General features: G+C 66.5%; 110 protein-coding genes and 1 tRNA gene (2 of these 111 only partly in view). 67 read left to right on the top strand and 44 right to left on the bottom strand.

The window, feature by feature from the left end; translation table 11 throughout:
* A protein-coding gene (locus A37U_RS52445; protein WP_157183339.1) for a hypothetical protein crosses the window boundary here: on the top strand, positions 1-1,193 show its 3' portion. It extends 214 nt beyond the left edge of the window; the window shows 1,193 of its 1,407 coding nt (coding positions 215-1,407); the start codon falls outside the window, past its left edge; it ends in the stop codon at positions 1,191-1,193.
* Positions 1,194-1,257: 64 nt separating this feature from the next.
* Here the strand turns inward: A37U_RS52445 and A37U_RS0140265 are convergent, their stop codons facing one another.
* From A37U_RS0140265 to A37U_RS0140220, 10 genes are all read right to left on the bottom strand, one after another.
* Entirely contained in the window at positions 1,258-2,706 is a 1,449-nt protein-coding gene (locus A37U_RS0140265) for an MFS transporter (RefSeq protein ID WP_020502326.1), read from the bottom strand.
* On the bottom strand, positions 2,703-3,227 hold the full coding sequence (locus tag A37U_RS52440; protein ID WP_157183338.1) for a hypothetical protein: 525 nt from the start codon (positions 3,225-3,227) through the stop codon (positions 2,703-2,705). The genes A37U_RS0140265 and A37U_RS52440 overlap by 4 nt, the downstream gene beginning before the upstream one ends.
* A 122-nt stretch (positions 3,228-3,349) precedes the next feature.
* A complete protein-coding gene (locus A37U_RS0140255) occupies positions 3,350-5,197 on the bottom strand; it encodes a type IV secretory system conjugative DNA transfer family protein (RefSeq protein ID WP_020502324.1) in 1,848 nt (615 codons plus the stop codon).
* A 114-nt stretch (positions 5,198-5,311) separates the two neighbouring features.
* Positions 5,312-6,406 (bottom strand): C40 family peptidase, encoded by a 1,095-nt coding sequence (locus A37U_RS0140250; protein WP_020502323.1) that lies wholly within the window; start codon positions 6,404-6,406, stop codon positions 5,312-5,314.
* Between the two features lie 13 nt (positions 6,407-6,419).
* A complete protein-coding gene (locus tag A37U_RS47730; RefSeq protein WP_020502322.1) occupies positions 6,420-7,781 on the bottom strand; it encodes a P-loop NTPase family protein in 1,362 nt (453 codons plus the stop codon).
* Positions 7,782-8,023: 242 nt separating this feature from the next.
* Positions 8,024-9,520, bottom strand: a complete 1,497-nt coding sequence (locus tag A37U_RS0140240) for an SCO6880 family protein (protein WP_020502321.1) — start codon at positions 9,518-9,520, stop codon at positions 8,024-8,026.
* Positions 9,521-9,691: 171 nt separating this feature from the next.
* The gene (locus A37U_RS0140235; protein ID WP_157183337.1) at positions 9,692-11,086 is read right to left on the bottom strand and encodes a hypothetical protein; all 1,395 of its coding nucleotides are present in this window, start codon (positions 11,084-11,086) and stop codon (positions 9,692-9,694) included.
* 44 nt (positions 11,087-11,130) lie between these two features.
* Complete coding sequence (locus A37U_RS0140230) at positions 11,131-11,955, bottom strand: hypothetical protein (protein ID WP_020502319.1); 825 nt, start codon at positions 11,953-11,955, stop codon at positions 11,131-11,133.
* A 2-nt stretch (positions 11,956-11,957) separates the two neighbouring features.
* Entirely contained in the window at positions 11,958-12,305 is a 348-nt protein-coding gene (locus tag A37U_RS54270) for a hypothetical protein (RefSeq protein ID WP_240437826.1), read from the bottom strand.
* 359 nt (positions 12,306-12,664) lie between these two features.
* Positions 12,665-13,423, bottom strand: a complete 759-nt coding sequence (locus tag A37U_RS0140220; protein ID WP_240437825.1) for a hypothetical protein — start codon at positions 13,421-13,423, stop codon at positions 12,665-12,667.
* Positions 13,424-14,259: 836 nt separating this feature from the next.
* Here A37U_RS0140220 and A37U_RS0140210 point away from each other — a divergent pair.
* From A37U_RS0140210 to A37U_RS47720, 3 genes are all read left to right on the top strand, one after another.
* The gene (locus A37U_RS0140210; RefSeq protein WP_157183336.1) at positions 14,260-14,775 is read left to right on the top strand and encodes a hypothetical protein; all 516 of its coding nucleotides are present in this window, start codon (positions 14,260-14,262) and stop codon (positions 14,773-14,775) included.
* 63 nt (positions 14,776-14,838) lie between these two features.
* Positions 14,839-15,042 (top strand): TetR/AcrR family transcriptional regulator, encoded by a 204-nt coding sequence (locus tag A37U_RS50815; RefSeq protein WP_205623127.1) that lies wholly within the window; start codon positions 14,839-14,841, stop codon positions 15,040-15,042.
* Positions 15,043-15,060: 18 nt separating this feature from the next.
* On the top strand, positions 15,061-15,510 hold the full coding sequence (locus A37U_RS47720; RefSeq protein WP_020502313.1) for a TetR-like C-terminal domain-containing protein: 450 nt from the start codon (positions 15,061-15,063) through the stop codon (positions 15,508-15,510).
* A 34-nt stretch (positions 15,511-15,544) separates the two neighbouring features.
* Here the strand turns inward: A37U_RS47720 and A37U_RS0140200 are convergent, their stop codons facing one another.
* The 5 genes from A37U_RS0140200 to A37U_RS47705 form a co-directional block, all read right to left on the bottom strand.
* Positions 15,545-16,780, bottom strand: a complete 1,236-nt coding sequence (locus A37U_RS0140200; protein WP_020502312.1) for a DUF6545 domain-containing protein — start codon at positions 16,778-16,780, stop codon at positions 15,545-15,547.
* Entirely contained in the window at positions 16,773-17,123 is a 351-nt protein-coding gene (locus A37U_RS52435; RefSeq protein ID WP_169527024.1) for a M48 family metalloprotease, read from the bottom strand. The genes A37U_RS0140200 and A37U_RS52435 overlap by 8 nt, the downstream gene beginning before the upstream one ends.
* Before the next feature lie 756 nt (positions 17,124-17,879).
* Entirely contained in the window at positions 17,880-19,247 is a 1,368-nt protein-coding gene (locus tag A37U_RS47715; RefSeq protein WP_020502309.1) for a GGDEF domain-containing protein, read from the bottom strand.
* 199 nt (positions 19,248-19,446) lie between these two features.
* Complete coding sequence (locus tag A37U_RS47710) at positions 19,447-20,637, bottom strand: MFS transporter (protein ID WP_063712907.1); 1,191 nt, start codon at positions 20,635-20,637, stop codon at positions 19,447-19,449.
* 414 nt (positions 20,638-21,051) lie between these two features.
* Positions 21,052-21,603: a GGDEF domain-containing protein gene (locus A37U_RS47705; RefSeq protein ID WP_020502307.1), complete on the bottom strand. Its 552-nt coding sequence runs from the start codon at positions 21,601-21,603 to the stop codon at positions 21,052-21,054.
* Between the two features lie 376 nt (positions 21,604-21,979).
* On the opposite strand from A37U_RS47705, the gene A37U_RS0140165 reads away from it, so the two are divergent.
* The 11 genes from A37U_RS0140165 (at position 21,980) to A37U_RS53310 (ending at position 38,026) form a co-directional block, all read left to right on the top strand.
* Positions 21,980-22,822, top strand: a complete 843-nt coding sequence (locus A37U_RS0140165) for a class I SAM-dependent methyltransferase (RefSeq protein ID WP_026198127.1) — start codon at positions 21,980-21,982, stop codon at positions 22,820-22,822.
* A 51-nt stretch (positions 22,823-22,873) separates the two neighbouring features.
* Entirely contained in the window at positions 22,874-25,198 is a 2,325-nt protein-coding gene (locus A37U_RS47700) for a helix-turn-helix domain-containing protein (RefSeq protein WP_083934255.1), read from the top strand.
* Between the two features lie 416 nt (positions 25,199-25,614).
* Positions 25,615-26,472: a hypothetical protein gene (locus tag A37U_RS0140155; RefSeq protein ID WP_157183334.1), complete on the top strand. Its 858-nt coding sequence runs from the start codon at positions 25,615-25,617 to the stop codon at positions 26,470-26,472.
* A gap of 337 nt (positions 26,473-26,809) precedes the next feature.
* Positions 26,810-28,753, top strand: a complete 1,944-nt coding sequence (locus tag A37U_RS0140150) for a S53 family peptidase (protein WP_083934254.1) — start codon at positions 26,810-26,812, stop codon at positions 28,751-28,753.
* 130 nt (positions 28,754-28,883) lie between these two features.
* Positions 28,884-29,867 (top strand): L,D-transpeptidase, encoded by a 984-nt coding sequence (locus A37U_RS0140145; RefSeq protein ID WP_020502301.1) that lies wholly within the window; start codon positions 28,884-28,886, stop codon positions 29,865-29,867.
* 86 nt (positions 29,868-29,953) lie between these two features.
* The gene (locus A37U_RS0140140) at positions 29,954-31,060 is read left to right on the top strand and encodes a hypothetical protein (RefSeq protein ID WP_020502300.1); all 1,107 of its coding nucleotides are present in this window, start codon (positions 29,954-29,956) and stop codon (positions 31,058-31,060) included.
* A 272-nt stretch (positions 31,061-31,332) separates the two neighbouring features.
* A complete protein-coding gene (locus tag A37U_RS48975; protein ID WP_020502299.1) occupies positions 31,333-32,298 on the top strand; it encodes a hypothetical protein in 966 nt (321 codons plus the stop codon).
* A 46-nt stretch (positions 32,299-32,344) separates the two neighbouring features.
* Positions 32,345-32,857 (top strand): cupin domain-containing protein, encoded by a 513-nt coding sequence (locus A37U_RS48970; RefSeq protein ID WP_020502298.1) that lies wholly within the window; start codon positions 32,345-32,347, stop codon positions 32,855-32,857.
* A gap of 139 nt (positions 32,858-32,996) precedes the next feature.
* Positions 32,997-34,214, top strand: coding sequence for an alpha/beta hydrolase (locus A37U_RS0140125; RefSeq protein ID WP_020502297.1), 1,218 nt, complete (start codon positions 32,997-32,999; stop codon positions 34,212-34,214).
* The gene (locus tag A37U_RS0140120; protein ID WP_020502296.1) at positions 34,214-35,266 is read left to right on the top strand and encodes a 3-oxoacyl-[acyl-carrier-protein] synthase III C-terminal domain-containing protein; all 1,053 of its coding nucleotides are present in this window, start codon (positions 34,214-34,216) and stop codon (positions 35,264-35,266) included. The genes A37U_RS0140125 and A37U_RS0140120 overlap by 1 nt, the downstream gene beginning before the upstream one ends.
* A 561-nt stretch (positions 35,267-35,827) precedes the next feature.
* The gene (locus tag A37U_RS53310; RefSeq protein WP_205623126.1) at positions 35,828-38,026 is read left to right on the top strand and encodes a helix-turn-helix domain-containing protein; all 2,199 of its coding nucleotides are present in this window, start codon (positions 35,828-35,830) and stop codon (positions 38,024-38,026) included.
* Positions 38,027-38,039: 13 nt separating this feature from the next.
* Here the strand turns inward: A37U_RS53310 and A37U_RS52430 are convergent, their stop codons facing one another.
* The 3 genes from A37U_RS52430 to A37U_RS0140100 form a co-directional block, all read right to left on the bottom strand.
* Positions 38,040-38,915 carry a nucleotidyltransferase domain-containing protein gene (locus A37U_RS52430; protein WP_157183333.1) on the bottom strand — a complete coding sequence of 292 codons (876 nt, stop codon included), beginning with the start codon at positions 38,913-38,915 and terminating at the stop codon, positions 38,040-38,042.
* Positions 38,916-39,079: 164 nt separating this feature from the next.
* Positions 39,080-40,831 (bottom strand): tyrosine-type recombinase/integrase, encoded by a 1,752-nt coding sequence (locus A37U_RS50805; RefSeq protein ID WP_083934251.1) that lies wholly within the window; start codon positions 40,829-40,831, stop codon positions 39,080-39,082.
* A 76-nt stretch (positions 40,832-40,907) separates the two neighbouring features.
* A tRNA-Arg gene (locus tag A37U_RS0140100) sits at positions 40,908-40,983 on the bottom strand.
* A 118-nt stretch (positions 40,984-41,101) separates the two neighbouring features.
* On the opposite strand from A37U_RS0140100, the gene A37U_RS0140095 reads away from it, so the two are divergent.
* The 7 genes from A37U_RS0140095 (at position 41,102) to rho (ending at position 50,775) form a co-directional block, all read left to right on the top strand.
* Positions 41,102-42,007 (top strand): cation diffusion facilitator family transporter, encoded by a 906-nt coding sequence (locus A37U_RS0140095; protein WP_020502292.1) that lies wholly within the window; start codon positions 41,102-41,104, stop codon positions 42,005-42,007.
* Positions 42,008-42,081: 74 nt separating this feature from the next.
* Complete coding sequence (gene argS, locus A37U_RS0140090) at positions 42,082-43,731, top strand: arginine--tRNA ligase (RefSeq protein ID WP_020502291.1); 1,650 nt, start codon at positions 42,082-42,084, stop codon at positions 43,729-43,731.
* A 7-nt stretch (positions 43,732-43,738) separates the two neighbouring features.
* Positions 43,739-45,157 (top strand): diaminopimelate decarboxylase, encoded by a 1,419-nt coding sequence (gene lysA / locus A37U_RS0140085; RefSeq protein WP_026198125.1) that lies wholly within the window; start codon positions 43,739-43,741, stop codon positions 45,155-45,157.
* A complete protein-coding gene (locus tag A37U_RS0140080) occupies positions 45,157-46,449 on the top strand; it encodes a homoserine dehydrogenase (protein WP_020502289.1) in 1,293 nt (430 codons plus the stop codon). The genes lysA and A37U_RS0140080 overlap by 1 nt, the downstream gene beginning before the upstream one ends.
* Entirely contained in the window at positions 46,446-47,504 is a 1,059-nt protein-coding gene (gene thrC, locus A37U_RS0140075) for a threonine synthase (RefSeq protein ID WP_020502288.1), read from the top strand. Before A37U_RS0140080 ends, thrC begins: the two co-directional genes overlap by 4 nt.
* Positions 47,501-48,364 (top strand): homoserine kinase, encoded by an 864-nt coding sequence (thrB, locus tag A37U_RS0140070; RefSeq protein ID WP_020502287.1) that lies wholly within the window; start codon positions 47,501-47,503, stop codon positions 48,362-48,364. The genes thrC and thrB overlap by 4 nt, the downstream gene beginning before the upstream one ends.
* A gap of 374 nt (positions 48,365-48,738) precedes the next feature.
* The gene (gene rho, locus A37U_RS0140065; protein WP_020502286.1) at positions 48,739-50,775 is read left to right on the top strand and encodes a transcription termination factor Rho; all 2,037 of its coding nucleotides are present in this window, start codon (positions 48,739-48,741) and stop codon (positions 50,773-50,775) included.
* A gap of 80 nt (positions 50,776-50,855) precedes the next feature.
* Here rho and A37U_RS0140060 read toward each other — a convergent pair whose 3' ends face one another.
* Positions 50,856-51,233, bottom strand: a complete 378-nt coding sequence (locus tag A37U_RS0140060; protein WP_020502285.1) for a VOC family protein — start codon at positions 51,231-51,233, stop codon at positions 50,856-50,858.
* Between the two features lie 87 nt (positions 51,234-51,320).
* Positions 51,321-51,809, bottom strand: a complete 489-nt coding sequence (locus A37U_RS47685; protein ID WP_020502284.1) for a hypothetical protein — start codon at positions 51,807-51,809, stop codon at positions 51,321-51,323.
* Positions 51,810-51,987: 178 nt separating this feature from the next.
* Between A37U_RS47685 and rpmE the strand changes: the two genes are divergently transcribed.
* Together rpmE and prfA are read left to right on the top strand one after the other, a co-directional pair.
* A complete protein-coding gene (gene rpmE, locus A37U_RS0140050) occupies positions 51,988-52,200 on the top strand; it encodes a 50S ribosomal protein L31 (RefSeq protein ID WP_020502283.1) in 213 nt (70 codons plus the stop codon).
* A 90-nt stretch (positions 52,201-52,290) separates the two neighbouring features.
* Positions 52,291-53,370 (top strand): peptide chain release factor 1, encoded by a 1,080-nt coding sequence (prfA, locus tag A37U_RS0140045; RefSeq protein ID WP_020502282.1) that lies wholly within the window; start codon positions 52,291-52,293, stop codon positions 53,368-53,370.
* Here the strand turns inward: prfA and A37U_RS0140040 are convergent, their stop codons facing one another.
* Positions 53,371-53,991 (bottom strand): TetR/AcrR family transcriptional regulator, encoded by a 621-nt coding sequence (locus tag A37U_RS0140040; RefSeq protein WP_020502281.1) that lies wholly within the window; start codon positions 53,989-53,991, stop codon positions 53,371-53,373.
* Entirely contained in the window at positions 53,988-55,472 is a 1,485-nt protein-coding gene (locus A37U_RS0140035; RefSeq protein WP_020502280.1) for an FAD-dependent monooxygenase, read from the bottom strand. The genes A37U_RS0140040 and A37U_RS0140035 overlap by 4 nt, the downstream gene beginning before the upstream one ends.
* A gap of 129 nt (positions 55,473-55,601) precedes the next feature.
* Here A37U_RS0140035 and prmC point away from each other — a divergent pair, with 129 nt between their 5' ends.
* The 4 genes from prmC to A37U_RS0140015 all read left to right on the top strand — a co-directional run bounded on the left by prmC (position 55,602) and on the right by A37U_RS0140015 (position 57,995).
* Complete coding sequence (gene prmC, locus A37U_RS0140030) at positions 55,602-56,471, top strand: peptide chain release factor N(5)-glutamine methyltransferase (protein WP_020502279.1); 870 nt, start codon at positions 55,602-55,604, stop codon at positions 56,469-56,471.
* Positions 56,472-56,480: 9 nt separating this feature from the next.
* Positions 56,481-57,335 carry a metallophosphoesterase family protein gene (locus tag A37U_RS0140025; RefSeq protein ID WP_020502278.1) on the top strand — a complete coding sequence of 285 codons (855 nt, stop codon included), beginning with the start codon at positions 56,481-56,483 and terminating at the stop codon, positions 57,333-57,335.
* A 73-nt stretch (positions 57,336-57,408) separates the two neighbouring features.
* Entirely contained in the window at positions 57,409-57,657 is a 249-nt protein-coding gene (locus tag A37U_RS0140020; RefSeq protein ID WP_020502277.1) for a hypothetical protein, read from the top strand.
* Positions 57,654-57,995 (top strand): type II toxin-antitoxin system HicB family antitoxin, encoded by a 342-nt coding sequence (locus A37U_RS0140015; RefSeq protein ID WP_020502276.1) that lies wholly within the window; start codon positions 57,654-57,656, stop codon positions 57,993-57,995. Before A37U_RS0140020 ends, A37U_RS0140015 begins: the two co-directional genes overlap by 4 nt.
* 4 nt (positions 57,996-57,999) lie before the next feature.
* Here the strand turns inward: A37U_RS0140015 and A37U_RS0140010 are convergent, their stop codons facing one another.
* Positions 58,000-59,289, bottom strand: coding sequence for an amidohydrolase family protein (locus A37U_RS0140010; protein ID WP_026198123.1), 1,290 nt, complete (start codon positions 59,287-59,289; stop codon positions 58,000-58,002).
* 81 nt (positions 59,290-59,370) lie between these two features.
* Here A37U_RS0140010 and A37U_RS0140005 point away from each other — a divergent pair, with 81 nt between their 5' ends.
* From A37U_RS0140005 to A37U_RS0139940, 15 genes are all read left to right on the top strand, one after another.
* A complete protein-coding gene (locus A37U_RS0140005; RefSeq protein ID WP_020502274.1) occupies positions 59,371-59,832 on the top strand; it encodes a MarR family winged helix-turn-helix transcriptional regulator in 462 nt (153 codons plus the stop codon).
* Positions 59,833-59,878: 46 nt separating this feature from the next.
* Positions 59,879-60,529: an L-threonylcarbamoyladenylate synthase gene (locus A37U_RS0140000; protein ID WP_020502273.1), complete on the top strand. Its 651-nt coding sequence runs from the start codon at positions 59,879-59,881 to the stop codon at positions 60,527-60,529.
* A gap of 9 nt (positions 60,530-60,538) precedes the next feature.
* Positions 60,539-61,699, top strand: a complete 1,161-nt coding sequence (locus tag A37U_RS0139995) for a glycosyltransferase family 4 protein (RefSeq protein WP_020502272.1) — start codon at positions 60,539-60,541, stop codon at positions 61,697-61,699.
* 246 nt (positions 61,700-61,945) lie between these two features.
* A complete protein-coding gene (locus A37U_RS50800) occupies positions 61,946-62,152 on the top strand; it encodes an AtpZ/AtpI family protein (protein WP_083934250.1) in 207 nt (68 codons plus the stop codon).
* 40 nt (positions 62,153-62,192) lie between these two features.
* Positions 62,193-62,573: a hypothetical protein gene (locus tag A37U_RS0139985; RefSeq protein WP_020502270.1), complete on the top strand. Its 381-nt coding sequence runs from the start codon at positions 62,193-62,195 to the stop codon at positions 62,571-62,573.
* Between the two features lie 20 nt (positions 62,574-62,593).
* On the top strand, positions 62,594-63,340 hold the full coding sequence (locus tag A37U_RS0139980) for a FoF1 ATP synthase subunit A (protein WP_020502269.1): 747 nt from the start codon (positions 62,594-62,596) through the stop codon (positions 63,338-63,340).
* Between the two features lie 91 nt (positions 63,341-63,431).
* Positions 63,432-63,692 (top strand): ATP synthase subunit c family protein, encoded by a 261-nt coding sequence (locus A37U_RS0139975; protein ID WP_020502268.1) that lies wholly within the window; start codon positions 63,432-63,434, stop codon positions 63,690-63,692.
* A gap of 22 nt (positions 63,693-63,714) precedes the next feature.
* A complete protein-coding gene (locus A37U_RS0139970; protein WP_020502267.1) occupies positions 63,715-64,200 on the top strand; it encodes a F0F1 ATP synthase subunit B in 486 nt (161 codons plus the stop codon).
* Positions 64,200-64,715, top strand: a complete 516-nt coding sequence (gene atpF, locus A37U_RS50795) for a F0F1 ATP synthase subunit B (RefSeq protein ID WP_051111850.1) — start codon at positions 64,200-64,202, stop codon at positions 64,713-64,715. The genes A37U_RS0139970 and atpF overlap by 1 nt, the downstream gene beginning before the upstream one ends.
* Positions 64,715-65,536, top strand: a complete 822-nt coding sequence (locus A37U_RS50790; RefSeq protein ID WP_051111849.1) for a F0F1 ATP synthase subunit delta — start codon at positions 64,715-64,717, stop codon at positions 65,534-65,536. Before atpF ends, A37U_RS50790 begins: the two co-directional genes overlap by 1 nt.
* Before the next feature lie 17 nt (positions 65,537-65,553).
* Entirely contained in the window at positions 65,554-67,200 is a 1,647-nt protein-coding gene (gene atpA, locus A37U_RS0139960) for a F0F1 ATP synthase subunit alpha (protein ID WP_020502266.1), read from the top strand.
* Between the two features lie 15 nt (positions 67,201-67,215).
* Positions 67,216-68,145, top strand: coding sequence for a F0F1 ATP synthase subunit gamma (locus A37U_RS0139955; protein ID WP_020502265.1), 930 nt, complete (start codon positions 67,216-67,218; stop codon positions 68,143-68,145).
* A gap of 2 nt (positions 68,146-68,147) precedes the next feature.
* Positions 68,148-69,599, top strand: a complete 1,452-nt coding sequence (gene atpD, locus A37U_RS0139950) for a F0F1 ATP synthase subunit beta (RefSeq protein ID WP_020502264.1) — start codon at positions 68,148-68,150, stop codon at positions 69,597-69,599.
* A gap of 125 nt (positions 69,600-69,724) precedes the next feature.
* Positions 69,725-70,081, top strand: coding sequence for a F0F1 ATP synthase subunit epsilon (locus A37U_RS0139945; protein WP_020502263.1), 357 nt, complete (start codon positions 69,725-69,727; stop codon positions 70,079-70,081).
* A gap of 14 nt (positions 70,082-70,095) precedes the next feature.
* Positions 70,096-70,527, top strand: a complete 432-nt coding sequence (locus A37U_RS0139940; RefSeq protein WP_020502262.1) for a DUF2550 domain-containing protein — start codon at positions 70,096-70,098, stop codon at positions 70,525-70,527.
* Positions 70,528-70,539: 12 nt separating this feature from the next.
* Here A37U_RS0139940 and A37U_RS0139935 read toward each other — a convergent pair whose 3' ends face one another.
* The 4 genes from A37U_RS0139935 to A37U_RS51195 are packed head-to-tail and all read right to left on the bottom strand — an operon-like array spanning position 70,540 to position 74,464.
* Positions 70,540-71,919, bottom strand: a complete 1,380-nt coding sequence (locus A37U_RS0139935) for an amidase (RefSeq protein WP_020502261.1) — start codon at positions 71,917-71,919, stop codon at positions 70,540-70,542.
* A 1-nt stretch (position 71,920) separates the two neighbouring features.
* Positions 71,921-72,691 (bottom strand): SDR family NAD(P)-dependent oxidoreductase, encoded by a 771-nt coding sequence (locus A37U_RS0139930; protein WP_020502260.1) that lies wholly within the window; start codon positions 72,689-72,691, stop codon positions 71,921-71,923.
* A gap of 13 nt (positions 72,692-72,704) precedes the next feature.
* Positions 72,705-74,168, bottom strand: coding sequence for a sodium:solute symporter family protein (locus A37U_RS0139925; protein WP_020502259.1), 1,464 nt, complete (start codon positions 74,166-74,168; stop codon positions 72,705-72,707).
* Positions 74,165-74,464, bottom strand: coding sequence for a DUF3311 domain-containing protein (locus A37U_RS51195; RefSeq protein WP_020502258.1), 300 nt, complete (start codon positions 74,462-74,464; stop codon positions 74,165-74,167). Before A37U_RS51195 ends, A37U_RS0139925 begins: the two co-directional genes overlap by 4 nt.
* A gap of 45 nt (positions 74,465-74,509) precedes the next feature.
* Between A37U_RS51195 and A37U_RS51190 the strand changes: the two genes are divergently transcribed.
* Positions 74,510-75,226, top strand: a complete 717-nt coding sequence (locus A37U_RS51190) for a FadR/GntR family transcriptional regulator (protein ID WP_020502257.1) — start codon at positions 74,510-74,512, stop codon at positions 75,224-75,226.
* 4 nt (positions 75,227-75,230) lie between these two features.
* Here A37U_RS51190 and A37U_RS0139910 read toward each other — a convergent pair whose 3' ends face one another.
* Together A37U_RS0139910 and A37U_RS0139905 are read right to left on the bottom strand one after the other, a co-directional pair.
* A complete protein-coding gene (locus A37U_RS0139910; RefSeq protein WP_240437824.1) occupies positions 75,231-76,712 on the bottom strand; it encodes an LCP family protein in 1,482 nt (493 codons plus the stop codon).
* A gap of 141 nt (positions 76,713-76,853) precedes the next feature.
* Positions 76,854-77,429, bottom strand: coding sequence for a cob(I)yrinic acid a,c-diamide adenosyltransferase (locus A37U_RS0139905; RefSeq protein WP_020502255.1), 576 nt, complete (start codon positions 77,427-77,429; stop codon positions 76,854-76,856).
* Positions 77,430-77,503: 74 nt separating this feature from the next.
* Here A37U_RS0139905 and murA point away from each other — a divergent pair, with 74 nt between their 5' ends.
* Positions 77,504-78,760 carry a UDP-N-acetylglucosamine 1-carboxyvinyltransferase gene (gene murA / locus A37U_RS0139900; RefSeq protein ID WP_020502254.1) on the top strand — a complete coding sequence of 419 codons (1,257 nt, stop codon included), beginning with the start codon at positions 77,504-77,506 and terminating at the stop codon, positions 78,758-78,760.
* Positions 78,761-78,770: 10 nt separating this feature from the next.
* Here the strand turns inward: murA and A37U_RS47675 are convergent, their stop codons facing one another.
* The gene (locus A37U_RS47675) at positions 78,771-80,042 is read right to left on the bottom strand and encodes a sensor histidine kinase (RefSeq protein ID WP_020502253.1); all 1,272 of its coding nucleotides are present in this window, start codon (positions 80,040-80,042) and stop codon (positions 78,771-78,773) included.
* Entirely contained in the window at positions 80,035-80,721 is a 687-nt protein-coding gene (locus A37U_RS0139890) for a response regulator transcription factor (protein ID WP_026198116.1), read from the bottom strand. The genes A37U_RS47675 and A37U_RS0139890 overlap by 8 nt, the downstream gene beginning before the upstream one ends.
* 125 nt (positions 80,722-80,846) lie before the next feature.
* Between A37U_RS0139890 and A37U_RS0139885 the strand changes: the two genes are divergently transcribed.
* The 6 genes from A37U_RS0139885 (at position 80,847) to A37U_RS0139860 (ending at position 87,978) form a co-directional block, all read left to right on the top strand.
* On the top strand, positions 80,847-81,203 hold the full coding sequence (locus A37U_RS0139885; RefSeq protein WP_157183331.1) for a hypothetical protein: 357 nt from the start codon (positions 80,847-80,849) through the stop codon (positions 81,201-81,203).
* A gap of 369 nt (positions 81,204-81,572) precedes the next feature.
* Positions 81,573-83,384 carry a gamma-glutamyltransferase gene (gene ggt, locus A37U_RS0139880; protein ID WP_020502250.1) on the top strand — a complete coding sequence of 604 codons (1,812 nt, stop codon included), beginning with the start codon at positions 81,573-81,575 and terminating at the stop codon, positions 83,382-83,384.
* A gap of 96 nt (positions 83,385-83,480) precedes the next feature.
* On the top strand, positions 83,481-85,517 hold the full coding sequence (locus tag A37U_RS0139875) for a protein meaA (protein WP_083934247.1): 2,037 nt from the start codon (positions 83,481-83,483) through the stop codon (positions 85,515-85,517).
* 93 nt (positions 85,518-85,610) lie between these two features.
* On the top strand, positions 85,611-86,915 hold the full coding sequence (locus A37U_RS0139870; protein WP_020502248.1) for an MFS transporter: 1,305 nt from the start codon (positions 85,611-85,613) through the stop codon (positions 86,913-86,915).
* Positions 86,916-86,955: 40 nt separating this feature from the next.
* On the top strand, positions 86,956-87,171 hold the full coding sequence (locus tag A37U_RS0139865; protein WP_020502247.1) for an SEC-C metal-binding domain-containing protein: 216 nt from the start codon (positions 86,956-86,958) through the stop codon (positions 87,169-87,171).
* Positions 87,172-87,204: 33 nt separating this feature from the next.
* Positions 87,205-87,978, top strand: a complete 774-nt coding sequence (locus A37U_RS0139860; RefSeq protein ID WP_020502246.1) for an enoyl-CoA hydratase-related protein — start codon at positions 87,205-87,207, stop codon at positions 87,976-87,978.
* A gap of 316 nt (positions 87,979-88,294) precedes the next feature.
* Here the strand turns inward: A37U_RS0139860 and A37U_RS0139855 are convergent, their stop codons facing one another.
* Positions 88,295-88,846, bottom strand: a complete 552-nt coding sequence (locus tag A37U_RS0139855; protein ID WP_020502245.1) for an NUDIX domain-containing protein — start codon at positions 88,844-88,846, stop codon at positions 88,295-88,297.
* Between the two features lie 19 nt (positions 88,847-88,865).
* Between A37U_RS0139855 and nucS the strand changes: the two genes are divergently transcribed.
* From nucS to A37U_RS0139840, 3 genes are all read left to right on the top strand, one after another.
* Positions 88,866-89,525 carry an endonuclease NucS gene (nucS, locus tag A37U_RS0139850; RefSeq protein WP_026198114.1) on the top strand — a complete coding sequence of 220 codons (660 nt, stop codon included), beginning with the start codon at positions 88,866-88,868 and terminating at the stop codon, positions 89,523-89,525.
* Between the two features lie 335 nt (positions 89,526-89,860).
* Complete coding sequence (locus A37U_RS0139845; protein WP_020502243.1) at positions 89,861-91,573, top strand: sodium:solute symporter family protein; 1,713 nt, start codon at positions 89,861-89,863, stop codon at positions 91,571-91,573.
* A gap of 92 nt (positions 91,574-91,665) precedes the next feature.
* Complete coding sequence (locus tag A37U_RS0139840; protein ID WP_020502242.1) at positions 91,666-91,950, top strand: hypothetical protein; 285 nt, start codon at positions 91,666-91,668, stop codon at positions 91,948-91,950.
* 58 nt (positions 91,951-92,008) lie between these two features.
* Here A37U_RS0139840 and A37U_RS52425 read toward each other — a convergent pair whose 3' ends face one another.
* Positions 92,009-92,146: a hypothetical protein gene (locus tag A37U_RS52425; protein WP_157183330.1), complete on the bottom strand. Its 138-nt coding sequence runs from the start codon at positions 92,144-92,146 to the stop codon at positions 92,009-92,011.
* A 188-nt stretch (positions 92,147-92,334) separates the two neighbouring features.
* Between A37U_RS52425 and A37U_RS0139830 the strand changes: the two genes are divergently transcribed.
* The 7 genes from A37U_RS0139830 (at position 92,335) to A37U_RS0139800 (ending at position 99,568) form a co-directional block, all read left to right on the top strand.
* Complete coding sequence (locus A37U_RS0139830; RefSeq protein WP_157183329.1) at positions 92,335-93,318, top strand: hypothetical protein; 984 nt, start codon at positions 92,335-92,337, stop codon at positions 93,316-93,318.
* Between the two features lie 247 nt (positions 93,319-93,565).
* Positions 93,566-94,525, top strand: coding sequence for a DUF3558 domain-containing protein (locus tag A37U_RS0139825; protein WP_157183328.1), 960 nt, complete (start codon positions 93,566-93,568; stop codon positions 94,523-94,525).
* A 19-nt stretch (positions 94,526-94,544) separates the two neighbouring features.
* Positions 94,545-95,546 (top strand): dihydroxyacetone kinase subunit DhaK, encoded by a 1,002-nt coding sequence (dhaK, locus tag A37U_RS0139820; protein ID WP_020502238.1) that lies wholly within the window; start codon positions 94,545-94,547, stop codon positions 95,544-95,546.
* 19 nt (positions 95,547-95,565) lie between these two features.
* The gene (dhaL, locus tag A37U_RS0139815) at positions 95,566-96,165 is read left to right on the top strand and encodes a dihydroxyacetone kinase subunit DhaL (protein ID WP_020502237.1); all 600 of its coding nucleotides are present in this window, start codon (positions 95,566-95,568) and stop codon (positions 96,163-96,165) included.
* Positions 96,166-96,244: 79 nt separating this feature from the next.
* On the top strand, positions 96,245-96,916 hold the full coding sequence (gene dhaM, locus A37U_RS0139810; RefSeq protein ID WP_020502236.1) for a dihydroxyacetone kinase phosphoryl donor subunit DhaM: 672 nt from the start codon (positions 96,245-96,247) through the stop codon (positions 96,914-96,916).
* 92 nt (positions 96,917-97,008) lie between these two features.
* Complete coding sequence (locus tag A37U_RS0139805) at positions 97,009-98,781, top strand: 3-hydroxyacyl-CoA dehydrogenase family protein (RefSeq protein WP_020502235.1); 1,773 nt, start codon at positions 97,009-97,011, stop codon at positions 98,779-98,781.
* Positions 98,771-99,568 carry a maleylpyruvate isomerase N-terminal domain-containing protein gene (locus tag A37U_RS0139800; RefSeq protein ID WP_240437823.1) on the top strand — a complete coding sequence of 266 codons (798 nt, stop codon included), beginning with the start codon at positions 98,771-98,773 and terminating at the stop codon, positions 99,566-99,568. The genes A37U_RS0139805 and A37U_RS0139800 overlap by 11 nt, the downstream gene beginning before the upstream one ends.
* 12 nt (positions 99,569-99,580) lie before the next feature.
* Here the strand turns inward: A37U_RS0139800 and A37U_RS0139795 are convergent, their stop codons facing one another.
* Complete coding sequence (locus tag A37U_RS0139795; RefSeq protein WP_020502233.1) at positions 99,581-101,116, bottom strand: trypsin-like serine protease; 1,536 nt, start codon at positions 101,114-101,116, stop codon at positions 99,581-99,583.
* 142 nt (positions 101,117-101,258) lie between these two features.
* Between A37U_RS0139795 and A37U_RS0139790 the strand changes: the two genes are divergently transcribed.
* Both A37U_RS0139790 and A37U_RS0139785 read left to right on the top strand, forming a co-directional pair.
* Positions 101,259-101,861: a hypothetical protein gene (locus A37U_RS0139790; RefSeq protein WP_020502232.1), complete on the top strand. Its 603-nt coding sequence runs from the start codon at positions 101,259-101,261 to the stop codon at positions 101,859-101,861.
* A gap of 3 nt (positions 101,862-101,864) precedes the next feature.
* Positions 101,865-102,908 carry a helix-turn-helix domain-containing protein gene (locus A37U_RS0139785; RefSeq protein WP_026198112.1) on the top strand — a complete coding sequence of 348 codons (1,044 nt, stop codon included), beginning with the start codon at positions 101,865-101,867 and terminating at the stop codon, positions 102,906-102,908.
* A gap of 4 nt (positions 102,909-102,912) precedes the next feature.
* Here the strand turns inward: A37U_RS0139785 and A37U_RS0139780 are convergent, their stop codons facing one another.
* From A37U_RS0139780 to rfbB, 3 genes are all read right to left on the bottom strand, one after another.
* Complete coding sequence (locus tag A37U_RS0139780; RefSeq protein WP_020502230.1) at positions 102,913-103,668, bottom strand: class I SAM-dependent methyltransferase; 756 nt, start codon at positions 103,666-103,668, stop codon at positions 102,913-102,915.
* A gap of 62 nt (positions 103,669-103,730) precedes the next feature.
* Complete coding sequence (gene rfbD, locus A37U_RS0139775; RefSeq protein WP_020502229.1) at positions 103,731-104,588, bottom strand: dTDP-4-dehydrorhamnose reductase; 858 nt, start codon at positions 104,586-104,588, stop codon at positions 103,731-103,733.
* Between the two features lie 22 nt (positions 104,589-104,610).
* Complete coding sequence (rfbB, locus tag A37U_RS0139770; RefSeq protein ID WP_020502228.1) at positions 104,611-105,609, bottom strand: dTDP-glucose 4,6-dehydratase; 999 nt, start codon at positions 105,607-105,609, stop codon at positions 104,611-104,613.
* Between the two features lie 109 nt (positions 105,610-105,718).
* Here rfbB and A37U_RS0139765 point away from each other — a divergent pair, with 109 nt between their 5' ends.
* Positions 105,719-106,960 carry an LCP family protein gene (locus A37U_RS0139765; protein ID WP_020502227.1) on the top strand — a complete coding sequence of 414 codons (1,242 nt, stop codon included), beginning with the start codon at positions 105,719-105,721 and terminating at the stop codon, positions 106,958-106,960.
* A 7-nt stretch (positions 106,961-106,967) separates the two neighbouring features.
* On the opposite strand, the gene A37U_RS0139760 is transcribed toward A37U_RS0139765, so the two are convergent.
* On the bottom strand, positions 106,968-107,975 hold the full coding sequence (locus tag A37U_RS0139760; protein ID WP_020502226.1) for an MDR family NADP-dependent oxidoreductase: 1,008 nt from the start codon (positions 107,973-107,975) through the stop codon (positions 106,968-106,970).
* Between the two features lie 59 nt (positions 107,976-108,034).
* Between A37U_RS0139760 and A37U_RS0139755 the strand changes: the two genes are divergently transcribed.
* The 3 genes from A37U_RS0139755 (at position 108,035) to A37U_RS0139745 (ending at position 109,987) form a co-directional block, all read left to right on the top strand.
* Positions 108,035-108,775: a TIGR03089 family protein gene (locus A37U_RS0139755; protein WP_020502225.1), complete on the top strand. Its 741-nt coding sequence runs from the start codon at positions 108,035-108,037 to the stop codon at positions 108,773-108,775.
* Between the two features lie 12 nt (positions 108,776-108,787).
* On the top strand, positions 108,788-109,405 hold the full coding sequence (locus tag A37U_RS0139750) for a LysE family translocator (protein WP_020502224.1): 618 nt from the start codon (positions 108,788-108,790) through the stop codon (positions 109,403-109,405).
* Positions 109,406-109,699: 294 nt separating this feature from the next.
* Positions 109,700-109,987 (top strand): YiaA/YiaB family inner membrane protein, encoded by a 288-nt coding sequence (locus tag A37U_RS0139745; RefSeq protein WP_020502223.1) that lies wholly within the window; start codon positions 109,700-109,702, stop codon positions 109,985-109,987.
* 10 nt (positions 109,988-109,997) lie between these two features.
* Here the strand turns inward: A37U_RS0139745 and A37U_RS0139740 are convergent, their stop codons facing one another.
* From A37U_RS0139740 to A37U_RS0139710, 6 genes are all read right to left on the bottom strand, one after another.
* The gene (locus tag A37U_RS0139740; protein ID WP_020502222.1) at positions 109,998-111,569 is read right to left on the bottom strand and encodes an FMN-binding glutamate synthase family protein; all 1,572 of its coding nucleotides are present in this window, start codon (positions 111,567-111,569) and stop codon (positions 109,998-110,000) included.
* Between the two features lie 308 nt (positions 111,570-111,877).
* Entirely contained in the window at positions 111,878-112,126 is a 249-nt protein-coding gene (locus A37U_RS0139730; protein WP_157183326.1) for a hypothetical protein, read from the bottom strand.
* Positions 112,127-112,208: 82 nt separating this feature from the next.
* A complete protein-coding gene (locus A37U_RS0139725) occupies positions 112,209-113,372 on the bottom strand; it encodes an acyl-CoA dehydrogenase family protein (RefSeq protein WP_040590080.1) in 1,164 nt (387 codons plus the stop codon).
* A gap of 23 nt (positions 113,373-113,395) precedes the next feature.
* Positions 113,396-113,905, bottom strand: a complete 510-nt coding sequence (gene purE / locus A37U_RS0139720; protein WP_020502218.1) for a 5-(carboxyamino)imidazole ribonucleotide mutase — start codon at positions 113,903-113,905, stop codon at positions 113,396-113,398.
* A gap of 18 nt (positions 113,906-113,923) precedes the next feature.
* On the bottom strand, positions 113,924-115,105 hold the full coding sequence (locus A37U_RS0139715; protein ID WP_020502217.1) for a 5-(carboxyamino)imidazole ribonucleotide synthase: 1,182 nt from the start codon (positions 115,103-115,105) through the stop codon (positions 113,924-113,926).
* On the bottom strand, positions 115,102-115,343 hold the 3' portion of the coding sequence (locus tag A37U_RS0139710) for a YciI family protein (protein WP_020502216.1). It continues 49 nt past the right edge of the window; the window shows 242 of its 291 coding nt (coding positions 50-291); the start codon falls outside the window, past its right edge; the stop codon is at positions 115,102-115,104. Before A37U_RS0139710 ends, A37U_RS0139715 begins: the two co-directional genes overlap by 4 nt.

The raw sequence follows: 115,343 nt of genomic DNA, 5'->3' as shown, positions 1-115,343 counted from the left end.
GTTCACAAGAAATTAGATATCATTGGGCCTCGCGAATGATATCCATTGAACTTGCACGACAAGCTGAGGCGGATCCCGGTTTATCTGAGATTCTGCCGGATTTTACGGTAAGCAATGTAGAAAGCTGCTGCGATTTTGCCATCTCGTACGGCGACAATTGGCCCGAATGGGGCGGGTTGCGTCCAATGTCCGTTGGATCGCCTGGGTATCAGCTTGCGCGGCACCTCGCGATGCCGGCGGGTTACCTGGCAGAGCGGCCATTCGACGAGTTGATAACGACGATGGAGATGGAGCGACTCCCTTGGATATCCTTCCCGGGAGGCGAACTAGCGCCGGTAGCGCTGTCGACTGTGCAGATGAGTATGGACCGTTCCCTGGTAGCTGCGGCCGATCGCCAGTTGCGGCAATCCCAGGTTGAAACAAGCAAGCTGGACAAAGGGGAACTCTTCGAGCGCACGGCCCAACAATGCATACAGCGCTCATTGTGGCGAGCAAAACATCCTAGCTGTAAGCCTTATAGTATCAAAATCGGTAATGCGAAACCTGATATTGACATAGCCATTATAGGTTCACGTGTTGAGCTGATCGGCGAGGCGAAAGCCATGGAAATGCCGGGTTCCGTGGATAGTGCTGCGGCGACTTTTGAAGAGCAGACGACAAAGATCGTAGGTCAACTCCAAAAACGCCTCGACTCATTACGTGATGGCAAACCGGTTGTCGACGGAGGTGGAACTCTCTACTACGGCGATGATCGGACCATTGCACTCGGTGTTGTACTGCATTCGTACAGTTCCTCCTTGACTAACGCCGAAATGCTGCAACTACTACCAGCATCGCTTATTACTGAGCACATCGCCATTGCGGACCTGCAGGCCTGGGTGCTTATCCTGGCTACTATGAATTCTGTGCGTCAGGTTCGCGAGTATTTGAGATTCCGATCTGATTTATTGTCCATGGGGGTGATAGCACTCGATGAGTGCGACTTAGCTGCGCTCTTTCATAGTCCATTTCGCGAGTCTCAAGTGAGTGACATTCGGCGGCGCCTAAGTGAGTACTCGGGTCCGGCGCAGATCCCCTTGGGAGTCACAACCATCTCGCCCGAGGTTGCTCTGAAGACGCCCACGCCGGTAGACGTGATGAGCTGGAGAAATCAGTTTTACACCGCAGCCAGGGTCGAACCGAGTCCGATCTAATCCAGATAGACATGCGACCAACCGCCAGACGATTAATCGTCTTCCACAAGGTAATTCAAATGATCTAGCGAGGGTCTGCTACGGCCGTGGTATACGTGAACAATGCCATGAGCCCGAGTGCTGTGCCGGCTACGGCAACATGGTTTCCGCTAGTTGTTCCGAGTGATGCGGTGGCGATGGCTCCTGCGGTGAATTGGGTGGAGCGGTAGATTCCGGCCATGGTGCCGATGGTGTGGGCGGGTACTTGTTCGTAGAGGTGGGTTTGGTTGGCGCCGACGATGAGTCCGTTGGGTATGCCGAGCAGCACCAAGAGGACGGTGAGCGTTATCAGGGGTGGTCCGAGCGGGAGCAGGATCGCCATGATCGCGGCCAGCCCCATGGCAGATCCGCCGATGAGCAGGCATCGGTGGGCGTTGGTGATGGTGATGTGGCGTATGCACGTGCGGGTCACGAGGGTTGACGCGGTGGTTGTCATAAGCAGGATCGGCGTGAGCGTGGGTGGTAGGCCGGAGTCGAGTGTCCATTGTGGTGCCGCGTAGAAGATCAGGTAGTAGCTGATGTAGTAGCTGGTGTGGCGTAGGAAGGTTGCTCTCAGGCCGGGGTGGAAGGTTCCCACAGGGATCAGGGATGGATTGGCTTTGCGTTTTTCCCAGTACCAGGTGAGCGCGACCAGTCCGGCGAGCATGGTCGCCCATATCCAGGTTTCGGCTCGGGGGATTGACTGGAGGACGACGATCGTCACGACGATGCAGGCGCTGAACAAGGCGAGGCTGGGAAGACCCAGCCGTACCGGCAGCAGGTTCGCGCGGTCGTGTTCAGGTGTCGCGGTTCGACTTCTAGTGCCGATGAGTGCGGGAACCGCGAGGAGCACGGGGGTGGTGAGTGCGAGGCGCCAGCTGAGGGTTTGGGTGAGCAGGCTTCCGATGGCTGGGGCGAGGGTGAAGCACAGTTCGCTGGTGAGCACGATCGCGGTCAGCGCGGTGGTGCTGGCTCGGTTCCGGGTTTGCCGCAGCGCGGCGAGTGCGGCTGGATATTGTGTCGCGGTGCCGATCCCGCAGGCGATTCGGGATGCGATCAGCCAGGTGTAGTTCGGGGATAGTGCGGCGCTGATCGTGGCGAGGGTGATGACGACCAGTCCGGCTCGCATGAGTCTGGTTGCGCCGAACCGGTCAGCGAGTTTCCCGGCCAGGGGAGCGGTGGCGGCAGCGCTGAGAAAGAATCCGGCGCTGATCCACGCCGTAGCCCCGCTACCGGTCGGGACGTTCAGGCTTTGCGCGATGGAATCGGTCAGTGGCGCGACGATGGCGGCGCACCAGCCATGAAGCCCTGTCGCGGCGCCGAAAGTGACCGTGTTCGCCCATCCGCTGCGGTGTGGTGATCGCGTCGCCGGGTTGTCGGTGATCGAGGAACCCGTCGCGATCCGGTGCTCGGCCCTGGCCTGATCGTGAACATGAGGTTCGGCGCTGCCTCGAGCGCGTGAGCTTGTTCCTTCTATCTGCTGGTTGTTGGTCATGGTGTTCCGCCCGAGCGAGTGGGCGGGTTGTCGTCGCTGAACCTGTCGGCTCGGGCGGGGGCTCCGGCTGGTTTGTGTTCGTCGGCGAGGCAGTGGGCGTGGACCCATTCGGTGGCAAGTCGTTCGGCGAATCCGACGCGCCATCGGTCGTGCCAGTACTGGGCATCGCGTGGGGTGGCGCCGCGTCCGAGATGCGCGGCGCGCCAGGTGTAGGTGAGGGTGGCGAGTTCGGCGACGAGGCCGGGGTGGGAGAGCCAGCAGTCGGGTATCGCGATGGCGCGGCTGCCGGGGCGTCCGGTGTAGGTGGCGTTGTAGTACTGGACGAAGCAAGCGATTGTGAACAGTGGTGTTTCGCGGCGGTGTTGTTTGTCCTCGGCAGCCGGGGGCGGTGGGTAGGGGAGCCAACGTGCCATGCGGGCTGTGTTGGTTTCTTCGTCTGCTTCCAGCGCTGTGAGCTTCTTTGTGAGTTGTTCGAGCTGGACGGCGTGGGTTTGCAGGTGTTGCCACATGGCTTCGGTCATGGCGTCGAGTTCGGCGCGGCTGCGTGGAGTCGAAGGCTCGTCGCCGGATTCGGTAGGGCTGGGGATGTCGTCGTGTTCTGGCATCGGTTGGCTCCGGGCGCGTTGAACGAAAATCGGTCGGGTTAGGGGTATGTGGCGTCGATGACGCGGTAGCCGCGGTGGTCGACGCGGATTGGCCCGTTGCGCAGGGTTCGGGTGTCGGCGTCGAGTTGGGCCCAGTCGCCGCGGGTGGTGATGTCGCGGGCGTGGGCGAGGATGGGGCGCAGGTTGGCGTGCAGGATGAGCACGCGGCCGCGTTCGAGGGTGCGGATGTCACCGGCGCGGTAGGTGGGGACGGTTTCGATGCCGGTACTGCCGCGTCCGGGGGTGAGCATGCCGTCGCTGTAGTGCTGGTAGGTGCGGCGTCGGTGCTGCCCGGCGAGGGTGGAGAGCCAGTCGAGGGTTTGATCGTCCTTGAGGCCGGGAAATATCGACAGGGTGAGGGTGTTGTCGATGAGTTGTTTGCGCCCGTGTTCGCCGTAGGCCTCGTCGAGTTGCGCACGGGATTGGGCCGACCAGTGGATGAGGACACCGCGGCCGGCGGAATCGGCGATCAGCCCGGGCAGGCGGGGAATGGGGGTGCCTTCGTAGAGCTCGTCGAGGATCGCGGTCACGGGTGGTTCGAGGCGGCGCCGTTGCTGCTGTAGGGCCCGGTCTTGGGCGGTGGTGAGGATCTGCTCGACCAGCGCGGTCAGGACTGGTTGGGCTTGGGGTGCCTGGTGTTGACCGGCGATGATGAACAGGCTTCCGCGCTGGGTGAGCAGGTCGTCGATGTCGAGCTCGTTGCCCGGAGAGGGGGTGGCGAAGGCGCGGACGTCGGGGTTCATGAACGGTTCGAGGGCGCGGCGCACGCTCATCCACACCGCATCGGATGTTTCAGCGACCATTTGGATTTCCGAGCGCAGGTTGTGCGCGAGTTGCGGGTGCCGGGTCCGGAGGAGATCGGCGGGTTCCTGGTCGAGTGGTTTGGTGATGGCCCAGCCGACCAGGTCGTCCACGCCGCGGTGGTCCAGGGCCGCGGCGAGTAGGTAGGCCTGCAGCACGATGGTGGCGCGTCCGCGGAAGACTTTGTCGTTGCCGCCGATGTCGTCGAGCCCGAGCGAGGACGCACTGATCAAGGTGGTGGCCCGGCGCAGCGCTACGGCGGGATCGGCGCATCCGGTGATCGGGGACCAACCGGGTTTGGCGGGCCAGTCCAGGGTGCCGGTCGCGTCGATCAACCACACCGGACCCGCGCCGGGGCGCCGGGTGCACGCGAGGAGGCACCATTCGGCGAGGTCGTCCTTGGTGGTGGAGGCGATCAACGCGCCGGGCGCGGCGAGGGCTTTGTGGACCAGATCGGTGCGAGTCTTCCCGGAGCGGGTGGGCGCGACCTCCCCGGAGGGAGTTTCCAGCGAGGTGTACAAGGGTTGCCGGTGCGGGCCCCGGTGGATCGGCACGCCCACCTCGCTGGGGGCGGCGTGCCGGCGCTGCTGTGGGGTGAGGTCCCCGCGGGTCCATTCGGCGCTGCGGCGCGCGGCTTTCTCCGAGAGGTTGCGCCGGATTTCGGTGCGGGTCGCGTGCCCGGGATCGGTCGGTGCGAGGCGATGCCAGCCTCGCAGGCCACCGCCGAGCCCGATGGTCGTGAGGACGGCGAGGTGACCGGCGAACACGCCCCAGAACACCGGCAGATATCCGGTTACCGCGCCACCCCAGGGCTGCGGGACATGTTGGTTGGCTGAGCCGGCGGTGAACAGGAGATACATAGCTGTCTGGGGCCAGTTCATGGCTGGTGGCCACGCCCAGGTGCCGGTGACCAGTCCGGTGGTGAGCGCGGCCGCGTTCACCAGCGCCGCCCCCACCGCGGCGACCGCGACCAGGACGGTGACCAGGAGTGCCATGAGGGCGACGTCGCGGTCAAGGGGCAGGGCGTCGTTGCGTTTGGTGGGCATCAGGGTGCTCCTCCCTGTCAGGGCAGGTCGCACGCCGCAGAAAGCCCGATAGGGGTGTGCGGCGGATAGCGGCCTGCCGGTGGCGGGGAGGGCAGAACTTGCGAACAGGCGGGGTTAGCCGCCCGGGCCAGACCTGGGTGGCGCGACGCGGCGGATCGCGGACACCTTGGTCTGCCACGCGGTGAGCGGTTCCAGGATCACTCCCTTCGTCTCGTCGTAGGCGTTCACGATCAGCCCGGAACCCGCGAACATGCCGACATGGCGGGGATTGGCCGGGCTTCCCAGCGATCCGGGGATGAACACCAGATCGCCGGGCTCGAGCTGCGCGACCCCGGCGACCGGGCGTCCGGCATGGACCTGACTGGTGGTGCCCGCGGGGACCCCGACCCCGGCAGCGGCCCAGGCGGCGAGCATGAGCCCCGAGCAGTCGAACGCCTCGGGGCCCTTGGCGCCCCACCGATACGCCTTGCCCAGCTGGGCCAGCGCGTACGAGACTGCCCGGGCTTGGTGGGGTTCGGTGGGAAGCCGATATCCGGGCGGTAGTTTGCGGGGATCGAAGCCGCCCGGTGGCGGGAGATTCCCACCGTCCTGATCCGGGCAGGCCGTTTTCGCCTCCACCTGCTGACCGGGGTTCGGTTGGGGTGGTGGGTTGTCGGGGCCCTGCCAGAACTTCGCCACGATCCCGGCGGCTTGGGGTTCGCGTGGCCCGTAGCGCCCGGGAAACCCGGAGCGCTGCACGGTTTGCTCAGCCTGCCCGGGCAGTAGGTGCTCCCAGCCGGGTACCGCGACCAGGTGATCGAGGAAGGTGTTGGTGGCATGGACGGGGTTCAGGATCTCGGTGCGGCTGCCCCACCCTTGCGAGGGCCGTTGCTGAAACACCCCAAGCGAGTCCCGGTCCCCGTGATCCAGGTTGCGCAGGTTCGATTCGACCAGCCCCGTGGCGATCGCGATCACCGCCGCGCGCCGCGGCAGGTGGCGTTGCATCACGACGGTGACGATCGTGCGGGCGATCAGCATCGAATCCGCGCCCACGGGTTGCTGATCGATGAGCACACTGCCACCGCCGGACGACCCGTCCTGGGAGCAACTGGTGAGCTCGAGATCGGTGGAGAACACCGCGGTGGCAGCGATCCCGAGAAAACCCGCCGGTGCCAGCACCGTGACGCACGCAGCGATACAGGCCCCTGCCAGGATTCGGCCAGATTCCATCACCGCCCCCATTTCATGACGCGCCCCGACCGGAACCGGTGGGTTGTGTCGTGCGGGATTTCAGCTGGGCGTTGGTGTCGAACAGGCGGCGTTCGGTGCGGGAGAGCACCGTTTGGACTTTGGTTCCGGTGCGGTTTTCGATCTTCCACAGCGCCCGCCCGGGACGCTCATCGCACCAGCCGGTGGTGACTTCCTGTTCCTTGTCGGAGAGTGCGAGTTCTTCGGCGAGTTGATCGGCGACCCGCGTGGTTTGAGCGAACAGCACCCGGGTGGAACACAGCGCCAGCAGGTCTTTGGCGATGGCGACTTCTTTTGATCCGCTGGCGCCGACGGAGAGGAAGTCGCTGGGCTTGTGCGCGACGAGGACCTGGATTTTCCGTTCGGCTCGGGACAGGCGCAGCTCGGAGTCGACGGCCTGGACCGCGCGCAAACCGAGGCCGAGTTGGCGCCACACTTCGTCGCGCAGCACGATCCGCAGGTCGCCGTCTTCTTGGAGGTCGGTGACCAGAGCCGACCAGGAGCCCAGGCAGGTCAACCCGACCGCGATGGCTTGATCCCCGCGCGAGCGCAGCCGGGACAGATCCATGCTCTGGGCGGGGGCGTTCCAATCGAGGCGGAAGTTCGTCGGCGCGTCGAACAGGCCCGAAAGGGGCCCGTTGATGAGGTTGCCGAGCGCGTCGGTCATGCCACGTAGGTGGTCGAGGAACTGCTGACGGCTGGCATACCGCATCCCTTGCCACAGTTCGGGTCGTGGGTCGGCGAGTTCGCGGTGCACGTCGGGGATCGTGATCGGGGTGAGGCTGCTGTACCCGTGCGAAACGCCCACCACGTGGCGCAGCGCCGCCGACAACACCGCCTCGTCCGAGACGCTGGGGTGGTAGCCCTGTGCCGCGGCGAGCGCGGTCAGCAACCGCACCCACCGTCCCAACAGCCCGTCGAGTTCTTCGCGTTGCCGGCTCGGCGTCCACGATTCCCATCGACTGGCTAGGGGCCCGAGGTCCAGGGCGTTGAGGCGGGCTTGACTGCCGCCGCCGAGCATGATCGGGGTGATCCCGAGCGCTTTGAGTAGCGGGGTGTATTCCCCTTTCACGTCACCGGAGATCAGGGTGCGCACCCCGAAGGGCATCATCCGCAGCAGGAACGCGACGACCGTCGATGACTTTCCGGTGCCGGGTTCCCCGAAAATCGCGAGGTTCGGGTTGGTGCACACCTTGCGCAACACGTGCTCCACCGGGTGGCAGTAGTAGGCACCTCCGGAGATCGCGTCATACCCGATCCGCGCGCCCACCGCCGGCAATGGACTCGAGGCCAGCAGCGGAAACACGCCCCCGATCTCGTGGGTACTGGCCTGATACACCGGAAGCGGCGCCAGCACCGGTGCCCAGCCGCGACCAGCACGCGCGGGCCCGTGGCGACCGGCGACCGCGCGATTGACCCGACCACCGTCATTACGAACCTGCCGACCAGGGCTCGCTCTGCTTGGTGATTCGGGGTCTTCGGGTGTCGCGTTCTGTCCACCGGTCCCGTGGCCTCGAGCGTCCCGGGGCGTGGTGAAGGTGGTCAGGAGTTCGGTGGCGTCTCGTTCACCACCCTGGCGGGGTTTCCGGCGGTGGGGCTTCATAGTTCGACTCCGCGCAGCCGGGGAAGCCCGACACCCACGGGAAGGGTGGCGGCGACGAAACCCGAGTCCTGGGCCAGTTCCATGCGAAGAAGGTCGTAGCGCCCGGCGATGTCGTTCTCGACCCGGGCGGCGTGGTCTTCGACCGGCCAGTCCTCGGGGACGGTGATCGCGGTCGCGACCGCGTAGCGGACGATGCCATGTCCCGCGGCGACGGCCTGTTCCTGGGCTTGCGCTCCACCGGCTTCGCGGCGATCCGCGGCCGAGGTGTTGAAGCCGCGGGTGGAACGCCAGTCCCGCATCACCCCGGCGCGAAACCGGTTGCTCCGCACCGCTTTGCGTGCGCGTCGTTGGGAGAGCACTTCGTAGTGCACCGCGAGGCTGCGCCGTTCCCCGGCGGTCTTGACCGCCAGCAACCCGCCCAGGGATCCGAAAAACGTGCCCGCTTCGGGCATCAGCACGGCCCAGGACACCGAGGCGAACCCGTCGTGATGGTAGGTGCGCGCGCTCGGGGACGGTGCGTGCGCGGGGCCCGCGGTCGCCCAGGGCACCGATCGGCCTCGCTGGTGGTGTTGTTGGCGTGTGGCGAGGGTTTTCGCTGTGGCCGGGTTGAAGCCGGTCCGGATCGCGGTCGCCAGCTCGTCCCCGCCCAGCCATTTCACGCGCTGGGCGCCGAGGGAACGCAGCTTGTCCTCGAGGCCATCCAGGACGCGGTAGAGCACCACCGCCCGGCCGGTCACCCCGCCCCCGGCGGCGGCCGCGGGCTTGCGCAGATCCTCTTCGCGGCCGGAGAGGGTGACGAACACTTCGTGGCGTACCGACACCGCTCCCACCGTGCGGTCGAGTTCGCGGGATGCCTGGCGCGCGAGCTGGGGAGCATCGCGGATCTCGTGGCGGGCACGCCAGGCGTCGTATTCCGCGCCGTCGTCGGGAACGGTGCGCACCATCAAGGTCATGCGGTCGATGACCTTGTGCCGCCCGATCGCCAGCAACAGATTCCCCAGGCGATTGGCCAGGCGTTCGCATTGCGCGTCCGAGAGCATCCCAACTCCACCGTGGGTCAGGCGCGCGGTCGCACCCCAGCGGGCCTCGGCGGTGTCGTGGATGAGACACACGCGTCCCATGTCCCGCAGGGGAGGGCCATCGGGAAACCGCAACCGGGCCAGCACCCCAGGCAGATCGGGTGTCGCGGGGTCGGTCTGTTCACCGGCGGCAATGCGTGATTGCCACCGCGACCATCCCAGCGCCATCCCGACCTGAAACCACACAAGATCCCGCAACCAGCGAATCCCCGATCGTCCCCGCACCGGCAGGATCACCAGCGCGCCGACCGGTAGCGCGGCGGCCAGCAGGAGCAGGGCTGTCGTGATCCGCCCGGCGGCCAGTTCCAGCACCACCGGGGCGCCCAGCACCACACAGCTACTGGCCTGGAGCGGTGTCAGGCCCACCAGCCACCCGGTGTGCTCACGTCGTGCCAAGCCTTGATAGATACGCATCCCAGCCACCCGATCGTTGTCCTCAAAGGGTTTCCCCCGCGCGTACGCGGTCGTGCCATGTGGGGGAGGACAAGGCGACCGGCACACCGGCATCGCCCGGATCGCCAATGGCAGCTGCCGCAGAAACCGATTCCGGGGACCACTTCGCGCCCGGGTGGCTGTGCACCGGGATCACAGGACCACCGCCGCGTCCTCGGCCCCGGCGCCCGCCCCAGCCCCACCACCGGGACCGGAATCCGGACCACCGGAGGGAGGTGGTGGCCCGCCGCCATCGGGAGAATCATCTGGGGGCGGAGGCCCACCCCCGTCCCCATCGTCTCCATCACCGGACTCCGACGTCGGACCGCCATCGACCACCGCGGGAGGAACCGTCGCGTCAGCTTCGCCTCCCGCCGCTTCCTCGGGCCCAGACTGCGGTTCGTCGCCACCATCTCTGTCCTGTTCCGACGGCGATTCCTGACCGCCCCCGGTGCCACCATCAGTCCCGGCGTCGGTGTCCCCGGACAGGTCTGTGCCGCCGGTTTGGTCGTCCTGGTCGGCTTGATCGAAACGATCGGTGTTGGCCTGTTCCTGCTCATCGGAATCGTCGCTCTCGCCGGAACCACCGGTGATCTTGTCCCACACCGAACTGGCCATCTGTCCGGCCGGGCTATCCGAACCATAGGAAGAAAGCCCCGCAGCCGCAGCGGCATCCCGGAACGCGGCCCCGGCCGGGGTATTCGGGTCCACGAACGCGAACAACTTGAACAGAACCAGCGGCACGACCAGAGAGATCAGCAACACTCCAATCCCGGCGAGCAGACCGGATACGCCTTGTGCGCCGCCGGTCATGGCGATCCCGAGTGCCAGTGTCAGCGCCAGCGCGGGTTTCATCGCGATCCCCGCGAGCAGCCATCGCACGGTGCGCCAAAACCAGCTAGCCGACACATTGGCCAACAGGCCGGCCGCGGTCAGCGGCACGGTGGCGACCAGCACCAGGATCGCCGCTTCGCGAAAGATCATCTCCAGCACGTAGCCGATCGCGGCCGGTAACACCCCGACGACCGCGGCGATCCCGAGTACAATTGCCTTGATCCCATCGGAGATCGCGTCGCCGAAGCCCGTGACGTGCAGGGCGTCCTGAAAATTCTTCGCGTGCAGCGAATAGTCGAGGATCCCATCGGTCAACCCGTCCGCCGCGGCCAGGAATGCCCCCACCATTCCCGTGGTGACCGCCAACGCGATCCCGTACTGAGCCGCCCCGGTCACCAGACGCACGAACCCGCGCCCGCCATGCGTGGCAGTGTGGATGATCTGCCAGAACAACAACCCCAGCGCCAGAACACTACTGATCCACAACACCATCGGCCACAGAATCGACACGGGCCCGTCCGTGGTGGAGACCGTGAACACCGAGAACGAGTCGGCGATCTTGAACGCCGCCCGCAAAATAAACAGAGACCCTTCCCAGATCTTCGTCATGATCGAGTCGAAGATGGATGTGATCGGGTCGGACACCTTCGCCAAGCCCCGTCCGATTGCTTGGATCGGCTCAGGAACCTGGGGAATCTTGGGGATCTTCGGCACATCCCGTGGCAGCACGGGAAGGACCGAGGCAGCAATGGTCGACATCATGTTCCTGCTCCCGTTAGCGCGCGATAACCGGCGTCGACCGATTCCTGACTACCAGGCCAGGCTGAGGGTGCGTATGCCGCACGCGGGCCCGCACTGATACGCCACTGACCGGCGCTGAACCGCAACGCTTGGCAGTCACCAACCCCGGAACTCGCGTTCTGCCCCTGGTTGGTCACGTTGATCTGCCCCAACACGCACACCACGACGAACCGCCCGTGATCCGCCGTGCCCTTGATCAACCCGTGCGTGATCTGAAAGCGAACCTCCAACCCCGGGGCGGGCTCGCGTTCTGGCAGGTCCGCGCTCTCCCGGAACTGGGTGAGCAGCATCCACAGCGCGCTGCCCCGCGAATCCGGCGCCCCAGCGGCGGCGCTGGCCGTGTAGGCACGGGCGTAGGTCCGCGGTTCACCTCCGGAGACACCGTGCTCGTCGAGCGCCTTCAGCTTCGCCAACGCCCCCGCGCTGGTTGCCGGGAAACCGGCGGGAATCCAGGTTCGCCGTGCTTCGTCGGGAGATGGAAGCGAAATCGGGGTGCCCGCTGGTCGTGGCGCGAGCTCGTGCGGTTGGGCGGCTGTGGCTGGCAGCTCCGGCATCGGTCTGGTCGCCACCTCGCTTGCCGCGGGGTCAGTGCCCGGAGCGGGCCGGTGTTCGCCGCGCGCATGGCTGGGCGGGTTCGAAGACACGGGACCCCGGTTCGTGGTGGCATAGTGGGCGATAACGCTGGCCACAACCACGATGATCAGCAGCACCGGGATACCGAGGAACACGAGCACACGGCGCGTCGCGCTCCGGCGGGTCTGGCGTATCGAACGCGGGTCCATGCTCATTTCGTGCCCGCGAAACCATTGATCAAAGTCCAGGCGATACCCCAAACGATGGCTCCGCCCACGGCGGTGAGCATCATGACCACACCGATCTTGCCGGCCCGGTGATGATCGACCCAGCGCCCGCCGACCCAGACGATCAACCCACTGAACAACCCGATAAGAAGCGCCACACCGGCTCCCCACATGAAGTTGTTGACCACACCCAGAATTCGTTGCCCGCCCGGCGGTGGTTCAGGTTTGGGTGGCGGAAACCCCAAGTCCTGCAGTGCCACAGGCAAGCCCGGTCCGTGAACGCGGTGCGCTGTCCACAGTGGAATCGACTCGACAAGAAGGTGCGTGATCATGCCCCTGCTCCCCGTGCTCATGCCGCGCATCAAGCGCTGGCTGATTCATGGGGGAGGGCAATTCACAGTGCGGCTACGCCCGAGATCGTGGACGTGGCGCTACGAAAGGTTTCTGGCTTCAGGTAGAACTTGTGAGCACCCGGCGATCGTGCACGGACGCGCGCCCGTGTCGGCGAGGTGCATAGGGCCGCGGTCGCGAACACGGGAAGATCGGCGGCCATGCACCGGAAGGACCTAACGTTGAGGACCGCACTCGGCCGTGGGTTCCTGCTTTCTCCGATGTGCCACCGAGATGTGTCGAGGCTACCGGTTCAGGTCGTGGTGCCGCTGTTCGGCGGTGGTTTCTCATGGGGTCCCCTTCACTGTGGCCGCGCCAGGCGGCGAGATCGACGGAAAGGGGAGGGCGACAAATCTGAGGTGATACCGAAATCGCGCAGTAGTGAGGTCAACGCGGACTGGCAATGGGGTGGGGTGGTTGTGCTGGTGATGCCCTGAATGGCGATGCCGGTGTCCCAGGGCAGAAAAAGCGCGTTCGGGATCAGCGACAGGGCACGGCGACCCGCCGAGGCGCGCACCACCGGCGGCCATTTACGCGCCCCGACCACGACCAGCTGGGCCGGTGCCGCGATGGCCCCGAGCCTGATCCATGGCTCCAACCGAGCCAGCGTCTGCTCAAGATGTGTCAACGAGGGCACCGTGGCCCTTACCACCAGGACCGGCCGCGGGGCCGGGGTGCCCGCACGCAGCCAGGCACCGGCCCCGCCGAGCGGATGCGCCGCTAGCCGCCACGGGTCCTGACCGATGTCGACGACCGTGACCTCCACCGGCAGGTTGCCCGGCGCCCACCGACGCGGGGACGGCAGCATCCCCGGCGCAGTGACCGGCAGCCGGGTCTCGATCCGCGCAAGAAGAGCCTGGGCGCGCCAGGAAAACCGGATCCCGACTTCGGGAACCGGACCAGGGATCCACGGACCGTCCGCGCGTGCCGCCCTGGCCAGTCCTGACCGAGTGCTGTCCGCGGTGTCTACCAGCATGACCTTGCGCCCGACGTGCTGCACCGCATCGGCGAGCACGGTGGAAACCACCGTCGCGCCCGCGGCAGGGGACGCCCCCAGCACCGGCACCACTACACCGAATCGATTCCAATCCACCGGTGGTCCCGGATTCGATCCCCCGTGGTGTTCGCTGATCGCCGCGACCGCCCGCGCGGTCGCGGTCGCAGCTTGTGGACCGGGTCGATCACCGATCTCGCCGGTGATCCGATGAAGCTGGTCACCTGGCTCGAAGCCGCCGGGAACCGACTCTCGCGCGGTGTGCTGGTCCTCAGCAGGAGGGGAGACTGAACCGGCAGCGTCGGCCCACATACCAGCCTCGACCGCAGCCTCGAAGTCAACACCGCTGACCTGAGGCGCAGCCGACCGAACGTGACCTGCGAGGCTAGCCGCGTGCTGGAGCAACCCGGCCGCGTCGACCGGACCTGCGGGAATCCGCGCTCCAGGCTGACTACGCAATTGGTTGATCGCTTCGGCGGGGAGTCGTTGCGCACCACGCGCGAACTCGCCGCTAGGCACGGCCCCCGCCACGGTCGCGTGGCCGGGTTGCTGCCGCATCACCTCACCTCCCTCCCCGAGCGGTTGGTCGGTCTGATCACCGGAGCTGATCACGCCGCCACAGGGGGTGTTCCCTTGCGGCCTGGCGCGCGGTAAAGTCCTCTTCGTACCACCAGGTAGATCAGAAATGTTGACTATTTTGAGGTCTATGATAGGTGAACCTGCGATAGTGTCAACAAACATGATCTATCCTGGCTGCGGGATGCCGACGCCAGAAGGCGCCGTCCCGCGGACGTGCACTACAGAAGGGGGTGGCAACCGTGGCGGATACCGACTCGCCGGTCCCGCGTCGTTCTCCGATGGAGGACGACGCGCTGACCGCAAAGCTCCGGCAGTACGACACCTTGGCCGAGCGGCTCGACCACCTTGTCAAGACCGAGTCGTGGACATACAGGACCAGCAAGAAGAAGGATTCGGAGTACGTCACCGACCCGACATTGCTCGCCGAACAGCGGCCCAAGCTATATCCCACTCAATTCAAGGTCCCCGCCATCGCGCAGTGGGTTCGAGAACGCACCGGGACGAGCTTCACCAAGAGCGCGCTCTACCAGTTCCTCCATGGAGAACGGCTCCAGCCGCGCACGGTGATCGCGAACGGCCTCGCCGATTTCTGGCGCATCGACTCCCGCCTGCTCGACCTCAACAGCCCGGTCGAAGACCCGAACGCCGGCGTCGACGAGCTCGACCCGCTCGAACACCGGCTCTACGAGCTGATGACCGAAGTCGGGTTCCAAGGGGTCAAACCACGGGAGGTCAAAGCTTCCCTGGATGGCAGTACCGAAGCCGGGAAGTACCAGTTCCTCGCCGTCCTTGAAGGGTTGCGGGAACATCAGCGACAGCAGCGGCCGGATTTGACCTGACAGCCGTTCTGGTCCGAGGCCACGGGAGACGGTCTCGTCGGTATGGTGCTCGGCGGTCATCAAGTGCCACTACCCGTAGGTGGTGCTCGACGTTCCGGTTCCCCGGAATCCCAGGGCGGCCCGGCCCGTCCGGTGCACGAACGATTGCTCGACGCGGCCTGCGAGGTTTTCGCCGAACGCGGCTACCGCGGCGCTTCAGTCGACGAGCTCGCCAGTCGGGCCGGGAGTACCAAACCCACGCTCTACGCCCACTTCGGCGACAAATAGCAGCTCTACGAAGCCTGCGTGAAATTCCAAGCACAGCAGCTGGCAGACATCCTGTTCACTACTTACGACAATGTGGCGAACCTGCCGCAGGACGAGCAGGTTCACGCCGATATGGTCGCCTTCTACGACTTCGCGGCCGCGCACCCAGCCGGATTCCGGTTGCTGTTCGATGAACGCGCTGACGAGAGTCTTCATCCGATCCGCGGGCAGCTCCTGCAACAGATCACCGACCGCGTCGCGGACTGCGTCCTCGCGGTCACGACGGCACGCGACCGTCCAATCATCTCCGCCACTGCCGGAACCCTGGCGGCGTTCCTGGTGGGCATCGGCGTGCACGGAGCCCGCGATGCGCTTTCAACTCATCCTGACGACATCCAACAAGCCGGCGTCCTCGCGGCAGGGTTCGCCGCGGCCGGTCTGCGCCACCTCGACCCCGCCCTTCTCGATCCCACGCGCCCCGCCGAGTAGGCACTCTCAACCCGGGAGATCCAGGTGCGCAGTGCTAGGCGGATTGCTCGGACTCCGGCCGTGGTGAACTGCTGCTGGCCCATTGGTGGTAGGCATCGCGGGCGAGGGTGACCGTTCGCGGTTGAAAGACCGTCGTGGACAACTCCGCGAGCCAGGTGAATTCAGCGGAGAGATCCGAAGCCGGGAACTCAGCGTCCTGCGGAGCGATGGCGATGTCGTCGGATGCAGACCACTGGACCGCAAGCCCCTGGGTCATCGCCTGCAGGCCACACCGCAGCACTATCGCTTCCGCCAGCAACGCTGCTCGATCCGGTTGGGACTCCTCGTTGTGGGCGACCGCGGTCAGCGCCGTAGTCATGGTGGTCGGCACATGGAGGCGCAACACCAGTTGCGCGTCCCGAATCTCCATCAACTGCTCGGCGATCCCCACTCGTCGGCCTCGCTCGCGTGTTCGGTGCTTGACCGGCACGCGGTGAAGAAATCGCCACAGTTCGTGGATGGATTCACGCGCGGTCGTGCCGCGTTTGCGTGCTGACCACCGTTGCAGTCCCCGTGTCGCCGACGCGATCGCGAACCCCGCGACCAGCAACACCACACCCACTGCTTGGACGAGTTCCCTGGTGTGAAGCCCGGGAAGGCTCGGTACCGGCGTGAACAGGGCTTCGACGGAAAACACCGTGGTCCAGGCGAGAACCACCCAGACCAACAGCGCACCGCCCAGTGTCAGCAGGATTCCGATCTGCAGTGCGTACTCGCGGCGACCGTTTTCGCCCGGACCGGCCGGAATCCATAGTCCGAGGATCACGAACGACAGGCACACCAACATGTAGGCCAGATAGATCAACGTGTAGGCCCGCGAGGTCGGCGCGGTAGCCAGGCTCGCTCCGAACGCCGGATCCCAGAGGCCACCGCAGAAATACAGGACGAGCAACGCGACCGCGCACAGCAGTGCTGCCACACCCACGGTGCGAACGCGGACAGGCAGGCGCCCCAGCGCACGCAGAAGGCCAGCGCCGCACACCGTGGCCCCGACCGCGGCCAGGCAATGCACCACGAAGCTGACGTTGTCTACCCCCAGAATTCGGTCACTCCAGGCTTGGGTGGTCTTGGCTCCCGCGGCCATCGACACGCCGATCAGCATCAACGCGACAGCCGTGTAGTCACGGCTGATCAGGTGGTCAACTCCGCGGTTGACGACCACTTTGCGGACCGCTTCGATCAGTGCCCCGGCTGCGGCGACATACCACAGCACGCTGTCCCAGTCAGGCATTGCAACCGCGCAGGTGACGCCGTGCCCCGAAGACCGACCGCAGCTGCAGCTGCGAGCTGGTTAACGGCGGCCGCCGCAGCTGGCGCCGTAAACGCCATCCGAGCAAGTACGCGAACCGCTCGGCTTCGACTTCGGTGTCCGCATCGAAAGGCTCTGCGAGCGCGTCGCCCGACATCCCGCAGGAACGCCGGACTGGGTGGTCAAGAACGACATGACCGATCTCGTGACAGAGGATGTGTTGACCGTGGCTTGGGCTGACCTCGTCGGCGAGCACGAGGAAATCCTCATCTACCGTCCTGACCAGCATCCCGGGAGCCAGCGCGTTTGCCTGGCTCATGCGCATCAGCGTTACCTGACGTCGATATCGATGCCCTAGAAGCGACAAGAATTCGCTCATTTCGAACGGATCCGGCAAAGGTAACCGGTCAATCAACCGTTCACACTGACGAGTGAATCGCCGTTGTCGCGCACTACTCATCCGAGTCAACAACCTCCCCTCACGGTAGAAGACACCGCCGCGAGCACTCCGACGGAGACTCCCGTCCCGCTTACCTGCCCCCTGTTGCAACCGAGTGCATCTTGCAACATTCGATCACACTAAGTAGCAGATAGATGTAATCCGGCTTCGTTATTGAGATCGCATCGATATGGCGACCGCTTCAAAAAATGGAACCACGGAACCAAAGGTTATCGGCAGATCACTACGCAAAGTACACCCAAACGGAGTATCAATGCCCGGAATGGTGGGAGTTCTCTGCTACTGAGCGGTAGCTGTTGACGTTTTGTGATCAACAGTTCGATCGTTGCGTGACAGGGACTGTGGGCGCTACGTCAACCGGGCCTCCACAGTAAAAGGTCACGTTCCGTGTTTGCTGTCGAGTGTCTGTTTTGGTTGCTGGGCGTATCATTGAGGCTCCCGGTCCTCGAGTTTCGTTGCGGCACTGCATCATGGTGTTCCTTCTGCTCGAATTCGGCCGATACGTCCATATGGGTGAAAGCGGGTGCTTCGGTTCGCGGCCTGAGTAGGCGCATCGCGGTCATGGGGCAGTGTTCCCTCGCGCTCACCAGATGCGGGCGGTCTCAGGTGGCGGCTTCGGCTTCAGTGCCCGACTCGTCGTTGATCGACGCGCGAGCGAGCGTTGTCTCCGTTCAAACCGGATACCGGGTATCCGCGGTGTGCGTCTGCATCGGTGTGGACGACGCGGTTACGGCCGTTGTTCTTGGCCGCATAGAGGGCGTCATCGGCAGCGGCGATCAAGTCGATGAGCTTGGTGCCGTCGTTCGGATAGCGCGCGACACCCAGGCTCGCGGTCAAGTTCCCCAATTGCACGGGGCCATCGCTGGTTGTGGCGTCGACGAGGAGCTCGCTGATGCGAACGCGGATCCGTTCGGCCACCGAACCCACCTCGCCCAGGGCGTTCTCGGGCAGCAGCAGGGCGAACTCCTCGCCGCCGAACCGGCCGGCGGAATCGTATTGCCGGGTCTCGTCGCGCAGAATCGCCGCCACCGCGGCGAGTACGTCGTCTCCAGCGGGATGACCGTAGCGGTCGTTGATGTTCTTGAAGTGATCAAGATCGACCATGACGACGCCTAACCCGTCACCGGTACGGCCTGCCCGGGCCAGTTCGCGCTCGGTCTGTTGACGCCACGCGGTCGCATTGAGCAGACCCGTTTTCTGGTCCCGGGTGGCCTTGTCCTCGAGCTCTTTGACCAGCACGCTGCGGTGCATCACCAGCACAGGGATCAAGAACAGCAGCACGAGCCAGGGAGCCACGACGAGTATGGCCGCGACCAGCGCCCCGAGGCAGTTGGTGGCCAGGTCGAGGGCATTGTTGGTCATGTCGGTGCTGAACTGCCGCAGTCTAGCCCGGTCACCGAGTAAGGCCAGCGCGACCGCGATCAGAACCATGTCCAGCAACCAGTAGGCGATCACTGCCACAGAGACAGCCAAGAGCAACCACACGGTATGCCCGCGGAACGGGGCGCCACCGCTGGTGAATCCGTACGGGGCGAGAGCGAAGAAGAGGGCCTGGACCGGCGGAATCGTGACCAGGACCGCGGCGGGGTTGAACACCTGGCGGTGCAGGGGCCTGGTTCCCGTCCAGCTGCGGACGCCGTGGTGGGTCAACAGCAGCAGCGTGACCGTGCACGCGAGTCCGGTCGGTAGAAGCAGGGTCGCCGCGAAGCTCCATACCGAGGTCAGGTTGACATGGCGAACCGTATTGACGCTGCGCCGGACACGTTCCACGTGGCCGCTGGATTCCGCCTGCACGACCCCGAGCCCCAGCAGGGCACCGGCCAGTATCAACTGATGACTGGTCAGAGCGGCGAGCGATCCGGCGAGGGTGACACCGGTGATGACCAGCGCGGCGATCGGCACGAGGAGATACCAGATCACTAACAGCGGTCGCAGCTGCCACAGCCGCCACGCGCACACCCACTGCCACCTCTGTTGCAGCTTGTTCATTCCTGTCTTCCCCGTCCGTGACCGCCATCAGGCGGTGTCTGTGCGGGCTTGACCACCAGTGATGATGTCGCTGGCGTTGCTCGGCTACCATGCACAGGGGATTCACTCGTTCGAGTAGGAGGCGTCGGCATGTCGAACGAACACTGAACACAGTGAAGCCAGCACGTTTGTGATTGCCTGGCCCTCGCCGGTGCCCGGGTCATGGCGTGCTCGGCAGCGGTGCACGCGCGTCGCGGCGGACGCTGGACCACACACCGGCGAACACCGCCGCGACCAGGACGCTGATCCCTCCTAGGCCCGCAATGGCCCACGCCGGGCCCATCAGGGTGGCGACGACGCCGCCGAGCAGCGGGCCGAGGCCGTTCGCGGTATGCAGGACGGCGGTGTTCACCCCGGCGATCCGGGCGCGCTGTTGCGCCGATGCCAGACTGGCGGCCTGGCCCGCTGAATACATGGTGTAGATCCCGGAGAGGCCGCCGCTGACCGCGAACAACACCAGCGACACGGCCAGTCCTACCGGCCAGAACAGGGGCACCAGGGCCAGACCGGCGGCGATGGCGACCGGGCCAAGCAGACCGGCCTGGAGCCGGGCGGGGATCAGGCGCCCGAAGATCACTGCCCCGATCGCGGCCCCCAGCGGAGCACTGGCCAGAATCAACGCCACCGACCACCCGGGCAGCTTCAACTGTCCGGCATACGGCGCGGCCAGTCCTTCCGGCACGATGTGGAACAGGTTCAACACCCCGATTCCCACGACCACCAGCAGGCGCCGATCAACGGGGATCGCCTGCACGCCGCGCCACAGCCCCCGCAGACTCAGCGACCGCTCACCCTCGCGCGGGCGCACCGGTCGCGACGCCACCCTGATCAGGAACATCGCCGAGACCATAAAGGTGGCGGCATCGACAAGCAGTCCGCCCGACGGTGACAGGAACGCCACTACCGCGCCTCCGAGCGCGAACCCGGACAGCTGCGCGATCTGGATTGACACCTGTCGCAACGACATGCCCAGCATGTAGTGCGGCTCGTGGAGTACTTCGGGCAGCAACGCCTGCTGTGCCGCCTTGTACGGGCCATTCCACGTCGTGGAAACGGCGACCAGCACGCACAGCGCCCACAGTGGTAGGCCCGGAATCACCACCGCAGCGATCAGCACCGCCCGAATCACATCGCAGACGATCATCACCGTGCGTCGGCGATAGTGATCAGCCAACCCGGCCAGGAACATGCTGCCCAGTAGCGTCGGCACGAACGTCAATCCATAAGTCAGCCCAGTCAGCGCCGCCGAGCCCGTGCGAGCGAACACCAACACCGACAACGCGATACGCCCCAGCTGATCACCAGCCACCGACGAGACCTCGGCCAGCCACAGCAACCGAAACTCCCGCATCGCGAGCACTGTCCTGTAGGTCGCGCTCCCGCTGCTTCGCGCCACATTCACTCCCGAAAAATTCCACCTACCAACCGCATGGGGAATACTGTAGAACAGCGATCGCCGGCCTGTGTAAGAAAAGCAAGAATTTCGTGTACGACCAATGAGGTCAACCATAAACAGATGACATCAAGAAGTCGGAAGCCGGAGTTCGATCGGGTTCGATTCCATGGCGTCTGGCAGGTTGTGTGGCTTCGCCAGCGCCAGGCGGGCAACGTGACGTGTGGTGATGAATCTGCGGTAAGGAGATCGCTGGTGTGTGCGCCACCGAAGAAACCGAAGCCCGCCTGGTGAAACGAGCGGCTTCGAGCGGGCTGGATCAGGAAATGATTATCAGATCATTGATGCGCGGCTGATTTGTGCTGGTGCTTCTCATCTGCTTTGGTGATAGAGTTCTTCGCCTCCAGCTTCGCTTGGTGTCATCACCGGGCGGACTGCCAGCTGATCTCGACCGTTGCGTTTCGCGGTCAGCAAAGCCGCATCGGCTCGGCGAATCAGGGAGTTCAGGTCGTATACGTCTGCCGGTCCTGTGCCGGTGACCCCCGCTGTGGCGCTTATTCCGGTTAGCTCAACAATTTCGTCGGTGACCGTATACACTGTGACGGTCAGGGTTTTCAGCCGCGCCAAGATCCGCTGACCGGTTCGAACGCCGGTGTCGATCGCCGTATTGGGTAGTAGCACCAAAAACTCGTCTCCCGCGAAGGCTCCGTAACGAGTGACCAGATCGTGCTCTCTCGTCTGCGCGGCAATCGAGTCGGCTACCGCGCTGATCACCGCATCCCCGGCCTGGTGGCCATAGGAATCATTGACGTCCTTGAGGCGATCCACATCGAGCAGCAGCAGTGTGTGGTTCCCGGTTGGGTCCTCGGCCAGGACGTTCCACGCGGATGCGTCCCACGCCGGTCGAGTCCACAGTCCCGTCACGTGATCCCGCGACCACGGCCCCCCTCCTCCGCAGCGCGGACATGGCAGTGGCCAGTCTCCTGGCGCCGGCCCCATAACGAACTCCTCCCGCATGTCACCGCATGCGCTTGTCCAGGTATTACGCGCGGCGCCCACCCGGTAGATCGGTGGCCACACGCGATACCGTGAGTGTCTAACGCCGAACGTATAGTGCCTAGTGGGTAGGTGTTGATTTCTACCGTGAAACACCCGGCCAAGGGAGGGGCGCACCTGGTGTCGGGCCTCGAGTTTTCCGCCGATCCGTTCGGGACCTGCTGGTGGCGGCCGCGATGCGATCTGGTGTGCGTACTGCGTTGACCGCTGCCCGGCGCCCGCTCTGGTGTGGTAGGTCTAGGTGGTGACTTTCGATGTGGATACACAGCACCGGATCACCCTCAACGAGCGCAATTGGGATGCGCGTACTCCGATCCATGTGCAGAGCGAGTTCTATGGGCTCGGTACGCGGGATCCCCAGGGTTGGATCGCGCCGTTCGAATGGGAAGCGCTCGGTGGGCTCGACGGTGTGGACGTGGCCCATCTGCAGTGTCACCTCGGGGTCGAGACGATGGCCTTGGCACAAGCGGGCGCCCACGTCGTCGGGCTGGATATCTCGGCACGGTCGGTCGAGCAAGCCGCTGGTGCCGCCCGAGCCGCGGGGCTGGACATCGAGTACGCGAAGGCAGACGTGTACGACGCTGTCGGCGCGCTCGGCGCGGACCGCTTCGACATCGTCTACACGGGCAAGGGCTCTTTGTGCTACTTGCCCGATTTATCCGGGTGGGCTGATGTTGTCACCGGACTGCTCCGACCAGGTGGATTCGTGTACATCGTGGAATTCCACCCACTGCTGACGGCCTTTGGTGCAAACGCCGACCCGGATGACCCCATGGGGCTGACGATCCGGCAGGACTACCTGGAGGGCCGCGGCGCGATCGAACACGACAGCAGCCATACCTACACCGATGGTCCGGCCCTGGAAGCCGACACCGTGCACTACGAATGGCCCCATGGCGTCGGCGAAGTAGTGACCGCCTTGCTCGGGGCCGGACTCGTGCTCGATGATCTGGCTGAACTCGATGTTCTGCCATGGCCTCGCTGGCCATCGATGACCCGAACAGACTATGGGTGGTGGCACATCGGCACAGGCGCGCAGCCACGCGTGCCGACCCTGTATGCCTTGCGCGCCCGGAAAACGGGTTAGTCACACGACAACGGTGCGCCACAGCGCGTTGCCATCTGGCACACTCATCGTATGGGGATGGAGAACCACGGCGTTCCGTCGGCGGACGGACCGGAAAGTTCTGCTTCGCCCGGTGCATCGCGGCGTCCGTCGACAGCGGCCGAACGGTTCGTGCAAGCACTGCGCTGGGCCCGAAATGACAGCGGACTCAGCCTGCGCGAACTGGCCCGTCGTGCGCTCGTGCATTACAGCACCATCCAGAAGCTTGAAGCCGGGAAGCTGTTGCCGACGGCCGACAACGCGCGGGAGCTCGACCGCGTACTGGATACCGGCGGCGCGCTGCTGGAGCTCGCCCAGGCAGCTCGTTCCGAACCGTATGCTGGCGTACCGGCGCCCCCACTGGTTTTTGTCGGTCGTGGCCGTGCCCTCGACGAGCTCAGTGACCTCATGCTCGTCGAGAAAGATCGACACCAGCGGCATGCCCAAGTGGTGTTCGTGTGTGGACCGCCAGGTGTCGGCAAGACGGCGTTAATCCGATCCTGGTGCGATACTCACGCAGCGGACTTCGACGAAGTCCTCTACTCCGATCTGCACGGATACGGGCCACGTCCACCGCTGCGGCAGGGAGCGGTTCTGGAAATCCTGGTACGTGGGCTCGGTGTCCAGGCTGATCGTGTACCGGGCTCGGACGAGTTACGACTGGCCCTGCTCAACGGATTACTCGAGAAGCGCCACCGTGTCGGGCACCATGTGCTGATCGTGCTGGACAACGTTCGGAACTCCCGCCAAATACTGGAGATACTGCCCGCTGTCCCCCACGTTGCGGTTCTGATCGGCACCCGCAACTGGCTTTCCGGTGTGGTCATCGAGGCACATGCCAAGTCGGTCCGTCTGGGCCCAATGGACGGCTCCGAGGCTGTGGACCTGGTTCGCAGCTATATCGGCGATTCCCGCGCTGACGCTGAACCCGACGCGGCTACCCGGCTGACCGAGCTCTGTGGCGGCCTGCCTATCGCTTTGAACATCGCAGCAGAGCGGGTCGCCGCGAACGAAACGCTGACGATCGGCCAACACGCTGCCGTGCTCGCCGAACGGGGACATCTCGAACTGCGCGTCGAAGGCGATGACGCGATCGGGGTCCGCGCCACCTTCCGCTGGTCGTACGAGTCGCTACTGCCCGAACAAGCCCGGATATTCCGGTTGCTGAGCATTCACCCTGGCCCCCATATCAATGCCGGGGCCGCAGCGGCGCTCGCAGGCGTTCCCCTGGGAGAAGCCACGCATCTGCTGGAACAGCTCGTGCAAGCACACCTGCTTCAGCGAATAACCGAACAGCGGTTCAGCCTGCATGACCTGCTCCGTGACTACGCGAACGAAGCGAGCGCGGATCCGGAGTGGGACCACGAACGAGAGGATGCGATCCACCGCCTGACGCACTGGTACCTGCACGCGACCAACAGGGGATCGTGGGCGATCTGGCCAAACCGCACCGAACATCACGTCGCGCTCGGCGAACCACCCGGGGGAGTCCAGCCGCCCACATTCGCCACCTTCGACGAAGCAGCACGCTGGTACGAAGCCGAACTGCCCAACATTCCCGGTATCGCAGAACTCGCCCTAGACAACGACCTGCTCGCCGAGTCCTGGCGCATGGTCGTCGATTGCTTCGACTACTTCCTGCATCGCCGACCATGGCGAACCTGGATCGAGAGCTTCGAACTAGCATTGGCCGCCGCCGAACGCGCCAAAGAACCACACCGCATCGCACACGCGGCCGAAGAACTCGCCGAAGCCTACCTCAGACAAGGAAACCTCGACCGTGCCTGGCAGCTCAACTCCCGCGTCGTATCCATCGCCGAGGACATCGACAACCAATGGATCGTAGCGTTCGCTTACGTGGGTTTAGGCAACATCAAGATCGAACAAAGCCAGTTCAGCGAAGCCGCCCGGCTATGCGAACAAGGCGTAGCCATCGCCGTGGAGAACGCCAGCTATGTCGGAGAAACCTACGCACGCGCCCACCTCGGACGAGCCTACCTCGCCGCCGGAAAAACCGATCTGGCACTAGAACACGGCAAACGCGCATTCACCATGCAAGCCACCGAGGACACCCCGCATGGCAGGGGGTATACCGGTGTTCCACTGGCACGGGCATACCGGCACGCCGGAGAACTCGAACAGGCACGACGAATATGTGAACAAAGTCTGTACGCCTACCAGGAATGCGGCGACTTCCCCGGACAAGCTGAAGCACTCGGCGAACTCGGCTTGATCCGATACCGACTCGGCGAGCACACCAACGGACACAACGACATCGACACGGCGCTGGACATGCTCACACCAACCGATCCCCGCACCGCAGGCCGACTGGAAGCGGAGCGCTCAGCACTGCACTGAACAGCACGCTGCCGCCCGCAGCACACGCCTCCACGGTCCACCGGTTGGTCCGATTCGTTCGGCGTGGGCATACATGAGCTGCCAAACGGTCCTGATAGCCCCCACCGAGGCAAGGCGAGCGAAATCCGGCTCACGCCTCGCAGACGCCTGACCTGGATTCAGCGTGCCTACCCGGACCCCAAACCACAACGCGGACACGCAAAGTGACTATGTGTCGAACAGTCCGACCGGGCTAAACAAGTTATATGGATCAAAACTGTTGACGAAATGGCTGTTTTCCCTTACGTTCATCCTCGAAAGGTCAACAGAAGTGATCCCATTGAACGGGCTCTGTGACGGTGAGTAGTACTCACTGGCCAGACCGGTAGCAGCCTTCGGGCGGTTGGGTGTCACGAGTCGGACCAGGGGAGGGTCTTGTGTCCTTTGCGCACGAGCCGGCATGTACGTGGGTTCATACGGATGCCGGGTTGGGGCTGTTTCTTGAACGGCGGATCCACGGTGTTCCGCGCGCGATCGCTGGCCAGCTGTCGCAGTCCTTTCCCGCAGGATTGACGCTGGACCCGGTCGACGACCTTCTCGAGCTCGAGCGGTGTCAACGCCTCGAGCTCACCGACGCCGCGAAAGCCTGGGAACAAACCGAAACACGCCTCGCCGGATCCGGTGAGAAAAAGCCCCGCTCCCGCGGCTTGCTCGCTGAACCGTCCGAGTCGCGAGACCCGGGGCTGGTGCGGCACCAGTCGGCGGCCCAGCGCCTACACCACACCCGGGTTCAGAACCGGTTGCTGCGCCGCTGGATCATTTCCCTGGAAGTCCGAACCGGACGTCTGGCCGAGACGCGCCGCGGTTGGCTGCTCTCACCCGAAACCCCTTGCTGGATCACCGCAACGTGGAGCAGTATCGAAGCCTTCCTCGATGCTGACACGCGCCGGGCTGTCCGATCCAGCTGGGGAGCGGGCACGGTCAACTCCGAAATCATCGGCCGCTCCTGGCGCCGCGACACTGACGACAACGCGGAAATGCGATACGACCAATCGCCAGGAGCGTGGACCATCGGCTACATTCAAACCACCGACGAAATCTACGCACAGCGAATATGCGCCTATCGACCTGACCTGATCTGGCTCCTGGGATCGGGGCGTACGCCCTTACTTATTCAGCGACTCCACGAACTGGCAAAACGGACTCGTGAACCCAATTCGCTGATCCACGCTGCATCCACGGTCAGGAATCAGCAACACCGCGGTCTCAGTGCCAAGCGGGTGGTGGTCGCGTGACCGCGCCTGGAACATCGACGGCCAACGCTCGAGCCCCGCCCGTAGCAACATAGCTTGGCTGCACGATTTCACTGGGGCAACGACAAGGCGCAGAACGCCGAAACCGCACTTCATCGCACCACATTCTCATCACTGACGCGACACACTTTCTGTCTTAACTCTGCTCGCTGACGCGTGCCGAAAGAATGTGTGAATCCCCATCATTCGACAGAATCGCGTCAACGCGTGCCTGACTGCGCGGCGCCCTAGATTATTTGTAATTCTCTTCATCGGCCCTAGGTCACGTATGGCCTGAAATGGTGAACCGATTATTCGACAAGGAGATAAGGGGAGACCTATGCCTCTTCGAGGATGGCAAACCGTCATCGGTGCCTCCGGGATCGCGCTGACCGCGCTCGCGGCCGCACTCCCGGCAAGCGCTGGCTCAGCGACACCCGATGGGCCGCGAACAACAGTCGAGGGAAGCAGGCCCGCCTGGGCAACCCCCACCGCGCGAGTCGGGCCTGCCGATCAAGACGCGGTGCGCCATATCCATGTGGCTGTGTCGTTGCGCGATAAAGCAGGCGCGGCCCGGTTGGCTACCGCAGTGTCCACACCGAATAGCCGTGAGCACGGACGGTTTCTGAACCCGCAGCAGTTCGCAGACCGGTTCGCGGCTACCCCGGAAACCCTCGATCAGATCCGCACCTGGCTGTCCGACCAAGGCTTGCGGGTCACGGGGATGGCGTCGAACCGGCACTTCATCGACGCCGAAGCCAAGACCTCCACCATCGAACACGCCTTCGGCACCACCCTGTCCCGCTACCGCCACTCCGTCGCGGGCCACCCGCAGGAACTAGTGGCGCCCTCGGCCCCGATCACCCTGCCCGCCCGGCTCAAGGGTTCGGTGGATGCGGTGCTGGGCCTCGACGACAGCACCCGCACGCTGCGGCCACAGCACATCGCGAACCGGCCCGCCACTGGGAATGCCGCCGGGGGACAGCATTGCGCCCGGTGGTGGGGAGAACAGAACAACACCGCGGTTCCGCAGAAATACCCCGGCAAACAGTCCAACAGCCTGTGCGGCTACAGCGGCTCGTCGATCCGTGCCATGTACGGTCTCGGGAAAACCAACACCGGGCGCGGCACCACGATCGGGATCGTGGGCGCCTACAACGCCGAAACCGTAGCCGCGGACACCAACCGTGCCGCCGCACAACTGGGAGTCCCGCCATTAAAGCCGGGGCAATACGGTTCGGTGCTGCCGTCGGGTGGTTTCACCGACCAGCAGGAGTGCGACGTCGACGGCTGGGGCGGGGAACAGGCCCTCGACGTGAGCGCCACGCACGCCGTCGCGCCACAGGCCGGGCTGCGTTACTACGCGGCACACTCCTGTGTCGGTAACGGCCTGTACGCGGCCTTCAACCAGGCCGTTTCGGAGAACAAGGTGGACGTGATCACCAACTCGTGGGGTGACGCGAACGGAGAGAAGGACCTGCCCGCCTCGGTGCGCGACCAGTTCAACTCGATGGCCCTGCAGGCCGCGATCCAGGGCCAGTCGGTGACGGCGTCCACCGGGGACACCGGCGACAACTCCGGCCAGTTCGGTCACCCAACCGCGGACTATCCCGCATCCACCCCGTGGGTCACTGCGGTCGGGGGCACCAGCGTCGGTCTCGGCCAGGGAAATGAGCCCAAGGTGCTCGCCGGGTGGGAGAATTCCGGCAACAGCCTCTCCGGCGGGAAATGGGTGCCCCAGCGGGACACCGACGGACCGTTCGCCGGGGGATCCGGCGGGGGCCGCTCGGGCCTGTACGGGGCTCCAGACTGGCAGAAAGGCGTCGTTCCGTCCTCGCCCAGTGGCGGACGACGCGCGACGCCGGATATCTCCGCGTTGGCCGATTCCTACACCGGCATGCTGGTCGGCCACACCGATACGAGCGGGCAGTTCAGCATCGCCTCCTACGGCGGCACCTCCCTGGCCGCCCCGCTGATCGCCGGAATGGCTGCGGACGCCCAACAGATACGACCCGGGGCCAAACGCGCCGGGTTGCTCAACCCCGCCCTGTATCAACTCGCGCGGGATCACAGCAAAGCGATCACCGATGTCACCCCGCAGCACGCGGGGGTGTGGAGCCCGGCGATGCACGCCATGGCGGGCACCTCGGTCCCCAGTACACCGGGCAGCTACCTGATCGATTTCGACCAGAAACCCCAGTCCTTGCAGACCGCGCCGGGCTGGGACCCGGTGACCGGAGTGGGCACGCCCGCATCCGGATTCGTGACCGAACTCGGCCGCTAGCCCCTGTTTCACCACCAGTCCCCTGTTGGGCAGTGGGTGTGGGCCTATTCGAAGGCAGGCCCACACCCACCAACCACAGACCAACGCCCTACACCCATCAACGCCCTGTTTCTCATCTGGAGGTGATGTCGTGTCCGGCCACGCGACCCCACACGACACCAGACCCGCCAGCGACTCACACCCCGAGTCCACCGCGCGGGACACAACAACACCACACACCCCGATCGACGAACCCACACCGGCGGAGGACACATCCTGGACTCGACGGCACCGTCAAACCAGCGCGGCGATCGCCGCGCTCACCATCGCAGCTCTGATCGTGATCATCCTGGTCACCGCGGAAAGCACCGCCGAAACCAACTCCCAGCAAGCCCACACCGTCACCCCGGATCAGACAACGACCGCCCCGATCGCGGCGCCACGACCGGTCGCGAACCTGGACTCGCTCCCGGAAGCAACGACCTACACGAGCCTGGTGGGTGCCCCACCGGATCTCACGGCGACGCAGGTCCCCAACGGAGAACTGATTCACCCACGCCAGAGGATCGCCGTCTATGCCCGACCCGGTGGGCCGGCAATCGCCGCGTTGCCCACCACCGAGGTCAACAACCCAACCTGGCTACCGGTCATCGCCCGTGAACCCGCCTGGGTGCAGGTCATCCTGCCCTCGCGCCCCAACGGCGCCACCGGATGGCTGCCAACACACCACCCTCGCGGCGCGCATTCCCTCGTCGACACCACCTACACCCCGTGGGTGATCCGCGTGGACCGGGCACAGTACCGGCTCCGGTTGGAGCGCGAGGGCACCGTGATCCGGTCGTGGCGGATCGGAATCGGCAAACCGGCCGCGCAAACCCCTCCCGGGCGAACGTTCGTCATGGCCTCCGTGCACGATTCCCGACAGCGCTTCAGTCCCGTGATCCTCGCCCTGGGAACCCACTCGGCAGCACACCAAACCTATGCCGGCGGGCCCGGAACCACCGGGATCCACGGATGGCCCAGCGCCACCGTGTTCGGCCAGCAATCCAGTGACGGCTGTATCCGCGTCCCACCTGAAGCCCTGCGCGAACTCAGCGAAAACGTCCCCATCGGCACACCCGTACTCATCAGCTGAAACCCAGGCACCACGAGCCCATTCACACGCGCCGCTCCAGCGCGCACCCCATCCCGCAAGAAAACAAAAAATAGGGAGAAAATCAAATGGTCAACCACCACGATGACACGCACGACGGTCATCTCACCGCACCACACCAGATCACCAGTGTCCAAATGGCACTCGGAAAAATCGGGATCCCCGCCTCGGCCCGCACCGCGGCCGTGACCTTTACCGCCGGGGCCCTCCTGCTCGGGGGCGCGATCGGGTTCACCGCCTGGGACGCCTCGACCGCACACGCCAGCGATACCGTCTCTCGGGCCACCGGAATCTCGGTGTCCGGAACGGAATCCCTATCCGGCGGACCGAGCGTGTCCAGCAGCGGCGCGGTGAAATCCGCCAGTGGCTCGGCCTCCACACCCAGCGGCGCGGTCACGGCCAGCGGCATCCATCTGCGCGCGGGGAAAGGCCTCGCCGAAGCGAGCGTGGCCAGCGTCCGCGTCGGTGGCACCACCGTAGGACCGTTCACCGCGCGCTGCAGCAACGGAGTCACCACCGTCCACGGGGCCGGAGGTAGTCACGGCAACCTCCATGTCAGCCCCGGTTCCTCGGGCGGCTCGCACGGCAACGCCGCGACGATCACCGTCTCGGCCCTGGGAACCGGAAAACCCGGATCCAACAACACGGGGGGAGAACACCATTCCCGCCACACGGCGAAAGTACGTCCCGCGGGCTTCGAACACACCCTCCCTGGCAACCCCACGAGCGATCCCGGAACACCGAGTTCGACGTCCGCGCAACCCCCGTCACAGCGTACAGACCCATCGCACGAGCCCGGGCAGTCGGCACACCACAAACCGGACCGGCATCCCGGCCGTACACCGGGCAGTTCGAGCGCACCTACCTCGGAATCGTCACCGCCCTCCGCACCCGGTTCCGACGAACGCCCAGCACCCGCGAACGCGGTGACGGTCACCGTGGCCACGGTGACCTGCGGCACCGGTCACCCCAGCGGACCACCCAATGGTGACAAGCCCGGCCATCCCGGCAAACCCGGGCACCCGGGCGAGCCAGGGGACATCAGCCGACCGGGAGACCGTGACGGGGCTGAGCACCGCTGGACCCACCACGTGCCGGGCTGGTCCCACGAGCCCGGTGAATCCCCCGCACCGTCCCCGAACCCCCGGACCGGGCACCTGCCCGTGACCGGCTAACACCCCGATAGCCGGGAGTGCTGGTTCCCCTTCCCGCCAGCCTCCCGGCCCACACCGATAGGCCCTTGCCGCAGGGCCGCCGACCATCCGCAAACCCGAACAACGGCCACGAACGAACAGGGAAGGGCATGACCACATCGCCTGCTACCACTCAGATCCCGTCGTCGGCCGCCGAGGCCGCGCCGCCTTGGGAGAAGCTGCAGCCGCGGCGACGCCAGATTCACTTCCTCGGATCGCTACCTGTTGAGCTTTCGCGCAGTGCCGTGGACACTATGCGCTGGTTTCTCGATCACGGCTCGGACACCGGGTCGCCGTTGGTTGCGCTGCCCTGCGAGTACGATCCCAACCCACTCGGCACCTGGCTGCACGGGCTACGAAACGTTCCGGCGCTCATGCCCGTGCACGAGGGTGATGCCACCAGCTATTCCCGCTTGCCCACCTACCGGCTGCGCCCCGGTGCTCGACTCGAACCCCACCAGCTCGAGCAAGGCCTCGTCGAACACGTCCGCAAGAGCCTGCAAGCCCGCCGCCGTATCCGACCAGGCATCACGGTGCCGCAACTGGTTTCGGTGCTGCATCCCCTCGACATGGCGACCACCTGTTTCAGTGGCCCAACCGCTGGTCTCGGGCACCACACGGTGTTTCGCGACACTGTGCGACGCGAACTGACCACACTGCACGACCAGCACCGCGTCCAGTTGCGCTACCAGCTCACCACGCTCGCCATCCCGGCACTGTTCGAGCGCACACCACGGCGCTTGTGGTCCGCGCTCGCCGTCGCGACCGCGCACAACACCGCCACGGTGATCACCTGCCTGCCGCGCACCGCACGCTGGATCCTGCACTGGTGCACCGGCGACCTCGGCGGCGAACCCCTCCTCGAGCCCCGCGGACTGTGGGCACCGGTGCACTTCGCGAACGCGCTGCACCGACGGCTTTCCGCTCACCAGTACCCGACGCCGCTGATGCACATTCCGCTCAGCGACACCATCACCATACCCAGCACCGACCCGGCCTATTACCAGCCATTCACCAAGCTCAACCCGCGCGTCCCGATCAGCGCCGGGCTCGTCCACGAACTCGCGCCCGAAGACGCCACCACCGCACTCGCCCTCGTCGAACGCGCCCTTGGACGTCGCGTCGATGCTCTCAGCGCCGCCTGCGGGCTCGGCCACCGCAGCCCGTACGCGGCCGAAGGAAACGCCCGCCTCGCCCGCCATCTGTCCGAGGGCCCCTAACCCGAGTCCTGAACCAAGCCCGACAAGAGAAAGGAAGGAAACCCGCATGCACGAGCCCATCACCGGCAACAACTCCGCAGCGGACCGAGCGGTGCACTGCTACCCGCGCGAGGCCGAAACACGCACCAACCCCGGTGGTGACAACCTCACCACCATCATCTACGCGCCCGCCGTGACCACGCAACGCCTCTCCACCGCCCGCCTACAGATTCCCGGCGGCGTCGCCACCACACCCCAGCATCACCGCGAATCCGAAACCGCCCTCGTGGTCCTCTCCGGACACGTAATCGTCCTATCCGGACAGAAACTGCGCACACTCCGCCCCGTTCCCGGCGACATGGTCTACATCCCGGCCACGATCCCCTACACGATCGCGAACCTCAGCCACCACGCCCCGGTGCTCCTGCTGGCCTTCCGCACCGACCCCGCCTTCACCGCGGACGTCACCCGCAACCCCGAACTCGAACCAGCCGCCAGCGCCCGAATCGAAGGCTTAAGAACCCAACATCACCAGGACCTGATGACCCGCCGCGCCGCACGCGGCCGCCGAGGCCCCTAACCACACCGAAACCCCAGAAGCCGTCCACCGCGGCACCACTACACCCGGCGAAACCCGCCACCGGAGCGGCCCTCCCCTCGCGCTCTGCCCAGACATGCCCAGCCGAACCCGGCCAGGCAGACACCCGAGGAGGAACACCATGCCCACCAACCAGCACCACCACAGCGACTACCGCAACAAGGAACAGCAGCTTCCTGCGATGCGGCGCCTCATCAGCGCACTCGTCACCTTCATCGTCGCCGCTCTCACTACCGCCACCACGTTCACCCTGGTTCCCCGCATAGCCCACGCCGCCCCGCACAACCAGACCGGACACCAGAACGCGGCCAATACTCCGTGCCATGCGGTCACCGTGAACACCAGCCTGCCCAACGGATCCCCAGCACCACTAGCCGCAACACTGTGCACCCCTCCCGGTGCAACGAAAGCCGCAATGCTGGTCCACGGCCTTTCCTACGACCAGTACTACTGGGACCTGCCCGGCCACGGACAGCGCTACTCCACCCGCGCCGCCCTCAACCGCGCCGGATACGCCACCCTCAACATCTCCCGCCTCGGCACCGGCAAATCCGCGCACCCGGCAAGCCCCATGGTCAACGCTGACTCCCAAGCGCTGACCATGCACCAAGCCATCCAAGCTCTCCGCAACGGCAGCCTCGGCCAACACTTCGACCACGTCGCCCTGGTCGGACACAGCTACGGATCCATCCTCGGATACATCGAAGCCGGCCGCTACCACGACGTCGACGCCTTCGTCGCCACCGGAGCAGCCCACCAAATTCAACTCATCAATGGAATCGTCGGGATATTACTCCCATCCCATCCCGCGATGCAGGACCGAAAGTTTCACGACTACCACCTGGATCCCGGGTACCTGACCACAAACCCGGGCGCCCGCAGGGTCCTGTATAACACCAAGACCGCTGACCCCTCCGTTCTCGCCGAAGACGAAAAACTCAAGAGCACCTACTCGGTGACCGATTTTCCCAGTTTTCTCCCCGAGCTCCTGCTCAACAGCGCCTCCCACAGCATCAACATTCCCGTGTTCACCGTGCTCGGAAAAGACGACGCCGTGATGTGCGGGATCCCGCCGCTGGGCACAGACTGCTCCTCGGCCGCGGCCGTCAAGACACATGAGCGGCCCTTCTTCGGCCCGCACGCCACCCTGGACACCGCGCTCATCCCGAACACCGGCCACGACCTGGCCCTGCAACAAAGCGCACCCGAGTCCAACGCCCAGATCGCTGACTGGCTCAACCGCACCATGCCACCCGGCCCCCACGGCGCGGCAAGCAACTCGAACACACCACCGATCGTCGAACACGTCGACGGTGGCGCGGGTACGGGGAGGCACTGATGCGCCACGACACCGTCCACATCATCGGAATCGGCGCTGCCCTCGGCGACCTCACAGCTGTCCAGGAGCTCCCCACACACGAGCGCTACCGACTCGCCGGATCCGGCTACGACTCGATAGCCATCGCCAACACACCAGACAACAACACCGCGATCGAGCTCGCCGCCGAAGCAGGCCATCACGCGTTGGCCGCCTACACCATGACCAACCCAGGCCCCTTGCTGGTTCCCGGCCTGCACCTGCACGCCTCGCTGACTGACCCGGCCCGAGACCGGCGAGCAGAAACCAGCGCCGCTGCCGTGCGCGCTCACCTCGGGCTCGCCTCCGGCTTCGGGGACGTCGACCTCGGCTCCACCAGCAACACACTCCTGGCCGGGATCGACCTCGGTACCGCCATGCTCGACCGCACCACCGGCGACAACACGATCATGCTCACCGGAGCCACCTGCTACACCCCAGCCCTGGTCGACAACCAACCACTCGAACCCCGAGCTGCCTACGGAGACGGGGCCTCGGCGATCCTGCTCGGCAACACCCCCGGCCTCGCCCGCATCCGGGCAACCCACTCCCGCAGCGCCCCCGAACTCCGAACACGCCGTTCACCACCGCCCCCGCAGTCCCGGCAGAACTCCCGAAGCAGGCGAGAACGTGCGGTCCACGGAATCCGCACCGTCCTCGAGCACGTCCTCGACGACGCCGGTATCACCCAGCGCGACCTGCAATGGGTCCTGACGCCGCACTACGAGGAAACCTGGATGCGTCGGAACCTTTTCACCCCGCTCGGAATCCCGCCGTCCCTGGCAACACATGCCTGTGCCCAACGGTGGGGACATCTCGGACCCAACGACCCCCTCGTCGTGCTCACGCACCTGTATGCCCGATCACTCGTCGAACCCGGCGATCTGATCCTGCTCCTCGGCGCGAGCATCGCCAGCACCTGCAGCGCCGTCCTCCTCGAAATCACCGACGTCCCCGCCGGCATGCGCCAGCACGCACCACCAACCACCGCGGAACAACCAAACACCACCGGCAAGGAGGACACGCACGAATGACACCGCGAACCACAAACCACTCGAGCACCACCGTGATCACCCTGCTGATCGGCATCGGCGCCGGGATCGCGACCACCGCCATCGCCACCACCCGAGCATGGATCCCACAGACCTCCGGGCCGAGGCGAAGCCACCAGCGTGGAAGGCACCGGCGCGAATCCCGCCACACACCACGCGCACCGCACAACAAAGCGAAACACGAAGCCCACAAGACGGTGGAGCCCATTCGCTTGCACCCCAGGAACAAACCCGCGCCGAGTGCCGAACCTTCGAGTACTCGTACGCGCGAGACGTACTGACCGGGGGACGGCTTTTCCTGAAACCACAATCGAAACAGAAGCCCGGTAACGACAAAAACCCGCGCGCCGCCCGCGCGCGGGTTTCCGCCTAGCCGCTGTGCCCTGATCCCTCGCAAGGCCCCTACAGAGCACACCGTCGCCGCCGAATCCTCAGGCGGCGCTAGCAGGGCTTCACGTCAAGCACCGGAAGGAAAACGCGATGCCAAGCGCTTTCCACGATACCTCACACCCACACGACCAGCCATCACCAACACAACCAACCGTGTCCGCTCTCGAAGACGATGCGCACCCTGCAATCCTCGACGACGAGTTATTCACCGCCCCCTACATCGTGATCGACCAAAACAACAACGCGATCGCGATCACCGACACGCACGAACACGCGCAACACGTCCTCGGGAAGAGCCCGTTGGCCCGCAGCATCGTGGGAACCCTGCGCCCACCATTGATCGGTATCGACATCGATCCTGCCGACACCAACGCCCTCGCCGAAACCGGGCAGACCCTTGCCGAAGACCTCACCGTCTGGTGCGACGAACACAACTTGTCCCGTCTGGTGCGCGCATCCGGACGGCCAGGACACCGGCACCTGATCATCGCCGCTCCTACCGCTATTCATCCACGTCTACGCGAAATTACCGCTCGATTTGCGCACCACCACGGGCTCCCTGTCAGCGTGCGCCGCACCCTGCGACTGCTCACAGCCCCACACCGAAACGCCTACCCGGCACCGCTACTCGACAGCAACCTCACACGCGCCGCAATCCGCCATACTGCGCACGTCACCTCGCCGGTGGCGCAGCTCGACGCCATACGGACACGTCCAGCACCGTCAGTGCACCGTTACCGCTCAACACGGAACCGTGTCAGCCGCTCCGAAGGGGAATTCGGCGACGCCTGCGCTCGAGCGCGCGCCGGATGGACCGCCCAGCAGGCCTGGAATGCCGCACATATCCACGGAAGCAAGGCTGCCGAGATCGGAGAAACAGCCTGGCGGCGCTACTTCTGGGCACCCGCGGTCACCATCAACGATGCCGAACAACACCGAACCGCACACCAAGCCTGGATCAACTTCCGTCGTGCCTCACCCACCCAAGCCCACCATCTCGGCTACCACCGATGGCATACCGAACGCTGGCAACCAGCACTCCTCGAAGCCCGCACCGCACGCCCACGTCGCCGCAGACTCAACCGATCCCCACCCGACGACCGTGACCAGCCGACCCGCTCGGCATCCGTGCGCATCGACGAACTACGCCGACAGCTCCACCAGATCGCCGAACACCTCACGCGAGATCACACCGACTTACCCAACAGAATCCGTCGCACAACCCTATACATCGCGCTGCATGCGCTCGCGCCAGCCGTCGTCAATCACGGCGGATCAATCTCGGTCCGGCAATGGGCCGAAGCAGCACGCCTCGACCCTCGAACCGTACGCCGTGCCCGCGATGCGGCCGCTCAACTCGGCATCATCAATCGAACCCACACCTACGACGCCGGCACGACGGACTCCGACGCCTGGCAACCCACCACCCTCGCCACCCGATCATCATCGACGGAAACCCAGTCATCACAACAAAAATCCCCCACCACGCGGTACGCACCCACCCCCACAAGAACCGGCCGCGCCAACCTCGAACGACTCAAACGCACCCACCACACAGAACGACAACACTGGAACGCGCTATGCGAAAAGCAAGCCATCAACCGCACACTCCGCTCACTGAACCACCAGCACCGTTGGTGGACCTCCCTCACCCCGGCACAGCAAGAAAATCGCCGAGCACAGCGAAAAACGACGCTCGCGGCCCTCGCCCCGGCACAGCGCGCTCGCTGGTTCAGCTGGCTCCGCCAGCGGCGCACCATCACGGCCGTGGCGAACCACATACGAGAGGGAGTCACACGGTCACACGATCACCGCGTCATCCGTAACGCTCCATACCACATCCATCACGGACTGAGTCAATCCGCAAAATGGATCAAAACTGTTGACCTTCTGGGTGGATTCAGGCAATATGAGGTAGTAGAGGTCAACAGTTTTGATCGAGCGTGGGTCGATCAAAACAACCTCTACAGCGATGACGACAGTATTACCCCCGCTGTGAACATCGCACCCAACCCGGGAGGCGGAAAGTCAGGGGAGGGCGCCGCCTCCCGGGTCCCATACCGCCCCACAACTGTCGGACCAGGGGAGGGCCATATGCCACAGGACAGCACGCCAACCCCGACACAGCCACGATTCCTCAACGTCCGACAAGCGGCGCACCTACTCCAGGTCTCACCGATGACCCTATACCGGGCCATTGAAGCCGGCGAATTTCCAGCACTGAAAATACGCGGACGCTACACCATACCCGCGCAAGCGATCGAAAACATGGAAGCAACGGTAGTACAAGAAAGCCGAGAGATGAACTCCGCAGACTTCCATCTCGCCGCCGATGCAGATCCCTGTGAGTAACGTTTAGTGTTGACTATTTGAAGAAGGATTGAAACCCTGTACCTCGGTTGGCTAGCTTCTCGCGATCGCGCAGCTCTATCTTCAACGTACGGAGTGGCCATCGGCGCGAGGGATGTACGACTTCAAGCCACTGAACCCCGCCGCGCTCTGCGAAACTGAATAGCAGCGAACTTAAGTACTTGAGTCCGAAGGCAACACTGTATGGAGTGGTTGAATGGTTTATATTCCGACCGTGCAGGTGCACCGATCGAAGATCAACCCCCTGGTGTTCCAGATAAGACAAGGCTGCCGCGGCAGCCCGCCGAAGCGGACTGCCCACCGTCCATCGACTGTCTAACAGGTCGAGCATCATCGGATCGACGATATCGGCGTCATCTAATACGATCTGTTCGACCGTGATTATTTTTCGGGCAATCAGTTCCTCGAGCTCCTGACGCACAAACCGGGGTAGCCACTTGTCAAGCCCATCAAAGCAGGGAAGCATTGCATCCCGGGGTGCGCGTCCAGCTGTCGGATCTACCGGTATTGCATGGATTCGCTCGACGGCCAATTGGAGAGGTTCACCTCGCCGCCACAGCAAGATCATGGGCACGTCATCGTGGCCGTGAAAACGCTCGAATAGGATCGAGACGCTGCGGGTCCTGCCACGCAGTGCCTGGCGAAGCTCAGAGTAGGGGTCCCGACCATTGGACAGGCACGCGACGAAGTGCTCTGCCCAATGGTCATTACGCTGAATGTCGACTGCGACATCAAGGTCACCTGGCTCCGTGGCACCTCGGGAGTATGAACCGAAGACGTGAACCGCTTCCACTACCTGTACCGGCCACCCATCACCCCCAGCACGGCGGACCAGCTCCTCGAGGAGAACGGTCGCACGTTCCCGCTTCATCAGTTACTCCTCGTCGTTGAGGTCACAGGCGTCGAACCGGGCGAGCCCCCGGATGATGTGGGTACCGATGTTACCTGTCACCTGAAGGCAGACAGAAAGTAGAGGCTTTCCTGGTTTCCAGGATTGCCCGACGCTTCATCCTGTCAGCCCACAGGCATTTGTGGTCACAGGGCAACAAAGGTTGTCACTAGGGCCCCTCCTTGACGTACTTCGAGTTCGTAGTTCTCGATCTGATATTCGGACCCGCCGTGTCGCCGCGCGGCCCCGTTCAACAGACGATGAAGGGTAGGCGCGTCTGTGGAGTTTGCCTGAGTGCTGAAGTCCTTGACAGGTACCCCTAGAGACAATAGACGTAGTTCGAGAAGCGTTTCGTTACTGCTGTTACCACGTGGCTCGGAGGTGTTAACCTCCATCGCTTTCAGCACTGTTGAATCCCCCGAAGTCTCGGGTGCAACGACCGTCGGCCGCGTGCCTCGACCTCCTTCAGTGACAAGACCCCATGATCGCAGTAGTCCGTGCGCGCGGTGTGCGGTACCGACACTGACCTTGTGCTCGGCGGCGGTTTCGTTGACAGAGGGGAGAACTTCGCCGTGGCAAAGTTTTCCCGCGTTGATGTCGCGGCGAATTGAAGCGGCGATGATCTCGAACGGAGCTTGGGGGTCGTCCTTGGCGCGTTCGATTGTGCTGACTTGGCCTGCGGGTCGTGGGGGCATCCGTCCGTGCAGGATGGTGGACGCACGCTGATCGGCTTCGCTGACCCATGCTGCGTACATCTTGAGCGTGGTTGTACCTCCGGCTGAGTGACCGAGCCTGCCAGCTACCGTGCGGATGTCCACGCCCGCCGTGATCAACTCTGTGGCGGTGTAGTGACGCAGCTTATGAATGGTCGACTCGATGCCGAGTCGACGCGCAAGGCGACGGTAACGCTGTGAAACAGAAGCAGGTTTGAGAGGAACGGTGCCATCCGGGACATTAGAGAATATGTATGCGTCCTCCGAGAGGTGAGTGCCCGCGAGCCGTGCCATCCGCTGGCAGTGCGCTTTGTAATCGCTGAGGATCGCCGTGGTGTCCTCATCCAGTGCGACGATGCGTTTCCTGTGGGTCTTCGTGTCTGTCTCCCATAGCTCCTTCCCATCTTGAGCTATGGAACGTTTATAGGTAAGAGTCTTTCGGTCGGCGTCGAAATGGCTCCACCGAGGCGCGCACAATTCCCCGCGCCGGGGCGAGGTCGTCATGGCCACCCATACCAAAGTCCCCCATGAGACGTCCTTCCATGATTCATTGAGAATCATGGCCGCTTCGTTCGGCGATGGTGGCTGCGGGTCAGGTTCTGGCTTGGACGGAGCCTCCGCCTTCTTAACTGGATTCTGCACAATCCAGTCCCAGCGTTCGGCTCGACTGAATGCTTTCGACAGGATGCCATGGATTTTCAGAATAGTTGAGTTCCCGAGTGGCTTACAAACGTGCTTTTTATCCTGCCGAATGTGCTTGTGCCGCTTGCAGTGATCACGACAAGTCCGGAGCTCGGTATAGAATGATTCGATAATCGCAGCGTCGATCTTGGCGATCTTGTGCTTCCCGAGAACTGGTTCGATGTGCTTCCGTCGATGACGCTCGTTCGTTCGTCTAGTTGTCTCGGCGCAATCGAGCATCGGGAAGTGTCGGTTCAATAGCTCGGTGAGCGTCGCGTCAGTCCTGGGGTGCCTACCTTCGTCAACTTGGTGCGCTAGACGGCGGGCAACCTTCTTGGCCTTGTTCCAGGCATGGGGTCCGGCCGAGACGGTCTCTCGAAGGTAGTGCGGGAGACCCGTGACGGGATCCATGCACGCGTAGACGCGGACGCGAAGAGCTCCACTGGGGAGCGTCTCGATGCTCCCCTTCTCGGGTTGGCCTTTGGGCGCACTGATGGTAGGCATGCACCCAGTCTATCGAGACTTATGCCACGTTTCATGCCATGAGCCCCGGTCTGACCAGCAGTGCATGCCTTTGACCTGGCGCCCTCGGCAGGATTCGAACCTGCGACACCTGCTTCCGGAGAGCAGTGCTCTATCCACTGAGCTACGAGGGCTTACCCGGGTGACTCTACAGCACGGGGGAGTGCACTCCCGAAGGGGTTCTTGTTAGGCTAGCCTTAGCTATATTGCATACATGCGCACTTCGCCATGCATGTGAACGGAGGTGCGGCTATGGGGCACGGGCATGGCCACGGCGCGGGGACGAGTGCTTCGGGGCGACATGTCCGGCCGCTGGCGCTTTCGTTCGGGGTGACGGCGGCGTTCATGGTGCTGGAGCTGGTGACGGGTGTGCTGACGGGCTCGCTGGCATTGATCTCGGATGCGGCGCACATGCTCACGGATGTGGTCGGCGTGGGCATGGCGTTGGCGGCGATCATGCTGGCGAAGCGGGCGCGGCGCTCGTCGACGAAGACGTTCGGCATGTACCGGGCTGAGGTGCTCGCTGCGCTGTTGAACGCGGTGCTGTTGTTCGGGGTCGCGGGTTATGTGACCTATGAGGCGGTGGGGAAGTTCCGCGCGCCGGAGGGGGTTCCCGGTCTTCCGGTGCTGATCGTCGGCTTCGCTGGTCTGCTGGCGAATGTGTTCTCGTTTCTGCTGTTGCGCGGGGGTGCGCAGGAGAGTCTGAATGTGCGCGGTGCGTATCTGGAGGTGCTCTCGGATCTGCTCGGCTCGATCGGTGTACTGGTCTCGGGGGCGATCACGCTGTGGACGGGCTGGCCGTACGCGGACCCGGTCATCGGTGTCGCGATCGGTCTGTTCGTGCTGCCGCGCGCGTGGAGTCTGGGGCGCAATGCTTTGCGCATTTTGTTTCAGCATGCGCCCGCGAAGCTGGATGTGGACGGGGTCGCGGCGAGTCTCGGCGAGGTGGCCGGGGTCGGTGAGGTGCACGATATCCACATCTGGACGCTGACCTCGGGGATGGAGGTGGCTTCGGCGCATCTCGCGGTGCATGCGGACGCGGACCCTGGCGTGGTGCTGGCTGCGGCGCAGCGGCTGCTGAAGGCGGAGTACGACATCGATCACGCGACCTTGCAGGTGGAGACGCCGAATGTGCGCTGCGCGGAACTGAGCTGGTAGTGGGTAGTGCGTGACCTGCGGCACATGTCCTGGCGGGCGTCGCTGCGTTCATGGCCAGCGATAGACTCACGCGGGTGACCCCAGCAGCCCTCGCCACCACCGTCCGGGACGCGGCCCTCGAGGTCCTGCGTGCCCGTGAGCTCGACGAATCCGTGCTTCCCGAGCAGGTCGTTGTGGAGCGTCCGCGTAATCCGGAGCACGGCGATTACGCGACGAATCTTGCGCTGCAGATCGGTAAGCGCCTCGGGGTGGCGCCGCGTGAACTGGCGAGCTGGTTGGCCGAGGCGCTCGCGCAGAGCGATTCGATCGATTCGGCGGAGATCGCGGGACCGGGCTTCGTGAACTTGCGGCTCGCCGCGGACGCGCAGGGCGGAATCGTGGCGAAGGTGCTCGAGGAGGGCGCGGGCTACGGCCAGGCCGAACAGCTGGCGGGCACCAAGATCAACCTGGAGTTCGTCTCGGCGAACCCGACCGGTCCGGTGCACCTCGGCGGGGCGCGCTGGGCCGCGGCGGGCGACGCGCTCGGCAGAGTGCTCGAGGCACAGGGCGCGGACGTCACGCGGGAGTACTACTTCAACGATGCGGGTGCGCAGATCGACCGGTTCGTGAACTCGCTGATGGCCGCCGCGAAGGGGGAACCGACCCCGGAGGACGGTTACGGCGGGGCCTACATCGGTGAGGTGGCGAGCCAGGTACTGGCCCAGCAGCCGGACGCGCTGGAGCGCGGGGACGCGGCCGAGGTCTTCAGGCAGATCGGCGTCGGGCTGATGTTCGACGAGGTCAAGCGCTCGCTGCACGAGTTCGGCACGGACTTCGACGTGTTCTTCCACGAGGACTCGCTGCACCAGTCCGGCGCGGTCGGTGAACTGGTCGAGCGGTTGAAGAACTCGGACAACCTGTACTTCGCCGATGGCGCGTGGTGGTTGCGCAGTAAGGATTTCGGCGACGACAAGGACAGGGTGGTCATCAAGACCGACGGCGCACCCGCCTACATCGCCGGGGACATCGCCTACTTCGCGGACAAGCGCGCGCGGGGATTCGACCTCTGCATCTACATGCTCGGTGCCGATCATCACGGCTACATCGCGCGGCTGAAGGCGGCCGCGGCAGCACTCGGCGATGATCCGGACACGGTCGAGGTGCTGATCGGGCAGATGGTGAACCTGGTCTCGAACGGTGAGCCGGTGCGGATGAGTAAGCGCGCGGGCACCGTACTCCGGATGGAAGACCTGGTGGACGTGGTCGGCGTGGACGCGGCCCGCTACTCGATGATCCGGTCCTCGATCGATGCGAGCCTGGACATCGACCTGGACCTGTATGCCAAGCGCACCAACGAAAATCCGGTCTTCTACGTGCAGTACGCGCATGCGCGGCTGTGCTCGATCGCGCGCAACGCCGAAGATCTCGGCATCGCCGCGGCCGGTCGGTCCGAACTGGGACTGCTCACGCACGAGCGCGAGGGCGAGCTGATCCGCACCATCGGAGAGTTCCCCGGCGTCGTCAAGGCAAGCGCGGATCTGCGGGAACCGCACCGCATCGCGCGTTACCTGGAATCGCTCGCCGCCGCGTATCACCGCTTCTACGACTCCTGTCGCGTGCTGCCGATGGGTGATGAGCCCGCGACGGGGCTGACGGGCGCGCGGCTCGCCCTCTGCACGGCGGCACGGCACGTGCTCGCCAACGGACTGCGCCTGCTCGGCGTGGCCGCACCGGAACGGATGTAAGACCACAATGCGCGCTCACCCAGCAGGCCCGAGGCACGCCGATGTGCTCGCACCCGGCGATACCGCGGGACCGCAACCGTCCACACTGGACACTCTGGACGAACTGCCCGCGCTGGTGTGGCCGCGCGGCAGCTTCCGGGACGAACGCGGATCGGTCGCGTTCGCCGGAGTGGATGTCGCCGATCTCGCCGAGGAATACGGCACCCCGTTGTTCGTGGTGGACGAGGAGGATTTCCGCTCCCGCTGCCGCGAATACGCCCAGGCCTTCGGATCCGCCTCTTCGGTGCACTACGCGGCGAAGGCGTTTCTCTCGGTCAAGGTGGCGCGCTGGGTGGCCGATGAGGGCCTGTCCTTGGATGTGTGCAGCGGCGGCGAGCTCGCCATCGCGTTGCGCGCCGGTTTCCCGGTCGAGCGGATCGCCTTGCACGGCAACAACAAGACCGAGCAGGAGCTGGCCGAGGCGGTCACCGCGGGGGTCGGCACCATCGTGCTCGACTCGTACCTGGAGATCGCGCGGCTGGACCAGATCGCCCGCGAGCACGGGGTCGTGCAACAGGTCATGGTCCGGGTGACCGTCGGTGTCGAGGCGCACACCCACGAATTCATCGCGACCGCGCACGAGGACCAGAAGTTCGGTTTCTCGCTCTCGGCCGGTGGCGCGGAGGAAGCCGTTCGCCGGGTGCTCAACTGCGCGAACCTGCGGCTGATCGGGCTGCACAGCCATATCGGCTCGCAGATCTTCGACACGGCCGGATTCGAGGTGGCCGCGCACCGGGTGATCGATCTGCTGGCGCGGGTCAACGAGGAACACGGCTCCGACCGGCTCGCCGATCTGTCCACAGTGGACCTCGGCGGCGGGCTGGGGATCGCCTACACCGAGGGCGATGACCCGATGCCGGTGGACACGCTCGCCGAGGGGCTGCACCGGATCGTGGCCAAGGAATGCGAACAGGCCGGGCTCGCGGTGCCGACGATCGCGGTCGAACCGGGGCGCGCGATCGCCGGTCCGGGAACGGTGACGCTGTACCGGGTCGGCACGGTGAAGCCGATCGAGCTCGACGCGGGCCTGGTGCGTACCTACGTCTCGGTCGACGGCGGCATGAGCGACAACATCCGGACCGCGCTCTACGATTCGGTGTACGACTGCCGGCTCGTCTCCCGGCGGGCCGAGGCCGATTCCGCGCTGTGCCGCATCGTCGGCAAGCACTGCGAGTCCGGTGACGTCGTGGTGCGTGATGCCTGGCTGCCCGCCGATATCGCGCCCGGCGACCTGATCGCGGTGGCGGCGACCGGCGCCTACTGCTATTCGATGGCCAGCAACTACAACCGGGTTCCCCGGCCTGCGGTGGTGGCGGTCCGCGACGGTTCCGTGCAACCCTTGCTGCGCAGGGAGACCACCGAGGATCTACTCAGGCTGGAGGCGTGATGAAGGCGTTGCGGGTCGCGCTACTCGGGTGCGGCACGGTCGGCACCGAGGTCGCCAGGCTGCTCACCGAAGAGGGCACGGAACTCGCCGCCCGGATCGGTGCGCCGCTCGAACTCGCCGGGATCGCGGTTCGCCGCCCGGCGCGGCATCCGGAGGTTCCGCAGGATCTGCTCACCACCGACGCCGAAGGCCTGCTGCGCTCGGACATCGACCTGATCGTCGAGGTGATCGGCGGAATCGAGCCCGCGCGCACGCTGCTGCGGGACGCGCTGCGCCGCGGGATCAGCGTGGTGACGGCGAACAAGAATCTGCTCGCCGAATGCGGTCCGGAATTGTACGAGGCTGCCGACGAATCGGGCGCGGACATCTATTTCGAGGCCGCGGTAGCAGGCGCCATTCCGCTGCTGCGCCCGATTCGTGAATCGCTTTCCGGGGATCGGATAAACCGGGTCACCGGAATCGTCAACGGCACGACGAACTTCATTCTTTCCGCGATGGACGAGACCGGGGCCGGGTACACGGAAACCCTTGAAGAGGCGGGAAGGCTGGGATACGCTGAGGCGGATCCGAGCTCCGATGTGGACGGTTTCGACGCGGCGGCGAAGGCGGCCATTCTCGCCTCGCTCGCCTTTCATACCCGGGTGGGCGCGCACGATGTGCACCGCGAGGGAATTTCCGAGGTGAGCAGCGCCGATATCGCGGCCGCCCGGGAATTGGGGCGCACGGTGAAACTGCTCGCGATCTGTGAAAGGGTGCGCGGGGAATCCGGCGAGGAATCGGTTTCCGCGCGAGTCTATCCGGCGATGATTCCGCGCAGCCATCAGCTGGCCGGCGTCGGCGGTGCGTTCAACGCGGTCTATGTCGAAGCCGATGCCGCGGGTTCGCTGATGTTCTTCGGCCAGGGCGCGGGTGGGGTGCCCACGGCGAGCGCGGTGCTCGGCGACCTGGTCACCGCGGCGCGCAACCGGATCGCGGGCGGTTTCGGCCCGCGGGAATCCGCGCATGCCGCGCTGCGTGTGCAACCGATGGGCGAGACGCCGACGCGGTACCACATCAGCCTGGACGTCGCGGATGTCGCCGGAGTTCTGGAACAGGTGGCCGCGGTCTTCGCCAAGCACGAGGTGTCCATCGCCGTTGTCCGCCAGGAAGGGCGTACCGCGGACGCGAACCTGGTGATCGTCACCCATTCCGCGCCCGATCGCGCTTTGCGGGCGACCGTGGACGCCATCGCCGGCCTCGATGTCGTCCATGCGGTGACCAGTGTCATGCGCGTAGAAGGAGAATCCACATGAGCCACTGGCGCGGGGTCATCGACGCCTATTCCGATCGGATCGCCATTCCCGGTGGGGCGCGCGTCATCACGCTGCACGAGGGTGGGACTCCGCTGCTCGAGGCGCCCTATCTCAGTGAACGGACCGGCGCGCGGGTACTGCTCAAGATCGAGGGAGCCAACCCGACCGGTTCGTTCAAGGACCGCGGCCTGACCGTGGCGATCACCGACGCGCTCGCCAGCGGCGCGGAGGCGGTGATCTGCGCGTCCACCGGAAACACCTCGGCCTCGGCCGCCGCCTATGCCGCGCGTGCCGGGATGCGCTGCGCGGTTCTGGTGCCCAGTGGGAAGATCGCGCTCGGCAAGCTCGCCCAGGCCGTCGCCTACGGTGCGCGGATCCTCCAGGTCGACGGAAATTTCGACGATTGTCTCGAGCTGGCCAGGAAAACGTCCGCCGAATACCCCATCGCACTGGTGAATTCGGTGAACAAGGTGCGCATCGAGGGCCAGAAAACCGCTGCCTTCGAGATCTGCGATGTACTTGGTCGGGCCCCGGACATTCATCTGCTCCCGGTCGGGAACGCGGGCAATATCACCGCGTACTGGAAAGGGTACCGGGAGTACGCCGAGGACAAGATCATCGAGCGGACCCCGCGGATGCTCGGTGTGCAGGCCGAGGGCGCTGCCCCGCTGGTGCGCGGTGAACCGGTCGCCGAACCGGACACCGTGGCCACCGCCATCCGGATCGGCAGCCCGGCCTCCTGGCGCGGTGCGACCAATGCGGTCGAGCAGTCGGACGGCCAGTTCAGCGCCGTGGACGATGACCGTATCCTCTCCGCGTACCGCCAGCTCGCCGCGCATGAGGGCGTTTTCGTGGAGCCCGCTTCGGCGGCCAGTGTGGCCGGTCTGCTCGCCTGCGCCGAGGAAGGCCGGATCCCGCGCGGATCGCTGACGGTCTGCACGGTGACCGGGCACGGGCTCAAGGACCCGCAGACCGCGCTCGCCGAGGTCAGCGAGGACGTGGAGGTGTTGCCGGTCGAACCGACCGCGATCGCGAAGGCGCTGGAACTCTCGTGAAGCAGCGGGTACGCCTCCGGGTTCCCGGATCCTCGGCCAATCTCGGTCCCGGATTCGACGCGCTCGGTCTCGCCCTCGGCATCCACGACACGCTCGAGGTCAGCCGGGCCGACCGGTTCGATGTGGTGGTTTCCGGGGAGGCCGCGGAGGAGGTACCGCGCGATGAAGGGCACCTCGTGCTGCGCGCGATGCGGGCCGCCGAGGATCGTCTCGGTGTCCGAATTGGACCGGTAAAACTGAGCTGTACCAACGAAATCCCGCACGCGCGCGGGCTCGGTTCCTCCGCGGCGGCGATCGTCGCGGGGATCGCCGCGGTCTACGGCCTGCTCGATCGCGAGCTCGACGCGGAAGCACTGCAACTGGCTGCGGAATTCGAGCGGCACGCGGACAACGTCGCGGCCAGCCTGTTCGGCGGACTGCAGCTGACCTGGGAGCGGGACGGCCGGTATTCCGGCGTTGGATTCGCCACACATCCGAAGGTGTGTCCGATCGCACTCGTGCCGGAACTCCAGTCCTCGACGCACGCCACCCGCGGGCTGCTTCCGGAAACGGTGCCGCACGCGGATGCCGCGTTCGCTGCCGGGCGCAGCGCCCTCGTGGTGCACGCGCTGACTTCGGCCCCGGAACTACTACTCGAGGCCACCGCGGACCGGCTGCATCAGGAGTACCGCAAATCGGCCTGGCCCTCGAGCCTCGATCTACTGCATGACCTGCGAGAACAGGGGATCGCGGCGACCATCTCCGGTGCCGGTCCCACGGTGCTGGCCTTCGGTGAACCGCCCACCGGGCTCGTCCCCGAAGGCTTCCGCGCGGTGCCGCTCGCGGTCGATGAGCACGGTGTCCGAGTCGAATCCGAATGACATGCGGGGACGCGCCGGGGGTGGTTGTTGCGTTGCCGAACGGCTGCGGTTACCCTCGGAGGTGTTCAGTCATCGCGCGCTGGGACGCCGGTGCGAAGTTCTCCGGTCTGTCCGGGGTGGCCCCCACTTCTTTGGGTGGGACACACAGTGCGTTGATTGACGGTTTCCCGTTGCTTCCAGTCATGGATTTCATGTCAGCCGTCCCGAACAGGATGGGGCACGACGGGGGTTAGAGGACGCATGGATTGGGGTTGTCGCCAACAAGCGGACATCGCCCGTTCCGCGCGGCCTCCTGCTGGGTCGTCCGGCGTTTCATCCGGCGACGAGGTCCGCTGGCACGCGGAGGACGCGTTGGCCGGTCAGGAAGGACATGTGTGACCAATACAGAATTGTTGAGCGGTAGCGAAACCGAATCCACCGCTTCACAAGGCGAAGGGGATAAGGCGCGCGCCGCGACCAAGAGCACGACGACACGCCGCAAGACCGGTGGCCTTTCCGGAATGGTGCTCGCCGAGCTTCGTGAGCTCGCCGGGGAACTGGGAATCACCGGCACCACTGGAATGCGCAAGGGCGACTTGATCGCCGCGATCAAGGAGCGCCAGGGCAGTGGGTCCCAGGCGAGCGCCGCGAGCACCGCCTCGACGGGCACCGCGAAGCGCACCCGCAAGGCGACCGGCTCGGACGGTGCGCAGCTCCCGTTCGGTGAGGAACCGGCGCAGGCCGAGAAGCCGCGCGAGTCCGATGCGGACAAGAACGGTTCCACCGGAGATGCCGCGCCGAAGGCAGAGAAGCCGGAATCGCCGAAGGCTGAATCGCCGAAGGCTGAATCGAAGGCCGAACCGCTGAAGACCGATTCGCCCCAGTCCGATTCACCCAAGACCGATTCGAAGGCCGAACCGCAGTCGGCGAACGGAAAACCGGTCGAATCGGCCACGCGCCAGGACGGTGGTGAGCGCTCCGAGGGCGGCGGTCGTCGCAGGCGGCGCTCCGGCCGGGGCGGTGGCGAGGCCACCGGTAACGAAGGCGGCAATCGCGAGAACAACAATCGCGAGAACAACAACCGCGACGGTAACCGGGACAACAACCGGGACAACAACCGGGACAACGGCGGTAATCGCGACAATCGCGACAACAACAAGAACAACAACAACTCCGCGAAGGTCGAGGACGACGAGGACGGCGGCGGTCGCCGCGGTCGCCGGTACCGCGACCGCAGGCGGGGCCGCAACCGCGAGGGCGGTGGCAACCCGGACACCGAGATCCGCGAGGACGACGTGCTGCTCCCGGTCGCCGGGATCCTCGACGTGCTGGACAACTACGCGTTCGTGCGGACCTCCGGCTACCTGCCGGGCCCCAACGACGTGTACGTCTCCCTCTCGCTGGTCCGCCGCTTCGGCATGCGCCGGGGTGACGCGATCACCGGTGTGATCAAGCAGCCGCGCGAGGGCGAGCAGCAGCGTCAGAAGTTCAACCCGCTGGTGCGCGTGGACACGGTCAACGGCGTCGAGCCCGACCAGGCCAAGCGCCGCCCGGAGTTCGGCAAGCTCACCCCGCTGTACCCGAACGAGCGCTTCCGGTTGGAAACCGACCAGAACAAGCTCACCACCCGGGTGATCGACCTGATCATGCCGGTCGGGAAGGGGCAGCGCGCGCTGATCCAGGCGCCGCCGAAGGCAGGAAAGACCACGATCCTGCAGGACATGGCGAACGCGATCGCCACCAACAACCCGGAGTGCTATCTGATGGTCGTGCTCGTCGACGAGCGACCGGAAGAAGTCACCGATATGCAGCGCACCATCAAGGGCGAGGTCATCGCGTCCACGTTCGACCGTCCGCCGTCCGACCACACCTCGGTCGCGGAACTGTCGATCGAACGCGCGAAGCGGCTCGTCGAGATGGGCAACGACGTGGTCGTCATGCTCGACTCGATCACCCGGCTCGGGCGCGCTTACAACAACTCCTCCCCGGCGAGCGGGCGCATCCTGTCCGGTGGTATCGACTCGACCGCGCTCTACCCGCCGAAGCGTTTCCTCGGCGCGGCGCGCAACATCGAGGACGGCGGCTCGCTGACCATCTTCGCGACCGCGATGGTCGAGACCGGCTCCACCGGTGACACGGTGATCTTCGAGGAGTTCAAGGGCACCGGCAACGCCGAGCTCAAGCTGGACCGCAAGATCGCCGAGAAGCGGCTGTTCCCCGCGGTGGACGTCATCCCGTCCGGTACCCGCAAGGACGAACTGCTGCTGTCCCCGGACGAGTACGCGGTGAACCAGAAGCTGCGCCGGGTCCTCGGTGCGCTCGACTCGCAGCAGGCCATCGACACCCTGCTGCACCAGCTGCGCAAGACACGCAACAACGTCGAGTTCCTGCTCCAGATCTCCAAGACGACACCTGGTATGGACAACGACTGAGGCGAACACGCTGTACGGGCCGGGGCCGGACACCACTGGTGTCCGGCCCCGGTTTCGTTTTTCCCGGCCTCGCCGGATGCCTATCCGTTCCAGTCAACGAGCTGGACGATGACGCCGTTCGGGTCGCGCACCTGGAAGGCGCGCTCGCCCCATTCCTCGGTGGTGAGCGGCATGGTGATCGGCACGCCTTCGGCTTCGAGCCGGGCGAGCTCACCTTCGAGGTCGTCGACGACGAAGGCGAGGATCAGCCCGCTCGCGTGCTCCTCGCGCTGGTCCGCGGGCAGGGTTGCCAGTCCGCATTGGAGGAATACGACATTCATGCCCGCGTCTTCGCGGGTCAGCGAGGCGAACCCGGCGGCGGCCTGTTGTTCGGTGAAGCCGAAATGACGGGTCAGGAAGGCGCTGGACTTCGCGACGTCCGCTACGTTGAGGGACACGGCGGAGGCGGTGATGCGCAATGAGGCTCCTCACGGTAAACAAAAATCGTACGGTGTACGATTTGATCGTACACCGTACGAGCGTGTTTGGCTCGTGAGCGAGAGCGATCAGTGGCTCGGCTTGGCTCCCGGAGTCCAGCCGAGGTAGTTGTTGAAGTAGCCGTAGCCACCGCCTGCCTTGGTGACGTGGCCGATCTTGCCGCCGACGCTGGTCGCCCAGAAGCCGCCCTTGCCGTCCGAGACGCCGACGTGGCCGTACTGCGAGATCTTCCAGTAGACGAAGGCGCCGAGCGGCGGGTTCTTGTCGCCCTTGTGCTTGGGGCTCGCGCCGTTCCAGTGCGCGATGGCCGAGGCCCACACGCCGGTGGCGCCATAGGCATTCTCCGCGGCCTTCTCGCAGTAGTGCTCCCATCCGGTGCTCCCGGCATGGCCGGAGTACCAGGCGACGGCGCCCGCAGGGGACCCGTCGGCGGCGGATCTGACGCTGACCTGCTGCTGCGCCGGGGCGGTATCCGCGAACGACACGGGGGCGCCCACGCCGAGGGCGATGGCGGAGCCGGTGAGAACAGTGAGGGCCTTCTTGGTGAATGTACGCATGGCGCTGACGGTATGACCCCGGGTGACGGCGTGGTAGGGCCGACTGTCGGGAATGCCTGTTCATGCAGGTGCGTTGAAATACCTGCCAACCGGTCTGGCAAACTATAGGGCTGGACCATCAGGTTCCGGTTCACCCCGCTATCGGGGACCCGGCGACCGTCTATCGAAAGGCGATGCAGTGAAGAGCGGAATTCACCCGGATTACGTCGAGACCTCGGTTACCTGCAGCTGCGGGAACCAGTTCAACACCAAGAGCACCAAGCAGACGGGGCAGATCAGCGTCGAGGTCTGCTCGAAGTGCCACCCGTTCTACACGGGCAAGCAGAAGATCCTCGACACCGGTGGTCGCGTCGCCCGTTTCGAGGCGCGCTACGGCAAGCGCAACCGCTAGCTGTCCGACCGGCGCCCGCACCCGACCTGGAATCAGGTTCGGGGCGGGCGCCGTTTTCGTGCATGCCGGCTCGAGGATCAGGAGAAGACCGTGGATATCGCCAGCCTTGCCGCGCTCGCCGATGAGCACGCCGAGCTCGAGCGCAAGCTCGCCGATCCCGAGGTGCACTCCGACCCGACCCTGGCGCGCAAGCTGTCCCGCCGGTACGCCGAGCTCGGCCCGGTGGTCAAGACGCTCAACGAACTGCGCGCGGTGCGCGAGGACCTGGAAACCGCCGAGGAACTCGCCGGTGAGGACGCCGCGTTCGCCGAGGAGGCCGAGGGCCTGCGCGAACGGGTCCCCGCGCTCGAGGCGAAGCTGACCCACCTGTTGCTGCCACGGGATCCGCACGACGCCTCCGATGTGCTCATGGAGATCAAATCCGGTGAGGGTGGTGAGGAATCCGCGCTGTTCGCGGGGGACCTGTTGCGGATGTACACGCGTTACGCGGAGCATCGCGGCTGGCGGGTCACCGTGCTCGGCGGGACCGACTCGGACCTCGGCGGCTACAAGGATGTGACGGTGAGCTTCGCGGGCCGGGGCGCCGATCCGGACGACGGGGTCTGGTCCTGGCTGAAGTTCGAGGGCGGGGTGCACCGGGTGCAGCGGGTCCCGGTGACCGAATCGCAGGGCCGGATCCACACCTCCGCGGCCGGGGTACTGGTGTTCCCCGAGGTCGAGGACGATGTCGAGGTCGAGGTGGACGAGAAGGACCTGCGCATCGACGTGTACCGGTCCTCGGGCAAGGGCGGTCAGGGCGTGAACACCACCGACTCGGCGGTGCGCATCACCCACCTGCCGACCGGGATCGTGGTCTCCTGCCAGAACGAGCGTTCGCAGTTGCAGAACAAGGCGCGGGCGATGCAGGTGCTCACCGCGCGGTTGCAGGCCGCAGCCGAGGAGAAGGCCGCGGAGCAGGCCTCGGACGCGCGCCGTTCGCAGATCCGCACCGTGGACCGGTCCGAGCGGGTGCGCACCTACAACTACCCGGAGAACCGCATCTCCGATCACCGGGTGAACTTCAAGGCCTACAACCTGGACCACGTGCTCGACGGCGAGCTCAACGCCGTGCTCAGCGCGCTGCGCGACGCCGACTCGGCCGAGCGGCTCGAGGCGGCGTCCCGCTCCTGATCAGCTCTCCGGCACCGCGATGCCGAGCTGGCCGAGAACGGCGCGCATCCGCTCGCGGAGTTCACGCTCGCTTGGCGGATCAGGGTGCATCAGCGCTGGGAACAGGGTCGCGCCGACCACGGTGTCCAGGATGAGTTCCGGATCGGTGTGCTCGGGAAGGCCGCCGAGTTCGATCGCGCGGCGCACGGCGGAATGCGCGAGCCGCCTGCGCGGTTGCAGATAGCCCTCCCAGAACGTGCGCAGGAGCTCGGGGTGGCTGGTGGCGGTGCCGATGAGCCTGGCGAGCAACCCGCGGGATTCGGATCGGCTGAGCAGCTCGGCGATGGCCTCGAACAGGCTGGTGATCGCCGCGTCGAGATCCTCGGGCTCGGTGTCCAGGAGCGGCTGGTAGAGCGCCGCATCGTCGATGTCTCGCGCCTGGTCGATGGCCGCGATGAGCAGCTGGTCCTTGTTCGGCCAGCGCCGGTAGACGGTCAGCCGGGCAACGCCTGCGCGTTTGGCGACCTGCTCGATGCTGGTGGCATCCGGGCCGTTCGCGATGAACATCTCCAGCGCGGCACGCAGGATCGCGCGGTCCGCGCCGGCATCTCGTGGGCGACCACGGGAACCGCCGTCGGTCACGGATGCGCTCCTTTCTCGGGACACAGTGCGGTATCCAACCAGTTGCCGAGTTCCGTGGCGCTGTCGCCGCGCCAGGCGAGGTGGGCGTCCGGGCGGATCAGGCAGATCTGGGGCAGCACACCGGTTTCCGGGTGGAGCAATGTGACATCGCCGAGTCGTTTGGTGGCCTCGCGCAGGTGTTCCTTTCCGGGTTCGCTGGTCAGCACCGCCCAGCCGGTGCCGAGCCGATCGTGCAGTGGCGCCGGGTTTCCCTCGGTGTCGCTGGTGCCAATGTTCGGCACCCGGTCTCCTGGCTGCGGGCCGTGCGGCGTGGTGCCTTGTCCGGCGAGCGGACCGCCGCGGTAGCGCACGTTCAACTGCGAAGCGGCACGCAGGAGACGGCGCTGGAGGGCCGGTAGGCGCAACAGCGGGGCGAGCATGGCGAACAGCCGCCTGCCCGTGGCCGATCCGGCGAAGCCGAGCTTGGTGCCGAAACTGGTCGCAGACAGTACGGTCTTCGCGACCGGTCGCCGTTCCGCTTGGTAGGTGTCGATCAGTGGTTCCCCGGCGCGCCCGGCGAGCACGAGCGCCAGCTTGAAAGCCAGGTTCTCCGCGTCGCCGATGCCCGTGTTCAGGCCCTGACCACCGAGCGGGGAGTGAATGTGTGCCGCGTCCCCGGCCAGCAGCACGCGCCCCTCCCGGTAGGTGTCGGCCAGCCTCCGGTTGAACCGGAACACCGAAGTCCACTCCACTGCTCGGATGCGCAGGTCCGGGAACCCGGCGCGCTCGGTGGCGAACCGGCCGAGCAGCTCGATGATCTCGGCTTCGCCCGGCTCCGTTTCCGGTTCGGCGTCGGTCGGCGCCATGAGCCGCCATAGATCGCCGTCCGGATGTGGCAGCGGCATCGCGACGAACTGGCCGCCGGGGCCGAGGAATGTCCCGAGGCCCGGCGGATCGGCGTGCACATCCGCGAGCAGGAACCGCTCGGGAAGCGGTGCGCCGGGGAACCGGATGTCGGTGCTCTTGCGGACCTGGCTGTGCGCACCATCGCAGCCGATCAGCCACTCGGCGCTGGCCCGTTCACCGGTTCCGAGGTCGGCGTGCACGCCAGCGCCATCCTGGGTCAGCCCGAGCAGCCGGGTGTTCCACTCGATCTCACCGCCGCGCGCGGCCAGCCGTTCGCGCAGCTGTGCCTCGACCTCGGTCTGCGGGATCCAGAGCATTCGCGGTTCGCCGGAATCGAGTGCGGCACCGACGTCGACGACCAGCTTGCTGTTCACGTGAATCGCCGTCTCCCGCACGTTGAGCGCGCGTTGTGGCAGCTCGCCGAGCGCGCCGAGGCGCTGGAGCACTTCCTGCCCGCGTGGTTGCAGGCCGAGGGCGCGCGAGGTGGTCGCCGGTCCGGGTGCAGTATCCACCACGCGCACCGCGATCCCGTTGGCGAGCAGCGCGCAGGCCGCGGTCAGCCCGGTCGGCCCCGCACCGACGATCAGCACTGCCATGATGACTCCTTTTATATACAGAACTGTACTGTTTACAAATTAACCCGAACCTGGAGATCCGGCAACGTCGCCGCGCCCGGCTGTTCTCGTCTCGCGGGTGGCCTCCGATGTCACGGCTACAGTGATGTCGTGACCCGACAACCCCTGCGGCTTGCCATCCTCGAGGCCGCGCGCATCCTGGCGGACGCGGGTGTGCCGAGCCCGCGCGTGGACGCCGAGGAACTGGCCGCGCATGTGCTCGGGGTGCGCAGGGACCGGCTCGCGCTCNCCCCGCTCGCCGATACCGGCGATATCGAGCGGTTGCGCAAACTCGTCGAACAGCGAGCCAAACGTATTCCGCTGCAACACATCCTCGGTACCGCGGCGATGGGTTCGATCGAGGTGGCGGTGGGCAACGGTGTTTTCGTTCCGCGCCCGGAGACCGAGCAGCTGCTCGACTGGGCGCTGCGCAGGATCGCCGAGGTCCCCCAGCCGCTGGTGTTCGACCTGTGCACCGGTTCGGGCGCGCTCGGGCTGGCCATCGCGCACGAGCGCCCGGACGCGCGGGTGTGTGCCCTCGAACTGGACAAGGTGGCGCTGGCCTGGGCCCGGCACAACGCCGATGCCTGTGCCGCGGAAGGGGACCGCAGGGTGGAACTGTACGCGGGCGATGTGTCCAACCCGCGGTTGTTCACGGAGTTCGACGGGATGGCGGACCTCGTGGTGTGCAACCCGCCCTACATTCCCGAGGGCGCCGAGCTCGATCCCGAGGTGCGCCACGATCCCACGCAGGCCTTGTTCGCCGGGGCCGACGGGCTCGAGGTGATCCGTTCGGTGGTGCGGGTGGCCGCGCGGCTGCTGCGCGAGGGCGGGGCGCTGGCCATCGAACACGACGACAGCAACGGGGACGGCGTCGCCGGGCTGCTCTCCGCACGCCGGGTACTCACCGAAGTCACTGGGCACACCGATCTGGCCGGTAAACCCCGGTTCGTGACGGCGATCCGGACCACGAGCACGTAACCTGGCCGGGTGGCACAACCCAGTCTGCTTGCGGTCAGTGATCTGCACATCGGGCACAAGGAGAACCGGCAGCTCTGCGAACAGATCCTCCCGCGCGATCGGAACGACTGGCTCATCGTCGCCGGGGATGTCGGCGAACGGATCTCGGATGTCGAATGGGCACTCGGCCTGCTCGCCGAGCGGTTCGCCGAGGTGATCTGGGTCCCCGGTAACCATGAGCTGTGGACGCATCCGAGCGAGGAGAGCGAACTGCGCGGACTCGCCCGGTACGAACGGCTTGTCGAGCTCTGCCGCGGGCTCGGCGTGCACACGCCCGAGGACCCCTTCCCGGTGTTCGAAGGGCTCACCGTCGCGCCGCTGTTCACCCTCTACGACTACAGCTTCCGTCCCCAGGGCGCGCGGGACAGTGAAGAGGGGCTGGCGATCGCGCACAAGGCGGGAGTGGTGTGCACCGACGAATATCTGCTGCACCCTGATCCCTATCCGAGCCGCGCGGAATGGTGCGCCGACCGGATCGAGTACTCCGAAAAACGCCTCGCCGAGATCGACGGCCCCACCGTGCTGGTGAACCACTGGCCGCTGGTGCGCGAACCCACGGATGTGTTGTGGTACCCCGAATTCGCGCAGTGGTGCGGAACAACCGAGAGCCGCGACTGGGCGCGCCGGTTCGATGCCCGCGCGGTGGTCTATGGGCACCTGCACATTCCGCGCACCATCACCGTGGACGGAGTGCCGCACGTCGAGGCCTCGCTCGGGTATCCACGCGAGTGGCGCCGCCACGGGATGCGCCCCGAGCTGTACGTGGACGTGTTCGATCCGGTCCGCCCCAACCTGGAAACGGTGGGCGCCCGGGTTTCCGGTTAGGGCTGTGCGCGTGAAGGGTCCATTCGCGCGGCCATCGCCATTATGGTACCATTAATGGTACCATAATGGCGATGTGTCCAGTGTTGCTTCGATCGTCGCCGCCATGCGGCGCGCACCGTCGAACGTGCGGTTCGCCGACGTGTGGAAGGTGTGCGTGCACTACTTCGGTATGCCGAGGCAGTCGGGTACATCGCATGCGGTGTTCCGGACCCCGTGGCCGGGCGATCCGCGGGTGAGTGTGCAGGACTTCCGCGGCCAGGCGAAGCCCTACCAGGTGAAGCAGGTGTTGCGGACGATCGAGCGATGGGAGGCAAAGGAGTGAGTGAGCCAAGGATCGACACCACCCACTACACCTACCGGGTGAGCTGGTCGGCCGAAGACGAGGAATACGTCGGGAGCTGTGTCGAGCTGCCTTCGCTTTCCTGGCTCGCCGATACCCAGCAGGGGGCACTTTCCGGGGTCGAGCAGGCGGTTGCCGAAGCGATCGAGGACATGCTCGCGACCGGTGAGGAGGTGCCGCCCCCGCTTGCCGAGCGACGCTATTCGGGCCGGTTCAACGTGCGGGTCCCGGAAAGCCTGCATCGGAGGCTGGCCATGGAGGCGGCCGAGCAGGACATCAGCTTGAACCGGTTGATCAGCGATCGGCTCTCCAATACCTGAGTTTCTAGGCGGGCATCCAGGAGCCGTCGAGTGCGATACCGGCGTCCGCGGCGATCCGATCGCGGGACTCCAGCAGCCGGGCGGACAGCGCGGCCAGGTCGGGGCCGAGCAGTCGTCCGCCGCGTTTGACCGCCCTGCCCGCGATGAACACGCTGTCCACGAGGCCGGGGTGACCGGCGGCGAGGATGGTGCCCGCCGGGTTGTTGACCGGGAAGATCGCGGGATCCTCGGCGTCGAGCAGAAGCAGGTCGGCGTCCTTGCCGACGGTGATGCTGCCGGTGCGGGCTTCGCGTCCGCATGCCCGGGCGCCGTCCACGGTGGCGAACTCGAGGAAGTCCCGTGCGCCGAGTGCGCCGTCGAGGCCGCGCTGGATGGCGCAGGCAGTCCGCATGGCGGCGAACATGTCGCCGCCCGCCGAGGCGCAGTCGTCGATGGACAGCGACGGGCGGATCCCGGCGGCGAGCATGCGCCCGGTCTCGGGCCAGCCGAAGCCCATTTTCGCCTCGACGTCCGGGCTGATGGACACCGAGCAGCCCGCATCGGCCAGCATCGCCACCTCCTCGTCGGGGATGCCGTTGGCATGTACGAAGGTGGTGCGCTCGTCGAGCAGTCCGCGCTCGCGCATCCCGTCGACGGGGCAGTGACCTTCGGGCCAGCCGAGGGTGGCGTGTACGTGCACGCTCACCCGCAACCCGAGTTTCCGCGCCAGTGCGATATCGGCGGCCGTGGTGTCCATTGTGGTCAGTTGTGGCCCGCGCAGGCCGAGCATCATCTGCTCGCCGGGCAATTCCGCGCGCACGCGCCGAATCTCGGGCCCGATGTCCGACTCGCCGCCGAGTCCCGCGCCATAACAGAAGATCGAGTGCCCGGGTGCCTCCTGTAGCGCCTCGATCGCGGCATCGGCGTTCTCGGCGGTGTCGGAGCAGTGGAACCAGTCGAGCATGGTCGTGACGCCCGAGTTGACCGCCTCGATCCGGCCGAGCAGATTGCCGAGATACACGTCCTCGGGCCGGTAGCGCGGTCGCAGCGTGCCGTGCATGCCCGCGCGGTACTGCTCGAACGTCCAGTCCGCGCCGATGCCCCGGAACGCGGTCTGCCAGGTGTGCCGGTGGGTGTCCACGAAACCGGGCAGCACGATCTTGCCCACGGCGTCCACGATCTCGGCGTCCGCGGCCCCGAGATCACCGGCGACCGCCGCGATCCGGCCGTCTTCGATGAGCACATCGCCGCGCGGGAGATCCCCGACGGCCGGATCCATGCTGACCACCGTGCCACCGCGCAGCACTGTCCTCATCGCGAACCCGCCTTCCCCTAGAGTTGACACGTCAACTCTAGGGTGTGCGAAGTTGATGCGTCAACTCGTTACGATCCCGTCATGGCGCAGACCGGCACACTGAAACCCGATGAGTGGGAGCTCTGGCAGCTCTGGACACACGCGTACCACTTGCTCGTCCGGGAACTCGACCGCGGCCTGCAGCGCGACTGCGGCATTTCGAAGGCCGAGTTCAGTGTGCTGATGGCGCTGTCGAGGGCGCCAGGCCGCGAGCTGAACGTCGCCGATCTCGTCGCCGAGCTCGACTGGGAGAAAAGCCGCGTTTCGCATCAGCTCACCCGGATGGAGAACCGGGGTTTCGTACAGCGCATCCAGCACGGGGCCACCGGCCGCCGCATCCGGGTCGGGCTGACCGGCACGGGCCAGCGCACCACGCAGAACGCCGTCCGTGCGCACGGCGCCAACATCCGCCGCTGCTTCTTCGACTCGCTCACCACTGAGCAGGCCGCGACCCTGCGGGCGTGGAGCGAGCAGGTCGTCGAGGGCATCGAACCGCGCCAGTAGTGGGTACCCCGCACGGCCGACGGCGCGCGGTGCGAGAATTCCGCGCATGAGTGCGGTTTATGACTGCTCCGTCCAAGAGACCAGGGAAGCGGGCATCGCGAGCGCGGCGAGCGTGCTCCGGTCCGGGCGGCTGGTCGTCTTCCCGACCGACACCGTCTATGGCATCGGCGCGGACGCGTTCAATCCGGATGCGGTGCGCTCCTTGCTTTCGGTGAAGGGGCGCGGGGGGAACATGCCCGCCTCGGTGCTCGTCGGTTCGTGGACGACCATCGACGGGCTGGTGCTCTCGGTCCCGGACATCGCGCGCTCGCTGATCGAGGCGTTCTGGCCCGGCGCGCTTTCCCTCATCCTGACCGCGGCGCCCTCGCTCGCCTGGGACCTGGGGGACACCCGCGGCACGGTGATGCTGCGCATGCCGCTGCATCCGGTCGCGATCGAGCTGCTGCGCGAGGTCGGGCCGATCGCGCAGTCGAGCGCCAACCGCACCGGTGTCGCGCCGGCCACCGATGTGGAGAACGCTCGCGATCAGCTCGGCGACGCCATCGGTGCCTATCTGGACGGTGGGCCGAGCGGGGAAGCGGTTCCCTCCACGATCATCGACCTCACCGGCGAGGATCCGCTGGTGCTGCGCGAAGGTGCGGTGAGCCTGGCCGAACTCGGCGAGGTGCTCGGTCACGGGGTCTCGGTGGCGCGGTAGCCTCGGGCCGTGAACGCAGGCGGCTTCGGGCTCGGTGTACCCGTCAAGGAGTTCACCCTCGTCGCGCTCACCACCGCGGTCGTCACACTGCTGCTGACCGGACTCGTCCGGTTGCTCGCGTTCAAGATCGGCGCGGTCGCGGTTCCCCGGGCACGCGATGTGCACGCCAAGCCGATGCCGCGAATGGGCGGCGTCGCCATGTACGGCGGGGTGTGCGCGGGCATGCTGCTCGCCCACCAGCTTCCGGTGCTGCGCCGGGCGTTCGACTACGCACTCGATCCGGAGGCGGTACTGGTCGGCGGCGGGCTGATCGTGCTCGTCGGAATGCTCGACGACCGCTTCGAACTCGATTCGCTCACCAAGGCGGCCGGGCAGATCGCCGCGGCCGGGGTGCTCGTGCTCTTCGGTGTGCAGTGGCTGATGTTCTGGGTGCCCTGGGGCGGGACCGGGCACGGTTCGGTGCTGGTGCTGGATCAGAACATGGGCGGGGTGCTGGTCATCCTGCTGACCTTCGCGCTGGTCAATGCGCTGAACTTCGTGGACGGGCTGGATGGTCTCGCCGCGGGGATCGGGCTGATCGCCGCGGTCGCGACGGGTGCGTTCGCCCTGGTGTTGCTCGCCAAGAACGGCGGCGATGTGAGCAGTTACCCGCCCGCGCTGATCGCGGCCACGCTCGCCGGGGCCTGCCTCGGCTTCCTCCCGCACAATTTCCAGCCCGCCAAGATCTTCATGGGTGACTCGGGCTCGATGCTGATCGGGCTGATGCTCGCGGCGGCGGCGACCTCGGCTTCGGGAAGGGTGAATTACCTGACCTTCGGCGCGGGGGACGCGGTCGGCCTGCTCTCCCCGCTGATCGTGGTCGTCGCGGTGCTGCTGATCCCGCTGCTGGACCTGATCATGGCCGTGATCCGTCGCGTCCGGAACGGCACGAGCTGGGCCAAACCAGACAAAATGCACCTGCATCACCGGCTGCTCGAGGTCGGCCATTCGCAGCGGCGTGCGGTGCTGTTGATCTATTTGTGGGCGGGTGTACTCGCGTTCGGCGCGGTCGCGCTCACCGTTTTCGATGTGTTCCTGGTGGCCGGGCTGATGGTGGTCTGCCTGCTCATCGCGCTGCTGGTGTCCGCGATTCCCCGGCTGCGTGCCAGCCGTGGCCGACACTCCGCGTAGACCCGCGTCACTGTGACCGAGCCGAAACCGACATACCGGTAACGCTCATCACCATTTTTGCAGGTAGGCAGCTCTAGATAGGGCCACCCGTCGGTGTGATAGCGTCACGGTTACACCCGCCTCGACGTGGGTCACGCCGGCCGTGGCAGCCGTCGATCTCTCTCTTTGATTGCGCTGTCCTCATGACCGACAAAGGAGCCGCACATGAGTGATACCCACTCAGAACCGACCAGGTAGTCCGGCTCCATGGCGTCCTCAGGACCAGGGCTCCGTGAACTGCTCGGGATGGGCAGCACGATAGCCGTGATGGTCGCCGGAGGGCTGGGTCTGGGAATGTTTCTGGACGGCCGTGTAGTAACTTCCCCTTTGTTCACGCTTGTCGGTCTCGGTGTCGGCGTACTCGCCGCATCCGTGTACCTGTACTCCATCGCCAAGAAGTTCTGGAAAGAGTGAGGTCGAAGCTTTGTCAGCGATTGGCTCCGCAGCACAGAACGTGCCTGCCGCGAAGCTGATCAGCCTGCGCCTGCCGCTGATCATCTGTTCCGTGCTCGCCGCGGGCGGCATCGTCGCGGGCGCCCTGCTCGACCACCTCGTGATGGGGATCCTGTTCGCCGTCGGCATGGGGATGGGGCTATATAACGCCCGGCTGATGCAGAAGCAGGTGCTGCGGGTGATTTCCGAGGAGAACCCGACCAAGCGTGCGATCGTCGGCTCCTCCACCCAGCGCCTGATCGTGTTGACGGTCATCGCGCTCGCCCTCGGCTTCTTCATGAAGCCTGACGGGCTCGGCGTGTTCGTCGGTCTTGCCGTGTTCCAGTTGGTCTTTATGGGCAACACGATGTTGCCGGTGATGAAGGAGTACCGCCGCCAGTGATTGATCGCGTCCATCAAGCCATGACTTCGACCCTTGCCGCGGATAGTCAGATCAAGGTCGGCGAGTACGGGCAGACCGAGGTTCTCGGCATCACGCTGAACATGACCACCATTCTCGGCACGCTCGTCGCGTCCGTCATTCTTCTCGCGGTCGGCTTCTTCGTGCGTGCGAAGCTCGTCGCGAGCGCGAATTCCGGCACCAAGGTGCCCGGTGGAACGCAGCTGTTCCTCGAGACGATCGTGAAACACTTCCGCGACCAGATCCACTCCTTCGTCGGGATCAAGGTCGCGCCGTTCCTGGTGCCGGTCTGTCTGGCACTGTTCCTGTTCATTCTTTCGGCCAACTGGCTGACCTTCCTGCCGATTCACCACTATCTGCCGCCGCCGAGCGCGGACGTGAACTTCGTCTACGCGCTCGCGCTGCTGATGTTCGTCTGGTGGCACGCGGCCGGTACGCGTAGGCACAAGGGCGTCGGCAAGCACGCGCTGCATGTGCTGAAGGGGCACTACGCTCCGTTCGCCCCGATGTGGGTCATCGAAGAGGTCGTGCACCTGCTCTCGCTGCCGCTGCGGCTTTTCGGGAACATGCTCGCCGGTGGAATCCTGGTCGCCCTGCTCGGCCTGCTCCCGGTCTACTTCAACTGGATCCCGATCGCCGGATGGAAGTTGTTCGACATGGCGATCGGACTACTCCAGGCGTATCTGTTCGTCTTGCTGACGATTTCGTACTTCAGTCAGGCAATGGAGGTTCACGACGAGGAACACTGACCTCTGTTCGCCTGGAAGATCAGAATTCTGATCCAGGATCAGTTACCGAGAAATTCCCCAAACTCCAGTTAGTTCAGTTCGAAGGAGCATCATGGCAGCAGATCAGACAGCCGACGCAATCCGCGCCGCCGGTGCCTACATCGGCGCCGGACTCGCCCTCGGTGGTGGCGCCGCGGGTGCGGCCGTCGCCGACGGTGTCGCCGGTGGTCAGCTCGTCGCGGGCGTTGCGCGTCAGCCTGAGGCGCAGGGCCGCATGTTCAGCCAGTTCATCATTTCGGCCGGTCTCGCGGAAGGGAACTACTTCATCGCGCTGGCACTCGCCGCCGTCATGATGTTCACCATGGCCGGCTGAGACAGATACCTCGCGGAGCAATATGCAGACCGAAACGCTCGCCGCCGGGAACAACATTCTGTTGCCCAATGCGACGTTTTTCGTCGAACTGATCATCTTCCTGATCGTTCTGTTGATCGTGTGGAAGGTGATCCTCCCGCCGATCACCAAGGCGCTCAAGCAGCGCGAGGACATGGTCAGCGAGACGACGGAGAACAACAAGAAGGCAGCAGAGGCGCTCAAGGCGGCCGAGGCCAAGTACACCGAGGCGCTCGCCGAAGCGCGTGCGGAATCCGGGCACATCCGGGAGGAAGCACGCGAGGAGGGCCGCAAGGTGCTCGAGGAGATGCGCGACCGCGCCAACGCCGAGGTCGCGCAGATCAATCAGCGCGGCGTCGAGCAGCTCGAGGCCGCACGTGCCGAGGTGGTCGACGAACTGCGCACCGAGGCAAGTGGTCTCTCCAGCCAGCTGGCGAGCCGGATCCTCGGCGAGCAGCCCAATGCCGAGCGCAGTGAAGGAGCTCGCTGATGGACGCCGCGCAAATCGGCGAGATCATCGCCTTCGTACTGATGATCATCGTGATCTGGTGGAAGGTGGTTCCGCCGGTCAAGAAGATGATGACCAAGCAGAAGGACGCCATCGCGCACCAGATCAGCGAGAGTGAAAAGGCCAAGGAGGCACTCGCCGAGGCCGAACGCAAGCACGCGGACGCGGTGAACGAGGCCCGGGTCGAGGCGGCGAAGATCCGGGACAACGCCCGGGCCGACGCCCAGCGCATCACCGAGGAGATGCAGGCACAGGCCGAGTCCGAGGTCACGCGGATCAAGCAGCGTGGCGAGGAGCAGCTGGCCATGCTGCGCCAGCAGACGCTGCGCCAGCTCCGCGGTGAGCTCGGCCTCGACTCGCACCAGGGCGCGGAGCAGCTGGTGCGCGCGCACCTCGCGGACCCGGCGAAACAGCAGGCGAGCGTGGACCGCTTTATCGAGGAGCTCGAAGGCATGGCCAGCAAGCCGGAGCGAGCCAGTGTCGGGGGTGAGGCGTGATGGAAGGTGCCGCGACAAGGGAATCGCTGGCCAGTCTCGGCGACCGCTTCGAGGAGATCGTGGCCGGTTGCGATCAGCCGACGCTGGACACCCTCGGTGCTGAGCTCTCCGCGGTGGCCGGGCTGCTCGACAACGAAGCCATGCTGCGCAAGCACCTGTCCGAGGCAAGCTCGACCGACGAGGCCAAGCAGGGCCTCATCGATCAGCTGCTCGCCGGAAAGGTGAGCGAGCCGACCCTGGAACTGCTGCGGGCCGCGGTGAGCGAACGCTGGTCCCGGGTACGGGATCTGGTGAACGCGATCGAGAGGTTCGCCAGGCTCGCCGTACTGCACTCCGCGGAGCGTGCCGGTGTCACGGCGGAAGTCGAGGACGAACTGTTCCGCTTCGGCCGGGTACTCGCCGGTGAGGGCAGGCTGACCACGCTGCTCTCCGATGAGCAGGCGGACGCCGACGCACGGGTGCGGCTGCTCGGTGGCCTCACGGAGGCGAAGGTCCGTCCGCAGACCGAAGCGCTGCTCGCGCAGGCCGTGCGGGTGCCGCGCGGGCGGATGCTCGACGTGACCGTCGAAGGGCTCGCGGAACTCGCGGCGGCGCGGCGCCAGGAGATCGTCGCGCACGTCATCACCGCCGCCCCGCTCACCGAAGCCCAGCGCGGACGGCTCTCCCAGGTGCTCGCCAGCATCTACGATCGCGCCGTCTCGCTGCAGGTCGAGGTGGACGAGCACGTCCTCGGCGGCCTTGTGGTCCGCGTCGGGGACGAAGTGATCGACGGAAGCATCGCAAGCAAGCTGGCCCGCGCCAAGCAAGACCTACCACACTGAAAGACAGGAACCCTACTATGGCCGAGCTGACGATCTCCTCGAACGAGATCAAGAGCGCGATCGAGAACTACGTTTCGACTTTCCACACCGCGACCTCGCGCGAAGAGGTCGGCGTCGTCACCAGCACCGGCGACGGCATCGCGAACGTCGAGGGCATCCCTTCGGCGATGACCAACGAGCTGCTCGAGTTCGAAGGCGGCGTGCTCGGCCTCGCGCTCAACCTCGAAGAGCGCGTGATCGGCGCGGTCATCCTCGGTGACTACGAGCACATCGAGGAAGGTCAGCAGGTCAAGCGCACCGGCCGGGTGCTCTCGGTCCCGGTCGGGGACAACTTCCTCGGCCGCGTGGTGGACCCGCTCGGCAACCCGGTGGACGGCCTCGGCGACATCCAGTCGGAGACCACTCGCGCGCTCGAGCTCCAGGCCCCCTCGGTCATCCAGCGCCAGCCGGTCAAGGAGCCGCTGCAGACCGGGATCAAGGCGATCGACTCGCAGACCCCGATCGGCCGCGGCCAGCGTCAGCTGATCATCGGTGACCGCAAGACCGGTAAGACCGCGGTCGCGGTGGACACCATCCTGAACCAGAAGCAGTACTGGGCGACCGGTGACCCGGACCAGCAGGTGCGCTGCATCTACGTGGCGATCGGGCAGAAGGGTTCCACGATCGCCAAGGTGCGCCAGACCCTCGAAGAGGCCGGCGCGCTGGAGTACACCACGATCATCTCCGCGCCCGCCTCGGACTCGGCCGGGTTCAAGTACATCGCCCCGTACACCGGTTCGGCCATCGGCCAGCACTGGATGTACAACGGCAAGCACGTGCTGATCGTGTTCGACGACCTGTCCAAGCAGGCCGAGGCCTACCGCGCGGTCTCGCTGCTGCTGCGCCGCCCGCCGGGCCGTGAGGCGTACCCGGGTGACATCTTCTACCTGCACTCCCGCCTGCTCGAGCGCTGCGCCAAGCTCTCCGACGAGCTGGGTGGCGGTTCGATGACCGGTCTGCCGATCATCGAGACCAAGGCGAACGACATCTCGGCGTACGTGCCCACGAACGTCATCTCGATCACCGACGGGCAGTGCTTCCTGGAAACGGAACTGTTCAACCAGGGTGTCCGCCCGGCCATCAACACCGGTGTCTCGGTCTCCCGTGTCGGTGGTTCCGCACAGACCAGGGCGATGCGCACGGTCGGTGGTTCGCTGCGACTGGAACTGTCCCAGTACCGCGAACTGCAGGCGTTCTCGGCGTTCGCCTCCGACCTCGACGCCGCTTCCAAGGCGCAGCTCGAGCGTGGTTCCCGGCTTGTCGAACTGCTCAAGCAGCCGGAGGCCTCGCCGCTGTCCATGGAAGAGCAGGTCGTGGCGATCTTCCTGGGCACCTACGGGCACCTGGACTCCGTTCCGGCCCCGGATGTGCAGCGCTTCCAGTCGGAGTTCCTCTCCCACCTGCGCGGCACCGAGTCCGGACTGCTCACCGAGATCCGGGAGTCCAAGAAGTTCTCGGACGAGACGGAGGAACGGCTCACCGAGCTGGTGAACGAGTTCAAGAAGGGCTTCGCCGCGTCGGACGGCAGCTCGGTGGTGAACGACGCCGAGGCCGAGGCGCTGGACGCCGAGGAAGTCGGCCAGGAGTCGGTGAAGGTCAACAAGCCAGCTCCGAAGAAGAACTAGGGCGGGTTTTCGCAGATGCCAGCACAGTTACGCGTCCTGCGGCGACGGATCCGCAGTGCGGGTTCGATCAAGAAGATCACCAAGGCGCAGGAACTGATCGCCACCTCGCGTATCGCGCGGGCCCAGGCGAACGTGCGCGCGGCGCGGCCGTACGCGGAGGAGATCACCAGGGTCCTCTCCGCGCTCGCCACGGCCTCGGCGCTCAAGCACCCGCTGCTCGTCGAGCGGGAGACTCCGCGGCGGGCGGGGATTCTCGTCGTCACCGCGGACCGCGGGCTCTGCGGCGGGTACAACGCCAACGTCCTCCGGCAGACCGAAGAGCTCATCTCCCTGCTCCGCGAACAGGGTAAAGAGCCGGTGCTCTACGCGATCGGCCGGCGCGGGGTCAGCTACTTCAACTTCCGTGGCCGCGAGCTCGCGGGCCAGTGGACCGGGTTCTCCGAACAGCCGCGCTACGAGAACGCCTCCGAGGTCGCCGAGACCCTGGTCGCCGCGTTCACTGCGGGAGCGGACGACACGGCGGAAGGGCCCGGCGCGGACGGTGTGCTCGGAGTCGACGAGCTGCACATCGTCTACACCGAGTTCAAGTCCATGGTCTCCCAGGTCGCGACCGCGCACCGGATGGCCCCGCTCGAGGTCGAGTACTCCGAGAACGAGGAACCGGTCGAGAACATCAGCTATGAGTTCGAGCCGGACCCGGAGGAACTGTTCGACGTACTGCTGCCGAAGTACATCGGCACCCGGATTTTCGCCGCTCTGCTCGAGTCGGCGGCATCCGAGTCGGCCTCCCGTCAGCGCGCCATGAAGGCGGCGACGGACAATGCCGACGAGCTGATCCGTAGCCTGAACTTGCAGGCGAACGGAGCACGCCAGGCCCAGATCACCCAGGAGATCAGCGAGATCGTCGGCGGCGTTGACGCGCTCGCCGCTGCAGGAGATGAGTGATAATGAGCGCAACCGCAGCAACAGCCCAGCCCACCCAAGAGACGCAGGTGCACGGCCGCGTCGTCCGGGTCACCGGCCCGGTCGTCGACGTGGAGTTCCCGCGTGGCTCCGTCCCTGAGCTGTACAACGCGCTGAACGTGGACATCACGTTCCAGGAGATGGCCAAGACACTGACCCTCGAGGTCGCCCAGCACCTCGGCGACAACGTCGTGCGCACCATCTCCATGCAGCCCACCGACGGGCTGGTGCGCGGCGTCGACGTGCGGAACACCGGCAAGTCGATCTCGGTCCCGGTCGGGGACGGGGTCAAGGGCCACGTGTTCAACGCGCTCGGCCAGTGCCTCGACTCGCCCGGCTACGGCTCGGACTTCGAGCAGTGGTCGATCCACCGCAAGCCGCCGGCGTTCGACCAGCTCGAGGGCCGCACCGAGATGCTGGAGACCGGCCTCAAGGTCGTCGACCTGCTCACCCCCTACGTGCGTGGTGGCAAGATCGCCCTGTTCGGTGGTGCCGGTGTGGGCAAGACGGTGCTCATCCAGGAGATGATCAACCGTGTCGCCCGCAACTTCGCCGGTACCTCGGTGTTCGCCGGTGTCGGTGAGCGCACCCGTGAGGGCAACGACCTCTGGCTCGAGCTCGAGGACGCGGGCGTGCTCAAGGACACCGCGCTGGTGTTCGGCCAGATGGACGAGCCGCCGGGCACCCGTATGCGCGTGGCGCTGTCCGGGCTGACCATGGCGGAGTACTTCCGCGATGTGAAGCAGCAGGACGTGCTGCTGTTCATCGACAACATCTTCCGGTTCACCCAGGCGGGCCAGGAAGTCTCCACGCTGCTCGGCCGCATGCCGTCCGCGGTGGGGTACCAGCCGACGCTCGCCGACGAAATGGGTGAGCTGCAGGAACGGATCACCTCGACCCGTGGCCGCTCGATCACCTCCATGCAGGCGGTCTATGTGCCCGCGGACGACTACACCGATCCGGCCCCGGCGACCACCTTCGCGCACCTGGACGCCACCACAGAGCTTTCCCGTGCGGTGTTCTCCAAGGGTATCTTCCCCGCGGTGGACCCGCTGGCCTCTTCCTCCACGATCCTGGAGCCCTCGATCGTCGGCGAGGAGCATTACCGGGTCGCCCAGGAAGTCATCCGGATCCTGCAGAAGTACCAGGACCTGCAGGACATCATCGCCATCCTCGGTATCGACGAGCTCGGCGAAGAGGACAAGCAGACGGTGTACCGGGCACGGCGCATCGAGCGGTTCCTCTCGCAGAACATGATGGCCGCGGAACAGTTCACCGGCCAGCCCGGTTCCTCGGTTCCGCTCAAGGAGACCGTCGAGGCGTTCGACAAGCTCACCAAAGGCGAGTTCGATCACCTCCCGGAGCAGGCGTTCTTCCTCATCGGCGGTCTCGAAGACCTCGAGAAGAAGGCCAAGGAGCTCGGCGCCAAGTTCTGATTCCCTCGGTGGCCGGGCGGGACAGCCCCTGTCCGGCCACCTCCGGGGGGCGCGCACCCGCGAATCCCCTCGATCGCTTAGACTTTTCCGAACATATCGTTGAAGGAGCTCCCATCGTGGCAGAGATGGACGTCCAGCTGGTCGCCGTCGAGCGCAGCGTCTGGTCCGGAAGGGCCACGTCGGTGTTCGCGCGCACGACCGAGGGCGAAATCGGCATTCTGCCCAACCACATCCCGCTGCTCGGCGCGCTCACCGATGTCGAGGTCGTGCGCATCGACTCGGTCGATGAGGGCCAGCTCTACTTCGTGGTCTACGGAGGGTTCCTCTCGGTAGGCAAGGACAGGGTCTCCGTGCTGGCCGAGAGCGTCGAACTGCGCGACGAGATCGACGTCGACGCGGCGCGCTCGGATCTCGACTCCGCCGACGAACACACCGCGAAGCGCGCCAAAGCACGGCTTCGCGCCGCTGGACAACCGGCCTAGGCGCGGGGCAGCCAGTGGACCTGACTTCGCTCATCGCGCTCGGTCTGCTGGTAATCCTGCTCGTGCTGCTCGCACTTGCCTGGCGGCGGGTTCGGGTGGTCCGCGAGGGCGGTATCCATGTCGCACTGCGTACCAGGGTGGACGGCACCGGCCGCGGCTGGAAACTCGGCATCGGCCACTACCGCGGGGACAGCTTCGAGTGGTATCGCGTGCTCGGTCTCAACTCCAAACCCGACCGGGTCATCGCCCGCAACGACCTCGAGATCGCCGAGCGCCGCGAACCACTGCTCCCCGAGACCTACGCCATGCCCGCGGGTGCGAGCGTGCTGCGCTGCCATGCGGGTGCCCTCGAGGTGGAGCTCGCCATGGGAACCGATGCCATGACCGGGTTCCTCTCCTGGCTGGAGAGCGCACCGCCCTCGCGCAACTTCCCGCACGCGTCCTGACGGAGGCTCGCACTAGCTCGGCCATGGGGGCACCGCCGCTGCCGGGCGTGCCGATTCATACCAGGCGGCCAGCGCGAGCACCCCGGCGTCGTCGAAGCGCCTGCCGGACAGTTGCAGCCCGATCGGCGCACCGTCCCCGGTGAATCCGCAGTTGAGCGAGATCGCGGGTTGCTCGGACATGTTGTACGGGCAGGTGAACGCGATGTGCTCGAGCGAGGCTTCGACGCGGTTGTCCGGGGCGGCGTGTTCGGCGGGGAATGCGGCGACCGGGGCGACGGGGGAGAGTACGTAGTCGAAGGGCTGGGTGGCTTCCACGGTGGCCCGGCGAATGTCCAGGGTGCGGTTGAACGCGCGCAGGACGGCGGTACCGGGGATATCGGCGCCGAGCCGGGACCAGTCGGCGATGAACCCGAGCACGGCGGCCTGTTGCGCACCGGTGTACCGGGAGAACTCCTCCCAGGCGCGCACCCGCCAGAACAGGGTGAGGTCATCGAGCATGGCGCGGGTGAAAAACGGATCGAGCGGTTCCACGATCGCGCCCGCTCCGGCGAAGGTCTCGGCGGCTGCGGTCACCGCGCGGGTGATCGCCTCGGGCACCGCGAGCCCGCACCCGGCATCGAGGAGCAGGCCGATCCGCAGTCCGCGCGGGTCTCCTGCGCCGGTCCGCAACGGCTCGTAGGGCAGGCTCATGTGGTCGCGGTGGTCGGGCAGGGACAGCACCTCGAGCAGCCGGACGGCATCGGCGAGGGTTCGGCTGATCGGCCCGGCCGCCCGGCCGGGATAGGGCGGATCGATGGGCACCCGGCCGAGGCTCGGTTTGTGCCCCACGGTCGCGGTCCACGCTGCGGGCAACCGGATCGAACCGCCGATATCGGTGCCCACATGCGCCGGGCCGTACCCCGCGGCGGCCGCCGCTGCCGCACCGGAACTGGAACCGCCGGGATTCGTGCGGATGTCCCACGGATTCCGCGTTGTCGGGTGCACGCTGGAGATCCCGGAGGACAGCATGCCGAAATCGGGCATCGTGGTCTTGCCGAAGATCACCGCGCCCGCCTCTTTCAACCGAGCGGCCGGCGGTGCGTCCACTGTGGACGGATGCTGCGGGCTGGCCGCGGTTCCGCCGGCCATGGGCGCGCCGCGCAGTGCGATGTTGTCCTTCACGGTCGCCGGAACCCCGTCCAGCGGGCCGAGCTGGTCCCCGTGCCGCCAGCGGAGTTCGCTCTCTCGCGCCGCTTCGCGTGCGGTGCCGAAATCCTCGTGGTACAGCGCGTGGATGCGCGGTTCGGTCGCCTCGACCCGTTCCCGTACCGCCTCGAGCGCTTCGATGGGGGAGAGTTCCCCACCGGAATAGGCTTTGTGCAGTCCTTCGATGCTCAGATCCGCCGGGTTCATGTCAGAGCCTCGGCTCGAACCGGCCGTCGATGGCGGTCCACCCGCCCTCGACGTAGTGCAGTCCGCCGGTGACATAGGAACCGGCATCCGAGGCGAGATAGAGCACGGTGCCCACGATCTCCTCCGGTTTTCCCCAGCGCCGCAGCGCGGTTTTGTCCGCGTACGCGGAGTACCACTCGGGATCGTCCTTGATCTGTTCGGTGAGCGGGGTTTCGAAAGGTCCCGGGGCGACGGCGTTCACCCGCACCCCGCCCGGCCCGAACTCCGCGGCAGCGGCCCTGGCCAGCTGTGCGACCCCGGCTTTGGTCGCCGCGTACACGCCCTGGCCCGGTTCGACGAACTGCGCGCGGAAGCTGGAGAACACGATGATGCTGCCCCTTCCGCGTTCGTGCATGCGCGCGCCGAACTCGCGGATCAGCCGGAAAGTGCCACGCAGATTGACATCGATGACCCGGTCGAACTCCTCGTCCGTGGTGTCGGCGAGCCGCTTGCGCACATTGATTCCCGGTGTCACGACAAGGATTTCGGCCTCCGCCTCTTCTTCGGCGGCCCGGGCGATGTCCGCGGCCGAACCCACATCGAGCGACCGGGCGCGGGCGCCGAGCTCGGTGGCCGCGCTCTCCGCACCGGCGAGATCCTTGTCCGCGACCACGACCTCGGCCCCGTGGGCGGCGAGCCCGGCCGCGCTCGCGCGACCGAGCCCGCTGGCGCCGCCGACCACCACGGCCAGCCTTCCGTCCACAGTGAACAGACGACTCAGATCCGTTGCCATGCCTGCCTCCTTGTCACTGTTTCAAGGTCACGCTCTCCGGCTGGGCGAGCAGCTCCGGTGGGGTGTTCGCGGGGCGGATCGCGGTCACCGCGAGCACCACGAGCAGGTTCGCGGCCAGGCCGAGCAGCCCGGCATTGATCCCGGCGACCGGGTCGTTCCCGGTGAACACGAGCACGCAGGTGAACACGACCCCGACGGTGAGCCCGGAAACCGTTGCGGTGGCCGACATCCGGCGCCACAGCAGGGCGAGCAGTACCGCGGGAAGTAGTTGCGCGAGGCCTTCATAGGACACGACGGACAGCCGCACGAGCGCATTCGGCCAGATATAGGTCAGCAGCAGCGCGATGGCTCCGGCGAGGAAGGCGACCAGCTGGGCGAGCGGGCGCTGCCGGTTCGCGGTCCTCGGATGTGCGCCGAGAATCGAGCGGGCCCACATGGTCCCGATCACCAGCATGAACACCGCCATCGGCACGATCGCGGAGAGTGTTCCGGCCACCCCGAGCAGGCCGAGCAGCCAGGACGGCAGTACCTCGGCGGCCATCCTGAACAGCGACAGGTCGGAGTTGCCCAGCCCGGGAACGGCGAGGCTGGCGGCGAATCCGAGCAGGATCGGAATGAACAGCAGTATCTGGTAGAACGGCATGAAGATGGCGTTGCGCCGGACCACCTGCGGGTTCGCCGCGGCCAGTGAACCGGCGACGGTGGTCGGGAAGATCGCGATCACCACGCCGTTGAGCACGCTGGTGGACACGAACCAGCCGATGCCGAGTCCGGTGTCGCCGTGTCCGGGCAGGGTCAGCCACTGCGCCCGGTGTTCGGTGATCGTGGCGAACATCTGCCCGTAGCCGTCGAAGAAGTGCAGTGGCACGATCACGAAGATCACCACCATCAGCACGACCACGAGCAGATCCTTGAGCACCGAGACCCATGCGCTGCCACGGAGCCCGCTCACCACGAGGAATGCTTCGGTGATCAGGAAAGCGAGGAAGTAGGCGAGCCCGAGCCCGATCGCGCCGTAGCTGACCTCGGCGACGACCACGCCCATCCCGGTGATCTGCACCTGGATGTAGGGGAGCAGGAAAACCGTTGCCAGCACGGCGATCCCGGCGCCGAGCGCGGGGCTGGCGAAGCGGTGCGCCACGATATCGCTGATGTTGTGCAGCCCGTTGCGGTGCGCGTAGGTCCACAACAGCGGCCCGACGACGTAGCCGACCGCGAACCCGATCGCCAGATAGGCCACCAGGTAGAAGATCGGGACACCCTTGTCGTAGCTCCAGCCCGCGGCGCCGAGGAAACTGAAACTCGTATACGTTTCCCCGGCCATCAGCACCCACACGAACAGCGTGCCGAAGCTGCGCCCGCCGACCGACCACTCGGTGAGCGCCTTCCGGTCCCGCCCGCGCGCCGAGTACAACCCGAGCGCGACCGCGAGAACCAGGAAGGCGGCGAGGATCCCGATCGAGACCGCGGCGTTCACTGGCGTTGCTTCCGGTTCGCCCGCCACACCGGATCGCCGCGCGCGGCGAGCCAGATGAACAGCGGCGTCGCCACGGTCGAGACCAGCATCCAGAACATCAGGAACGGCATGCCGAGCACCAGCGGATGGATCCGGTTCACGAACGGCAGTGCGCCGAGGTAGAGCACCGCGGGACCGAGCAGCCACCACAGTGAGGCCCTGCCGCGAAACACAGCGGTCACCTCCTCGCTCTGGTCTGCTGGTCCGACCAGCTCGCCCTCGACAGGTATCGTGGCACCGTGGGTGAACGCGGTCAAGGGGCCAGATTCGCGCCGATCGAGCGCAGGCGCGCCTATGAACAGGTGGTCGAGCGCATCGAACAGGCGGTGTTCTCCGGTGCGCTCACGCCCGGGGAGCGGCTGCCGAGCGAACGGGAGCTGATGGGCCAGTTCGCGGTGAGCCGGTCCACCGTGCGCGAGGCGCTTCGCGTGCTGGAGAGCAACGGAATGGTGCGCTCGAGCCCGCGCGATCCGCGGGGGCCGGTGATCCTGCCGTTCTCCCCGGCGCACCTGCACAAGTCCGTGACTCGGCTGGCTTCGGTGACCGAGCTGAGCCTCGCCGAACTGCTGCAGTTCCGCATGATGCTCGAGGGCTCGGCCAGCTTCCTTGCGACGAACCGGCTCGCGGCCGGTCAGGCAACGGCGGAGCAACTGGCCGAGATCGAGGCCGCGATGGACGATATGCGCGCGGCCGAGGGGCGGATCGAATTCGGGCGTGCCGATCTCGCTTTTCACGACGCGGTCGCGCGCGCCAGCGGGAACTCGCTGGTCCAGGTGTGCACGCACGCCGTGCACACCGTGGTGCTCGGGATCATCGAGGACAAGCTCGACAAGGCAGAGGACTACGCGCGGATCGCCGAACGCACCCTCGGGCATCACGAGCAGTTGATCGAGGCGATCCGCTCCGGTCAGGGCGGCGTGGCGAGCCGGATCGCGCGCGCCAGTCTCTGTGATTACTACGCCGAGTACCTGCCGGAGGCCGAACGGGAGCTGCTGCGGACCTTCGCGCAGGGCAGCTGATCGGCTATTTCACGCAGGGCACCCCACCGCCGCTGAGCGAGTCCGCGGAGTCGGCGGCCGAACCCCCGGAACTGTTCGACTCGCTCTTCGACGGTGCGCCGTCATCGGCCTGCAGGCTGTTCGGAAGCTGGAACGCGGTGCCGAGCACGGCACGCAGTTGGCCCGCGGGCACACTCGCGTCCTGTTTGGTCGCGGCCCCGCCGAGAGTGTCGGCGAGCTGTTTGGCCGCATCGGACTGCCCGGACGGGTATTCCACGACCGTACTCGAGCGATTGCTCGAGGCGTTGGTCGCTTCGCCGCGTTGATATCCTTTCGTGCTGAGCGCCTGGCCGACCGTCGCGGCGAGCCCGGTGCGCCCGTTGGCGTTGACCACATCCACGCTCGGTTTGGGTGCCGGGGCCTGCTGTTTCTGTTGCGGGGCGGGCGGTTCCGGCTGCTTCGGGCTGAGCAGTTCCTTGGTCATCGCCTGGATCTTGTCCTTGTCGACGAAGTTGACCGCGTCCCCGTTCGGGGCTTTGCCGAAGTGGTCGATGGGCAGCGTGACGAACTTGATCTTGCCACTGCTGAGGTTGGTCGCCTGGCTCGCGAGGTTGGCCAGGTCCAGGCCCGAATCGATGGCGATGTTCTGCTTGGCCACGTCGATCAGGCCCTGCAGCTTCGACGGGTTGGTCATCGTGCCCGACTGGTTGAGCTGGTGCGAGAGCGAGGAGATGAACGCCTGCTGGCGGCGCTCCCGGTCCAGATCGGTGAAGTTGAGTGAGGGGTGCACATTGTCGCGGCGCTGCCGGACGAAGGCCACTGCCTGCTTGGCGTTGATCTGCTGTGCCCCCTTGCGGAAGTTCGCGCCGGAGTAGCTGTCCTGGGTCGGCTGCTTCACACACACCTTGATCGGCTGCACGACCTGTGCCACCTGGAAGAACGAGGCCAGGGTCACCTCGACGAAGTGGTCGACCGGTACTCCGTCGAGAAACTGGCGCACCGTGTCGATCTCCATTTTGCGGCCGGCGTCCCTGCTGCGCTGCTCCAGGTCGGCCCGGTCGGTGATGCCCTGGGTGACCAGCTTCTTGTGCTCCTGGTCGAAAGCGAGCCCGTAGGCCTGCTTGATCTTGCCGGAGCACTGCTCGTCCGGGCAGCCGGGGAACTTCACATAGTCATCGCGGGGGATCGAGATCGAGGTCGCCTGGCTCCCGTCCGCGGGCACGTGCAGCAACATCAGCACGTTCGAGTTGTACCCGCCGTTGTCCTGGTCGCCCGCGTGCAGCGCGGCGTACATGCTTTTCGGTAGCGGATTGCCCTGCTCGTCCAGCCTGCTGTCCAGGCCCATGAGTAGAATGTTCATGTCCCCGTCCAGCGAGGTCTGCTCGCCGCTGAGCGCGCCGGACCGGTTGAGTCCCTGCAGCTGGGCCCATGCATATCCGGTGACCGCGAGTACAACCACCGAGAGCACGATCACGGCCGTCCGCGTCGCCAGCACAGCTCGACGCACCCCGAAAACCTCCTCATCGCATGCTTGCCCCGCCACGTGAAGGACGTGTCAGGGTGCGTCCGGGTTGCCAGAATAGAACGATGACTGTAATCGCGGCGTGACATGAACCGCCGACAGCCCCGCAGAGAAAACTCTGCGAAGTCAGCCGCGCTCGCCGCCCGGCTTCCAGAGCACATCCCCGCCCGGGTTCGCCATCCGGCAGAAGATGAACAGCAGATCGGAAAGCCGGTTCAGGTACTTGGCGGTCAGCACATTGGTGCGCTCCGGGTCGGCGTCGAGCACTGCCCAGGCGCTGCGCTCGGCACGGCGGGTGACGGTGCGCGCGACGTGCAACAGGGCCGCGGCCGGGGTGCCGCCGGGCAGGATGAACGAGTCCAGCTTGCCGAGCTCCGGGTTGAACTCATCGCACCACGCCTCGAGGCGGTCGATGTACTCCTCGGTCACCCGCAGGCGGGAGATCCCGCTCTCCTCGATGATCGGAGCGGAGAGATCCGCGCCGAGATCGAACATGTCGTTCTGGATGTAGCGCAGTACCGCGGCGATGCGTTCCTCCGGCGCGCCGAGGCTGAGCACCACGCCGATCGCCGCGTTCGCCTCCTCGGTGTCGGCGTAGGCGGCAAGCCGTCCGTCGGTTTTCGGCACCCGGGAGAAGTCACCGAGCCCGCTGGTACCGTCGTCGCCGGTTCGCGTATAAATCTTGGTCAGGTGTACGGCCATGCCGTCAACCTTACGGTCGCATCACGCGTCTCACCAATGGTCGGGATTTGCCAGGAACAGGAGCGACGGACATCGTGAGTGAACATTTCCGGGTACGTGGTGGCGCCCGGCTGCGGGGTGCGGTCGATGTGGTCGGCGCGAAGAACAGCGTGCTGAAACTGATGGCGGCCGCGCTGCTCGCCGAAGGAACGACGACGCTGACCAACTGCCCGGAAATCCTCGACGTGCCCTACATGGCCGAGGTGTTGTGCAGCCTCGGCTGCACGGTGGACATCGACGGGGACACCATCGCGATCACCACCCCGACCGAACTCTCGCACCGACCGGACGGGGAGTCCATGCGCAAACTCCGCGCCTCGGTGTGCGTGCTGGGCCCGCTTGTCGGCCGCTGCAAGCGCGCGGTCGTCGCGCTGCCCGGCGGGGACGCGATCGGTTCACGCCCGCTGGACATGCACCAGAGCGGGCTGCGCCAGCTCGGTGCGCACAGCGATATCGAGCACGGTTGCGTTGTCGCCGAGGCGGAGAACCTGCACGGCGCCCAGATCTGGCTGGACTTCCCGAGCATGGGCGCCACGGAGAACATCCTCATGGCCGCGGTGCTCGCCGAAGGCACCACGGTGATCGACAACGCCGCGCGGGAACCCGAGATCAGCGATCTGTGCACGCTGCTGACCCAGATGGGCGCGAAGATCGAGGGTGCGGGCACCTCCACCCTCACCGTGCACGGCGTCGAAGCGCTCGTTCCGGCCGAACACGAGGTCATCGGCGATCGCATCGTCGGCGCCACCTGGGCGTTCGCCGCGGCGACCACCCGGGGGGACATCACCGTGCGCGGGGTGGACCCGCATCACCTCGACCTGGTGCTGGAGAAACTGCGCATCGCGGGCGCCGAGGTCACCTTCGGGGAGCGGGAATTCCGGGTCGTGCAGCCGGAACGGCCCAAGGCGGTCGACTTCGTCACGCTGCCCTATCCCGGGTTCGCCACCGATCTGCAGCCCTTCGCGATCACGCTCGCCTCGGTCGCCGAGGGCACCTCGATGATCACCGAGAACCTTTTCGAATCCCGGTTCCGGTTCATCGAGGAGATGATGCGGCTCGGCGCCGATGCGCGCACCGACGGGCATCACGCCGTCATCCGCGGCATCGAGCAACTGTCCAGCGCGCCCGTCTGGGCCTCCGACATCCGCGCGGGTGTCGGGCTCGTGCTCGCCGGGCTCTGCGCCGACGGGGACACCGAGGTGTGGGACGTGTTCCATATCGACCGCGGTTACCCGAAATTCGTGGAGAACATGACCGCGCTCGGTGCGGATGTCGCGCGGGTGAACGCCTAGCGCGACTCGGTCAGCGCGGGAAGGCGGCGGTGAAGTGCGCGCCGCCGAGGCCCGACCCGGCGCGCGGGGGTTCGGCGCGCAGCGTGCCACCGTGTGCCTCGGCGATCTCCCGTGCGATGGCCAGCCCGAGGCCGGTGCCGCCCGCTTCGGCGTTGCGTGCCGTGTCCAGCCGGGCGAACCGTTCGAAGATGCGTTCCCGCTGATCCGCCGGGATTCCGGGACCGTCATCGAGGACGTCCAGCCGCACGCCGTGGTCCCGTACCCTCAGTCGGACCCGCACGGTGCTCGCGGCGTGCGCGCGGGCATTGTCGAGCAGGTTCGCCAGCAGCCGGGCGAGATGCCGTGGGTGCCCTTCGATCACCGCCTCGTCCGCCGCTTCGAACCGCCAGTCGAGGCCGCTCTCCGGTTGTGCACCGATCGCGTCCGCGGCGATCGCGGCGAGGTCCACCGGTTCCGGTCTCATCGGCGAGGAATCGATCCGTGCGAGGGTGAGCAGGTCCGCGCTGAGCCGCTCCAGCCTGTCCAGGTCTTCGAGTGCGCCATCGGCGACGTCCGGCCAGTGCACCAGTTCCGGATGGGCCCGGGCCACCTCGAGCGGGGTGCGCATGGTGGCCAGCGGGCTGCGCAGCTCGTGCGAGGCGTCCGCGATGAACCGCTGCTGACGCCGCACCGATCGGTCCAGGCGTTCGAGGGTTTCGTTGAGGGTCTCGGCGAGTTTGGTGATCTCGTCCCGGCCCGAGGGCACCGGCATCCTGGCGGACAGTTCGTGTGCCGAGAGCCGCGCGAACTCGTGCCGGATCGCCTCGACCGGCCGCAGTGCCCTGCCGGTCCCGAACCAGGTGAGTGCGCCGACCAGGGCGAGCAGGATCGGCCCGCCGATCAGCAGCGCCCCGGTCGCCGCGCTCGTCGCCTGGGCAACGGGTTCGGTCGAAGCACGGGCGACCACGGTTTTCACGCCTTCCCCGGTCGGCACCGCCGTGCTGGCCACCTTCGTGTCGCTCATCCTGGCCGGGCGAGCGGGTCCGGCGCGCTTCAGCTGGGCGGCCGGTTTCCCCGGGACCACCTGCACGTCGACCGCATCGGTGCGGACCGGGAGGGTTCTGCCGTACTGTACGGCCGCCGCGGATCTGGCCAGCTGCAGGTGCACCGAGGAGTCGAGCTCGGTGGACAGCCGGTTGTGCAGGTAGCCGATCAGCAACCAGCCGATCGCGGCGAGGGCGGCGGCGACCACGGTCGTGGCGACCGCGGTGGTGCGGGCCCGGACCGAGAGCCTGCTACGCATCCGCGGCCCCGTCCGCGAGTAGCTGGTAACCGTGCCCGCGCACGGTGCGGATGCTGGTGCGGCCGAACGGCGTATCGATCTTGCGGCGCAGCGCGCTGATGTGCACCTCGATCAGATTGGCCGCGCCGTCGAAGGCGAAATCCCAGCCGCCGTCGAGCAACCGTTGTTTGGAGAGCACCTGCCCCGGGCTGCGGGCGAGCAGTTCGAGCACGGCGAATTCCTTCGCGGTCAGGCTGATATCGGTACCCGCACGCGAACACCGCCTGGTCGCCGGGTCGAGCACCAGGTCCCCGGCGTGCAACAGCGAGGGACGGGCGACCGGGCTGCGCCGCAGCACCGTGCGCAGCCGGGCGAGCAGCACGACATAGGAGAACGGCTTGGTGATGTAGTCGTCCGCGCCCGCATCGAGTGCCTCCGCCTCGTCGTACTCGCCGTCCTTCGCGGTGAGCATGATGATCGGGGTCCAGTCACCCGCCGCGCGCAGCCGCGAACAGACCCGGTAACCGTTGAGCCCGGGGAGCAGAATGTCGAGCAGGATCGCGTCGTAGTCATGGCATTCGGCCAGCCACAGGGCCTCCGTGCCGTCGCCGGTCACATCCACCGCCCAGCCCTCCGCCTGAAGCCCCGTGTGCAGGGCAGCGGCGAGACGCTGCTCGTCCTCGACGACCAGTACACGCATGCGGACAAGGATCACACGGCAACCTGAAGACGCCTTCAGGTTCGTTCAGCTTCCCTTCAGCGGGCCACCGGCACAGTCGGTCCTGCCATGGCAGATCACGGGTAAACCGACGAACTGGAGTGAACATGCGAATCGATCGCGCGGTCCGCCGCACCGTCCTGATCCTCGGCTGCACCGCGGCGGTCGGGGTTGCCACGGCCGGCGCCGCATCGGCCGCCACCGATCCCGGCAACACCACCAAGACCCCCGCGCAGACCGTCGAGGCCCCGGCCGACGCGGCACACATTCCCGGGCACAAGATCAGCGACGCACCGCACCGGGTCATAGTCCTGCCATCGGGCCAGGTCATCATCCTGCCTCCGGGGGCGAGCCTGCCGACCAAGCCCGGGCACCCGGCACAGCCCGCACACCCGGCCCGCCCGGGCGAACCCGGCCAGACCCTGCCGACCAAGCCCGCCGAACCGGCCACCCCGAAGAAGTAGCCGCACCAGGCCGGGCGCCATGTATCCACGGCGCTCGGCCACGGGGGTACCCCCCGATGGCAGTCTATCGAGGTCAGAGGGGCTTTCGGGGGCTTGTGCATAATCTGTGGATAACTCCGCAGGTTGTGGATAACTCGGTGTACAAGCGGTGCGGTGCAGCTCGGTTGCACGCTCCTGGGCAGTGCGAATCTCCCTCCGTCCGTGGTGCACGCCGGGCGTGCACGGCTGGGGATCCGAATACCTCCGGGATGTGGAAACGGCCATCGCGACGGTCGAACGGTTCGGCGGGCGTTGCCCTCCCACGCGATGGCAGCGGACCGCCGGACACATCTCTGGTGCCCGGCGACACAATGGGGTAGAACACAGCGCATGCTCGCCAAGCCTGTCGCGGCCCTCGTCACCGTCCTCGCTTTGGTTGCCACACCCGGGATGTCGGCCGCAGCGCCCAATCCGCCCAAGAATCCGGTGGCCACCGGAACAGGCGGGGCGGTCGTCTCGGACACCGCGGAGAGCACGGCGGCGGGCATGCGAGTCCTCAAGGAAGGTGGTACCGCGGCGGATGCGGCGGTCGCGGTCGGTGCGACGCTCGGGGTCACCGATCCCTACGTCGCGGGCCTCGGTGGCGGTGGGTACGCGGTGTACTACGACGCGCGCACGAAGAAGGTCTCCACCATCGACGGCCGGGAGAAAGCGCCCTACTCCGCGGACAAGAACCGGTTCATCGACAAGCGGACCGGCAAACCGATGGACCGGGACATCGCCATCAACAACGGGATCTCGGTCGGGGTGCCCGGAATGCTCGCCACCTGGCAGCGGCTGCTCGACCGCTGGGGCAAGTTCGACCTCGGCAAGACGCTGGCGCCCGCGCAGTCCGTCGCGGCCAAGGGATTCACCGTGGACCAGGTGTTCGCCGATCAGACCGCGCAGAACCAGAAGCGGTTCAGCCAGTTCGCCCCGACGGCGAAGCTGTTCCTGCCCGCCGGAAAACCGCCCGAGGCCGGCTCCACCTTCAAGAATCCGGATCTGGCCCGCACCTACGCCCAGATCCGCGCGCACGGCACGAAAGCCTTCTATCGCGGGAGTATCGGCCGCGATCTGACCAAGGCGGTGGACAATCCGCCGACCGCGCCGGGTGCGAACATCGAACCGAGTTCCGGGCGGATGTCGAACGCCGATCTCGCCACCTACCGCACCGCGGACCAGCGTCCTGCGCATTCGAAGTACCGCGGCCTCGACGTGTACGGGATGGCGCCGTCCTCCTCGGGCGGGGTCACCGTCGGTGAGGCGCTGAACATGCTGGAAACCAAGAACCTCGCCACGATGGACCGCGCCGAGGCGCTGCACCACTACCTGGAGGCGAGCAGGCTGGCCTATGCCGACCGGGACCGTTACCTCGGCGATCCGCGCTACACCCCGGTTCCGCAGCGGGAACTGCTCTCCCAGCGCTACGCGGACGCGCGCGCCTGCCTGATCGACCCGGAACACGCGGGCAAGAGCCCCGTCGCGCCCGGCGATCCCTACCGCCCGGACACGGGCTGTACCGCGAAGGCCGGTGCTCCCGCACAGGACAAGGGCAGGCACACCAACCATTTCGTGGTCACCGACAAATGGGGCAATGTCGCCTCCTACACCAACACCATCGAACAGCTCGGCGGCAGCGCGATCACCGTGCCCGGGCGCGGTTTCCTGCTGAACAACGAACTCACCGATTTCGACTTCGCGCCGAGTGCCGCGGGAGTGCCCGACCCGAACCTGCCCGCTCCTGGTAAACGCCCGCGCTCCGCCATGTCCCCGACGATCGTGGCCAAGGACGGCAAGCCGTTCCTCGCGGTCGGGTCCCCCGGTGGTTCCACGATCATCACCACGGTGCTGCAGATTCTGGTCGACCGCATCGATTTCGGGATGGGCCTGCCGGAGGCGATCGCGGCGCCGCGTGCCTCGCAGCGCAACACCGCCGAAACCCAGGTCGAACCGGCTTTCCTCGCCTCACCGGAGGCGAAGAAACTCGAGAAGCTCGGACAGAAGTTCTATGTGGAGTCGACCGCGGACCAGCCGGGCGCCGAACCGACCATCGGGGTCGCCGACGGCCTGGAGTTCCGTGCGGGCGGCTCGGTCGTCGCCGCGGGCGAACCGGAGCGGCGCGGTGGCTCGGCCGCGGCCGTGATGCACTCGGTCGGCTGAACGCTTGACCGGTACATGTGACCGGGTCCACCGTGCGAACGGGTTACCGGCCAGTACCATGGGTTAGCGTCGGTTAACCCTGCTCTGGAGGTCACGGTGCCATACCCGAACGATGCTGAGCGCGATCGTCCGTGGGTCATGCGGACCTATGCCGGTCACTCCTCGGCTGCTGCCTCGAACGAGCTCTACCGGCGAAACCTCGCCAAAGGCCAGACCGGGCTTTCGGTCGCCTTCGACCTGCCCACCCAGACCGGCTACGACCCCGATGACGAACTGTCCATCGGCGAGGTCGGCAAGGTCGGTGTGCCGGTCAGCCACATCGGCGATATGCGGGCCCTGTTCGACGGGATCCCGCTCGGCGAGGCCAACACCTCGATGACCATCAACGCCCCGGCGATGTGGCTGCTCTCGCTCTACGTCACCGTGGCGCAGGAACAGGCCGAGGCCGAGGGCAAGGACTGGAAAGAGGTCGTCGCCAAGCTCGCGGGGACCACGCAGAACGACATCATCAAGGAATACCTTTCCCGCGGCACCTACGTGTTCCCGCCCGCGCCCTCGTTGCGGCTGATCACCGATATGGTCGCCTACACGGTCAACAATGTGCCGAAGTGGAACCCGATCAACATCTGCAGTTATCACCTGCAGGAGGCGGGCGCGACCCCGACACAGGAGGTCGCCTACGCGCTGTGCACCGCGATCGCCGTGCTGGACGCGGTGCGTGATTCCGGCCAGATCGCGCCCGAGGACATGGGCCGTGTCGTCGGGCGCATCTCGTTCTTCGTCAACGCGGGGGTGCGCTTCGTCGAGGAACTGTGCAAGATGCGGGCGTTCACCGAGCTGTGGGATGAACTCACCAGGGAACGTTATGGGGTCACGGACGCGAAGGCGCGCCGGTTCCGGTACGGCGTTCAGGTGAACTCGCTCGGGCTCACCGAGGCGCAGCCGGAGAACAATGTGCAGCGCATCGTGCTGGAAATGCTCGCGGTCACGCTTTCCCGCAATGCGCGCGCCCGCGCCGTGCAGCTGCCCGCGTGGAACGAGGCGCTCGGCCTGCCCCGTCCCTGGGATCAACAGTGGGCGCTGCGCATGCAGCAGGTGCTCGCCTACGAGACGGACCTGCTCGACTACGGCGACCTGTTCGACGGTTCCACCGTGGTGGAGGCGAAGGTCGCGTCCATTGTGGAGGGTGCGCGGGCCGAGATCGACCGGGTGCAGGGAATGGGCGGCGCGGTGGCCGCGGTGGAGAGCGGGTACATGAAATCCCAGCTCGTCTCCTCGCTCGCGGAACGGCGCAGGCGCATGGAATCCGGTGAGGACGTCATCGTCGGGGTCAACAAATTCGAGGGCACCGAGCCTTCGCCGCTGCAGAGCGGGGATGTGGACGCGATCGAGACCGTCGACCCACAGGTGGAGAAGGAAGCGATCGAGGCCATCCGGAAATGGCGCGCCGAGCGGGACAGCGCCGCGGTCGTCGAGGCCCTCGAAGGATTGCGTGCCGCAGCGAAAACCGATGAGAATCTGGTCAAGGCCACCCTGCGGTGCTGCCGGGCCGGGGTCACGACCGGGGAATGGTCGCAGGCGCTGCGCGAGGAGTTCGGCGAATACCGCGCACCGACCGGCGTTTCGGGTGCTTCGGCGGCAGGCGAGGCCGGTGCGGAGATCGCCAGGGTGCGCGGCCGGGTGCAGGCCGCCGGTGAACGCATCGGCGAACGGTTGCGCCTGCTGGTCGGCAAACCGGGACTCGACGGGCATTCCAACGGCGCCGAACAGGTCGCCGTGCGCGCCAGGGACACCGGATTCGAAGTGGTGTACCAGGGAATCCGGCTCACCCCCGCACAGATCGTCGCGGCCGCCGTGCAGGAAGGCGTGCACGTGGTCGGGCTTTCCGTGCTCTCCGGTTCGCACATGGAGGTCGTGCCCGCCGTCGTCGAGGGGCTGCGCGTGAGCGGTGCCGAGGACATCCCGGTGATCGTCGGCGGGATCATCCCGCCCGAGGACGCGGCCGCGCTGCGCGCGCACGGCGTCGCGCGGGTGTTCACCCCCAAGGACTACGAACTCACCGAGATCATGGACGGGATCGTGGACGTGATCTGCGAGCAGCACGAGATCGATCCGGCCTCGGTCACCGCCTGAGCAGCCGGGCGGACTCGCCGGTCACGTCACTTGCGTTGACCGGCACGCTGCCGAACACTGTGCGCACCCGAGTCGACCGAGCAGGGATCGCGCATGTCCGAGAGCACCATCGACCGCAGTTCGGTCGACCGTAAATCGCTGGTCAAAGCATTTGCGGCCAGTCTTTCCGGCACCACGCTGGAGTACTACGACTTCGCCGCCTATTCGGTGGCCAGTGCGACGATCTTCGGGCCGCTGTTTTTCCCCGGCGACGATCCGCTGGCGTCCACGATGCTGGCCTTTTCCACGTATGCCGTGGGATATGCCGCGCGCCCGCTCGGCGGGTTCGTCTTCGGCCGCCTCGGCGATGTGCTCGGGCGCAAACGGGTGCTCGTCCTGACCCTGGTGCTCGTCGGCATCGCGACCTTCCTGATCGGTGTACTGCCCACCTACGCCACGATCGGTGGCGCCGCGCCGATTCTGCTCGTGGTGCTGCGGTTCGCCCAGGGGGTCGGCATCGGTGGCGAATGGGGCGGGGCGGTGCTGCTGTCCAGCGAGTTCGGCGATCCCCGGAAACGCGGGTTCTGGGCATCGGCGGCGCAGGTCGGTCCGCCCGCGGGAACCCTGCTCGCGAACGGGGCGCTCGCCCTGGTCAGCGCGCTCGTGACGACCGAGCAGTTCAACGACTGGGGATGGCGGATCGCTTTCCTGCTTTCCGCGCTGCTCGTGGGATTCGGGCTGTGGATCCGGGTCAAACTCGAGGAAACCCCGGTGTTCAAGGCGATCCAGGCCAAGGGGGAACGGTCCGCCGCTCCGCTGCGCGATGTGTTCCGGTACGAATGGCGGCCGCTGCTCGCCGGTATCCTCTCCCGGATCTGCCCGGACGTGCAGTACTCCCTGTTCACCGCGTTCATCCTCACCTACCTCACCCAGCAGCTCGGTCTTTCCCGTTCCGTCGGCCTCACCGCGATGCTCATCGCCTCCGGGGTGGAGCTGTTCCTGATCCCGGCCTTCGGTGCGCTGTCCGATCGGATGAATCGCAGGCTGCTGTACCTGATCGGGGCGATCGCCGCGGCGGCCCTGCCGTTCGCCTTCTTCCCGCTGATCCAGGGACGGTCGATCACCTGGCTGATCATCGGCATGATCGTCGCGCTCGCCATTCACGCCTCGATGTATGGACCGCAGGCGGCCTTCGTCACCGAGCAGTTCTCCGCGCGGCTGCGCTATACGGGCAGTTCGCTCGCCTACACGATCGCGGGCGTGCTCGGGGGTGCCATCGCGCCGTTGATCTTCACCGCGCTGCTCTCCGCGACCGGGGGCTGGCTGGCGATCGCGCTGTACCTGGCCGGTACGGCGGTGCTCACCGTGCTCGGGCTCGCGCTCGGCCGCGCCCCCGATCCGGCCGAGACCGGCGCGTAGATCGCCGAGCACGGCGAAGGACAGTGGTCCGGAATTCTTCATGCGCGAGGTCCGGGCGAATGTCGAGAACCACCCCGAGGAGTGGGGCGAGATCCTGCTCGAGGCGGCCGAGTATTTCCATATCCTCGAGGAATATGAGCAGGCCGTGGAACTGCTCGGCGAAGTGATCGCCTGGCCGCCGGAACGCAACGAGGCGTGTCGGTGCGGTTCGGGAACCAAGTACAGGAAATGCTGTGGTTGCCCCGGCTTACCCTGACAACGCCGCACCGAGCCGGTACCGTCTGCGAATATGGCCGAGTACGAACACATTCTGGTCGAGTCCGACGACGAGACCGTGCGCATCACGATGAACGAACCGAAGCGCCGCAACGCACTTTCCGAGGAACACCTCGCCGAACTGCTCGGCGCGTTCGTCGCGGCAGGGGAGAGTGATACGAGCGGGATCATCCTCGCGGGCAACGGACCCGTGTTCTCCGCGGGGCACGACTTTGCCGATGTCGCGCAGCGGGACCTGCTCGGGGTGCGCGAACTGCTGAATGTGTGCACCGAGCTGATGACCACCATCCAATCGGTGCCCCAGGTCGTGATCGCCCGCGTGCACGGACTGGCCACGGCCGCGGGGTGTCAGCTCGTCGCCAGCTGCGATCTCGCGATCGCCGCTGCCTCTGCCGGGTTCGCGCTGCCCGGTGGGAAAGGCGGGTGGTTCTGCCATACTCCCGCGGTTCCCGTCGCGCGCAGCATCGGCCGCAAGCGGCTGATGGAGATGGCGCTCACCGGGGACATCGTCGATCCGGTGACCGCCGCGGAATGGGGACTGATCAACACCGCGGTGCCCGACGAGGAGCTGGACAAATCTGTCGAGCATCTGCTCGCTCGCGCCACCCGGGGGGATCGGTCCTCGAAAGCGCTCGGCAAACAGGCCCTCTACGCCCAGCTCGACCGGCCCGAATCGGAGGCCTACTCGCACGCCATCGAGGTCATGGCCGCCGCATCACAACTGGAGGGTGCGCGCGAGGGGATGTCCGCTTTCCTGGAGAAGCGCCCGCCGGTCTGGCCGAGCTGAGCGGAACAGTGCTCACGTGCGTGAACACTGTTCTCGCCGGTGAACAGGATTCTTCGTGGTGATCAGCGCTCTCCGCTCGCCGTCCACTCGCTGCAGTGATCACCGTTCTCGATTGTGAACGCTGTTCTCGGACGAGAGCGCGCGCCGTATCCCGCCGAGGTACACCGCTCTCTGTTGCGAACACGGGTCTCGGGTATGAGCGCGCGCCGTTCCCCCTGTGAATACCGCTCTCGGTTGTGCTGGCTGTTCCGGACCGTGGCGCCTGTTCTCGGCCAAGAGCAGTGTTCTCGGTCGTGGCGCCTGTTCCGCGAAGCGATCAGTGTTCCCGGCCCGCGTTCGTGGAACGCTCGTGCAGCACCAGCCGGAGATAGGCCGCAAGCGTTTGCGCATCCGCGATCGTGCCGGATCGGATCATCGCCTCCAGTTCGGCGCGGGAGAACCACGCCGAGTTCATGTCCTGCTCCTCGAGCTCCCGGGAAGGCTCTCCTCTGATCAGCTCGGTTGCCAGGAACACGGTGCCTTGTTGGGAAGACAGCCCGGGCGCCACATCGAGGGCGCCGAGTTCGGTCATCCGCCCGGCGCGCAGTCCGGTTTCCTCGGCGAGCTCCCGTTCGGCCAGGGTCGCCGCGGGCACCTCGGCCCGTTCCGGCGCGGTGCCCTGCGGGAACTCCCAGCGGCGTGCGGAGAGTGGGTAGCGGAACTGCTCCACGAGGTGGAAGTATTCGTCTTCGTAGGGGATGACCAGGGCGTAGTGCGGTTTGTCCACGACCCCGTAGATGCCGTTGGAGCCGTCCGGGCGTTCGATGCGGTCCTCGCGGACGGTCATCCAGGAGTTCGCGTACACCTGGGTGGAACCGAGCTGTTTCATGGCACCTATCATGGCCCGCGTGCGTCTCGTGATCGCTCGCTGCCAGGTCGACTACGCGGGGCGGGTGACCGCGCACCTGCCGATGGCCATGCGTCTGTTGCTCGTCAAAGCCGACGGTTCGGTTTCGGTGCATTCCGACGACCGTGCCTACAAGCCGCTCAACTGGATGAGCCCGCCGTGCTGGGTCACCGAGGAGCCGGGCACCTGGACGGTGCAGAACAAGACGGGTGAGAAGCTCGTCATCGCCATCGAGGAAATGCTGCACGATTCCGAGCACGAGATGGGCGCCGAACCGGGACTCGTCAAGGACGGCGTCGAGGCGCACCTGCAGGAGCTGCTCGCCGAGCACATCGGCACCCTCGGCACCGGATACAGCCTCGTGCGCCGGGAATACCCCACCGCGATCGGGCCGGTCGACATTCTCGCGCGTGACGAGGGCGGGTCGACGGTCGCCGTAGAAATCAAACGCCGCGGCGAGATCGACGGCGTCGAGCAGTTGACCCGGTACCTCGAACTGCTCAACCGTGATCCACTCCTCGCGCCGGTGCAAGGCGTGTTCGCCGCACAGCAGATCAAACCGCAGGCGCGCACGCTCGCCGAGGATCGGGGTATCCGCTGCCTGACCCTCGACTACGACGCGCTGCGCGGGATCGAACCGGACGAGTTCCGCCTGTTCTGAGCCTGTTCTGAGCCCCTTCCCGGGGGCGTCGTCCCCTGATCCATCGCTCCCGGCCGAGGGTGATGCCGAACGCCCCTGTTTCGAAGCGTGATCAGGCCGCTACGTCCGAATGACGCAATGTTGACATTCGGATGTTCGGTCGATGTTCCGCGCTGTGCTGCCCTGATCACGCGTGGACAGCCCGGGCGCTGGATCGATCGACCGATCGGGGCACTCGATTCCAAATCGTTTTCTTTGGGGCCGTTCCGGTGGGTTGTTACAGGGAGTAGGGTTCCTCCCGGACCCACTGGTGTGGACTGTTGTTGGTTCTTGTTGGCTCAACGAGGAGGTGGCCGGTGCACGTACTCGCGGATGCGAACCTCCGGCTCGATGCGAGTGCGATTGACTATGTGTTGGTCGCTGTTTATTTCGTTTTGGTGCTGGGGATCGGGTTCCTCGCGCAGCGGTCGGTGAACAACAGCCTGGATTTCTTCCTCTCCGGAAGGTCCATGCCCGCATGGGTCACCGGGCTGGCGTTCATGTCGGCGAACCTGGGGGCGGTCGAGCTCGTCGGTATGACGGCGAACGGCGCACAGTACGGCGTGCCCACGGTGCACTTCTACTGGATCGGCGCGGTGCCGGCGATGGTGTTCGTCGGTCTGGTGATGATGCCGTTCTACTACGGCGCGAAGGTGCGAAGTCTGCCGCAGTTCCTGCTGCGCCGGTTCGGCAAGTTCGCGCATCTGGTGAACAGCATCAGTTTCGCGCTCGCTCAGGTGGCGCAGGCGGGCATCAACCTGTTCCTGCTGGCGACGGTGGTCGAGGCGCTGCTGGGGTGGAATCTGTGGCTCTCGGTCGCGGTCGCGGCGGTGATCGTGCTGGCGTACACCACGCTCGGCGGTCTTTCCGCGGCGATCTACACGGAGGTGCTGCAGTTCTTCGTGATCGTGGCGATGCTGGTGCCGCTGACGATCGTCGGTCTGCACCGGGTGGGCGGCTGGTCCGGCCTGGTGGACAAGATCCAGGGCTCCTCGACGGCGAATGACGCCGCCGCGCAGCTTTCTTCCTGGCCGGGCAGCAACCTGACCTCGATCGGCAACAGCACGCTCTCGGTGCTCGGCATCGTGTTCGGTCTCGGTTTCGTGCTCTCGTTCGGGTACTGGACGACGAACTTCGCCGAGATCCAGCGCGCGCTCTCGGCGAAGTCGGTCTCGGCGGCGCGGCGTACTCCGCTGATCGCGGCCTACCCGAAGACGCTGATCGTGCTGGTGATCTTCATTCCCGGGATGATCGCAGCGGTGCTTTCCGGGCCGTTCGCCAAGTGCAAGGCGGAGCTCGTCGCGGGGGCGGCGAAATGCTCCAACGGGTACGAGCCCAATGACGCGATCCAGTTACTGATCAAGGATGTGTTGCCGAACGGCATGCTCGGGGTTGCCATCGCCGGGCTGATCGCTTCGTTCATGGCGGGTATGGCGGCCAACGTGTCCAGCTTCAACACGGTGTTCACCTACGACATCTGGCAGTCGTACGTGCGCAAGGATCGCCCGGACGGCTACTACCTGCGGATCGGCCGGATCGTCACGATCGTCGGCTGTGTGCTCGCGGTCGGCGGTGCCGCGATCGCCATGGGCTTCAACAACATCATGACGTATCTGCAGGACCTGTTCAGCTTCTTCAACGCGCCACTGTTCGCGACCTTCATCATCGGGTTGTTCTGGAAGCGGATGACCGCGGCCGCGGCCGGTTGGAGCCTGATCGCGGGCACGTTGTCCGCGGTGATCGTCAACATCCTCGGCAAGGTCGAGGTACTTCCGGTCAGCGGGCAGGGGCTGTCGTTCATCTCCGCGATCGCCGCGTTCGTCATCGACATCGCCGTCGCCGTCGCCGTGACCGCCGTGACGAAACCGCGCCCGGATTCGGAGCTGACGGGCCTGGTCTGGTCGCTGACCGATCGCAAGGCGCTGCGGCGTTCCGAGGCGAGCGACGATCGGGGCTGGTACCGCAAACCGGTCGTGGTCGGCATGGGCGCGCTGGTGCTCGCCGTCGCGCTGAACATCATCTTCTGGTGAGGTGGAGAAATGACCGTGTTGCCCCGATACGACCTGTCCTGTGCTCCTCGCTCGCTGGCGCTCGCTTCGATGCTCGGAAAGGAGCGTCTCTCATGACCGAAGAAGCCAAGACGCGGCGTACCGCGGGCCTGTTCGATTTGCGCTACATCATCGCCACACTGTTCGGCGTGTTCGGCATCGTGCTGTTGATCATGGGCCTGGTGGACTTCACGGATGCCGCGGCGGCGAAGACCGGAGGGATCAACATCAACCTCTGGGTCGGCATCGTGATGATCGTGGTCGCTGCGCTGTTCGGGATCTGGGCCTGGCTGCGGCCGGTGGTCATCGAAGCGCAGGTGCGCCCGGAGGACATGCTCACTCCGGGCGAGCGGCGGTAGCCGATCGCGTTGCCCGGGGCGTCTCGAACAATGCGCGCCCGGGCAACGCGGGCCCGCCTCAGCGCAGGTGGCGCGGCGGGTTCAGGGTCTCGAGGGTCCAGTCGTCGACACGGCGGGCGATGCTGCTCAGCCGGGTCCGGGCGCGGGAACGCGAACCGCGCACGGTGGGGTGGTTGTCGCCGACGACACGGTCCATACGTGGAGCGATACGGCTCACGAACATCGGTATTCCTTCCATCGGTGTGTGGTGATCGGTGTCGGCACTGACACAGGTATCAACGCGCGAGCCATCTTGATCGTTTCCGAAGCCGCGCGTGAACCTGGTCACTGGGGCTTTTCGTGCTGTTCGGACAGGGCGGCCGCGGTCTCGGTTAGGGTGCTGCCGTGTCCTGTCGTGTATCAGCCCGTCGTGTATCGGCCGTCCTCGCCCTCGCCGTGCTGTTGCTGCTCAGCGCCTGCGGGCCGGATCTGAGCAAGAAGACCTTCGCGCGCACGACCGTGCCCGAGGCGAGCAGTCCCGACGCGGCGACCGATCCGAAGCTGGCCGGGGACCGGATGCGGAAAGTCGATCCCTGCGCGCTGCTCACCAGGCTCGGCCTGGACCGCTACGGCGAGACCGACGGGAAACCGCAGATGGGTACCGACTTCGCCGAGTGCAGCCAGCCGCTGAAGAGCAAGGCGGCGGGCGGGAAATCGGTCTCGATCGACCTCGGGACCTCGGTCAGTCCCAGCTTCACCAAGCTCACCGACAAGATCTCCGGGCTGCCCGCCCACGAGCAGTCACTCTCCGACTGCAATGAGACCGTGCTGACCGACAGCCGCAATCAGAAGGGGTTCCAGCTCTCCTACAGCGATGACCCGGAACCCGAGCAGAGCAGGTGCGCCGCGGCGCGAGCACTGTCCAAGACGGTGATCGAGGTGCTGCGCACGGATCCGCCGCCGCGCACCGACACCAACTCGCTCGCCCTCGTCGATCCCTGCGATCTCGTCGACGGCGGAACGGTGCGCGGGATCGTCGGCAGTTCGCCGGACGCTTCGCACATCGGGCTCACCCAGTGCAAGTGGACCAATGCCGCCTTCGATCTCACCGTCTCACTCGAAATCGGCGACTCGACCTTCGTGCCCAAGGACAAGGATGTGGACCTGGGCAACGGGGTCAAGGCGGGTCAGTCCGGGATGTCCGGCGTGCAGGGCTGCGCGATCGAGTGGTTGCACAAGCCGGACACCGGCGAAAGCGAACCGGGACTCGGCCGCAAGGACGAGATGGTGAAGGTCTCGGTCGAGGACAAGAAGAACTCGCACGCGGACGTCTGTGGGAAGGCGATCGGCGCGGCCAAGGTCGTGCTGCCCAAACTGCCGCAGCGTTGAGAGCACGCCGGGGAACCCATGTCCTGCTGCGCCGCGACCTCGGCGAAGTACCTTCGCATGCCAATCGGCGATCCGCTGCGTTGTCGCCGAGCACCATAGCCCCGCTATGGCTCAACGCTCCGCCTTGCTGATCTCGGGTGCGGGCGCCCCGCAGGGCACCGCCGATCCGACTCCCGCTCGCGACGGACGAGGGTTCCCAGACGCACTCTGGCCAGCGCACACCACTGGCGTCCATTAGTGTGTCGACGTGCCTCGTCGAGTACTCCGGCCGTTCGGGTTCGCCACCCTCGGCTGTGCCGCCGTGCTGCTGCTCACCGCGTGCGGCGGAGCGGACACGGCCAAGCAGACCTTCCCGCGCACCACGATTCCCGGCGCGACCGAGCCGGACGCCGCGATCGATCCGCGGCTGGCCGCCGATCGGCTGCGCCTCGTCGATCCGTGCGCGCTGCTCGGCAATCTGCCGCTGGACCGCTTCGGCGGCGCGCACGGCAAGCCCTCGATTCCGGTCGATCCGGGGGACTGCGATCAGGATCTCGGCGACGGCAAGCAGATCGGGCACTACGCCGAGGTGCAGCTGGGCACCGAGATCGATCCGGAGGACACCAAGCTCAGCTCACACGTGGAAGGCCTGCCCTCGAGCGAATCGGACTCGGGTGAGTGCAGCGAGAAGATCCTCACCGACTCCCACGCCAAGCGGGGTATCTGGCTGCGTTATGTGGACGGGCAGACCGTGAACTGCCCGGCGGCGCGCACCCTGGCCACCGAGCTGATCCGGACGCTGCGCCAGAACCCGCCGCAGCGCACCGGAAGAGGTTCGGTCACCGCGGCGCGCGCCTGCGCGACCGTGGACGGCGGGACCCTGAAGGCGGTGCTCGGCGAGACCCCGGCCGGGAAGGGGACCGGGCTGTTCGACTGTAAGTGGCGGGGCGGCTCCTTCGGGCTCGAGCTGGCCTTCCAGATCGGCGAGGCCATCACCGTCATAGGCGATAAGGACAAGGTCGACCTGGGCAACGGGATCGCCGCCAAGAAACAGGCACCGCCCGGTGCGGCCGGTTGCGAGCTCACCTGGGCGCACAAACCGCTCGCGGACGGGCAGAGTGAGCTGGTCACCGTGAGCCTCACCGATGAACTGCGTGCGGGCGGGGATATCTGTCCAAAAGCCGCACAGGTCGCCAAACTCGTGGTGGGCAAGCTGCCCAGACCGTGAACGCGATTGGAGCACGCCGATGAAAAAGGTCATGGGTGACCCGGAGCAGGTAGTCGGTGACGCCTTGCTCGGCATGTCCGCCGCGTATCCGGAGCTGCTCACCGTGCGGCGGGATCCGGCCGTCGTCCTGCGCGCGGGCGGACCGCGGCTCGGCGAGGTCGCGGTGATCTCCGGTGGTGGTTCGGGACATGAACCGCTGCACGCGGGCTTCGTCGGGGACGGCATGCTCGCCGCGGCCTGCCCGGGTCCGGTGTTCACCTCGCCGACCCCGGACCAGATGACCGCGGCGATCGAAGCGAGCGACAGCGGTGCGGGGGTGCTGCTGATCGTGAAGAACTACACCGGGGATGTGCTGAATTTCGAGACGGCGGCGGAACTCGCGGAGGCCGAGGGGCACCGGGTACGCACCGTGGTGATCGATGACGATGTGGCGGTCACCGATTCCACGCACACCGCGGGCCGCAGGGGCGTCGGCGGCACGGTACTGCTGGAGAAGATCGTCGGTACCGCGGCGGCGGAGGGGACCGATCTGGACGGCTGCGCGGCGCTCGCCGAAGGGATCGTCGCCACGGTGCGTTCGATGGGCGTCGCGCTCTCCGCGCCGACCGTTCCGCATGTCGGGCAGCCGAGTTTCACGCTCGCCGAGGATGAGCTGGAGCTCGGTGTCGGCATCCACGGCGAGCCCGGGCGCGAGCGGGTCCCGTTCGTGGACGCCGAGCACATCGTGCGCTCGCTGCTCGATCCGATCCTCGCCGATCTGCCGTTCGCCCCCGGGGAAGAGGTGCTGCTGTTCACCAATTCGCTCGGCGCGACCCCGCAGCTGGAGCTCTACACCGCGCACGGCATCGCGGAACGCCTGCTCGCCGAGCGGGACATCCGGGTGAGCAGGCGGCTGACGGGCCCGTACATCACGAGCCTGGACATGCAGGGGATCAGCCTCACCGTGCTGCGCATGGACGGCGAGCGCGCACGCTACTGGGACGCGCCGGTGCACACTCCCGCGCTGCGGTGGGGTCGGTAATCGAGAAGGAGACGAAGCGATGGCTTGCACGGGCGAGGATGTACGCGCGGCGCTGTACCGGGTGGTGGAGACCGTCCGGGAACACCGCGACGAGCTCGTCGAACTCGACCGGGTGATCGGCGACGGCGACCACGGCGAGAACCTCCGGCGCGGGTTCGACGCCTGGGCGGCCGCGCCCACCGGGGAGAGCCCGGCCGAGGTGCTGAAACAGCTGGCGACCACGCTGATCTCGAAGGTCGGCGGCGCCGCCGGCCCGTTGTACGGCACCGCTTTCCTGCGCGCCTCGACCGCGGTCAGGGACCTCGCGGAGCTCGACGCGGCCGCGGTGGTCGCGGCACTGCGCGCCGGACTGGACGGGGTCGTCGCGCGTGGCAAGGCCGAGCCCGGAGACAAGACCATGGTCGACGCGCTCGCGCCCGCCGTGACGGCCGCCGAGTCCGCGGTGACGGTCAGCGAAGCACTCGAAGCCGCGGCACGCGCCGCGGCGGAAGGGGCGGAGGCGACCCGGGATCTGGTGGCCCGCAAGGGAAGGGCCTCCTATCTGGGGGAGCGCAGCGCCGGGCACATCGATCCGGGCGCCCGGTCCACCGCGCTGATCCTGCGGGCACTGCTCCCGTGACGCTGTTAGCCCGATCGCCCCTGCCCGGTGCTCCTCGCTCGCTGGCGCTCGCCGCGATGCTCGGCAAGGAGGCGCTCTCGTGATCTCGCTCGTACTGGTCTCACACAGTGCCCGGCTCGCCGAGGGGCTTGCCGAGCTCGCCGGGCAGATGGCCCCGGACGTCCCGATCGCGGGCATCGGCGGGCTCGAGGGTGCGCTCGGCACCGACTTCGCGGCGGTGCACGCCGCACTCGAAGCCTGCGAGGGCGAGGTCGCCGTGCTCTACGACCTCGGCAGCGCGCGGATGACCGCCGAGCTGGCGATCGAATCGCTCGCCGAACCGGATCGCGCCGTCCTCGTCGAGGCCCCTTTCGTGGAGGGCGCCGTGGCCGCGGCGGTCGCCGCGCAGGGCGGGGAGGGGCTGCGTGCGGTGATCGATGCCGCGGTCAGCGCGGGTACCCGGGCGGAGGCTACGGCGGCCGCCGAGGGCTGTGTTCTTGCCGAGAGAGCCGGGTTCACCGCCGAACTGGTCAACGAGATCGGCCTGCACGCCCGGCCCGCCGCGGCGCTGGCCCGTGCGGTCGCCGGGCTGGACGCACGCGTCACCGTGACCAAGGGCGGGCAGCGGGCCGATGCGGCGAGCGTGCTCGGCCTGCTCGGACTGGACGCGCGCAAGGGTGATTCGCTCGTGGTGACCGCGGACGGGGCCGATGCCACGCGGGCGCTCGAGGCGGTGCGCGGGCTCATCGAAAGTGGTTTCGGAGAGTCCTGAACCGATTGCGTGGCGAGTTTCACGCCTTGAGCAGGGCGTTCCATGGCACGATGGCCGATATTACCCGGAGGTAACCAAGCGGAGGTAATGCCGTGGCACGTGAATTCGGTTCGGTCGGCGTGATCGGTCTGGGCACCATGGGGTCCGGGATCGCGGAGGTACTCGCGCGCAGCGGGATCGCCGTGGTCGCCGTCGAGGTCGACGCGGAGGGGATCGAACGCGGCCGCGAGCATCTGAACCGTTCCACGCAGCGTGCGGTGGACAAGGAGAAGATCGACGCGAAGGCCAGGGAGGCGCTGCTCGGGCGGATCACCTGGACCGAATCGCTCGCCGACCTCGCCGGGGTGGACCTGGTCATCGAGGCGGTCCCGGAGAGCCTGGAGCTGAAGTCCCGCATCTTCGCCGAGGTGGACGAGATCGTCGGTGCGGAGACCATCATCTGCTCGAACACGTCCTCGCTTTCGGTCACCGAGATCGGCGTGCGCACGAAACGGCCCGGCAAGGTCGTCGGGATGCACTTCTTCAATCCGGCTCCGGTGCAGAAGCTCGTGGAGATCGTGCGCACCGTCGTCACCGAACCGGCGGTCATCGAGGAGGTGGTCGCGTTCGTCGAGAAGCTGGGCAAGACCCCGGTCGTCGTCGGGGACCGCGCCGGATTCATCGCGAACGCGCTGCTTTTCGGGTACCTCAACCATGCGGTGACCATGTACGAGCAGAGTTACGCCAGCCGCGAGGATCTGGACGCGGCCATGCGGTACGGCTGCAACTACCCGATGGGCCCGCTGCAGCTGCTCGATCTCATCGGACTGGACACCGCGTACGAGATCCTAGAATCGATGTACCGCCAGTCCCGCAACCGCTTGCACGCCCCGGCCCCGCTGCTCAAGCAGATGATCACCGCGGGCCTGTGCGGGCGCAAGACCGGGCGCGGCTTCTACAGCTATGACGGGCCGGATTCGCCGAACGTGGTCGCGGACGCGGAATCCGCGGCCGCCGCGATCGATACCGCCACCGCGCGCCCGATCCGATCGGTCGGCGTGGTCGGCACCGGGACCATGGCCACCGGAATCGTCGAGGTGCTGGCGAAATCCGGGTACCCGGTGGTGCTGCGCGCGCGCAGCACGGAGAAAGCCGCGGCCGCGCTGGCGAAGGTGCGCAAATCCCTGGACAAGCAGGTGTCGAAGGGCAGGCTGGAGGAATCCGCCGCCGAGGAGATCGTCGGCCGGATCACCCCCGCCGCGGAATTCTCCGCACTGGCGCAAGTGGACATCGTGATCGAGGCCGTCGCCGAGGAACTGCCGATCAAACAGGAAGTGTTCGCCGCGCTGGACAAGGTCGCCAAGCCGGGCGCCATCCTCGCGACCACGACCTCCTCGCTTCCGGTCGTGGAGTGCGCCGCGGCGACCTCCCGGCCCGCGGATGTCATCGGCATGCATTTCTTCAACCCGGCCCCGGTGATGAAACTTGTCGAGGTGGTGCGCACCATCGCCACCGCGAGCGATGTGGTCGCTACCGTGCACGCCCTTTCCGAAAAGGTCCGCAAGCACCCGGTGCACTGTGCCGACCGGGCCGGTTTCATCACCAACGCGCTGCTTTTCCCGTACCTCAACGATGCGGTGAACATGCTCGAGGCGCATTACGCGACCGCGGACGACATCGACACCGCGATGAAGGTCGGCTGCGGACTGCCCATGGGCCCGTTCGAACTGCTCGACGTGGTCGGCCTGGATGTCTCCCTGGCCATCGAGCGCACCCTGTACAACGAGTTCCGCGAGGCCGGGTACTCCCCGGCACCGCTGCTCGAGCACCTGGTCACCGCGGGTCGCCTCGGCCGCAAGACCGGCAACGGATTCCGTGCATACTAAGGAAATTTCCGCCATCCCGGTCGCCGAAGCGGTGGCCGGGACGGCCAGGCGGTTCACCGAGCTCGCGGTTTCCGCGCCGGACGAGGACGCGGTGGTGGCGGCGACCCCGGCCTGGTCGGTGACCGATGTACTCGGGCATGTCGCGATGGAACCCTCGCGCTACCGGGACCTCGCCCTCGGCAGGGGCGAATGGCCTTCGCGGGTCGCCGATCTGCCCGCGTTCAACGCCGAGCAGGTGCGGACCCTGCCGACCAGGGACCGCGCCGATCTGGCCGGGATCCTGCTCGCGGACACCGATGCCCTGCTCGCCACGATCGCCGAATTCGGTGACCGGCCGCCGCTGATGAACTTCGACGGCGATCAGCGGGTGCGTGCCGATCTCGCGCTCGGCACCCTGCTCGGCGAATTCGTGGTGCACGGCTACGACATCGCACGTTCGCTCGGCAAGCCGTGGCCCATCGAACCCTCGCACGTGCCGATCATCATGGCCGGACTGCACCAGATTCTGCCCGGCTGGGCCAAATCCCCGGCGCACACCGCGAGCTATGCACTGCGGCTGCGCGGTCTCGCCAGCTATACCTACGTCTTCCGGGATGGCGAGCTGACCGTGGACCCGGCCGAACCGGGGCGCATCGATGTGCGCCTGAGCCTCGAACCGGTGACCGCCCTGCTGCTCAACTATGGCCGGATCGGCCCGGTGAAACCCGCGCTGACCGGCAAAGCCCTTGTCTGGGGGCGGAAACCGTGGCTCGGTCCCGGTCTCGTCGGCCGGTTCCACAGTCCGTGAGCCACCCCGGCGTCAGGGTTTGATGAGGGTGCAGCCGGGCCGGTCGAGGTCCAGCTCGGAACCGGCGGTCAGGCAGCCCGGGATCATCCGGACCTGCTGGCCGTAACCGCGTCCCTTGACCGAACTGACGGCACCGTCCGCGGCCACCTCGCAGGGATTGTTCTCGGTGCACCGGGCGCCGCTTTCGTTGTGCGTGTTGTGGATTCCCACGATCGTGCGGCCGTCCGGGGCGAGCAGCGCCGAGCCGGACATGCCGTGCTGTGGCAGGCAGCTTTTGCTTTCGCCGTAACGGATCGAGCCGTCCTGCTGGTATCCGCCCTCGCGCAGCCGCGGGACGATCGCCTCGGCGGTGCACGACAGGCGTTCACTGGAGTAGGCCATGCTCAGCTTGTCACCCGCACGTACCGGGCTGGTGCCGAGCCGGAAAACCTTGGCATGCTTGGCTTCCAGTTGCGCGTAACTCGTGTCCAGGCGGTAGAGCGCGATATCGGTGCCGGTCATCGTCGCGTACATCAACCGGTTCGCGTGCGCGGTGACCCGCGGATAGCCCTGGTGATCGGCGATCGGTACCGAAAGATCGGCCGGCTGATCGACCGATGCCTTCCCTGGTGCGGGGCGATCGCCTGTCGTGCAGTGGCCGTTGGTCAGCAGCAGCGCCGGATCCTGTTGCCGGGCATCGGGGGAACGGACCACCGAACCGGTGCAACCGTTGAGGGAGACGGCTTCCGCCACATTCGGGATCGTGCTGTCCGGGGGTATGTGCGCCCCGGAGATGATGCCATCGATCCAATCGGTGTGCCGGGTGACATCCGTGTAGTCGACCGGCTTTCCGTCCCCGGAGGGGCCGGTGACCACGCCGGCGAGCACCCACTCGCCGCCCTCAGGGACCAGTGCCGGTCCGCCCGAATCCATATTGGTCGCGACGACCGCGCCGTCGCGGCTGCCGACGCACAGCTCACCGACGGAGCTGGCCGGGCACGCCGAAGCCGCCTGCACCTCGGTGTCCGCCTGATGCAGTGTGGTGGGGAAACAGGACGGGGTGGAGTCGGCCTGGTCGCAGAGCGTGCCCCAGCCCATGATCCGCGCCGGGGTGCCCGGTTTCGGGGTGTGCGCGGCGATCCGGATCGGCTTGGCGCGCACCGGCTCGCGCAGATGCAGCAGGGCGAGGTCGCGGCCCCAGATGCTGCCCGGATCCTGGAAGGTGGACAGCCGGTAGTAGTGGTCGACCTCGGCGAGCTCACCTCCGGATGTGGTCTCGCGCGAACCGACCCGCACCTTCCACCCCTTGGGCACACCTGTACGGGCCCCGGTGGGATTCTTACCCGCGCAGTGGCTGGCGGTCAGTACCCATTGCGGGGCAAGGACTTCCACTCCGCAGCCGTGGTGATCCGCGCGCGGCGGCGCCGGATACTCGGGCTGGAACGAGCCCGCGAACGAGTAGGCGTGCGGTGCCGGGGCGCCGCCGTGGATCGCCAGCGCCGGGGCGGTGCTCAGCACGGCGACGAGCAGGGCACCGGCGACACCGAACAGCAGACGAGGTTTTCTCATGCGGCTCACCCTGCCCCGGGAGTGTCCGCGTTCCGCGCGAACCGTGTGACAGGTTCATGACAAACCGCGATGCCCGGTCAGGGTTTCCGCGCCTCGATGTGCCAAGGAGCAGATCGACCTCGATGTTGGTATATTTTCTGGTATGAATTCGCACACCGCGCAGCACGATGTGCTTGCTGAACTCGGTGACAAGGTACAGGCGGCTGTCGCGCAGAGTGTGGCTGCGGCTCGCGCAGACTTGTCCGAGTACCGGGAGCTGCGTCCTGCTTGGGTGGCCGAGCATTCCGAAGGTGGTCTGGCGAACTGGATTCACGACCGGGTCTGGTCGCACCTGATGCATCAGCTTGACGGCGAGCCAGATGTCACAGTCGTCGATCAAGAACCAACGAGGTCATTCCGGATCGGGACGAGGTATCTCGTTCGTGTCAAACGGCACGGACCCGGAGACAAGATCAGTACCTACCCGACCCAGACGGCACTGCAGTTTTACCTGCAGGGTGTACAGACCCGCTTTCCTGGGATGGACGAGATTCGGCTCGTGGCTGGATACTTATGGGACCCCGAGACGCGAGCTGTCGGTGATGCGGTGATCTCGATGCGAGACGGTCTGGACAACGTGGTGTGGAGCGTTGTCGTCGATGTCGACCCGGGGAGTGGAGCGGTCGGTATCCGGCCTGTGCCTACCGAGCCGACGCCGCCGACTCTCGAGTTCCCGGATGCCGGACGGGTTGGAGAGGAGGAATAGGATATGGCCGGTATAGGCGAAGCCTTGGTCACGTTTCGGCAGGCTCGTGGCATGACGCAAGCCGAGCTGGCTGAGCGGTCAGGAGTGACCCAGGCGGCGTTATCGCGCTATGAGTCGGATCTCCGGTCGCCCGATGACGAAGTCATCGATGCTCTTGCGGGTGCTCTGGGCGTGACTCGAGAATTCCTCCGTCGGTCCAGGCATATTCGTGGACCGATGGCGGTTGATGTCCACATGCGACGTCGGGCAACCGCGAAAGCCACGGTGTGGCGCCAGCTTGAAGCGCGGCTCAATACCTATCGCATGCATGCGCGGCAACTGTTCGAGGAAATCACGATGCGCGCGGAACAGACAGTTCCGCGGTTTGACCCGCTCGAAACTCCCGCGGCTGATGCCGCGCGTATGGTTCGCATGCAATGGCGTATGCCGATAGGTCCTGTTCGGGGGACGATCCGGTGGCTCGAATCGGCTGGTTGCCTGGTGATCATGGAGGATTTCGGCACCGCACGGGTCGATGGACTATCGCAGTGGGTTGACGATCTGCCGGTTATGCTCGTCAACCGGCGTTCGCCCGTGGACCGGATCAGGCTGACACTGGCGCACGAGCTCGGCCATCTTTGCTTGCATTCGGTGGATTTCACCAACCAAATGGAGCAGGACGCTGATCAGTTCGCTGCGGAATTCTTGATGCCGACAGAAGCGATTCGTACACAGCTTCGCAATCTCGATCTCGGTCGATTGCTGGACCTCAAGCGCGAGTGGGGAGTGTCGATGCAGGCACTGATCGAGAAGGCTCATTCACTCAAATTGATCACCCCGGGGACACGTACCAACCTTTACAAGGCACTCTCGGCTCGCGGCTGGCGTACTCGTGAACCGGTGTCAGAAGAGTTGATGCCGGAGACCGTGAGCTTACCGAGTGATATCGCTGCTGCGGTGCTCGACCGAGGTCTCAATGCCGATGAGCTCGCACGTATCGCCGGCTTCGCTTCGGACACCGACAATACGGTTTTCCGTCCAGCGCAGCCACATCTGCACGCTGTTTGATCGGTCAGGGTTTCCGCGCCTCGATGAGAAACCGGCAGGACTCGGTGACGAAGGATCCCTCCCGCTGAATGTGCTCGTGCATCCGGTGCAGGGTTTCCCGGTAGCGCTCGACACTGAAATCGGGAACCGTCCAGACGACCTTGCGCAGGAAGTAGACCACCGCGCCGATATCGAAGAACTCCACCCGCAGCCGTTCGGTGCGCAGGTCGAGCACTTCGAGCCCGGCTTGTTCGGCGCCGCCGCGCGCGTCCTCGGTGCGGCGCGCCCGATAGTGTTCGGCGGGCAGTTCGCCGAGGAAGTACGCGCTGAGCCCGCTGAGGTTTTCCGGGCCGATCTGCTGGGAAAGGTAGCTGCCGCCGGGCCGGAGGACCCGCGCGATCTCGGCCCACCAGGTGGTCACCGGATGCCTGCTGGTCACCAGTTCGAAGGCGTTGTCCGCGAACGGAAGCGGCGGCTCGTCCTCATCGGCGACCACGGCGGCGCCGCGCGGATGCAGCCGCTCGGTCGCGCGGGCGAGGTTCGGCGGCCAGGCCTCGGTCGCGACCATCAGTGGCGGCAGGGTCTCGGCCTCGCCGACTACTTCCCCGCCCCCGGTCTGGATGTCCAGTGCCGAGCAGACCCCGGCCAGCCTGCGCGCCATCAGCCGCGCGTATCCCCAGGAGGGACGCTGTTCGGTGGCCCGCCCGTCGAGCCAGGCGAAATCCCACCCGTCGATCGAGGCTGTCGCCGCCTCATCGATCAGTTCCTCGAATGTGGCCATGTGGCTATTCTGGCAACCCCATCAACTCAATTCCCCGCTGAGCGCACCACGGAGCCGAGCGTTCAGGCGAAGGAACCGGCAGCGTAGGCCCGGTGCAGCGCGTCCCGCCAGTCCGGGAGCGGGGTGAGCCCGGCCGCGCGCCACGCGGCATCCCCGAGCACCGAGTACGCGGGACGCGCGGTCGGGGACGGGAACTCCTCGGTGGTGCACGCTCGCACCCGTTCCGGATCGGCGCCGGCCTCGGTGAAGATCGCCTTGGCGAAGCCGCACCAAGTGGTCTGGCCGCTGCCCGAGGCATGCAGCAGCTGCGGCAGCTCGCGCTCGCCGAGTGCCGCGGCGAGCTCGAGCAGCCCGTCCGCGAGATCGGCCGACCAGGTCGGGGTGCCGTGCTGGTCGTCGACCACGGTGAGGGTCTCACGCTCACGCTGCAGGCGCAGCATGGTCCTGACGAAGTTGGCCCCGTGCGCGCCATACACCCATGCGGTGCGCACCACGTGCCCGCCCGCGGCGAGCACGGCCTGTTCCCCGGCGAGCTTGCTGCGCCCGTACACCGAATTCGGCGCGGTCGGATCGGCAGGCTCGTAGGGGTGGTCCGCGTCCCCGCCGAACACGTAGTCGGTGGACACGTGCACGCAGGCGATGCCGAACTCCGCGCAGGCGTTCGCGAGCAGTTCCGGCCCGCGCGCGTTCACCGCGAACGCGGCGTCCACATCGGACTCCGCCTTGTCCACCGCGGTGTACGCGGCCGCGTTGAACAGCACCGAACCGCCCGCTCCGGCGAATTCGCCGAGCCGGGCCTTGACACTCGCTTCCTCGGTGATGTCCAGCTCGGCCGAGGAGTAGGCCCAGTTCGTCGCTGTCTTGGCGGCCAGATCGCTGCCCAGCTGCCCGCGCGCTCCGGTGACCAGTACCTCGGTCATGCCTCGTCTCCTGATCCGGTTGTCACGCCAACGCCGCCCGTTCCTTCAGCGGCTCCCACCAGTCCCGGTTCTCGGTGTACCAGGCGACCGTCTCGGCGAGCCCCTTGTCGAAGGCCACCTGGGGCGCGTAACCGAGTTCGGCGGAGATCTTGCCGATGTCCACCGAGTAGCGCCGGTCGTGTGCCTTGCGGTCCTCGACGGGCCGCACCGAGGACCAGTCCCTGCCGGTCGCCTCGAGCAGTTTCTCGGTGAGTGCCCGATTGGTGAGCTCGGTTCCGCCGCCGATGTTGTAGATCTCCCCGGTTTTTCCGGACTCGGCGACCAGCGAGATCCCATAGCAGTGGTCGTCCACGTGCAGCCAGTCGCGCACATTGAGCCCGTCGCCGTAGAGCGGGACCTGTTTCCCATCGAGCAGGTTCGTCACGAACAGTGGGATGACCTTCTCCGGGAACTGGTACGGCCCGTAGTTGTTGGAGCAGCGGGTCACGCAGACCGGGAGGCCGTGGGTGATCGCGTAGGACCGGGCGAGCAGATCCGAGCTGGCCTTGGACGCGGAATAGGGCGAGTTCGGCTCGAGGATGTGGTCCTCGCGCCAGGAACCGGACTCGATGGTGCCGTACACCTCGTCGGTGGACACGTGCACGAACTTGCCGACCCCGGCGTCGAGCGCGGCCTGCAGCAGGGTCTGGGTGCCGACTACATTGGTGAGTACGAATTCCGACGAGCCCGCGATGGAGCGGTCCACGTGGGACTCGGCGGCGAAGTGCACCACGAGGTCGACCCCGCGCATCAGTTCGGCCACCTCCTCGGCCTCGCAGATGTCGCCGTGCACGAACCGCAGCCGGGCACTGTCCCGGACCGGGTCGAGGTTCTCCTCGTTGCCCGCATAGGTGAGCTTGTCGAGGACGATCACCTCGGCACCGGAGAAGGCCGGGTACGCGCCGCTGAGCACCTGGCGGGTGAAGTGCGAGCCGATGAAGCCCGCGCCGCCGGTGACGAGAATTCGAGACACTGCGTTCACCGCACCAGTCTCGCACGCCACGTTCGGGTCATCCTCACGTGACCGCCGTGGTTGGCACGTGTGCGCAGCGCGACGCAGACTAGACTCGCGGCAGCCGAGAGGGAGACGAGTGGGCGATCCAGCGAAACCGGCCGACGGGGCGGGACGGGCGTTCAAGCCGACGCCGTACCCGCGCGCGACCAATGCACCCCTGCCCGCGGCCCCGCAGCCGCCGCGGACGAAGGCGCAACGGGTGCGCTACGGCGTCAAGGTCGGGTTGATCGTGCTCTCCGTGGTCGCGCTCGTGGGGACCGGTGTCGCCTGGGGCGTGGTGAACTGGTTCCGGGGCAACACGAACACCGCCGATGTGCTCTCCACCAAGGGCGAGGGCCCCAGCGCGAACGACGGGGCGGAGGACATCCTGCTGGTCGGCAGCGACAGCCGCACCGATATCCAGGGCAATCCGCTGCCGCTCGATGTACTCAAGCGGCTGCGCACCGAGGCGACCGACGGGGTCAACACCGACACCATGATGCTGCTGCGGATCCCGCGCGGTGGCGGGAAGGCGAAGGCGATCTCCATTCCGCGGGACACCTACCTGAACGTCCCCGGTCAGGGCTCGGAGAAGATCAACGCCGCCTACGGGCGCACCGCAGGGCAGGAGATGGCCGCGCTGCGGGCGAACGGGGAAAGCGGCCCGGAAGTCGAGCGCAAATCGCGCCAGGCGGGCGCGCGCAAGCTCGTGCAGGCCGTGCAGGGCCTGACCGGCGCGCACATCGATCACTACGCCGAGGTCAACCTCTACGGTTTCTATCTGCTCACCAATGCCGTCGGCGGGGTTCCCGTCTGTCTCAAGCACGCGACCAAGGACAAGGATTCCGGCGCCGACTTCACCGCGGGCTGGCAGACGGTCAGCGGCGGCCAGGCACTGTCCTTCGTGCGCCAGCGCAAGAACCTGCCGCACGGCGACCTCGACCGGATCAAGCGCCAGCAGGTGTTCCTCGCCTCCGCCGCCAACCAGGTGCTCTCCGCGGGCACCCTCACCGATCCCGGCAAACTCTCCGGGCTGGTGGACACGGTGCGCAAGGCGATGCTGTTCGACAACGACTTCGACATCACCCAGTTCGTCCAGCAGGCGCAAGGGCTCGCCGGGGGCAATGTCGACTTCGCCACCATTCCCGTCGAGGCGGTCGGCGCGCACACCGAAGGCGGGCAGAGCATCGTCAAGGTGGACCTCGGCGCGGTGCACCGCTTCGTCGCGAACATCTTCACCCAGCAGACGCCGGAACCGCAGGGCAGGCCGGCTCCTCCGGGACGGACCGCGCCCGCGGCCGCCATGGCGGAACTGAACAGCCCGAAGTGCGTCGACTGATCCGTGATCACCCCAGCCGGACCGAAACGTTCCCGGTGAAGCGGCCGTCCAGCAGATCCCGCAGCGCCCGCGGGGCGGCCTCGATCCCGCCATCGACCACCGTGTGCGGGTAAACCAGGCCTTCGCCGAGCCAGTGGGAGAACAGCGGCGTCCACTCGGTGAAGGCGTGCCAGCCGTGATGCAGCGCGAAGCCCCGGACCGTCAGGTCCTTCACGACCGCGGTCCCGGTGTCCAGCCGTGGCCATGGTGCGCCCGCCCGGGTGGCGAGTGCGCCGCAGACGGCGAAGCGTGCGTGGTCGGCGGCGCACTCGACCGCGGCCTCGAACTGTGCCCCACCGACGAGGTCGAAGTAGACGCTGATGCCCTCGGGCGCGGCCGCGCGCAGCCGCGTGACGAGATCCCCGTCGTGGTAGTCGATCGCCTCGTCGAAGCCGAGCTCTTCGACCAGCCACCGGCATTTGGCCGCCGAGCCCGCCGTGCCGATCACCCGTGCGGCCCCGAGCCTGCGGGCGATCTGCCCGGCAAGCGAACCGACCCCGCCTGCCGCCCCGGAGACGAGCACGGTGTCGCCCTCGGTCACTCCGGCGATGTCCCGCATCCCCAGTAGCGCGGTCGCGCCGTTGCGGATCGCGAGGTGATAGCAGGGCTCGGGCAGCGCGGCCGGATCGAGGACGGTCGCCTCGGTCGTATCGGCGTAGTCGGCCCAGGGCCCGCGGAACAGCACGAGATCCCCGACGCGGATGTGCGGGACGCCCGTCGCGGCGACCCGGCCGACCGTGTCCGAGCGCAGCGGGCGATCGAGCGCGAACTGCGGGAGTGGAATTTCGCTCTCGGGATCCATGAGCGGGCGCAGCGCCGCCACGATGCCCAGGTACTCGTTGCGCACCAACACCCGGCCGGGCTCGGGTGGCGCGAGCGGGACCTCGACCAGGCGGAACTCCTCGCTGGTGAGCTTTCCCTGTGGGCGTGCGGCGAGGTGCACCTCGCGGGCGGTCTGCGGCAGATGGTCCGGCATGCCCGGACCATGCACGTTCGACTCCGGTTGAGTTCAAGCTGTGCTCTAAGCTCGTCGTGATGGGCATTACCGAATCGGTGCTGGTCCCGCTGCTGCGCACGGAAGCGTCGCGGCCGTTGATCACGCACTATGACGATGAACAGGGCAGCAGGGTCGAGCTCTCCGTGGCGACCACCGCGAACTGGGCGGCGAAGACGGCGAACTGGCTGCGCGAGGAAACCGAACTGGAGCCCGGTGATCCGGTCGGCTTCACCCTGCCACCGCACTGGCAAACGCTGGGCATCCTGTTCGGTGTCTGGTGGTGTGGCGGGGATGTGCGCACCGAGGCGCCGGGTGCGCCGATCGCGTTCGTCCCCGAAGGGGGCTCTGTCGATGGGGGTTCGGCGGACGCGGAACTGACCGCCGAGGTCAGCCTGCATCCCATGGGGCTCGGGCTCAGTGGTGAACCGACCGGCGGGGCCATCGATTTCGTCGAGGACGCCCGGTTGCACGGGGACGACTTCGTAGCGATCGATCCGGCCGGCCCGGAAACGGCCGCACTCGCCGGGCAACCGGTCGCCACGGTGCTCGAACGGGCCAGGGAACGGGCGAGCGAACTCGGGATCGAGCGCGGCACCAGGGTGCTCTCCACCGCGGACTGGACGATTCCGGACGGACTGGTGGATGTGCTCGCCGTGTTCGCGGCCGGTGGCGCGCTCGTGCAATGCACCAACGTCTCAGCGCAGTGCACCAGTGCGGATCCGGCCAAGCTGGAAGAGCGCGCTAACACCGAGCGGTGCACGCTACTGTTGCCGGCATGACCTGGTCGACCTATGGGGGTGTTCCTGCTCGCCGTGCTGCTCGGTGCCATGGTTCCCGGGCCGACGACCGCGCTCGTGATCCGGCGCAGTGCGTTGCGCGGCACCGGTTCCACGGTGCCCATGGTCACCGGGATGGAGCTCGGCCTCGTCGCCTGGGTGATCGCGGCGGCGCTCGGGGTGACCGCGCTGCTCTCCGCGAGCGAGCTGGCCTACACGGTGCTGCGCGTCGCGGGCGCGCTGTTCCTGATCTACCTGGGTATCCAGGCCTGGCTGGCCGCGCGGCGGATCGACGGGGACGCCGAACTCGGCGCGGGCACCAGTGAGCGCGCGACCGCGTGGCGGGCTTTCGGCACCGGACTGGTCACCAACATCGCCAACCCGAAGATCGCCGCGTTCACCTTCGCGTTCTACCCGCAGTTCCTGCCGCAGGGCGGCGATCTGCTGTTCGCGACCTGCCTGCTCGCGCTCTCGCAAATTTTCGTGGACGCCGCCTGGTCCCTCGGCCTCGCCATGTTCGTCGGGCGGGCGCGCCGGTTTTTCCAGCGCGCGAAGATCCGCAAACGGCTGGAACGCATGACCGGGACCGTGCTGATCGCGCTCGGCATCGGGATGGCCGCGGACAAGCTGTAACCGCCCGGTTACGCAGGCATGCGAGACGACCACGGCCCGTAACTCGTCGAGCACGCTCGCGCAATAGGGCGGCGATGGAATAGCGGGCGTCAACAACCCCGAACGAAAGGTTCCCTCATGACCAGCATCGTCGGCCTGCTCGACCAGATCCTCGCCATCATCGGCATTCACTGACGAAGGACTGAGCCGGGCGGGGCGCGGGTACCGGCCCGCGCCCCGCCCGGGTAGAACTACGCATACCGAACGCGGGGAATCACCGATGTCCGGCCCCCGGTTTCCCGGCAGAGTTCCGGTATGGCGAACATAACCAGCTCGAACAACACTACGAATGCTTTCTTCGCGCAGGCGGCGATCTCGTTCGCCGTGGCGCTGGTCGCGGTCACCATCGGGGTGATCTTCCTGCCGGTCAGCGGCTGGGTGCGCGGCTTTCTCAGTCTCGGCGTGCTCTACACCGTGACCTCCGCGTTCACCCTCGCCAAGTGCGTACGGGACCGCCAGCAGGAAACCCAGTTGATCAGCAGGGTGGATCAGGCGCGGATGGAGAAATACCTCGCCGAGCATGATCCGCTGAAACAGCCCTGAACGGCCCCGCTCAGCCGAACTGATCCGGGTCGGCCTTCGCCCAGTCCTGTTCCCAGCTCTGCGGAGCCTGCTCGACCAGCTGTCCCGGCTCCAGCCATTCGTAGAACTCGGCGTAGGTGCGCACGGTGAACGGATCGGTGCGCCTGCTCAGCAGGTGCGGGCCGAGCTCCTCCGGCCGGTGCGCGCCGAGTGAGGCCATGATGCGCAGGCAGGACTCGACCGTTGAGCGCTGATAGTTGTGCACCCGCTCGGCCTTGTCCCCGACGTGCAGCGCCCGGGTCCGGCGCGGATCCTGGGTGGCCACCCCGGTCGGGCAGGTGTTGGTGTGGCAGCGCTGCGCCTGGATGCAGCCGACCGCGAACATCATGGCCCGCGCCGCGTTCGTGTAATCCGCGCCCGCGGCCATCCGCTTGACCATGTCCGCCCCGGTCGCGACCTTCCCACTCGCTCCGATCCGGATCCGGTCCCGCAGCCCGGAACCCACCAGCGCGTTGTGCACGGTGAGCAGCCCCTCGGTCAGCGGCAGCCCGATGTGGTCGGTGAATTCCAGTGGTGCGGCACCGGTTCCGCCCTCGGCCCCGTCCACGATGATGAAGTCCGGGGTGACCCCTTCGGCGAGCATCGCCTTGCACACCGCGAGAAACTGCCTGCGCGAGCCGACGCACAGTTTGAAGCCGGTCGGTTTGCCGCCCGCGAGTTCTCGCATCCGCGCCACGAAGGCGACCAGTTCCCGTGGCGTGGAGAAGGTGCGGTGATAGGGCGGGGAGATCACCGTTTCGCCCCGGGTGACCTCACGGACCCGGGCGATCTCGGCGTTCACCTTGTCCCCGGGAAGTACCCCGCCGATACCCGGTTTCGCACCCTGGGACAGTTTCAGTGAGACACATTTCACCGAATCGGTCGCCGCCTTCTCCGCGAATTTCGCCTCGTCGAATCCGCCGTCCGGGGTACGGCAACCGAAATAACCGGTGCCGATTTCCCAGATCAGATCGCCGCCGTAACGCAGATGATGGTCGGAAAGACCACCCTCCCCGGTATCGTGCGCGAAGCCGCCGAGCGCCGCGCCCTTGTTCAGCGCCAGAATCGCATTCGTGGAAAGCGAACCGAAACTCATCGCGGAGACATTGAGCAACGCCATATCGTAGGGCTTCGTGCAGTCCGGCCCGCCGACCCGCACCTTCGGCGGTTCGCTTTCCTGCGGGACAGGGGCCATCGAATGCACGAAAGACTCATAGCCGAGCGCGTAGACATCGCGCTCCGTGCCGAACGCCGCCTCGTCCCCGTCCCCCTTGGCCCGTTCATAGACCAGGGTGCGCACATCCCGGTCATAGGGGCGGCCATCGTAGTTGCGCTCGATGAAGTATTGCTGCAGTTCCGGCCGCAGTTCCTCCATCAGAAAACGCAAATGTCCGAGTACGGGGTAATTGCGCAGAATGGAATGGTGTCGCTGGCTCACATCGTGGACCGCGGTCACGGCCAGCGCGAGCAGCGGCAGCGTGAGAAAAAGCCACCACGCAGAGACGAGAACGGGAAGGGAAAACGAGGCGAGTCCAATGACCGCGAGCCCGCCCACGACAAGCATTCGGATCACCTGTTCACCGTAGACTCCGCGGTCACAGCGCGAGCATGCGGGCCAGCACGGAGCGGATCCCGGAGGCCGGGTTTTACTGCGCGTAGCCGGATATCGGTTGCCAGGTGAACAGCAGCAGCATGCACAACAGGGCGCCGAGCGGGGCGACGACCAGCGCGCTCACCGCGATGACCTTGATGACGTGCACCTCACGGGCGATCTGGGTGAGCAGCAGCCTGATCTGCCAGTTCTCGGACGCGGGTACATTCTCGGTTCGGGCATACCCGCCTATCGCGGAGCGGCACCCGAGCGTTGCGGGATCAGCCTGTCCTGCCGGACGAGCCTGCCTTCATGCCGATGAGAGTGGCCATCACGCCGAGCAGACCCAGCCCTGCGGCGCAGTAGCCGAGGAGCGCCATGATGCCGCCCCCGATATCGGTCGGCGCGCCGAACTTGCCCACCCCGCCGATCGCGAGGGCGTAGTACAGGACGACGAGTAGAACACCGACGGCGAGCACGGCTGCCGAGAACCGCAGCCAACTCCGTGCGCTCGAACGGTAGTCACCCATCGGCACAGGCTAGTCCACCGAGCGTGGCTCTCGCGAGCTATCGTCCACTGTCTCCTCGGCTGGATGCTGCTCGCTGCGAAGATCAGCCTTTGAGCAGCGAACGGGCCATGACCATGCGCTGGATCTGGTTGGTGCCCTCGTAGATCTGGGTTATCTTGGCGTCCCGCATCATGCGCTCGACGGGGAAGTCCCTGGTGTAGCCTGCTCCGCCGAAGAGCTGCACGGCGTCTGTGGTGACCGACATCGCGACGTCGGAGGCGTAGCATTTCGCCGCACTGGCAAGGAATCCGGCGCGCTGGTCGCCGCGTTCGGTTGCGGCTGCCGAGGTGTAGACCATGCCGCGTGCGGCCTCGGTCTTCATGGCCATATCGGCGAGCATGAATTGCAGGCCCTGGAATTCGCCGATGGCTTTGCCGAACTGTTTGCGTTCTTTGACGTAGGCGACGGCCTGGTCGAGCGCGCCCTGGGCGATCCCGAGGGCCTGGGCGCCGATGGTGGGCCTGGTGTGGTCGAGGGTGCGCAGTGCGGTCTTGAGTCCGGTGCCCGGCTCGCCGATGATCCGGTCGCCGGGGAGCACGCAGTTCTCGAAGTAGATCTCCCGGGTGGGGGAGCCTTTGATGCCGAGTTTGCGTTCCTTGGGCCCGACGGAGAATCCGGGGTCGTCTTTGTGCACGACGAAGGCGGAGATGCCGTTGGCTTTCTTCTCGGCGTCCGGATCGCTGACCGCCATGACGGTGTACCAGGTGGATTCGCCCGCGTTGGTTATCCAGCATTTGGTGCCGTTGAGCACCCAGTTCTCGCCGTCCCGGCGCGCGGTGGTGCGCATGGCGGCGGTGTCCGAACCCGCTTCCCGCTCGGAGAGCGCGTAGGAGGCGGTGGCCTCGCCGTTCGCGATGGAGGGCAGCACCTGCTTTTTCAGTTCCTCGGAGGCGGAGAGCAGGATGGGCTGGGTGCCGAGTTTGTTCACCGCGGGAATGAGCGAGGAGGAGGCGCAGACCCTGGCGACCTCTTCGATCACGATGCACGCGGAGACGGCATCGGCGCCCTGGCCGTCGTAGGGCTCGGGGATGTGCACCGCATTGAACCCGGCCTTGGCGAGCGCGGCCTCGGCCTCCTTGGGGTAGCGCGAGTCCTCGTCCACCTCGGCGGCGTGCGGTGCGATCTCCTTCTCGGCAAGCGCGCGGACCGCCTCGCGGAGCGCGTCGTGCTCCTCACCGAGCTGGTAAAGGCCATAGTTCTGTTCCACGTGTGGCACCTCCACGCGCTATGTTAGCGCTCGTTTACCTGTTCCGTCTCGATGCTGTCACGCAGCGCACGATCCTTCTGCTCGACAAGGGCCTCGAGCTCGGCCTGGAAGGCGCCCATCCGGGCGCGCAGTCCCTGGTCGGTCGCGGCGAGGATGCGCACCGCGAGCAACCCGGCGTTGCGGGCTCCGCCGATGGACACGGTGGCCACCGGCACCCCGGCGGGCATCTGCACGATGGACAGCAGCGAGTCCATCCCGTCCAGGTGTTTGAGCGGCACCGGGACCCCGATGACCGGGAGCGGAGTGGCCGCGGCGACCATGCCCGGCAGGTGCGCCGCCCCGCCCGCGCCCGCGATGATCACGCTGATCCCGCGGTCGGCTGCCGAGCGCGCGTAGTCGAGCATCTTGTCCGGGGTGCGGTGCGCGGAGACCACGCCGACCTCGTGCTCCACGCCGAACTCGCGCAGTGCCTCGGCGGCCGCGGACAGGGTCGGCCAGTCGGAATCGCTGCCCATGATCAAACCAACGCGCATGTGGTGCTCTCTCCTTGCTCAGTGAATCGAGAATCCGTCCGGCCAGCGTCCGGTGCCGAGGAATGCGGCGGCCAGCTCGGCCTCGGCGCGCAGCGGGTTCATGCGCTCGCCGAGCATGGTGACGTGCCCGAGTTTGCGTCCCGGCCGCTCGGCCTTGCCGTACCAGTGCACCTTGGCGCCGGGGAACCGGGCGAACAGGTGGTGCATCCGTTCGTCGATGCGCAGGTTGGGCTCGGTGCCGCCGAGCACATTGCCCATGACCACGGCGGGCGCGAGGGGTTCGGTGCGCCCGAGCGGATAGTCGAGCACCGCGCGCAGGTGTTGTTCGAACTGCGAGGTGCGGGCGCCGTCGATGCTCCAGTGCCCGGAGTTGTGCGGGCGCATGGCGAGCTCGTTCACCACTACCCCGGTGTTCGTCTCGAACAGTTCGACCGCGAGCACTCCGACCACGCCGAGCTCCTCGGCGATCCGGATGGCCAGCCGTTGCGCATCGGCGGCCAGCTGTTCGGAAAGCCCGGGCGCGGGAGCGAGTACTTCGACGCAGATCCCGTCCCGCTGCACGGTTTCCACCACCGGCCACGCGGCGGCCTGGCCGAACGGGGAGCGGGCGACCATCGCGGAGAGTTCACGGCGCATCTCGACGTGCTGTTCGACCATCAGCGGGGTACCCGCTCCGAGCAGCTCGCGCACCAGCACGCTCGCTTCTTCCGGGGAACCGAGCAGCCACACCCCGCGTCCGTCGTACCCGCCGCGGATGGCCTTGGCCACGACCGGCCAGCCGTGCTCCGCACCGAAGGCGAGCACCTCGCCGACCTCGTGCACCTCGGTGAACGCGGGGACCGCGATATCGTGCGCGGCCAGTTCGGTGCGCATGACCAGCTTGTCCTGGGCGTGCCGCAGCGCGTTCGAGCCCGGACAGACCGTGTACCCCTCGGCCTCGAGCGCGCGCAGGTGCTCGCCGGGCACGTGCTCGTGATCGAAGGTGAGCACGGTGCACTCCTGCGCGAACGCGCGCAGCGCCTCGAGGTCGGTGTGTTTGCCGAGCCGCACATCCGGGGTGACCACGGCGGCCGACTCGTCCTCGGCGACGGCGAGCACGCGCAGTGACTGGCCGAGCGCGATCGCGGCCTGGTGGGTCATGCGCGCCAGCTGTCCGCCGCCGACCATGCCGACGACCGGCAGCCCGATCGGCGAGCTCACGACTGCTCGTCCCGGAACGCGGCGAGGGCTTCGTGGGTCTTCGAGGCGAGGAACTTGGTCACCTCGTATTCGGCGACTTCGGCGAACGGGTCCCGCGCGAGTGCCGCGTCGAGTTCCTCCCTCGAGATGGAGGCGAACAGCAGCATCCCGCCGAGCCGTGGTTCCTGGCGGCCGGAGGCGAGCAGGCGCTCGGCCGCGTACTGTTCCTCGAGCCAGGCGACGTGTTCGGACAGCCGGG

The sequence above is a fragment of the Sciscionella marina DSM 45152 genome (assembly GCF_000379465.1).
GTDB lineage: Bacteria > Actinomycetota > Actinomycetes > Mycobacteriales > Pseudonocardiaceae > Sciscionella > Sciscionella marina.
Note: the sequence above shows the minus strand (reverse complement) of the source record. Positions and strands in the feature narration are given on the sequence as shown.

Excerpts from the sequence above, each read along its gene's own strand:
- A37U_RS0140265 (WP_020502326.1), bottom strand. The coding sequence starts at position 2,706 with ATGACCAACAACCAGCAGATAGAAGGAACAAGCTCACGCGCTCGAGGC.
- A37U_RS52440 (WP_157183338.1), bottom strand. The coding sequence starts at position 3,227 with ATGACCGAAGCCATGTGGCAACACCTGCAAACCCACGCCGTCCAGCTC.
- A37U_RS0140255 (WP_020502324.1), bottom strand. The coding sequence starts at position 5,197 with ATGCCCACCAAACGCAACGACGCCCTGCCCCTTGACCGCGACGTCGCC.
- A37U_RS0140250 (WP_020502323.1), bottom strand. The coding sequence starts at position 6,406 with ATGGAATCTGGCCGAATCCTGGCAGGGGCCTGTATCGCTGCGTGCGTC.
- A37U_RS0140240 (WP_020502321.1), bottom strand. The coding sequence starts at position 9,520 with ATGCGTATCTATCAAGGCTTGGCACGACGTGAGCACACCGGGTGGCTG.
- A37U_RS0140230 (WP_020502319.1), bottom strand. The coding sequence starts at position 11,955 with ATGGACCCGCGTTCGATACGCCAGACCCGCCGGAGCGCGACGCGCCGT.
- A37U_RS54270 (WP_240437826.1), bottom strand. The coding sequence starts at position 12,305 with ATGATCACGCACCTTCTTGTCGAGTCGATTCCACTGTGGACAGCGCAC.
- A37U_RS0140200 (WP_020502312.1), bottom strand. The coding sequence starts at position 16,780 with ATGCCTGACTGGGACAGCGTGCTGTGGTATGTCGCCGCAGCCGGGGCA.
- A37U_RS52435 (WP_169527024.1), bottom strand. The coding sequence starts at position 17,123 with ATGCGCATGAGCCAGGCAAACGCGCTGGCTCCCGGGATGCTGGTCAGG.
- A37U_RS47715 (WP_020502309.1), bottom strand. The coding sequence starts at position 19,247 with ATGAACAAGCTGCAACAGAGGTGGCAGTGGGTGTGCGCGTGGCGGCTG.
- A37U_RS47710 (WP_063712907.1), bottom strand. The coding sequence starts at position 20,637 with ATGCGGGAGTTTCGGTTGCTGTGGCTGGCCGAGGTCTCGTCGGTGGCT.
- A37U_RS47700 (WP_083934255.1), top strand. The coding sequence starts at position 22,874 with ATGGGGATGGAGAACCACGGCGTTCCGTCGGCGGACGGACCGGAAAGT.
- A37U_RS0140150 (WP_083934254.1), top strand. The coding sequence starts at position 26,810 with ATGCCTCTTCGAGGATGGCAAACCGTCATCGGTGCCTCCGGGATCGCG.
- A37U_RS0140140 (WP_020502300.1), top strand. The coding sequence starts at position 29,954 with ATGGTCAACCACCACGATGACACGCACGACGGTCATCTCACCGCACCA.
- A37U_RS48975 (WP_020502299.1), top strand. The coding sequence starts at position 31,333 with ATGCGCTGGTTTCTCGATCACGGCTCGGACACCGGGTCGCCGTTGGTT.
- A37U_RS48970 (WP_020502298.1), top strand. The coding sequence starts at position 32,345 with ATGCACGAGCCCATCACCGGCAACAACTCCGCAGCGGACCGAGCGGTG.
- A37U_RS0140125 (WP_020502297.1), top strand. The coding sequence starts at position 32,997 with ATGCCCACCAACCAGCACCACCACAGCGACTACCGCAACAAGGAACAG.
- A37U_RS0140120 (WP_020502296.1), top strand. The coding sequence starts at position 34,214 with ATGCGCCACGACACCGTCCACATCATCGGAATCGGCGCTGCCCTCGGC.
- A37U_RS52430 (WP_157183333.1), bottom strand. The coding sequence starts at position 38,915 with ATGAAGCGGGAACGTGCGACCGTTCTCCTCGAGGAGCTGGTCCGCCGT.
- A37U_RS50805 (WP_083934251.1), bottom strand. The coding sequence starts at position 40,831 with ATGCCTACCATCAGTGCGCCCAAAGGCCAACCCGAGAAGGGGAGCATC.
- A37U_RS0140095 (WP_020502292.1), top strand. The coding sequence starts at position 41,102 with ATGGGGCACGGGCATGGCCACGGCGCGGGGACGAGTGCTTCGGGGCGA.
- lysA (WP_026198125.1), top strand. The coding sequence starts at position 43,739 with ATGCGCGCTCACCCAGCAGGCCCGAGGCACGCCGATGTGCTCGCACCC.
- A37U_RS0140080 (WP_020502289.1), top strand. The coding sequence starts at position 45,157 with ATGAAGGCGTTGCGGGTCGCGCTACTCGGGTGCGGCACGGTCGGCACC.
- thrC (WP_020502288.1), top strand. The coding sequence starts at position 46,446 with ATGAGCCACTGGCGCGGGGTCATCGACGCCTATTCCGATCGGATCGCC.
- A37U_RS47685 (WP_020502284.1), bottom strand. The coding sequence starts at position 51,809 with ATGCGTACATTCACCAAGAAGGCCCTCACTGTTCTCACCGGCTCCGCC.
- A37U_RS0140035 (WP_020502280.1), bottom strand. The coding sequence starts at position 55,472 with ATGGCAGTGCTGATCGTCGGTGCGGGGCCGACCGGGCTGACCGCGGCC.
- A37U_RS0140010 (WP_026198123.1), bottom strand. The coding sequence starts at position 59,289 with ATGAGGACAGTGCTGCGCGGTGGCACGGTGGTCAGCATGGATCCGGCC.
- A37U_RS0140005 (WP_020502274.1), top strand. The coding sequence starts at position 59,371 with ATGGCGCAGACCGGCACACTGAAACCCGATGAGTGGGAGCTCTGGCAG.
- A37U_RS0140000 (WP_020502273.1), top strand. The coding sequence starts at position 59,879 with ATGAGTGCGGTTTATGACTGCTCCGTCCAAGAGACCAGGGAAGCGGGC.
- A37U_RS50800 (WP_083934250.1), top strand. The coding sequence starts at position 61,946 with ATGGCGTCCTCAGGACCAGGGCTCCGTGAACTGCTCGGGATGGGCAGC.
- A37U_RS0139980 (WP_020502269.1), top strand. The coding sequence starts at position 62,594 with ATGACTTCGACCCTTGCCGCGGATAGTCAGATCAAGGTCGGCGAGTAC.
- A37U_RS0139975 (WP_020502268.1), top strand. The coding sequence starts at position 63,432 with ATGGCAGCAGATCAGACAGCCGACGCAATCCGCGCCGCCGGTGCCTAC.
- A37U_RS0139970 (WP_020502267.1), top strand. The coding sequence starts at position 63,715 with ATGCAGACCGAAACGCTCGCCGCCGGGAACAACATTCTGTTGCCCAAT.
- atpF (WP_051111850.1), top strand. The coding sequence starts at position 64,200 with ATGGACGCCGCGCAAATCGGCGAGATCATCGCCTTCGTACTGATGATC.
- A37U_RS50790 (WP_051111849.1), top strand. The coding sequence starts at position 64,715 with ATGGAAGGTGCCGCGACAAGGGAATCGCTGGCCAGTCTCGGCGACCGC.
- atpA (WP_020502266.1), top strand. The coding sequence starts at position 65,554 with ATGGCCGAGCTGACGATCTCCTCGAACGAGATCAAGAGCGCGATCGAG.
- A37U_RS0139955 (WP_020502265.1), top strand. The coding sequence starts at position 67,216 with ATGCCAGCACAGTTACGCGTCCTGCGGCGACGGATCCGCAGTGCGGGT.
- atpD (WP_020502264.1), top strand. The coding sequence starts at position 68,148 with ATGAGCGCAACCGCAGCAACAGCCCAGCCCACCCAAGAGACGCAGGTG.
- A37U_RS0139945 (WP_020502263.1), top strand. The coding sequence starts at position 69,725 with ATGGACGTCCAGCTGGTCGCCGTCGAGCGCAGCGTCTGGTCCGGAAGG.
- A37U_RS0139935 (WP_020502261.1), bottom strand. The coding sequence starts at position 71,919 with ATGAACCCGGCGGATCTGAGCATCGAAGGACTGCACAAAGCCTATTCC.
- A37U_RS0139930 (WP_020502260.1), bottom strand. The coding sequence starts at position 72,691 with ATGGCAACGGATCTGAGTCGTCTGTTCACTGTGGACGGAAGGCTGGCC.
- A37U_RS0139905 (WP_020502255.1), bottom strand. The coding sequence starts at position 77,429 with ATGGCCGTACACCTGACCAAGATTTATACGCGAACCGGCGACGACGGT.
- A37U_RS47675 (WP_020502253.1), bottom strand. The coding sequence starts at position 80,042 with ATGCGTAGCAGGCTCTCGGTCCGGGCCCGCACCACCGCGGTCGCCACG.
- A37U_RS0139890 (WP_026198116.1), bottom strand. The coding sequence starts at position 80,721 with ATGCGTGTACTGGTCGTCGAGGACGAGCAGCGTCTCGCCGCTGCCCTG.
- A37U_RS0139885 (WP_157183331.1), top strand. The coding sequence starts at position 80,847 with ATGCGAATCGATCGCGCGGTCCGCCGCACCGTCCTGATCCTCGGCTGC.
- ggt (WP_020502250.1), top strand. The coding sequence starts at position 81,573 with ATGCTCGCCAAGCCTGTCGCGGCCCTCGTCACCGTCCTCGCTTTGGTT.
- A37U_RS0139870 (WP_020502248.1), top strand. The coding sequence starts at position 85,611 with ATGTCCGAGAGCACCATCGACCGCAGTTCGGTCGACCGTAAATCGCTG.
- A37U_RS0139865 (WP_020502247.1), top strand. The coding sequence starts at position 86,956 with ATGCGCGAGGTCCGGGCGAATGTCGAGAACCACCCCGAGGAGTGGGGC.
- A37U_RS0139860 (WP_020502246.1), top strand. The coding sequence starts at position 87,205 with ATGGCCGAGTACGAACACATTCTGGTCGAGTCCGACGACGAGACCGTG.
- A37U_RS0139855 (WP_020502245.1), bottom strand. The coding sequence starts at position 88,846 with ATGAAACAGCTCGGTTCCACCCAGGTGTACGCGAACTCCTGGATGACC.
- A37U_RS0139840 (WP_020502242.1), top strand. The coding sequence starts at position 91,666 with ATGACCGAAGAAGCCAAGACGCGGCGTACCGCGGGCCTGTTCGATTTG.
- A37U_RS52425 (WP_157183330.1), bottom strand. The coding sequence starts at position 92,146 with ATGGACCGTGTCGTCGGCGACAACCACCCCACCGTGCGCGGTTCGCGT.
- dhaK (WP_020502238.1), top strand. The coding sequence starts at position 94,545 with ATGAAAAAGGTCATGGGTGACCCGGAGCAGGTAGTCGGTGACGCCTTG.
- dhaL (WP_020502237.1), top strand. The coding sequence starts at position 95,566 with ATGGCTTGCACGGGCGAGGATGTACGCGCGGCGCTGTACCGGGTGGTG.
- A37U_RS0139795 (WP_020502233.1), bottom strand. The coding sequence starts at position 101,116 with ATGAGAAAACCTCGTCTGCTGTTCGGTGTCGCCGGTGCCCTGCTCGTC.
- A37U_RS0139790 (WP_020502232.1), top strand. The coding sequence starts at position 101,259 with ATGAATTCGCACACCGCGCAGCACGATGTGCTTGCTGAACTCGGTGAC.
- A37U_RS0139785 (WP_026198112.1), top strand. The coding sequence starts at position 101,865 with ATGGCCGGTATAGGCGAAGCCTTGGTCACGTTTCGGCAGGCTCGTGGC.
- A37U_RS0139780 (WP_020502230.1), bottom strand. The coding sequence starts at position 103,668 with ATGGCCACATTCGAGGAACTGATCGATGAGGCGGCGACAGCCTCGATC.
- rfbD (WP_020502229.1), bottom strand. The coding sequence starts at position 104,588 with ATGACCGAGGTACTGGTCACCGGAGCGCGCGGGCAGCTGGGCAGCGAT.
- A37U_RS0139760 (WP_020502226.1), bottom strand. The coding sequence starts at position 107,975 with ATGCCGGACCATCTGCCGCAGACCGCCCGCGAGGTGCACCTCGCCGCA.
- A37U_RS0139755 (WP_020502225.1), top strand. The coding sequence starts at position 108,035 with ATGGGCATTACCGAATCGGTGCTGGTCCCGCTGCTGCGCACGGAAGCG.
- A37U_RS0139750 (WP_020502224.1), top strand. The coding sequence starts at position 108,788 with ATGGGGGTGTTCCTGCTCGCCGTGCTGCTCGGTGCCATGGTTCCCGGG.
- A37U_RS0139745 (WP_020502223.1), top strand. The coding sequence starts at position 109,700 with ATGGCGAACATAACCAGCTCGAACAACACTACGAATGCTTTCTTCGCG.
- A37U_RS0139740 (WP_020502222.1), bottom strand. The coding sequence starts at position 111,569 with ATGCTTGTCGTGGGCGGGCTCGCGGTCATTGGACTCGCCTCGTTTTCC.
- A37U_RS0139730 (WP_157183326.1), bottom strand. The coding sequence starts at position 112,126 with ATGGGTGACTACCGTTCGAGCGCACGGAGTTGGCTGCGGTTCTCGGCA.
- purE (WP_020502218.1), bottom strand. The coding sequence starts at position 113,905 with ATGCGCGTTGGTTTGATCATGGGCAGCGATTCCGACTGGCCGACCCTG.